This window comes from Comamonas testosteroni, assembly GCF_000761245.1.
Lineage (GTDB): Bacteria > Pseudomonadota > Gammaproteobacteria > Burkholderiales > Burkholderiaceae_C > Comamonas > Comamonas testosteroni_C.
In genome coordinates, this window is record NZ_AWOR01000047.1 from 1 (window position 1) to 112954 (window position 112954).

Annotated in this window: 103 protein-coding genes (1 of these 103 cut by a window edge); 64 read left to right on the plus strand and 39 right to left on the minus strand. The window is 63.0% G+C overall.

Features of this window, described 5'->3' with window-relative positions:
- The first annotated feature begins 266 nt into the window (after positions 1 to 266).
- From recC to recD, 3 genes are read left to right on the plus strand one after another with little or no spacing between them, the layout of a single operon-like run.
- Positions 267 to 3854: an exodeoxyribonuclease V subunit gamma gene (gene recC / locus P353_RS13305; RefSeq protein WP_034370040.1), complete on the plus strand. Its 3588-nt coding sequence runs from the start codon at positions 267 to 269 to the stop codon at positions 3852 to 3854.
- The gene (gene recB / locus P353_RS13310; RefSeq protein ID WP_034370042.1) at positions 3851 to 7663 is read left to right on the plus strand and encodes an exodeoxyribonuclease V subunit beta; all 3813 of its coding nucleotides are present in this window, start codon (positions 3851 to 3853) and stop codon (positions 7661 to 7663) included. Before recC ends, recB begins: the two co-directional genes overlap by 4 nt.
- Positions 7660 to 9750: an exodeoxyribonuclease V subunit alpha gene (recD, locus tag P353_RS13315; protein WP_034370044.1), complete on the plus strand. Its 2091-nt coding sequence runs from the start codon at positions 7660 to 7662 to the stop codon at positions 9748 to 9750. The genes recB and recD overlap by 4 nt, the downstream gene beginning before the upstream one ends.
- Before the next feature lie 287 nt (positions 9751 to 10037).
- Here recD and P353_RS13320 read toward each other — a convergent pair whose 3' ends face one another.
- A complete protein-coding gene (locus P353_RS13320; protein ID WP_034352961.1) occupies positions 10038 to 10451 on the minus strand; it encodes a VOC family protein in 414 nt (137 codons plus the stop codon).
- Positions 10452 to 10495: 44 nt separating this feature from the next.
- Entirely contained in the window at positions 10496 to 11155 is a 660-nt protein-coding gene (locus P353_RS13325) for a glutathione S-transferase (RefSeq protein ID WP_034370046.1), read from the minus strand.
- A gap of 120 nt (positions 11156 to 11275) precedes the next feature.
- Here P353_RS13325 and P353_RS13330 point away from each other — a divergent pair, with 120 nt between their 5' ends.
- From P353_RS13330 to P353_RS13345, 4 genes are all read left to right on the plus strand, one after another.
- Entirely contained in the window at positions 11276 to 11677 is a 402-nt protein-coding gene (locus tag P353_RS13330; RefSeq protein ID WP_034370048.1) for a hypothetical protein, read from the plus strand.
- Positions 11678 to 11816: 139 nt separating this feature from the next.
- Positions 11817 to 12332: a copper chaperone PCu(A)C gene (locus tag P353_RS13335; RefSeq protein ID WP_034370050.1), complete on the plus strand. Its 516-nt coding sequence runs from the start codon at positions 11817 to 11819 to the stop codon at positions 12330 to 12332.
- Between the two features lie 127 nt (positions 12333 to 12459).
- Positions 12460 to 13341 carry a PhaM family polyhydroxyalkanoate granule multifunctional regulatory protein gene (locus P353_RS13340; RefSeq protein ID WP_034370052.1) on the plus strand — a complete coding sequence of 294 codons (882 nt, stop codon included), beginning with the start codon at positions 12460 to 12462 and terminating at the stop codon, positions 13339 to 13341.
- Between the two features lie 72 nt (positions 13342 to 13413).
- On the plus strand, positions 13414 to 14664 hold the full coding sequence (locus P353_RS13345) for an FIST signal transduction protein (protein WP_034370054.1): 1251 nt from the start codon (positions 13414 to 13416) through the stop codon (positions 14662 to 14664).
- Between the two features lie 214 nt (positions 14665 to 14878).
- Here the strand turns inward: P353_RS13345 and P353_RS28125 are convergent, their stop codons facing one another.
- From P353_RS28125 to P353_RS13370, 5 genes are all read right to left on the minus strand, one after another.
- Positions 14879 to 16033 (minus strand): CMD domain-containing protein, encoded by a 1155-nt coding sequence (locus P353_RS28125; protein ID WP_080750533.1) that lies wholly within the window; start codon positions 16031 to 16033, stop codon positions 14879 to 14881.
- Positions 16034 to 16048: 15 nt separating this feature from the next.
- On the minus strand, positions 16049 to 17512 hold the full coding sequence (locus tag P353_RS13355; protein WP_034370057.1) for an NAD(P)-binding domain-containing protein: 1464 nt from the start codon (positions 17510 to 17512) through the stop codon (positions 16049 to 16051).
- Between the two features lie 197 nt (positions 17513 to 17709).
- A complete protein-coding gene (locus P353_RS13360) occupies positions 17710 to 18720 on the minus strand; it encodes a Bug family tripartite tricarboxylate transporter substrate binding protein (protein WP_034370059.1) in 1011 nt (336 codons plus the stop codon).
- Positions 18721 to 18930: 210 nt separating this feature from the next.
- Complete coding sequence (locus P353_RS13365) at positions 18931 to 19335, minus strand: YXWGXW repeat-containing protein (RefSeq protein WP_034370061.1); 405 nt, start codon at positions 19333 to 19335, stop codon at positions 18931 to 18933.
- 199 nt (positions 19336 to 19534) lie between these two features.
- Entirely contained in the window at positions 19535 to 20266 is a 732-nt protein-coding gene (locus P353_RS13370) for a helix-turn-helix domain-containing protein (protein WP_034370063.1), read from the minus strand.
- A 113-nt stretch (positions 20267 to 20379) separates the two neighbouring features.
- On the opposite strand from P353_RS13370, the gene P353_RS13375 reads away from it, so the two are divergent.
- Both P353_RS13375 and P353_RS13380 read left to right on the plus strand, forming a co-directional pair.
- Positions 20380 to 21180, plus strand: a complete 801-nt coding sequence (locus P353_RS13375; RefSeq protein WP_034370065.1) for a hypothetical protein — start codon at positions 20380 to 20382, stop codon at positions 21178 to 21180.
- Positions 21181 to 21285: 105 nt separating this feature from the next.
- Positions 21286 to 23238: an MFS transporter gene (locus tag P353_RS13380; RefSeq protein WP_034370067.1), complete on the plus strand. Its 1953-nt coding sequence runs from the start codon at positions 21286 to 21288 to the stop codon at positions 23236 to 23238.
- A gap of 10 nt (positions 23239 to 23248) precedes the next feature.
- On the opposite strand, the gene P353_RS13385 is transcribed toward P353_RS13380, so the two are convergent.
- Positions 23249 to 24022, minus strand: coding sequence for a DUF3047 domain-containing protein (locus P353_RS13385; protein ID WP_034370069.1), 774 nt, complete (start codon positions 24020 to 24022; stop codon positions 23249 to 23251).
- A 188-nt stretch (positions 24023 to 24210) separates the two neighbouring features.
- On the opposite strand from P353_RS13385, the gene P353_RS13390 reads away from it, so the two are divergent.
- From P353_RS13390 to P353_RS13400, 3 genes are all read left to right on the plus strand, one after another.
- Positions 24211 to 24717, plus strand: a complete 507-nt coding sequence (locus tag P353_RS13390; RefSeq protein WP_052084856.1) for a hypothetical protein — start codon at positions 24211 to 24213, stop codon at positions 24715 to 24717.
- 21 nt (positions 24718 to 24738) lie between these two features.
- Positions 24739 to 25596: a DUF2145 domain-containing protein gene (locus P353_RS13395; protein WP_052084857.1), complete on the plus strand. Its 858-nt coding sequence runs from the start codon at positions 24739 to 24741 to the stop codon at positions 25594 to 25596.
- 69 nt (positions 25597 to 25665) lie between these two features.
- Positions 25666 to 26766, plus strand: a complete 1101-nt coding sequence (locus tag P353_RS13400; protein ID WP_034370071.1) for a zinc ribbon domain-containing protein — start codon at positions 25666 to 25668, stop codon at positions 26764 to 26766.
- 48 nt (positions 26767 to 26814) lie between these two features.
- Here P353_RS13400 and P353_RS13405 read toward each other — a convergent pair whose 3' ends face one another.
- The gene (locus tag P353_RS13405; protein WP_034370074.1) at positions 26815 to 28236 is read right to left on the minus strand and encodes a GGDEF domain-containing protein; all 1422 of its coding nucleotides are present in this window, start codon (positions 28234 to 28236) and stop codon (positions 26815 to 26817) included.
- 23 nt (positions 28237 to 28259) lie between these two features.
- Between P353_RS13405 and P353_RS29215 the strand changes: the two genes are divergently transcribed.
- Complete coding sequence (locus tag P353_RS29215; RefSeq protein WP_155500043.1) at positions 28260 to 28451, plus strand: hypothetical protein; 192 nt, start codon at positions 28260 to 28262, stop codon at positions 28449 to 28451.
- 57 nt (positions 28452 to 28508) lie between these two features.
- On the opposite strand, the gene tgt is transcribed toward P353_RS29215, so the two are convergent.
- Positions 28509 to 29681: a tRNA guanosine(34) transglycosylase Tgt gene (gene tgt, locus P353_RS13410; RefSeq protein WP_034370077.1), complete on the minus strand. Its 1173-nt coding sequence runs from the start codon at positions 29679 to 29681 to the stop codon at positions 28509 to 28511.
- A gap of 121 nt (positions 29682 to 29802) precedes the next feature.
- Here tgt and P353_RS13415 point away from each other — a divergent pair, with 121 nt between their 5' ends.
- Entirely contained in the window at positions 29803 to 30276 is a 474-nt protein-coding gene (locus P353_RS13415) for a universal stress protein (RefSeq protein WP_034370273.1), read from the plus strand.
- Positions 30277 to 30331: 55 nt separating this feature from the next.
- On the opposite strand, the gene P353_RS13420 is transcribed toward P353_RS13415, so the two are convergent.
- Positions 30332 to 30811, minus strand: a complete 480-nt coding sequence (locus tag P353_RS13420; RefSeq protein WP_052084858.1) for a hypothetical protein — start codon at positions 30809 to 30811, stop codon at positions 30332 to 30334.
- A 38-nt stretch (positions 30812 to 30849) separates the two neighbouring features.
- The gene (locus tag P353_RS13425) at positions 30850 to 31374 is read right to left on the minus strand and encodes a MarR family winged helix-turn-helix transcriptional regulator (protein WP_419186593.1); all 525 of its coding nucleotides are present in this window, start codon (positions 31372 to 31374) and stop codon (positions 30850 to 30852) included.
- Between the two features lie 116 nt (positions 31375 to 31490).
- Here P353_RS13425 and P353_RS13430 point away from each other — a divergent pair, with 116 nt between their 5' ends.
- The 8 genes from P353_RS13430 to P353_RS13465 all read left to right on the plus strand — a co-directional run bounded on the left by P353_RS13430 (position 31491) and on the right by P353_RS13465 (position 40216).
- Positions 31491 to 33815 (plus strand): bifunctional salicylyl-CoA 5-hydroxylase/oxidoreductase, encoded by a 2325-nt coding sequence (locus P353_RS13430; protein ID WP_034370083.1) that lies wholly within the window; start codon positions 31491 to 31493, stop codon positions 33813 to 33815.
- A gap of 136 nt (positions 33816 to 33951) precedes the next feature.
- On the plus strand, positions 33952 to 34722 hold the full coding sequence (locus P353_RS13435) for an SDR family NAD(P)-dependent oxidoreductase (RefSeq protein WP_034370086.1): 771 nt from the start codon (positions 33952 to 33954) through the stop codon (positions 34720 to 34722).
- Positions 34723 to 34743: 21 nt separating this feature from the next.
- Positions 34744 to 35598, plus strand: coding sequence for an enoyl-CoA hydratase family protein (locus tag P353_RS13440; protein ID WP_034370089.1), 855 nt, complete (start codon positions 34744 to 34746; stop codon positions 35596 to 35598).
- A gap of 1 nt (position 35599) precedes the next feature.
- Entirely contained in the window at positions 35600 to 36763 is a 1164-nt protein-coding gene (locus P353_RS13445) for an acyl-CoA dehydrogenase family protein (RefSeq protein WP_034370092.1), read from the plus strand.
- A 55-nt stretch (positions 36764 to 36818) separates the two neighbouring features.
- A complete protein-coding gene (locus tag P353_RS13450; protein ID WP_034370095.1) occupies positions 36819 to 38429 on the plus strand; it encodes an AMP-binding protein in 1611 nt (536 codons plus the stop codon).
- Positions 38430 to 38507: 78 nt separating this feature from the next.
- Positions 38508 to 38969: an acyl-CoA thioesterase gene (locus P353_RS13455; RefSeq protein WP_080750534.1), complete on the plus strand. Its 462-nt coding sequence runs from the start codon at positions 38508 to 38510 to the stop codon at positions 38967 to 38969.
- Positions 38970 to 38971: 2 nt separating this feature from the next.
- Positions 38972 to 39364 carry a RidA family protein gene (locus P353_RS13460; RefSeq protein WP_034370100.1) on the plus strand — a complete coding sequence of 131 codons (393 nt, stop codon included), beginning with the start codon at positions 38972 to 38974 and terminating at the stop codon, positions 39362 to 39364.
- Positions 39365 to 39544: 180 nt separating this feature from the next.
- Entirely contained in the window at positions 39545 to 40216 is a 672-nt protein-coding gene (locus P353_RS13465; RefSeq protein ID WP_052084859.1) for a GDSL-type esterase/lipase family protein, read from the plus strand.
- Between the two features lie 38 nt (positions 40217 to 40254).
- On the opposite strand, the gene P353_RS13470 is transcribed toward P353_RS13465, so the two are convergent.
- The 3 genes from P353_RS13470 to P353_RS13480 are packed head-to-tail and all read right to left on the minus strand — an operon-like array spanning position 40255 to position 44030.
- The gene (locus P353_RS13470) at positions 40255 to 41478 is read right to left on the minus strand and encodes a phospholipase A (RefSeq protein WP_034370103.1); all 1224 of its coding nucleotides are present in this window, start codon (positions 41476 to 41478) and stop codon (positions 40255 to 40257) included.
- A 41-nt stretch (positions 41479 to 41519) separates the two neighbouring features.
- Positions 41520 to 41948, minus strand: a complete 429-nt coding sequence (locus P353_RS13475) for a hypothetical protein (RefSeq protein WP_034370106.1) — start codon at positions 41946 to 41948, stop codon at positions 41520 to 41522.
- Positions 41949 to 41957: 9 nt separating this feature from the next.
- On the minus strand, positions 41958 to 44030 hold the full coding sequence (locus P353_RS13480; RefSeq protein ID WP_034370108.1) for an ATP-dependent helicase: 2073 nt from the start codon (positions 44028 to 44030) through the stop codon (positions 41958 to 41960).
- A gap of 277 nt (positions 44031 to 44307) precedes the next feature.
- On the opposite strand from P353_RS13480, the gene P353_RS13485 reads away from it, so the two are divergent.
- The 5 genes from P353_RS13485 (at position 44308) to P353_RS13505 (ending at position 47540) form a co-directional block, all read left to right on the plus strand.
- On the plus strand, positions 44308 to 45048 hold the full coding sequence (locus tag P353_RS13485; RefSeq protein ID WP_034370111.1) for a hypothetical protein: 741 nt from the start codon (positions 44308 to 44310) through the stop codon (positions 45046 to 45048).
- On the plus strand, positions 45045 to 45611 hold the full coding sequence (locus tag P353_RS13490) for a GTP-binding protein (protein WP_034370114.1): 567 nt from the start codon (positions 45045 to 45047) through the stop codon (positions 45609 to 45611). The genes P353_RS13485 and P353_RS13490 overlap by 4 nt, the downstream gene beginning before the upstream one ends.
- Complete coding sequence (locus P353_RS13495) at positions 45608 to 46009, plus strand: roadblock/LC7 domain-containing protein (protein WP_034370117.1); 402 nt, start codon at positions 45608 to 45610, stop codon at positions 46007 to 46009. The genes P353_RS13490 and P353_RS13495 overlap by 4 nt, the downstream gene beginning before the upstream one ends.
- A gap of 84 nt (positions 46010 to 46093) precedes the next feature.
- Positions 46094 to 46453 (plus strand): hypothetical protein, encoded by a 360-nt coding sequence (locus P353_RS13500; protein WP_003078024.1) that lies wholly within the window; start codon positions 46094 to 46096, stop codon positions 46451 to 46453.
- Between the two features lie 127 nt (positions 46454 to 46580).
- On the plus strand, positions 46581 to 47540 hold the full coding sequence (locus P353_RS13505) for an AEC family transporter (RefSeq protein WP_034370279.1): 960 nt from the start codon (positions 46581 to 46583) through the stop codon (positions 47538 to 47540).
- A 191-nt stretch (positions 47541 to 47731) separates the two neighbouring features.
- Here the strand turns inward: P353_RS13505 and P353_RS13510 are convergent, their stop codons facing one another.
- The 3 genes from P353_RS13510 to hemE all read right to left on the minus strand — a co-directional run bounded on the left by P353_RS13510 (position 47732) and on the right by hemE (position 53017).
- A complete protein-coding gene (locus tag P353_RS13510; RefSeq protein WP_052084860.1) occupies positions 47732 to 48853 on the minus strand; it encodes an asparaginase in 1122 nt (373 codons plus the stop codon).
- Between the two features lie 195 nt (positions 48854 to 49048).
- Positions 49049 to 51241 carry a replication restart helicase PriA gene (priA, locus tag P353_RS13515; protein WP_034370120.1) on the minus strand — a complete coding sequence of 731 codons (2193 nt, stop codon included), beginning with the start codon at positions 51239 to 51241 and terminating at the stop codon, positions 49049 to 49051.
- Positions 51242 to 51901: 660 nt separating this feature from the next.
- Positions 51902 to 53017 (minus strand): uroporphyrinogen decarboxylase, encoded by a 1116-nt coding sequence (gene hemE, locus P353_RS13520; protein WP_034370285.1) that lies wholly within the window; start codon positions 53015 to 53017, stop codon positions 51902 to 51904.
- A 216-nt stretch (positions 53018 to 53233) separates the two neighbouring features.
- Here hemE and P353_RS13525 point away from each other — a divergent pair, with 216 nt between their 5' ends.
- Positions 53234 to 54100: a GNAT family N-acetyltransferase gene (locus P353_RS13525; protein ID WP_052084861.1), complete on the plus strand. Its 867-nt coding sequence runs from the start codon at positions 53234 to 53236 to the stop codon at positions 54098 to 54100.
- A gap of 62 nt (positions 54101 to 54162) precedes the next feature.
- Here P353_RS13525 and P353_RS13530 read toward each other — a convergent pair whose 3' ends face one another.
- The gene (locus tag P353_RS13530) at positions 54163 to 54678 is read right to left on the minus strand and encodes a hypothetical protein (protein ID WP_034370123.1); all 516 of its coding nucleotides are present in this window, start codon (positions 54676 to 54678) and stop codon (positions 54163 to 54165) included.
- 348 nt (positions 54679 to 55026) lie between these two features.
- On the opposite strand from P353_RS13530, the gene P353_RS13535 reads away from it, so the two are divergent.
- On the plus strand, positions 55027 to 55413 hold the full coding sequence (locus P353_RS13535) for a VOC family protein (RefSeq protein ID WP_034370127.1): 387 nt from the start codon (positions 55027 to 55029) through the stop codon (positions 55411 to 55413).
- A 30-nt stretch (positions 55414 to 55443) separates the two neighbouring features.
- On the opposite strand, the gene P353_RS13540 is transcribed toward P353_RS13535, so the two are convergent.
- Together P353_RS13540 and P353_RS13545 are read right to left on the minus strand one after the other, a co-directional pair.
- Positions 55444 to 57723, minus strand: a complete 2280-nt coding sequence (locus P353_RS13540) for a protein-disulfide reductase DsbD family protein (protein WP_052084862.1) — start codon at positions 57721 to 57723, stop codon at positions 55444 to 55446.
- A 100-nt stretch (positions 57724 to 57823) separates the two neighbouring features.
- On the minus strand, positions 57824 to 59419 hold the full coding sequence (locus P353_RS13545) for an MATE family efflux transporter (RefSeq protein WP_052084863.1): 1596 nt from the start codon (positions 59417 to 59419) through the stop codon (positions 57824 to 57826).
- A 96-nt stretch (positions 59420 to 59515) separates the two neighbouring features.
- Between P353_RS13545 and P353_RS13550 the strand changes: the two genes are divergently transcribed.
- Positions 59516 to 60391 carry a creatininase family protein gene (locus tag P353_RS13550; protein ID WP_034370130.1) on the plus strand — a complete coding sequence of 292 codons (876 nt, stop codon included), beginning with the start codon at positions 59516 to 59518 and terminating at the stop codon, positions 60389 to 60391.
- A gap of 305 nt (positions 60392 to 60696) precedes the next feature.
- On the opposite strand, the gene P353_RS13555 is transcribed toward P353_RS13550, so the two are convergent.
- The 3 genes from P353_RS13555 to P353_RS13565 form a co-directional block, all read right to left on the minus strand.
- Entirely contained in the window at positions 60697 to 61683 is a 987-nt protein-coding gene (locus P353_RS13555) for a Bug family tripartite tricarboxylate transporter substrate binding protein (protein ID WP_034370134.1), read from the minus strand.
- 101 nt (positions 61684 to 61784) lie between these two features.
- A complete protein-coding gene (locus P353_RS13560) occupies positions 61785 to 62234 on the minus strand; it encodes a hypothetical protein (RefSeq protein ID WP_034370137.1) in 450 nt (149 codons plus the stop codon).
- Between the two features lie 46 nt (positions 62235 to 62280).
- Positions 62281 to 62958 carry a histidine phosphatase family protein gene (locus P353_RS13565; RefSeq protein WP_034370140.1) on the minus strand — a complete coding sequence of 226 codons (678 nt, stop codon included), beginning with the start codon at positions 62956 to 62958 and terminating at the stop codon, positions 62281 to 62283.
- Positions 62959 to 63243: 285 nt separating this feature from the next.
- On the opposite strand from P353_RS13565, the gene P353_RS13570 reads away from it, so the two are divergent.
- The 3 genes from P353_RS13570 (at position 63244) to P353_RS13580 (ending at position 66894) form a co-directional block, all read left to right on the plus strand.
- On the plus strand, positions 63244 to 64272 hold the full coding sequence (locus P353_RS13570) for an extracellular solute-binding protein (RefSeq protein WP_034370297.1): 1029 nt from the start codon (positions 63244 to 63246) through the stop codon (positions 64270 to 64272).
- 143 nt (positions 64273 to 64415) lie between these two features.
- The gene (locus P353_RS13575; protein ID WP_034370143.1) at positions 64416 to 66068 is read left to right on the plus strand and encodes an ABC transporter permease; all 1653 of its coding nucleotides are present in this window, start codon (positions 64416 to 64418) and stop codon (positions 66066 to 66068) included.
- 166 nt (positions 66069 to 66234) lie between these two features.
- Positions 66235 to 66894: an ABC transporter ATP-binding protein gene (locus P353_RS13580; protein WP_034370146.1), complete on the plus strand. Its 660-nt coding sequence runs from the start codon at positions 66235 to 66237 to the stop codon at positions 66892 to 66894.
- 14 nt (positions 66895 to 66908) lie between these two features.
- Here P353_RS13580 and P353_RS13585 read toward each other — a convergent pair whose 3' ends face one another.
- On the minus strand, positions 66909 to 67835 hold the full coding sequence (locus P353_RS13585) for a PhzF family phenazine biosynthesis protein (protein ID WP_080750536.1): 927 nt from the start codon (positions 67833 to 67835) through the stop codon (positions 66909 to 66911).
- 259 nt (positions 67836 to 68094) lie between these two features.
- Complete coding sequence (locus P353_RS13590) at positions 68095 to 69273, minus strand: PLP-dependent aminotransferase family protein (protein ID WP_034370154.1); 1179 nt, start codon at positions 69271 to 69273, stop codon at positions 68095 to 68097.
- Between the two features lie 382 nt (positions 69274 to 69655).
- On the opposite strand from P353_RS13590, the gene P353_RS13595 reads away from it, so the two are divergent.
- Positions 69656 to 71128: a PLP-dependent aminotransferase family protein gene (locus P353_RS13595; RefSeq protein ID WP_034370157.1), complete on the plus strand. Its 1473-nt coding sequence runs from the start codon at positions 69656 to 69658 to the stop codon at positions 71126 to 71128.
- Here P353_RS13595 and P353_RS13600 read toward each other — a convergent pair.
- From P353_RS13600 to P353_RS13610, 3 genes are read right to left on the minus strand one after another with little or no spacing between them, the layout of a single operon-like run.
- On the minus strand, positions 71125 to 71952 hold the full coding sequence (locus P353_RS13600; RefSeq protein WP_034370160.1) for a ChbG/HpnK family deacetylase: 828 nt from the start codon (positions 71950 to 71952) through the stop codon (positions 71125 to 71127). The two genes, P353_RS13595 and P353_RS13600, sit on opposite strands and share 4 nt — an antisense overlap.
- On the minus strand, positions 71949 to 72365 hold the full coding sequence (locus P353_RS13605; RefSeq protein WP_420093387.1) for a GtrA family protein: 417 nt from the start codon (positions 72363 to 72365) through the stop codon (positions 71949 to 71951). Before P353_RS13605 ends, P353_RS13600 begins: the two co-directional genes overlap by 4 nt.
- Positions 72362 to 73366 carry a glycosyltransferase family 2 protein gene (locus P353_RS13610; RefSeq protein ID WP_034370163.1) on the minus strand — a complete coding sequence of 335 codons (1005 nt, stop codon included), beginning with the start codon at positions 73364 to 73366 and terminating at the stop codon, positions 72362 to 72364. The genes P353_RS13605 and P353_RS13610 overlap by 4 nt, the downstream gene beginning before the upstream one ends.
- 133 nt (positions 73367 to 73499) lie before the next feature.
- On the opposite strand from P353_RS13610, the gene P353_RS13615 reads away from it, so the two are divergent.
- Positions 73500 to 74981, plus strand: coding sequence for a glycosyltransferase family 39 protein (locus tag P353_RS13615; RefSeq protein ID WP_034370302.1), 1482 nt, complete (start codon positions 73500 to 73502; stop codon positions 74979 to 74981).
- 65 nt (positions 74982 to 75046) lie between these two features.
- Here the strand turns inward: P353_RS13615 and P353_RS13620 are convergent, their stop codons facing one another.
- From P353_RS13620 to flgA, 3 genes are all read right to left on the minus strand, one after another.
- The gene (locus P353_RS13620) at positions 75047 to 75409 is read right to left on the minus strand and encodes a hypothetical protein (protein ID WP_003065537.1); all 363 of its coding nucleotides are present in this window, start codon (positions 75407 to 75409) and stop codon (positions 75047 to 75049) included.
- A gap of 23 nt (positions 75410 to 75432) precedes the next feature.
- Positions 75433 to 75747 (minus strand): flagellar biosynthesis anti-sigma factor FlgM, encoded by a 315-nt coding sequence (gene flgM, locus P353_RS13625; RefSeq protein WP_034370166.1) that lies wholly within the window; start codon positions 75745 to 75747, stop codon positions 75433 to 75435.
- 117 nt (positions 75748 to 75864) lie between these two features.
- Positions 75865 to 76623 carry a flagellar basal body P-ring formation chaperone FlgA gene (gene flgA / locus P353_RS13630; protein WP_034370169.1) on the minus strand — a complete coding sequence of 253 codons (759 nt, stop codon included), beginning with the start codon at positions 76621 to 76623 and terminating at the stop codon, positions 75865 to 75867.
- Between flgA and P353_RS29220 the strand changes: the two genes are divergently transcribed.
- The 18 genes from P353_RS29220 to P353_RS13715 all read left to right on the plus strand — a co-directional run bounded on the left by P353_RS29220 (position 76622) and on the right by P353_RS13715 (position 95462).
- Positions 76622 to 76813, plus strand: coding sequence for a hypothetical protein (locus P353_RS29220; RefSeq protein WP_157839593.1), 192 nt, complete (start codon positions 76622 to 76624; stop codon positions 76811 to 76813). The genes flgA and P353_RS29220 overlap by 2 nt on opposite strands.
- A gap of 13 nt (positions 76814 to 76826) precedes the next feature.
- On the plus strand, positions 76827 to 77240 hold the full coding sequence (flgB, locus tag P353_RS13635; RefSeq protein ID WP_034370172.1) for a flagellar basal body rod protein FlgB: 414 nt from the start codon (positions 76827 to 76829) through the stop codon (positions 77238 to 77240).
- 16 nt (positions 77241 to 77256) lie between these two features.
- Positions 77257 to 77661: a flagellar basal body rod protein FlgC gene (gene flgC / locus P353_RS13640; protein ID WP_003059205.1), complete on the plus strand. Its 405-nt coding sequence runs from the start codon at positions 77257 to 77259 to the stop codon at positions 77659 to 77661.
- Between the two features lie 16 nt (positions 77662 to 77677).
- On the plus strand, positions 77678 to 78340 hold the full coding sequence (locus P353_RS13645; RefSeq protein WP_034370174.1) for a flagellar hook assembly protein FlgD: 663 nt from the start codon (positions 77678 to 77680) through the stop codon (positions 78338 to 78340).
- Positions 78341 to 78354: 14 nt separating this feature from the next.
- Entirely contained in the window at positions 78355 to 79623 is a 1269-nt protein-coding gene (gene flgE / locus P353_RS13650; protein WP_034370177.1) for a flagellar hook protein FlgE, read from the plus strand.
- A 69-nt stretch (positions 79624 to 79692) separates the two neighbouring features.
- On the plus strand, positions 79693 to 80433 hold the full coding sequence (locus P353_RS13655) for a flagellar basal body rod protein FlgF (protein WP_034370180.1): 741 nt from the start codon (positions 79693 to 79695) through the stop codon (positions 80431 to 80433).
- Between the two features lie 18 nt (positions 80434 to 80451).
- Positions 80452 to 81234: a flagellar basal-body rod protein FlgG gene (gene flgG / locus P353_RS13660; protein ID WP_003059201.1), complete on the plus strand. Its 783-nt coding sequence runs from the start codon at positions 80452 to 80454 to the stop codon at positions 81232 to 81234.
- Positions 81235 to 81402: 168 nt separating this feature from the next.
- Positions 81403 to 82110 carry a flagellar basal body L-ring protein FlgH gene (locus P353_RS13665; protein ID WP_051962279.1) on the plus strand — a complete coding sequence of 236 codons (708 nt, stop codon included), beginning with the start codon at positions 81403 to 81405 and terminating at the stop codon, positions 82108 to 82110.
- Positions 82111 to 82130: 20 nt separating this feature from the next.
- Positions 82131 to 83279 (plus strand): flagellar basal body P-ring protein FlgI, encoded by a 1149-nt coding sequence (locus P353_RS13670; RefSeq protein ID WP_034370308.1) that lies wholly within the window; start codon positions 82131 to 82133, stop codon positions 83277 to 83279.
- Positions 83276 to 84304 (plus strand): flagellar assembly peptidoglycan hydrolase FlgJ, encoded by a 1029-nt coding sequence (gene flgJ, locus P353_RS13675; protein ID WP_034370182.1) that lies wholly within the window; start codon positions 83276 to 83278, stop codon positions 84302 to 84304. Before P353_RS13670 ends, flgJ begins: the two co-directional genes overlap by 4 nt.
- Positions 84301 to 86247: a flagellar hook-associated protein FlgK gene (flgK, locus tag P353_RS13680; protein ID WP_034370186.1), complete on the plus strand. Its 1947-nt coding sequence runs from the start codon at positions 84301 to 84303 to the stop codon at positions 86245 to 86247. The genes flgJ and flgK overlap by 4 nt, the downstream gene beginning before the upstream one ends.
- Before the next feature lie 23 nt (positions 86248 to 86270).
- Entirely contained in the window at positions 86271 to 87485 is a 1215-nt protein-coding gene (gene flgL / locus P353_RS13685; protein WP_034370189.1) for a flagellar hook-associated protein FlgL, read from the plus strand.
- A 172-nt stretch (positions 87486 to 87657) separates the two neighbouring features.
- The gene (locus P353_RS13690) at positions 87658 to 88809 is read left to right on the plus strand and encodes an HDOD domain-containing protein (protein WP_080750537.1); all 1152 of its coding nucleotides are present in this window, start codon (positions 87658 to 87660) and stop codon (positions 88807 to 88809) included.
- 184 nt (positions 88810 to 88993) lie between these two features.
- A complete protein-coding gene (locus P353_RS13695) occupies positions 88994 to 90175 on the plus strand; it encodes an EscU/YscU/HrcU family type III secretion system export apparatus switch protein (RefSeq protein WP_034370195.1) in 1182 nt (393 codons plus the stop codon).
- On the plus strand, positions 90175 to 92277 hold the full coding sequence (gene flhA / locus P353_RS13700) for a flagellar biosynthesis protein FlhA (protein ID WP_034370198.1): 2103 nt from the start codon (positions 90175 to 90177) through the stop codon (positions 92275 to 92277). Before P353_RS13695 ends, flhA begins: the two co-directional genes overlap by 1 nt.
- Positions 92274 to 93887: a flagellar biosynthesis protein FlhF gene (gene flhF, locus P353_RS13705; protein WP_034370200.1), complete on the plus strand. Its 1614-nt coding sequence runs from the start codon at positions 92274 to 92276 to the stop codon at positions 93885 to 93887. The genes flhA and flhF overlap by 4 nt, the downstream gene beginning before the upstream one ends.
- On the plus strand, positions 93880 to 94737 hold the full coding sequence (locus P353_RS13710) for a hypothetical protein (RefSeq protein WP_034370203.1): 858 nt from the start codon (positions 93880 to 93882) through the stop codon (positions 94735 to 94737). Before flhF ends, P353_RS13710 begins: the two co-directional genes overlap by 8 nt.
- Before the next feature lie 5 nt (positions 94738 to 94742).
- Positions 94743 to 95462, plus strand: coding sequence for an RNA polymerase sigma factor FliA (locus P353_RS13715; protein ID WP_003059180.1), 720 nt, complete (start codon positions 94743 to 94745; stop codon positions 95460 to 95462).
- Between the two features lie 258 nt (positions 95463 to 95720).
- On the opposite strand, the gene P353_RS13720 is transcribed toward P353_RS13715, so the two are convergent.
- The 6 genes from P353_RS13720 to P353_RS29225 form a co-directional block, all read right to left on the minus strand.
- The gene (locus P353_RS13720) at positions 95721 to 96020 is read right to left on the minus strand and encodes a flagellar protein FliT (protein ID WP_003059178.1); all 300 of its coding nucleotides are present in this window, start codon (positions 96018 to 96020) and stop codon (positions 95721 to 95723) included.
- Between the two features lie 3 nt (positions 96021 to 96023).
- Positions 96024 to 96437, minus strand: coding sequence for a flagellar export chaperone FliS (gene fliS, locus P353_RS13725; RefSeq protein ID WP_034370206.1), 414 nt, complete (start codon positions 96435 to 96437; stop codon positions 96024 to 96026).
- A 93-nt stretch (positions 96438 to 96530) separates the two neighbouring features.
- The gene (fliD, locus tag P353_RS13730; RefSeq protein ID WP_034370209.1) at positions 96531 to 97946 is read right to left on the minus strand and encodes a flagellar filament capping protein FliD; all 1416 of its coding nucleotides are present in this window, start codon (positions 97944 to 97946) and stop codon (positions 96531 to 96533) included.
- A 156-nt stretch (positions 97947 to 98102) separates the two neighbouring features.
- Positions 98103 to 99692, minus strand: a complete 1590-nt coding sequence (locus tag P353_RS13735) for a flagellin (protein ID WP_034370212.1) — start codon at positions 99690 to 99692, stop codon at positions 98103 to 98105.
- Between the two features lie 294 nt (positions 99693 to 99986).
- The gene (locus P353_RS13740; protein ID WP_034370214.1) at positions 99987 to 101552 is read right to left on the minus strand and encodes a flagellin; all 1566 of its coding nucleotides are present in this window, start codon (positions 101550 to 101552) and stop codon (positions 99987 to 99989) included.
- On the minus strand, positions 101543 to 101818 hold the full coding sequence (locus tag P353_RS29225) for a hypothetical protein (RefSeq protein ID WP_152668620.1): 276 nt from the start codon (positions 101816 to 101818) through the stop codon (positions 101543 to 101545). Before P353_RS29225 ends, P353_RS13740 begins: the two co-directional genes overlap by 10 nt.
- Before the next feature lie 115 nt (positions 101819 to 101933).
- On the opposite strand from P353_RS29225, the gene motA reads away from it, so the two are divergent.
- The 4 genes from motA (at position 101934) to P353_RS13760 (ending at position 104977) form a co-directional block, all read left to right on the plus strand.
- Positions 101934 to 102794 carry a flagellar motor stator protein MotA gene (gene motA / locus P353_RS13745; RefSeq protein WP_003059167.1) on the plus strand — a complete coding sequence of 287 codons (861 nt, stop codon included), beginning with the start codon at positions 101934 to 101936 and terminating at the stop codon, positions 102792 to 102794.
- Positions 102795 to 102836: 42 nt separating this feature from the next.
- A complete protein-coding gene (gene motB, locus P353_RS13750; protein ID WP_034370216.1) occupies positions 102837 to 103904 on the plus strand; it encodes a flagellar motor protein MotB in 1068 nt (355 codons plus the stop codon).
- Between the two features lie 65 nt (positions 103905 to 103969).
- Positions 103970 to 104356, plus strand: a complete 387-nt coding sequence (gene cheY, locus P353_RS13755) for a chemotaxis response regulator CheY (protein ID WP_003059161.1) — start codon at positions 103970 to 103972, stop codon at positions 104354 to 104356.
- A 3-nt stretch (positions 104357 to 104359) separates the two neighbouring features.
- Positions 104360 to 104977 (plus strand): protein phosphatase CheZ, encoded by a 618-nt coding sequence (locus tag P353_RS13760; RefSeq protein WP_034370220.1) that lies wholly within the window; start codon positions 104360 to 104362, stop codon positions 104975 to 104977.
- A 197-nt stretch (positions 104978 to 105174) separates the two neighbouring features.
- Here the strand turns inward: P353_RS13760 and fliE are convergent, their stop codons facing one another.
- A complete protein-coding gene (gene fliE, locus P353_RS13765) occupies positions 105175 to 105483 on the minus strand; it encodes a flagellar hook-basal body complex protein FliE (RefSeq protein WP_003065477.1) in 309 nt (102 codons plus the stop codon).
- A gap of 173 nt (positions 105484 to 105656) precedes the next feature.
- Between fliE and fliF the strand changes: the two genes are divergently transcribed.
- From fliF to P353_RS13800, 7 genes are all read left to right on the plus strand, one after another.
- Complete coding sequence (gene fliF, locus P353_RS13770) at positions 105657 to 107363, plus strand: flagellar basal-body MS-ring/collar protein FliF (protein ID WP_034370224.1); 1707 nt, start codon at positions 105657 to 105659, stop codon at positions 107361 to 107363.
- A 116-nt stretch (positions 107364 to 107479) separates the two neighbouring features.
- On the plus strand, positions 107480 to 108475 hold the full coding sequence (gene fliG / locus P353_RS13775) for a flagellar motor switch protein FliG (RefSeq protein WP_003059149.1): 996 nt from the start codon (positions 107480 to 107482) through the stop codon (positions 108473 to 108475).
- Positions 108468 to 109295, plus strand: coding sequence for a FliH/SctL family protein (locus P353_RS13780; RefSeq protein WP_034370227.1), 828 nt, complete (start codon positions 108468 to 108470; stop codon positions 109293 to 109295). The genes fliG and P353_RS13780 overlap by 8 nt, the downstream gene beginning before the upstream one ends.
- Positions 109292 to 110680: a flagellar protein export ATPase FliI gene (gene fliI / locus P353_RS13785; protein ID WP_034353135.1), complete on the plus strand. Its 1389-nt coding sequence runs from the start codon at positions 109292 to 109294 to the stop codon at positions 110678 to 110680. Before P353_RS13780 ends, fliI begins: the two co-directional genes overlap by 4 nt.
- 33 nt (positions 110681 to 110713) lie before the next feature.
- Entirely contained in the window at positions 110714 to 111178 is a 465-nt protein-coding gene (gene fliJ / locus P353_RS13790; protein WP_034370229.1) for a flagellar export protein FliJ, read from the plus strand.
- 2 nt (positions 111179 to 111180) lie between these two features.
- Complete coding sequence (locus P353_RS13795) at positions 111181 to 112497, plus strand: flagellar hook-length control protein FliK (RefSeq protein WP_034370232.1); 1317 nt, start codon at positions 111181 to 111183, stop codon at positions 112495 to 112497.
- Positions 112498 to 112686: 189 nt separating this feature from the next.
- Positions 112687 to 112954, plus strand: partial view of a flagellar basal body-associated FliL family protein gene (locus tag P353_RS13800; RefSeq protein ID WP_034370235.1) — the beginning only. Its footprint extends 287 nt past the window's final position; only the first 268 of its 555 coding nucleotides appear in the window; the start codon lies at positions 112687 to 112689; the stop codon falls past the right edge of the window.

Sequence of the window (112954 nt, forward strand, 5' to 3'; positions counted from 1 at the left end):
GCGGTTCGATTCCGTCCCAGGCCACCAGATTGAAAGCCCTGGATCAGCAATGATCCAGGGCTTTTCTCATTGCCGCCTCGAATGTCGGCAATGGGCCGTGGGCAACAAAAAGCAGAGCGGCTTGCGCTTGCTTTGGCTTGATTTCAAGGTGTTTCAGCTCCAGTTTGCTTTGTGGGTGAGCGCAACCAGCTTTTCATTTGATAGCGCTTGCATGCTGCCGTTAAGCTTGCAGCTTTCATCGTGCACAGACAGGCACAGGAGCGCGTGTGACAGCAGAGCAGCAATCAAGGGCGTCGCAACCGGCAGCGAACTGGCAGCCGGGCCTGATCGCCATTCACGGCAACCAGACCGAGGCACTGGCCGATACCGTGCTGGCCTGGCTGGCGGCGCATCCCTTGCAGGCGCTGGAGCCCGAGATCGTGCTGGTGCAAAGCAACGGCATGGCCGAGTGGTTCAAGATGCGCATGGCCGAGCAGCAGGGCGTGTGCGCCGCTGCACAGGTCGAGCTGCCGGCGCGCTTTGTCTGGCGCAGCTACCGCCAGATTCTGGGCAGGCATGAGGTGCCGCGTGAATCGCCGCTGGACAAGACTCCCATGATCTGGCGCCTGATGCGCCTGCTGCCGCAGTGTCTTGGCGAGCCTGCGTTTGCGCCCATTGCCAACTTTCTGCGCCCCGGCGAGCCGCAGCGCCTGCTGCAGCTGGCCGAGAAGCTGGCCGACCTGTTTGACCAGTATCAGATCTACCGCGCCGACTGGCTGGCCGCCTGGGAGCAGGGCGAGGATGTGCTGCGTACAGAGGGCCGCCCCGATGCGCCCGTGCCCGAAGGGCAACTCTGGCAGCCCCAGCTGTGGCGCAAGGTGCTGGCCGAGCTCGATGAACAGGAGCGTGCCGCCACCCGTCCGGCCTTGCTGGCACGGATTCTGGACGCGCTGCGAAGCGGCCAGCCGCCGGTCACCCCGCTGGCGCGCCGCGTGGTGGTGTTCGGCATGAGCCAGATGCCTCTGTCGCTGATGCAGTTTTTGAGCGGCATTGCCCAGCACAGCCAGGTGCTGATTGCCGTTCCCAACCCCTGCCGCTTTCACTGGGCCGATGCCATCGACGGGCGCGAGCTGCTGCGCCAGCAGCGCCGCCGCCATGCAGACAAGGGCGGCAAGGACCTGGCGCAGATTCCGCTGGCGGCCATGCACGCCCATGCCCATCCGCTGCTGGCGGCATGGGGACGGCAGAGCCGCGACTATGTGCGCCAGCTCGATGCCTTCGACACCACGGGCGACACCGCCGTGCAATGGGGCTGGCCGCGTGTGGATGTGTATGACGAGGCCGACGCGGACGAGCTGATCGATGCTCCGCTGCTGAGCCAGGTGCAGCAGCGCATTCGCGATCTGGTGCCCATGTCGGAGCACCCTGCGGTCGAGATCGAGGCGGCCGACCAGTCCATCGTCTTTCACAAGGCCCATGGCCTGGTGCGCGAGCTCGAAGTGCTGCACGACCAGCTGCTGCAATGGCTGGCCGAGCCTGCCGCTGCGGGCCGCCCAGCGCCGGCGCCGCGCGAGGTGGTGGTCATGCTGCCGTCGATCGAAGAGGCGGCACCCGCCATCCGCGCCGTGTTCGGCCAGTACGGCCGCCACGATGCGCGCCATATTCCGTTTGACATTGCCGACGTGGGCGCGCGCGCCAGCAGCCCGCTGGTGACTGCGCTGCAATGGCTGCTCAAGCTGCCGCAGCAGCGCTGCCGCCTGAGCGAGTTGTGCGATCTGCTCGATGTGCCCGCCGTGGCGGCGCGCGTGGGCCTGGCGGCCGACGATCTGCCCCAGCTCACGCACTGGATGGCCGGCGCGGGCATTCGCTGGGGACTCAACCATGCACAGCGCGCCCAACTGGGCCTGGCGGCCTGCGGTGATCCCAACAGCGCCTGGTTCGGCCTGCGCCGCATGCTGCTGGGCTATGCCAGCGGGCCGGCGCTGCAGGCCCCCTTCGACGAGACACAGGCTTTTGCCGGCATGGAGCCCTATGACGAAGTGGGCGGCCTGACGGCCGAGCTGGCCGGATCGCTGGCCAGCTTGCTGGGGCGCATGCTGCAATGGTGGCAAACCGCTGGCGAGGCGGCGGCCCCCCAGGTCTGGGCGCAGCGCTTTCGTGCCTTGCTCGATGATTTCTTTGTCGCGCAGGGCGATGAAGACCAGGCCTTGTGCGCCGCACTCGATACGGCCCTGGTCGGCTGGCAGGCTGCCTGCGAGCAAGCGGGCTTCGAGGCCCTCATTCCGCTGGAAGTGGCGCAGGCGGCCTGGTTGCAGGCTCTGTCCGAGCCCGCGCTCAACCAGCGCTTTCGCGCCGGCGGCGTGACTTTTTGCACGCTGATGCCGATGCGCGCCATTCCCTTCGACGTGGTGTGTCTGCTGGGCATGAACGATGGCGACTACCCGCGCCGCGCCACGCGCGTGGACTTCGATCTGATGGCCCTGCCCGGCCAGCAGCGTCCCGGCGACCGCGCGCGCCGCGACGATGACCGTCAGCTGATGCTGGATGCCTTGCTGTCGGCCCGCAGCAAGCTCTATATCAGCTGGGCTGGTCGCAATGTGCGCGACAACAGCGAGCAGCCGCCCTCGGTGCTGGTCTCGCAGCTACGCGACTATCTGCGCCAGGGCTGGCAGGGCGAAGGCAGCGCAGGCCTTGGCGCCAGCGAGCGCGGAGATCTGCTGCTGGCCCAGCGTACCCGCCAGCATCCCTTGCAGCCCTTCAGCCGCCGCTATTTCGAACAGGCTTCGGGCCTGTCGACCTTCGCGCGCGAATGGTATGGCGCGCATGAAGAGCAGGCAGCGCAGGCGTTGCCGGTCGTGGCCGCGTTCGAGCCCGACCCCGAAGTGCCGCTGACGCTGTCGCGCCTGACGGAATTTCTGCGCCATCCCGCACGCAGCTTTCTGCGCAACCGTCTGCAGGTTCGCTTTGAACAGGACGAGGAGTTGCTGGAGGACGACGAGCTTTTCAGCGTCGATGGCCTGACCGCCTATGGCCTGATTCAGCAACTGCAGCAAGGCGTGCGCACGCAGCTGGCGCATGATGCGGCGCTGGATGTGGGCCTGCAGGTGCAGCGCCAGGTGCAGCGCCTGGGGCGTGCCGGTGTGCTGCCGCTGGCAGGTCTTGGCAGGCGCGAGGCCGAGGCCTTGCAGGCCCAGGCCACGCCGTCGTTGCTGGCCTGGCAGCAGCAGATGCGGCTATGGCCCCATGCGGCGCCGCGTGAGCGTTTGCTGCTGCGCTCCGGTGCGGTCACGCTGGATGACTGGATGGACGGCTTGCAGGAGCGTGAAGAGCAGTCTTCGGATGCAGGCTTCAGCCGTTGCTGGTTCGCACTGGAGCCGCGCACGCTGCTGAACAAGAAAGGCGAGCTTCAGGCCCACAAGCTGCTGCCCATTTATGTGCGCTGTCTGGCGCTTTCAAGCAGGGGCACCGACACGCTGATGGGCGTGATCGCACGCGACACCCTGGTCTGGGTGCAGCCGCTGGAGCCGGAAGTGGCTGCGGCGCGCTTGCAAGCCTTGATGCAGCTGTGGCTGGCGGGCCAGAACGAGCCCTTGCCGCTGCCTCTCAAAAGCGCCATCGCCGCCGGTCGTGATGATCTGAGCGCCGCCGCACAGGCCTACGAGGGCGGCTACATGCAGGCCGGCGAATGCGAAGACTCCAGCTGGGCGCGCTGCTACCCCGACTGGGAGGCGCTGACGGCCGATCTGCGCTTCCACGTCTTGGCCAAGCAGGTCTATGGCCCGCTGCATGACTGGCTGGCTGAGCAGGTGCAGACCGAGGATCTGCCCTTGATGCATTGCGCAGACCAGAACGAACAACCAGGAGAGCCGGCATGAGCACGCCCGCCAACCCCATGAAGCCCGGCAGCCAGGCGCTGCAGCCCCTGCATTTCCCGCTCTGGGGCTCGCGCCTGATCGAAGCCAGCGCGGGCACAGGCAAGACCTGGACCATTGCCGCACTCTATCTGCGGCTGGTGCTGGGCCATGGCGCCGAGAACGGTTTTGCCAGGCCCTTGATGCCGCCCGACATCCTGGTCATGACCTTCACGCGGGCCGCCACGCGGGAGCTGTCGGACCGCATTCGTGCACGCCTGATCGAGGCCGTGCAGTGCTTTCGCGGCGAGGCCGAACCGGCGGCGCACGACCGCTTCTTGCGCGACCTGCGCGATGCCTATGCCGAAGGCGTGCAGCGCAACGCCGCTGCCTGGCGACTGGACATGGCTGCGCAGTGCATGGATGACGCCGCCATCCACACCATAGACGCCTGGTGCCAGCGCATGCTGCGCGAGCATGCGTTCGACAGCGGCAATCTGTTTGATGAAACGCTGGAGGCCGATGAAAGCCAGCGTCAGACCGAGGCTGCACAGGATTACTGGCGCCAGCAGTGCTACCCGCTGTCGGGCGAGGTGCTGGAGGCGGCGCTGCAGGTCTGGCCCGATGTGCAGGCCCTGGTCAAGGATATGCAGTCGCTGCTGCGGGAAAGCGTGCCCGCTGCGGCAGGCGCCGGGACCTTGGGTGAATGCATTGCGCGGACACAGGCCGAACGCGCGCAGCAGTTGCAAGCGCTGTCTGCAGATTGGCAGGCCAAAGCCGAGCGCATGCAGCGCTGGATCGACGCTGAACTCGATGGCCGCGCAGCACTCTGGGACAAACGCAAGCTGCAGGCGCGCTACTACCAGGGCTGGTTTGCCAACCTGACGGCCTGGGCGCAGGAGCCGCACAACCGGCAGCTGGAGCTCAGCGACTCCGCGCGCAAGCGACTCAGTCCCGAGGGCATGGCTGAGGCCTTCAAGGGCTCGACCATGGACTTGCTGCTGCCTGTCGAGTTTGCCGAGCTGGAGCAACTGCTGCAGGCGCTGACGCAGCTGCCTTCCCTGCATGTGGCGCTGCGCCTGCATGCGGCCGTCCATGTGCAGCAGCGCCTGCTGTGGCTCAAGCGCCAGGCTGGCACCTTTGGCTTTGCCGATATGTTGCAGCGCCTGGATGCGGCTCTCGCCGGCGACAACGGCCCCGCACTGCAAGCCAGCATTCTGGCCCAGTACCCGGTGGCGTTGATTGACGAATTTCAGGACACCTCGCCGCTGCAATACCGGCTGTTCGACCAGATCTACCGCACGGCAGACAACAGCGCGGGCAGTGCGCTGCTGCTGATCGGCGACCCCAAGCAGTCCATCTACGGCTTTCGCGGTGCGGACATCTACAGCTATCTGCAGGCACGGCAGGCGACCGAGGGCCGCCACTATGTGCTGGACACCAATTTCCGCTCCACAGAGGCGCTGGTCGATGCGGTCAACCAATGGTTTGTGCAGGCTGAAGCGCGCGATGGCGAGGGCGCGTTCATGTTCCGCGCCGGGCAGAGCAATCCGCTGCCGTTCGAGAGCGTCAAGGCCAATGGCCGCAAGGAGTTGCTGATGCAAGGCAGCCAGCGTATGGCCGCGCTGACCATTGCCTGGGATGGCAGCAGCGATGAGCCGCTGAGCAATGACGACATCCGCCGCCGTGGGGCGGAGTTCTGCGCCAGCCAGATCGTGCAGTGGCTGATGGACGGTGCCACGGGCTTTGCCGAAACCGGCCAGCCGCTGCAGCGCCTGCGCACGGCCGATATCGCGGTGCTGGTGCGCACGGGCAAGGAGGCGGCTGCCGTGCGCCGTGCGCTGGCGCGGCGCAACGTGGCCTCTGTCTATCTGTCCGATCAGGACTCGGTCTTCGCCAGCGGAGAGGCGCAAGACCTGCTGCTGTGGCTGCGTGCCGTGGCAGCGCCTCTGGACGGTCTGGCCGTGCGCGCCGGTCTGGCCACGCCCATGATGGGTCTGTCGTTTGACGAACTGGCCTGGCTGGCCAGCGATGACGAGGCCTTCGATGCGCGCAGCGAGCTGCTCAAGGAGCTGCACAGTCTCTGGCTGCGCCTGGGCGTGCTGGCCATGCTGCGCCAGACGCTGTACCGCTTTGAATTGCCGGCGCGTTGGCTGCAGGACATGGGCGGCGAGCGCCGTCTGACCAACTATCTGCACCTGGCCGAGCTGCTGCAGGGCGCCAGTGCCCAGCTGGAGGGCGAGCAGGCGCTGATCCGCTGGCTGGCCACCCAGATCGAGAACCCGGGCGCGGCCGGTGATGCGCAGATCGTGCGGCTGGAGTCGGATGCCGATCTGGTCAAGGTTGTCACCGTGCACAAGAGCAAGGGGCTGGAGTACCCGCTGGTCTGCCTGCCGTTTGGCGGCAGCTTCCGGCCTGTGGACGGCAAGGCGGCCTATCTTTCGCTGCCCGTGCAGATCGATGGCGCACCCGCGCGCGAGCTGGTGCTGGACTATGACGATGCGCAGCTGGCGCAGGCCGACAAGGAGCGCCTGCGCGAGGATCTGCGCCTGCTGTACGTGGCGCTGACCCGAGCGCGCCATGCGCTGTGGATGGGGCTGGCCCCCATGAAGCGTGGCAACAGCAAAAACTGTGCGAACGAACAGGGTGCGGCGGGCTATCTGCTGGCCGGAGATGTTTCGCAGGCCGCAGCCAGCTGGCGCGCCAGCATCCAGGCTCTGAGCCAGCGTTGCACGCAGATCGCCGTGGTGGATCTGCCGGCCGAACTGCCCGTGCCCACACGCTATGTTCCCGCGCAGGCCTTGCCCGCCCTGGCCGCTGCGCCCGTGTACGAGGCGCAGTTCGACCGCCGCTGGGGCATTGGCAGCTTTTCGTCGCTGACCCGCGCCATGGCCGCACCCAGCCTGCCGGTCCTGCCGGTGGCCGCACAAAGCCCCGCCGAGGACGAGCGTGCGCTGCAGGCCCAGGAGGCGGGTGAAGCTGCGCTGGACCTGGGCGTCATCAACGACGTCATGACTGCCCTGCCCACCTTGACCCGATTCGCCGCCGGCGCGCGCAGCGATGCTGCGGTGTGGCACCGCTTCATGCGCGGCCCGGTGGTGGGCAATTTCTTGCACGACCAGCTGGAATGGCTGGCCGCAGAGGACTTTGCGCTGCAGCCCGAGGATGATCCCGACAACAGTGAACCCCTGGCGGCCCGCCTGCTGCGCCGCTGCGAGCGCGCAGGCCGCAAGGAGCAGGCAGCCGATGTGCTGCAGTGGCTGCGCGCCGTGGTGCACCAGCCGCTGGCGCCGCTCGGTGTCTCGCTGTCACAGCTGGGCCAAGGTGATGCACTCTTGCCCGAGATGGAGTTCTGGCTGCCGGCGCGGCGCCTTTCGGCGCCGCGCATCGACGCGCTGTGCCGCCGGCACATCCTTGCCGGCCAGCCGCGCCCGGCGCTGCCCGAGCGCGAGCTGCACGGCATGCTGATGGGCTTTGCCGACCTGGTGTTTCACCATGGCGGCCGCTACTGGGTGCTGGACTACAAGACCAACCACCTGGGCCAGGACGGCGCTGCCTACACCCCTCAGGCGCTGGAGCAGGCCATGCTCGAGCACCGTTATGACGTGCAGGCTGCGCTGTATCTGCTGGCTCTGCACCGCCTGCTGCAAAGCCGGCTGGGCGCGGCTTACGATCCCCGCGAACAGTTGGGTGGCGCGCTCTATTTCTTCCTGCGCGGTCTCGACGGCGAGGCCGCCGGCATGCATGTGCTCAAGCCGCCGCTGGCGCTGCTGGACGGGCTTGAGGCGCTGCTCGGCGACTGCGAGCAAGCATCGAAGGAGGTGCAGCCATGAAGGGCCGCCGCAAAGCCGATCTGCAGACGCTGGACCTGTTTGCAGCCCCCGTGGATGGCGACTCAATTGCTCTGAGCACCACGGATTGGCTGGCCGCGCTGGAGCGACTGGCCGATGCGGGTCTGCTGCGCCGCCTGGACAGCGCACTGGCGGCCTTTGTCGCCGCGCAGGACGCCGAGGCCGGGCCTGCGCTGCTGGTAGCCACCGCCGTGCTGGCGCAGATGGAGGGGCGCGGCCACAGCTGTCTGCCCTTGAAGGCACTGGCTGGCGATCCCAATCAGGTTCTCGCCTGGCCTAAGGAAGCCGAGCGCCTGCAGCAATCGCTATGGGGGCAATTGCCAGACCGGCTCGCTGACTGGCTGCAGGCCCTGCGCCGCAGCCCCGTGGTGCGTGTCGTGCAACCGGGAGCGGTAGCGGCAGACCGAGGTCAGCCGCTGGTGCTGCTGGACGGCGCTGCGCCCTTGCTGTATCTGCGCCGCTACTGGGACTATGAACGCAGCGTGGCCGCACACATCACCGAGCGCACGGCGGCTGATGCGGTGGCGCTTGACGAGCCCGGGGTCCGCGACTGGCTGGGGCGGCTTTTCGCCGCGCCCGCCGATGCCGCGAATGCGGTGGACTGGCAAAAGCTGGCTTGCGCGCTGGCGCTGCGGGGGCGCATGTCCGTCATCACCGGCGGGCCGGGCACGGGCAAGACCTATACCGCTGCCCGTCTGCTGGCGCTGCTGTTTGCCACGGCGCCGGATGCCGCCCAGCTGCGCGTCGCGCTGGCTGCGCCAACCGGCAAGGCGGCGGCGCGGCTCAAGCAGTCCATCGACAGCTCGCTGCTGGAGCTCAAGGAGGCCGTGGGCCGCGAGCTGGATCTGGAAGCGCTGGTCAAACGCATGGGGGCGGCACGCACCCTGCATTCGCTGCTGGGGGCCAGGCCTGACACGCGGCGCTTTGCCCACCATGCAGGCAATCCGCTGGATGTCGATGTGCTCATTGTCGATGAGGCCTCCATGATCCACCTCGAGATGATGGCCGCGTTGCTGCAGGCCCTGCCGCCCACGGCGCGCCTGATTTTGCTGGGCGACAAGGATCAGCTCGCCTCGGTGGAGGCCGGTGCCGTGCTGGGCGATCTGTGCCGCGATGCGCAGCGGGGCAATTACGCGCCGGACACCGCTGCCTATGCCGAGCGTGTGACGGGCCAGTCCCTGCCTGCGCAGTACCTGGCGCCGGCCAGGGCCTTGCCGCTGGCCCAGCACACCGTCATGCTGCGCGAGAGCCGTCGCTTTGGCGGCCCTATCGGTCAGCTGGCACAGGCCGTGAATGCCGGCGATGCACCGGCTGCCACGGCGCTGCTGCGCACGCAAACCCAGGCCGGCCTGCAAGCCGAACTCTGGGCGCGCGAAGGCGGTGACGTCGATGCCGTGGTACGCAGCGCCGTGCAAGGCCGCGGCGGCATGGCCAGCTATGCCGCCTACGCCCAGGTGCTGCAAAGACATGGTCAGGGCAAGGGGCGCGGCTTTGCCTCCGAGGCCGAGCACTGGCAATGGGTGAGGGCCGTGCTTGCTGCCTTTGACCGCTACCGCCTGCTGTGCGCCGTGCGCGATGGCGCGTGGGGCGTGGCGGGCCTGAACCGCGCGGTGGAGCAGGCCTTGCAGGCCATGGGCGTCATTCGCAAGGAGGGCGAGTGGTATATGGGCCGTCCGGTGATGATCACCCGCAACGATGCACAGCTGGGCGTGTTCAATGGCGACATCGGCATGGCCTTGCCCAGCTTTGCCGACCCGGCGCGGCTGCGCGTGTACTTCATGCAGGGCGAGCAACTGCACCATGTCAGCACGGCGCGCCTGGCCCATGTGGAAACCGCATTTGCCATGACGGTGCACAAGAGCCAGGGTTCGGAGTTCGAGCACACGGCTTTGGTGCTGGCCGCGCAGGGCGGCAATGTGCTCAGCCGCGAGCTGGTCTATACCGGCATCACGCGGGCGCGCAAGGCGTTCTCGCTGTGGGCCGAAGTTCCCGGCCTGCTGGTGTCGGCGATGGGCAGTCCCACGCAGCGCAGCAGCGGTTTGCTGGGGTTCATGGAACGTGCTCAGTAGCTTATGGGGGAGATTCTGTTTTGATAGCCGCTACCGCGACTGATCTCGCTCAAGCTGTATAGGACTCACGCAAACAAGAATGCAACAACGGCTTGCTTTCTGAGGCAGTCTTCCTGCCTGAACCTGTTTTGCGTGAGTCGTGCTGTACAGGTTTCCCATTTGGCCTTGCTCGAAGTGATGAGCCTGTGGCACTGGCGCAGTCCAGGCGCGAGACGGCCAGCAAGGGCCGCCCTGAAGCCAAGGTCGTCGTCCGCCTTTGGGGCAGAACGCGAAGCGGCTCAGGAGGCTTAGTGCTCGTAAACCGCTTCCCAGTTGGCAAATCCCTTGACCTCGATCGGGTTGCCGCAGGGGTCGGTGAAGAACATCGTCCACTGTTCGCCGGGCTCGCCCTCGAAGCGCACCTGCGGCTCCAGGATGAAGGCCGTGCCAGCGGCTTTGAGGCGTTCGGCCAGGGCCAGCCAGTCGGGCTTGAGCAGGATCACGCCCAGGTGGGGCATGGGCACCATATGGTTGCCGACCTTGCCGGTGTTGCTCACGGCAAAGGGCTGGCCCAGGTGCAGGGAGATCTGGTGGCCGAAGAAGTCGAAATCGACCCAGGTGTCGGTGCTGCGGCCCTCGCGGCAGCCCAGCACGCCGCCGTAGAAACGGCGGGCCTGGTCGAGATCGGTCACGTGGTAGGCGAGATGAAAAGCGCTTTGCATGATGGGGCCAAGCGTAGCATCACCGAGCCCGTACCCGGCACGCTTCAGCGCGCAGCCTTGGCCTGTATGCGTGCCATCAGCTCTTCGGTATTGCTCTTGCGGTCGGCGTTGACCTTCTGCACCGTGGGGCGCTCGCTCATGCGCGCCAGATAGTCGCGCACCGGCAGCTCGGCCAGCAAATCGCTGCCGCCCAGGATCTTGCTGGCGCTGCTGACCAGGGGCAGGTGCACGATGGCGCTGCAGTCGGCCAGCGTGAAGCTGTCGCCCGCGATGAACGGGGTATCGAAGCGGGCCAGCTTGGCAAAGGCCGCAATGTTCTTTTTCAGCTGCTCCAGCGTCTTGTCGCGCGCGCCGTCACTGATCTTGCCGCCGAAGAAGGCCTGGGGATAGAGGTTGCGCGCCACCAGCTCCAGGTGCAGGTTCAGATAGACGCAAAGCTCACGCACCTTGGCCGCGGCAAACGGGTCTGCGGGCAACAGCGGCACCTTGTTGGACAGTGTTTCCACATATTCGATGATGGCGTCGGACTCGCTGATGGCGCCATGCTGGGTGCGCAGATAGGGGACTTTGCCCAGCGGTGATTCCTCGTGGTTGGTGCTGCCCAGCCAGGCCAGCTCCTCGGCGAAGGGAATCTGCTTTTCCATCAAGGCCAGCTTGACCTTGTTGTAGTAGTTGCTGGCCGAAAATCCGCATAAAGTCAGCATGCTTGTCTCCTGATCGGTGGTTGTGAATAGGCATACGTGGCCAGGTATCGTAGAGGCAAGTGACGCAAGCCGTGCGTCGCCAACCGGATAGCGGAGCGGGCCGGCTTCTACAATCGCTGCATGCAATGGCGCTCATTCCATCCTCGGCACCGACCGGCAGCTCTGCTGGCGCGCCGGGTGCTGGGCGCATGGTTCTGCGTGCTGCTGGTCAGCATGCTCACGCCCTGGGCCCGTGCCACGCCGCCTGCCGGCTGGGAGGCCGTGTGCACGGCCAGCGGCAGCACCCACTGGGTGCCCAGCCCGGCCAGCGACGATGCCGCCACCCCGCATGGACTCGATTGCGCGCTGTGCCTGCCGCTGCTGGCGCCGCCGCCCGCGCAGCAGCCAGAGCCGGGCAGTCACCGCGCCGTTGTCGATGCCCGGCCCTGGGCCAATGTCGCGCACAGAGCCTTTGTCTCCACCTTGCCGCCCGTACGTGCGCCACCCTTTGAAACCCTGAAAAACATAGCTGAAGGCGCTTGATGGTCAAGCGCTTCAGATCGATTTGAGATTGATACGACTTACGCAAATCAGGCTCAAGCAAGGGCTTCGTTTCAAGGCGACCATCTTGATGCACTCTTGTTTGCGTAAGTCCAGACTGAATTTGAATGGAGATGGTTTCATGAATATGCGTCGTTTTACCGTGATGGCCCTGGGTTCGCTGGTCGGTTCGCTGCTGGTTTCCGGTGCCGCCTGGGCCCATGCCGATGCTGCCCATGTCAAGGTTGAAAATGCCTGGGCCCGCGCCAGCGTGGCGGGTCAGCAGGCTTCGGGGGCCTTTATGCGCCTGACGGCCCAGGAGCCGCTCAAGCTCGTCGGTGTGGAAACCACGGCCGCCGCCGTGGCCGAGGTGCACGAGATGAAGATGGAGGGCGACGTGATGCGAATGCGCGCCATCGAGGCGCTGGAACTGCCTCAGGGCGTAGCCGTGGATCTCAAGCCCGGCGGCTATCACCTGATGCTGCAGCAGCTCAAGGCCCCGCTGGTCAAGGACAGCCAGGTGCCCGTGACCCTGGTGTTCAAGGATGCCAAGGGGGCCCTCTCGCGCCTGAGCCTGCAATTGCCGGTGCGTGCGACGGCCCCAGCGGCTGCCGGCGCTGGGCACCAGCACATGGGCCATGGTGCGCATCAGCATTGAGGCCCTGAGCCAGGGCTGCTGCCTGCTCCCTTGTTTGCAGCAAACATCGCAAGTGCAGTAAGCTAGTTCCGCATCCGGCCCTGTCCGGATGCGGATTCTGGTATCCATCCCTGCAGTGGAGAGCACTATGAGCGGTGACGCATCGGCATTTGGTTTCGGCAAGTTCATTCCCGGCTTTGATTTTCTGCAGGGGCTGGCGCAAAGCGCTGGCGCTGCGGCCAATCCCATGGGCCGTGTGCCGCAATGGGTGGCTCCCACCGTAAGCGTGGAAGAGGTTGACAAGCGCATTGCCGAGCTGAAAGCCGTGCAGTTCTGGCTGGAGCAAAACAGCCGCGCCCTGGCTGCCACCATCCAGGCGCTGGAAGTGCAGCGCATGACGCTGTCCACGCTCAAGGACATGAATGTCAGCATGAGCGAGCTGGCCAAGTCCTTCCCTTTCCCCGGTGCAGCTCAGGCAGATCCTGCTGCGACCGGCAATACCGGCTGGCCCATGGGAGGTGCCACGGCCACGGCCAAGGCTGCGGTTGCAGAGCCGCTGGCAAGCCCTGCGCCCGAGCCTGAAGCACAGGCTGCGGCGCAAGAGGAGCAGAACCATGCCAAGGCTCAGGCAGAGCTGCCTTCTCAGGCTGCCTTGAGCCAGGCCATGCAATGGTGGGGAGCGCTGACCCAGCAGTTCCAGCAGATTGCGGCCAAGGCCATGGCAGAGCCCGTTCCGCCCGAGACCTTGGCCGCTGCCCAGCGCGCGACCGAGATGGCCAGCGGTTTTGCCAAGTCCACCATGGAAAAGGTGATGGCACAGGCAGGCGGCCTTGGCGCTGCAGCTGCAGCAAAAAGTGCGGCAAAGAGTGCCGCGGCAGCCGAGCCCGGGCCTGCACGCAAGGCGGCGGCCAAGACCGGTCAACCCAAAACGGCAGCCAGCAAGACGGCTGCCGCTAAAAAAACTGCTTCCAAGCAGCCTGCCGCCAAAAAGACTGCAGCCAAAACCTCTGCTACCTCGCGCAAGCCCTGAGCAATCCCTTCCCGCTAAGGTGGAAAATCGTGGTTGCAAGGCATCCACGCTCCAGCAAGAACAGGAGGGCTTATGTCACTGTTTCCCGTCGCTCATGCCAGCCATGAAGACTGGCGCGCTGCGACTGAGCAAGTCGTGCTGCAGCTGCGTGGGCAGTTGCTGCGCCAGTCACTGCAGCCGCATCGGCTGGGTCTGGTCTATATCGCGCAGGGGCTGGTGCCCCATGCGCAGCAACTGCTGGCGCTGCTGGCGCGCGAGCTGCCTCAGGTCACCGACTGGGTGGGCAGCTCCGGCCACGCCGTATTGGCCATGGAGCATGAGTACTCCGAAAGCTCCTCGCTGGCGGTCATGTTGCTGGACCTGCCCGCCGCCCACTACCGCGTCTATTCCGGCGTGGCGCCGCTGGCACAAAGCGGCGCCGAAGCTGGATTCGAGGCGCATTCGGCCCTGGTGCACTCCAGCATCGATCAACCCGATCTTGCGGAGCTGCTGCTGGAGCTTTCCGAGCGCATCAGCTCTGGAAATCTGTTCGGGGCGCTCAGCAGCGAGCAGGGCGTGCAGTTTGCCTGCCGCGCCGAAGATCTGCCCCGCTTGCGTGCCCAGGCCAGCGTCGGCATTTTTCATGCCGGCTTTTCGGGGGTGGCCTTCGATGCCGACGTGGCCTGCACCTCCAGGCTAGCCCAGGGCTGTGCGCCTTTGGACACGGGGCTTGCGATTACCGAGGCCAGGGGCCCGGTGGTGCTGGAGCTCGAAGGCGAGCCCGCCTTGCCCCGACTGCTGCAGATGCTGGATGTGGAAGCCAGTCCCAGCGCCGGCGGCGGCTGGCAGGCGGCGCTGTCCCAGCTGCGCAAGACCCAGGCGGCGATTGCCCCGCTGGGCCGGGGGCTGGAGCGCGGCGCGCTGACCGACGAGGCCCAGGTGCTGCATATCGTGGGGCTGGACCCGGTGCGCCAGGGCATTGCGCTGTCGTCGCCCGTGGAAGCCGAGCATACGGTGATCTTCTGCCAGCGCCAGAGCAGCGCAGCCCGCCATGAGCTGATGCAGATGGGGGCGGCCCTCAAGGATGCGCTGCAGCCCGACTTTGCCGATGCCGGCTCCGAAACCATGGCCGAAGCGGCCGTGCCGCAGCATATACGCGGTGCCATCTATGTGAGCAGCAAGGGGCGCGGCAGCGAGCTGTTTGGCGGCGCCGATGCCGAGCTCAAGCTGCTGCGCCATGCGCTGGGGCCGGTGCCTCTGATCGGCCTGGTGGCCGAGGCCCAGCTGATGGATGCGCATGTGCATCAGCTGGCCGGCGTGCTGACGGTGTTTACCGGCAAATAGCCTTAAATTTGATAGCTGCTAGCGCTTGATTTAAATGGTTTTCAAACTCAATTGACTCTGAAGTCATGAATTAACCAGCGTAAGCAGCTATCAAAAAAGAAATTCACCCCCAAAGCTGGCGCGGCCTGAAATCAGCGATGCCGAGCAAGAGCCGCGTCGCGGCGATGGCATCGTCCCCCTCCGCGAAGCAGAGAGGGGGAAGCGGCGGGGCCGCTCAGGGGGTGGAATACAGTTCCACGCCCAGATTCAGCATCAGGCGATTGGCCCAGCCAAACAGTGCGGCCGAGTGCAGCATGTCCAGAATTTCCAGATCGGACAGCCCTGCATCGCGCAGCGGCTGCAGATTCTGCTTGCCAAAGCTGCCGGGCGTGCGCGTCAGTGCCAGCGAAGCCTGGATGATGGCGCGCTCGCGGGCATTGGTGCCGGCGGTGTCGGGCTCGTCAAACAGCTGGGCCATCACATCGTTGCGTTTGGCCAGCTGCTCGAAGCGCTGGGCGTGCACCGATGCGCAGTACACGCAGCCGTTGGAGCGAGAGACGGCAGTTGCCGCCACTTCGCGCTCGGCGCGGGACAGGCCGCCGGGCGCATACATGATGGCGTTGAAGGCCTGGGAGCGTTCCAGCAGCACCTGGGGCTGGCGGGCCAGCACCAGGTAGAAGTCCATGCTCTTGGCCTTGGGGTGGCTGACTTCCAGCACATGCTGCTGCTCGGGCGTGGCGGTGTCCGGGTCCAGCACCTGCAGCCAGGCCTTCCAGTCCAGCGTCTCGCTGGTAAAGCCGTTGCGGCGCAGCGGCTCGCCGGGCGGTGGCAGGTTGGCGGGGTGCACAAAGGGTGCGGCATCGGCGATCTGGGCGGCAGACGCTTCGGTCACTCCGCCCAGATCGCCCATGGCCTTCACACCCGCCAGCAGGCGGGCTTGGTAGGCAACAAAGCCGATCAGCTGGGCCAGCAAAACGGTGTCGTTGAGTGACAGACCGGCGGCAGGAATGGCCAGCAGCGCGGCCTGATCGCTCTGGGCTGGGTTCAGGGCCAGCGTGCGCACAAAGTGCAGCATGGCGTCCAGGCGTGCATTGCCGGTCTGCGCGCCGGGCTGATCGAGGATGGAGCGCAGCTCGGGCGTGATGGCGTCGCCAAGGGCCTGGGCGCGGCCGCGATATTCGGCTTCCAGCACGCTCACGCCGCTGACGCGGGCCTGCTCGGCCGCCAGTACCAGGCGCTCGGCCTGGGTCAGATCGCTGTCCAGCTGATTGCCCAGCAGCAGGTCTTCGCAGGCCTGGGTGGCCAGAGCGACTTTTTCGCGCTCGTGGCGTGTGGTGAATGTGGGGCCGCCCTGTTCGAGGCCGGCCAGTCGGTCTATTGTGTCTGTCATGCGAAGTCTCTTGATTTAGGGTTGCAGCTGCCGGATGCGCGCAGCGCTGTCGGCGGGGGTCCATTCCGTGCCGTCCAGCTCGGGCTCGGCATAGGCCTTGAGCTTGGCAAAGTGCTGCTCGATATCGTTCAGGTAGAACAGCGAGGCCAGACCTTGCGCGAGTTTGCGCGCCCCGTCGCTGATGGCGGGAATATCGCCCGACACCGTGCCGTGCGAGAGCGCAGCGGGGTAGCAGAAGCAGTGAATCCGGTCGAGGCCGGGAAGGTCACCCTGGAGCTCGAACAGCGGCCCCAGATCGGGCGATGCGCTCAGCTCGGCATCCTCGTCGCCGGACTCGGGCGTGAAGCGGCTGCTCCACAGCTTTACATGGGCAGCGATGTCCGCAAACTCGGGGCGCAGGCTCCAGTCGATGGCAAAGCCCGTGGAGACGATGAGAAAGTCCAGCACGAACACGCCGGCCGAGGTCTTCACCTGCAGCTTGTCGCCCGCTTTCTCCGCAGCTTGCACGGCGCAGCCCAGGTGGAAGAAGGCGTTGTCATGGCGCGAGACGCGCAGCGTGCTGCCATGCGGGGGCGGCACCTGCTGGGCGTTGATGTAGTGGCGGATGCGCCATTTCCAGGCATCGGGCAGCAGGTACTGGCCATGTGTCAGGCCGGGCACGCCCGAGCCCTTGGACTTGTTGACCAGCGGCAGCTGCTGGCGGCGGATCAGCATGTCCACGCTGGCTGCGCCGTTTTCGAGAGCCGTCGCGGCGCTGTCCATGGCCGAAGCCCCGGCGCCGACCACGCCCACATGCTTGCCCGCCAGCGTGGCGTAGTCCATGGCGTCGGAGGAATGGGCCCAGAACTTCCTGTCCACGCCCCGCATGAAGGCGGGAACCGTGGCGCCGCCCAGACCGTCGCGGCCCGTGGCCAGCACCAGGCGGCGGGTTTGCCAGGTGGCGGTCACGCCATTGGCCTTGACATCGACTTCCACCACGCCATCGGCCTGCGGGCGCACGGCAATGACTTCATGGCCGTTGCGCACATCGGCGTTGGTCACGCGGCGGTACCAGCGCAGATAGTCCATCCACTGCAGGCGCGGAATCTTGTCCAGCGCCGTCCAGGCATCGAGTCCGAACTGGGCGATGAACCAGGCGCGAAAGGACAGGGCTGCCACACCCATGGCGGGGCCGGTCAGCTCCTTGGGCGAGCGCAGGGTTTCCATGCGCGCCGTGGTGGCCCATGGGCCTTCGAAGTCCGGCGCGGACCTGTCCAACAGCACGGGCTTGATGCCGACCTGCTGCAGCGCCATGCTCAGCGCGAGGCCGGCCTGGCCGGCGCCGATGACGAGCACGTCATGCACCGGCAGTCCCTTGCGCGTGGAGGGAGGAATCCAGGCCTTGGCAGGCCAGCCCAGAGTGACGAAGTCGTCACGCAGGCGTTCTTCCAGCGTTGCCAGCCCCGATGTGGCGGCTGTCGTAGAAGTAGAAATTGACATAGCTAAAACCCAAAAGCGCCTGAGGCTTGAGCCGCAGACGCATCAAACAAACACCGATAACTTAACACTGCTTGAACTCGAAGCAGGACCAAGTGAGAGACATCGAGGAAGGGCCGCCCCGCACCGAGGGTGTCGTTCCTCTGCCTTGGCGCGCAGCGCGTAGACAGAGGGGGAAGCGGCAGGGCCGCTCAGGGGTGTTAGTCAATACTTATCTTGGCATCCTTGACCACCTTGGCCCATTTGATGCGGTCTTCATGCACGGTTTTCTTGAACTGCTCGGGTGTCTCTTCGCGAATGGTGTTGCCCTGGGAGACAAAGCGCTCGCGCACCTCGGGCTGCTTGAGCACCTCGTTGACGGCCAGATTGAGCTTCTTGACGATGACCGGGTCCGTGCCCTTGGGCGCGAAGATGCCGAACCAGATGGAGCTGTTGAAGCCCTTGGTGCCGGGCAGGCCGCTGGCGGCAATGGTGGGCACTTCCTTGACGGCTTCCACGGGCTTGGACGTGGTCACGCCCAGCAGGCGCACCTTGCCGGCCTTGTAGTGGCTCAGCACGGTCTGCACCTGGTTCATGATGCAGCAGGTCTCGCCGCGCAGCACCGAGGTAATGGCTTCGGGGCCGCCCTTGTAGGGCACATGCACCATGTCCAGGCCCAGGCGCGAGTTGAACTCGGCAAACGCCATATGGGTGCCCGCGCCGTTGCCGGTGGAGGCGTAGTTGTACTTGCCGGGATGGGCTTTGACCTCGTCCACGAACTCCTTGAGGTTCTTGACGTTGATCACATTGGGATTGATGGTCAGCACATTGGCCACGTCCACCAGCGGAGCGACGGGCACGAAGTCGGCTTCCACGTCGAACGGCAGCTTCTTGTAGAGCGCGGCATTGCTGCCATGGGTGGCGGCGGTGCCGAAGTAGATGGTGTAGCCATCAGGCTTGGCACGGGCGACGAACTCGCTGCCGATATTGCCGGCGGCGCCGCTCTTGTAGTCGATGATGACGGGCTGGCCCAGAATCTTGCCCAAAGGCTCTTGCGCCACGCGGCCGATCACATCCACACCCGATCCTGCGTTAAAGCCCATGATCATGGTGATGGGCTGATGCGGATAGCTGGCGGCGCCGGGGTCGGCCGCCTGGCTGACCAGGGGAAACAGGGCGGTGGCCGCTGCTGTGGCAACAAGACCGGATAGGAAACGGGGCAGCAAACGCATGATGGGACTTGTCCAGAGGAGCCTTGAATTCTGTGAATTGTGTCCGTAATTTAATGATTTGCTTCTATATGCTTATGCAGCATTAAGCTTGTGGGGTTAATGCAAAAAAGCCCGAATCTCTTGCGAAAAACGGGCTGAAATCCGCTGGAAAGTGATGACTCGGAGGGGCCAGCGGAGGGAGCGATCAAGGCTTAAAGCTTCAACAGCCTTTTAGCGGCGATAGGGGTTGTGGGGGTTGCGGTCATGGCGGTTGGGCACACCGTCACCATCCCTGTCCCAGCGGCTGGCGCGGTAGTCCCAGCGGTTGCCGTGCTGCACCCAGGCGGGCTGGCGGTACACGTAGCCGGGGCGGCTCTGCACCCAGTGGCCGGCGCGCCAGACATGGCGGTGGCCGCGCGGCTCCCAGTAACCAGGAGCCCAGACATAGCCACGGCGCGGAGCGGGCACGGCCTCATAGCGGACGGGGGGCGGTGCGTTGAACTGCACGTTCACATAGGCGCCCTGGCTGGCACCCGCCCAGTAAGCGTTTTGGGCCTGTGCACTACCGGCAAAGCCCATCAGGGCGAGTGCGCCTGCGGCAGCGACGGTGTGGATGGTGTTGCGGATTGTCAGCATATACGCCTCCTTCATGGGTAGCGGGCTGCCGGTGGTTCAGGCATCCCTTGGGCTCCATGTTGGAAGGCCAGCGTCAACCGTGGGTTGCCGCTGTGCGAAGTCTTGCAATCTTGTGTGTCTGCTTGGTGAAGAATGTATAAAACAGCCGGTGGATGCAGATGCAGCAAGCGCATTTAGCTACATATTTGGGAGTGATGGTCTACCGACGCAAGGCCGCAAAGGCGGGCAGCTCCCATTTGCGCATGCCCAGCACCAGGGTGTAGCCCTCGATCTTGTTGGGACCCAGGCGCTGATCCTGCAGATGCTGCTGCGAAAAGTCCTGACCGATGCGCTGAATGCGCTCCACGAAGCTGGGCGCCAGGCTGGGGGCGATGGAGCCATGCACCAGCAGCATGGTCTCGTCCTCGCCGGCAAAAGTGCCACCAAAGTAGTCCAGCACGGCGTTCTCACGGAAGAAGTCCATCACCGGGCCGTTGGTCTGCCAGCGGAAGGTCTTGGCCAGGCGCAGCTTGTAGCGGTTGCCGGGACGCAGCTCGATGATGCCGATGCGGTCCAGCTGCGCCAGATAGCCGATGCACTCGGGCTCGCTGATGCGGTAGGTGGCGACGATCTGCTCCAGCGTCCACTGGCTAAGCACGCAGATGGCCGTGAGCAGCAGCTTGCGGTCGGCAACCACGGCAATCTCCTGCTCGCGCGTGATCTGCTGCAGCAGCGGCCGGCTGTCGGCCACATTGCGCGCCAGATCGGCAAAGTCCAGATGCAGGGCGCGGCAGATCTCGTCGATGCGCGACAGCGGCATGTCGCCCTTGGCCAGCATGCGCTTGACGCTGGATTCGGCCATGCCTATGGCCTGGGCCAGGTCGGCATAGGTCATCTGCGCGGCCTTGAGTTCTTTCTTGATGGCGGTGACGAGATCGGCGGTCGTGCTCATGGTATCGGTTGGTAGTACTGGCAGTGCAGCGATATGGCGCAAGTTTAGAAGATCGATGCCGTTGAACCGGCGGATTTTCATACTGCGCGGCAAACACACAGGGAAGAAGCACCATGCAACTGCACAATTCATCGATCGCGGCTGTGGAAATGACGAGCCCCGAGACCTCGGGCACGCTGGAGCAGCGCTTTGCCTTGTTCGGGGGCATGGCTTTTATGTTCACGCTGGCGCTGCTGATGCCCGGCATCGCTCAGCCCGAGCACTATCACGCCTTTGCCAACCAGCGCGGCTGGCTGGGCGTGCCGAATGCCGCCGATGTGTTGAGCAATCTGGGGTTTGTGCTGGCCGGATTGGCGGGCGGGCTTGCTCTGTGGCGTGTCGACTATCAGAAGCTCAACGGCACGGCGCGTGCCCTGTGCGCTCTGTTCTTTGCGGGACTGCTGTGCTCGGGTGCGGGGTCTGCCTACTATCACTGGGCTCCGCATGACTCGAGCCTGGTCTGGGATCGGCTGGGCATGAGCCTGGCTTTCGCCGGCTTGCTGGGCCTGGCGGTGCAGACGCGCATTGACGACATCAGCGCCCGCATCACTGCCGGGGTATTGCTGGTGGCTGCACCCGCCAGCGTGGCGGTCTGGGCGCAGACCAGCAACGTGCTGCCCTGGGTGCTGGTGCAGGGCGGCGGCATGCTGACTCTCCTGTGGCTGGCATTTGTGGCGCCGCGTCGTCACGCGCTGCCGGTGGAGCTGGGCTGGGTGATCGGTCTGTACGTCGTGGCCAAGCTCCTGGAGCTGTCGGACGGCGATGTGTTTGATGTGACCGCGCACGCAATCTCCGGCCACAGCCTCAAGCACTGGGTGGCCGCGGCCGCCGCATGGCCTGTGCTGCGTGCCTTGCAGCAGTGGCGCGAGTCGTAATATTCATAGCGTCTGGCGCATGTTATTCAAGCGCCAGCGGCATAAAACCTACAAAAAAATTCGGGCAAGTTGGCACAATGCCAGCAGCGCCACAGGGAGAGATCCATGAATTCCACGCCGACCGTGCAGACGGCCGCCGCTGCACCGCAGCATGCCCACCCCAACCAGTTCGCCCTGCTGGGCCAGCGTCGCTTTGCACCGTTTTTCTGGACGCAGTTTGCCGGTGCGGGCAATGACAATCTCTTCAAGTTTGCCTTCACGGTGATGGTCACCTATCAGCTCAGCGTCTCGTGGCTGCCGCCTTCCATGGCGGGGCTGGTGATCGGTGCGCTGTTCACCCTGCCTTATCTGCTGTTTTCGGCCACTTCGGGTCAGCTGACCGACAAGTGGGACAAGACCCGCATGTTCCGCCTGGTCAAGAACCTGGAGATCGCCATCATGCTGATTGCGGCCTGGGGCTTCGTCCAGGCCCATGTGCCGGTGCTGCTGCTGTGCGTGTTCCTCATGGGGCTGCACTCCACACTGTTCGGCCCCGTCAAATTCGCCTATCTGCCCCAGGTGCTCAATGACCGCGAACTCACGGGCGGCAATGGCATGGTGGAGATGGGCACTTTTGTCGCCATCTTGCTGGGTCAGGTCGCAGGCGGTCTCTTGATTGCCGTGCCCGAGGTCGGCCACATGCAGGTGGCCATGGCCTGCGTGGCCGTCGCGATCGTGGGCCGCATCTGCGCACAGTTCGTTCCCCATGCGCCGGCGACCGACCCTGGCCTGGTGATCAACTGGAACCCGTTCACCGAAACCTGGCGCAACCTGCAGCTGGCGCGCCAGCAGCCCGTGGTGTTCCGCTCGCTGCTGGGAATCAGCTGGATGTGGTTCTTCGGCGCGGTGTTTCTCTCGCAGTTTCCCAGCTTTGCCAAGGAGGTGCTGCATGGCGACGAGCATGTGGCATCGCTGCTGCTGGTGATCTTCTCGGTGGGCATAGGCATTGGCTCGCTGCTGTGCGAAGTGTTCAGCCGTCGCCAGGTGGAGATAGGCCTGGTGCCGCTGGGCGCGATTGGCATGAGCGTGTTTGCGATTGATCTGTTCCTCGCCACACGCGCGCTGCCGCCCTCCGAGCTGATGGGCGTGAGTTCCTTTTTGGGAGAGGCCAAGCACTGGCGCGTGATGCTGGATCTGGGGCTGCTGGCGCTGTCGGCGGGCATTTACAGCGTGCCCATGTACGCGCTGATCCAGATGCGCAGCCAGCCCACGCACCGCGCTCGCATCATCGCGGCCAACAATATTTTGAACGCGCTGTTCATGATCGCCTCGGCCGTGCTGGCCGGCGCCCTGCTGGCCGCAGGTTGCAGCATTCCCCAGGTGTTTCTGATCACTGGCATCGCCAATGCCATCGTGGCGCTCTATGTGTTCCTGCTGGTGCCCGAATATCTGCTGCGGTTTGTGGCCTGGATCATCACCCACTTTGTCTACCGCTTCAAGGTTCGTGGCGACGAGCATATTCCGCGCGATGGCGCGGCTGTGCTGGTCTGCAACCACGTGAGCTTTGTCGATGCCATCTTGCTCATGGCGGCCAGCCCGCGCCCCATTCACTTCGTGATGGACCACCGTATCTTCCAGGCGCCGGTGCTGGGCTGGTTGTTCAAGCTGGCCAAGGCGATTCCGATCGCGCCGTACAAGGATGATCCGGCGACCTATGAAGCCGCGTTCGCGCGTGCTGCCGAGGTGTTGCGCGAGGGCGACCTGCTGGCCATCTTCCCCGAGGGCGGCATTACCTCTGACGGCCAGTTGCAGCCGTTCAAGGGCGGCATCATGAAGATTCTTGACCATGCGCGAGATGACGGCCTGCAGGTTCCCGTCATTCCCATGGCGCTGACCAATCTCTGGGGCTCCTACTTCAGCCGCATCGAGTTGCGCGGCGGCAAGAATGTGGCCATGGTCAAGCCGCTGCGTCGCGGCCTGTTCAACCGCGTGGGGCTGGAGGTGGGCGAGCCGGTGGCGGCTGCCTCGGTCACGCCGGCCCTGCTGCAGCAGCATGTGACGAACTTGCTGCAGCGTTGAGGCGCGGCGCTCAGGGCCCGAGTCGGATATCACCCATGTAGGCAAGTCCTTCGCCATGGGTGTTGTCCGAGTCCGCCGAGACGGTGATGCCGATGATGGTGGGCATGGCCTGGGACTCATCGCCAAAGGCCTGTCGGTAGTCGGAGGAGAGATGACGCTGCTCCGTCACCCACCGTCCTTTGTGTGCGTCACCGCTTTGCAGCACGATGTAACGCATGCGATGCGTGAACGCGTTGTGAAGAACCGTGCCTATGGGCTGCTTGTTGTCCCAGACATAGCACAGCGTCTCGGCCGGGATGTCCTCTCCGGTGCTGATCCTTCCCAGGCGCAACTTGGCCCGTTCACCAAAGCTCAGCTGCGATTTGTCAAAGTCGAAGGACACGCAAAGCTTGAGCGCCGCATCGTCACCGGCTCTGGTTTTGATATCGGCTTTGTCTATCAGCTGATCCACGCGCCAGTGCCACTGCAGCTGCAGATCGGGCGCGGCAGCCTGCTGCAGGCTGTGCACCATATTGCCGTAAGCGTCATGTGTGCTCACGCGCAGCACATGCCCGCCATCCTGGTCCACCACATTGAATGCCGTCGGATTCTTGTTGGGCAGGGTGGCAAAGTGCCAGGGACCGCCCAGAGGGCCCGGCGGCATCTGCGAAAAAGCGGGAATGCTGCTGCCCTGCGCCAGTGCCGAGACGGCCAGGGTGGACATGGCTGTGGCGAGCGCTGCTGCAAGACGGCTTTGCCGGCGTGAAGGCTTGTGCAGGGCGAAAGTCTGAGAGTGAAGCCGCATGGATTGCCTGATGATTTTTGAAAGTTGTGGGCGTGGGAGTGGGGCAAGATGTGCAAGCTGCAGCTAGTTTGAGGGCTGTCAGCGGGCGGGAAGTATCGCTTTGCGATACTGCGAGACCTGCCGCTTGCTGATTTTGACAAAACACAGGGCCGAAGTTTCGGGCGCATGGATGATTCGTTCGTCGCCGCATGCAAATCGCGGTCCATTTCAATAACCACCGGGAGCCATTTGTGATCAACGTCCTGACCTTTATCCGTCCTCTTCGCAACAGCCTGTGCGCTCTGGGCGCGGCCTTTGCCTTGCTGGGCGGCAGCGCAGTCCACGCCCAGAGCGAAGCCTCTCTGGTGCTGTCGGCCCTGCCTGTGGCATCGGTGGTTGCAGCGGTATCCGGTGGCGCTTCGGAGGAAGTCGTGGCAATACCCCTGTTTCTGTCGGCCGCTGGTGCATCCGTGATCGTTGAGGCCGTGGAGGGCAGTGCCACAGGCGTGACCTATGTGCTCAAGAATGTGGCTGATGGCACTTCGGCCGTGGTCAAGGTCTCTGGCCAGGCCGCAGGTGCCCTGTCGGTCGGTGTGGGTACGGTGGTGCAGACCAGCGCCACTGCGGCCGGCGTGATTCTGTCCACTGCAGGCAAGGTGCTGGCCTTCATCCCCAATGAAATCGGCAAGGCGCTGATGCACAACGAGCGTCTGTAATTCAAGAAATTGGAGGCTCGCATGATCAAGGAACCGACAAGCGTTGTACAAGCCATGGCGCCCGCTCAACGCGCCGGCGTGCCCATCCCCGGCCCTGTGGCGCTGGCGCTGGGCGCTGCGTTGATTGCCTGGGCAGGCTCGGCAGAGGCCGGCCGCAGCTGTGAAGACCGTCCGCTGACCGCCGATGTCATGGTCAAGGGGCTGAATCTGGCCGCGCGCACCGCCAAGGCGCTGGATGCCGAGTTTCAGAAGAACGGCACCCAGGTCGTGCTGCTGGCTCGGCAAGGGCAGGACTTGAGCAAATACGATCTCAAGTATTCGCACTATGGCTGGGCCTACAGAACACCTGCCGGCCCCTGGCGCGTGGCGCACAAGCTCAACGAGTGCGGCACCGCATCCGGCCATATCTACCGCCAGGGCTTGGGCGAGTTCTTTCTTGACGATATGTGGCGCTACGAAGCTGCCATTCAGATTCCGACACCGGCGGTGCAGCAGGCCCTGCTCAAGTTCTTGAGCGCTCCCACGGTGCTGCGTCTCCAGAACGAGCCCTACAGCATGGTCAGCTATGTCTGGAGCAGCAAGTACCAGCAGTCGAACCAATGGGCGACCGAGACGCTGGCCGCAGCCATGGAGCCGGCGACGATTCAGAACCGAGCCCAGGCTCAGGCCTGGTTGCAGGCCAAGGGTTATGAGCCCGGTGCGCTCATCATTCGCGCGTTCTCGCGACTGGGTGGGCGCATGACGGCGGCCAATATCGCGTTTGACGATCACCCCAACGAAAAACGCTTTGCCAGCCGCATCGAGACGGTGACGGTGGACTCCGTGACCCAGTGGCTGCAGCGCACGCAACTCGCATCGGCCGTGCATACCGTGCAGTGAGTTCAAGCCGAATCGGCTTCAAAGCCTTGTTGAACATGCGCAAGGTGCTATGTTTTTGGAGTAATTGAAATGAGCAAGTCTCTGCGTTTGCCCGAGAAATGGTTTCGCCGTGGCCTCTGGCTGGTGGCGCTGCTGTTTGCCTTTTTCCTGATCGGCCTGGGCGGGCTGGTGGTGGGCAATCTGCCTCAGCCCGATCGCTCGCTGGAGATCGAGTCCTTTATTCCTGAGGCCGATGCACAGCGTGTGCGGGCCGAAATCGACCAGGCCCAGAAGACGGCCGGCGTGACTCAGAAGGCACTGGACAGGGCTCAGCTCAAGTTCGACGCCGAGCGTGCGCGCTACCAGTCGGCGCGCGACACCTTTGACAACTGGGTGGCGACCCGCCGGGCGACGGAGCGCCCCGAGCAGGACGCAGAGCTGGTCGCTCGCAGCAAGGCGCTGGATGCGCTCAAGCAGGCCGAGGACATGGCCCGCCAGGAGCGCGAGAAAGAGGCACAGACCCATCTGGAAGCGAATCAGGCCGTCTCCAACGCCGAGGCCGAGATGAGCAGTCTGCGCGAGCAGGCCTATCCCCAGTATGAAGCCGCCATGCGTGCCAGCGAGCTGCGCGTGTTTCTGTTCCGTCTGGCCATCACCCTGCCTTTGCTGGTAGTGGCGGGCTGGCTGTTCGCCAAGAAGCGCAAGAGCACCTGGTGGCCTTTTGTCTGGGGTTTTATCTTTTTTGCGCTGTTCGCCTTCTTTGTCGAGCTGGTGCCCTATCTGCCTGACTACGGTGGCTATGTGCGCTACATCGTGGGCATCGTGGTGACGGTGCTGCTGGGCCGCTATGCCATTCTTGCGCTCAACCGCTATCTGGAAAAACAGAAGCTGCAGGAGTCCTTGCCCGAAGAGCAGCGCCGTGAGGAGCTGAGCTATGACGTGGCGCTGGAGCGTCTGTCCAAGAATGTGTGCCCGGGCTGCGAGCGCCCAGTGGATCTCAAGAACACCGAGATCGACTTCTGCCCCCATTGCGGTATCGGCCTGTTCGACCATTGCGGCAGCTGCAATACCCGCAAGAGCGCGTTCTCACGCTTTTGTCATAGCTGCGGCACTGCAGCCGGCAAGATGCTGCCGCGTCCCGATGCGGCGATGGCTGCACCGCTCGCCTCCGGGTCTGGCGAGCCCGGATGACCGTGGGCCGGGCTACCGGCTTGTCGGGGGTGCAGTGGCGTGTCGAGCTCAGCGAAGCTGCGCCGCGACGCGATCTCGCCCGGCGGCCTTGGCCTCATACAAAGCCTGGTCTGCCTGCTGCAGCAGCAGGTCCAGGCTTTGATGCGCTTGCAGGCTGGCGGTATGGACCAGGCCTATGCTGACGGTGGCGCTCATAGTCTTGTCATTCATGGGCACGCGCAGCTCCCGGATGGAGCGGTTGATGCGCTTGGCGATCTCCTGTGCAGCGGTTGCGTCCACCTTGGGTAGAGCCACGGCGAATTCCTCGCCTCCCATGCGGCCCACGATGTCCTGAGCGCGCAGCACCTGGCTCAGGGTCTGGCTGAAGCTGCGCAGCAACTGATCCCCACCCGCATGGCCGAAGCTGTCGTTGATCTGTTTGAAATGGTCGAGATCCAGCATCAGAATTGTGAATGGCTGGCCATCCTGGCGGCAACGCTCCAGTATTCTTTGCCCCTGCTTCATGAAGGCACCGCGCGCCAGCATATCGGTCAGAAAGTCGTGGTTGACGGCATGGCTGAGCTTTTGCATCAGCTCATTGCGCGCCATATGCGATCCGGCCACTGCCAGCGGGCCCAGCACCAGCATGCATAGCCCCATGCGAAATGACAGAGCTTCGAGAAAATGCGCGGGGGTGAATTCAAGCGTGCCCAGCGAAATAAAGAGGATGCTGCTCAGACAAAGCGAGGCCGTGATCAGCGTCAGACTGAAGATGCGATAGCTCAGCGCACACCAGATCAGAGCCGGCAGGGAGAACGCCAGTGAGCCGGGACCTTTGATCCCGTAGCTGATGGCTTCCAGGGCAATCACGGCCAGCAGCGGCAGGACGCGGCGCAGGGGGGAGGGCTCGCCCGGATGTGCAGCTGGTTGCCTGCGTGCAGGCCAGGCGAGAACAATGGGTAAAAACATCATGTAGTTCAGCCACTCGCTGCTCAGCCACATGGAAAAAGCCTGCCAGTGCGGCGTCCCGAAAACGGCGCTCAGCACCGGAGCTCCGAGCAGCGCGGCCGTCAGTGCGCCCAGGCCGCTGCCTACAAACAGCAGCAAGGCGGAGGACTGGCGTTGCATGAACAATGTGGCATGGCGCTGCCTGTGCATCAGCGCCCAGGCCGCGCCCACACCGGCCATATTGGCGATGCTCAGCAGGATTGCCACATCGGGCCGGCTGCCCGTGAGCAGATCGGCGGCGATATAGGCTGCCGAGACCGCCAGCACCGAGCTCGGGCGCAGCCAGTCAGGGCGGTGCAGCAAAAAGCCCAGCAGCAGCGCGTTTGCGGGCCAGATCGGCGAGAGAAATCCCATGGGGCGCGCCAGTATGCCGAGCAAGGCGGCCAGAAACACCAGGATCCCCAGCGTGAGCGCAGCGGCCCATGTCCTGGGGGCCGCGGTCTGCAGCAGCGGCGTTGGCTTGGGGGCGGAGGCTTCGGTCATAGGAGAGGGGCCGCGAGCGTTTCGTGGAACTTTCTTCAGTGGCTCTTTGTGAATTCGATGTCAATCGCCAAAAATGCCTGTTGTTGCCGTTAGATGTTGTGGTTTTAACAAAAACATACAGAAAATCGAGAGCCGATGCGGTTTTGCAGCGCGGTATTGACGATGTTTTTCAATTGATGGCCTGCAGAGCAAGCCGGATGTCTGCTGCCGAATGAAAAAAGCCAGAGACTCGCTCTGGCTTTTGGAGGCTCTGCTGCGGCAGGCGATGGGGCTCAGACCCCGCGGGCGCGATCGGCCTTGAATTGGGCGCGGAACTCGGCAAAAGTGCCTGCGTCCAGCGCGTTGCGGATTTCCTGCATCAGGTTCAGGTAATAGTGCAGATTGTGGATGGTGGTGAGCATGGGGCCCAGCATCTCGCCGCAGCGGTCCAGGTGGTGCAGATAGGCGCGGCTGAAGCCTTCGCGGCCGCCATTGTCCCAGCTCACGCCGCTCTTGCCCGCGCAGGCGTGGCAGGTGCAGGTGGTGTCTATGGGCTGGTGGTCCACCTTGTGACGAGCGTTGCGGATCTTCAGATCGCCGTAGCGCGTGAAGATGGTGCCGTTGCGTGCATTGCGCGTCGGCATCACGCAGTCAAACATGTCGACGCCGTCGGCCACGCCTTGCACCAGGTCCTCGGGTGTGCCAACGCCCATCAGGTAGCGAGGCTTGTTGGCGGGCAGCAGATGCGGCGTGTGGGCCATGATCTCCAGCATCTCGTCCTTGGGCTCGCCCACGGAGACGCCGCCCACGGCATAGCCGGGAAAGTCGATTTCCAGCAGTCCCTGCAGCGATTCCTCGCGCAGATTGGTGTACATGCCGCCCTGCACGATGCCGAACAAGGCATTGGGGTTTTCCAGGCGCTGGAACTCCTCCTTGGAGCGCTTGGCCCAGCGACGGCTCATCTCCATGGACTTGCGCGCTTCGGCTTCGGTGGTCTTCTTGCCGTTGGTTTCGTAGGGCGTGCACTCGTCGAGTTGCATGACGATGTCCGAATTCAGAATCGTCTGGATCTGCATGCTGACCTCGGGCGACATGAACAGCTTGTCGCCGTTCACGGGGCTCTGGAAATGCACGCCTTCTTCGGTGATCTTGCGCATCGCACCCAGCGACCAGACCTGAAAGCCCCCCGAGTCGGTCAGTATGGGCTTGTCCCACTTCTCAAAGTCGTGCAGACCGCCAAAGGACTTCATGATGTCCAGGCCTGGACGCATCCACAGATGGAAGGTGTTGCCCAGGATGATCTGTGCGCCCATTTCTTCGAGGCTGCGCGGCATCACGCCCTTGACGGTGCCATAGGTGCCCACGGGCATGAAGATGGGGGTCTGGACCTTGCCGTGGTTAAGCGTCAAGGTGCCACGGCGCGCGTGGCTGGTCGGGTCGGTCTTGAGAAGGTCAAACTGCAGCATAGCCGGCTATTTTCCCAGATGCCCGCAAGCACTGCTGCAATAGCCGGTGCTTGCCCCAGATTCGCAACCCGTCTTTGCAGCCTGGGCCTACACTGGTGCACAAGACGAACAGGAGGTTGCCATGCTCAAGATCATGATTGCGGTGGATGGATCGGATGTCGCACTTGAGGCCGTACGCCACGGCATCAAGCTTTTGCAGAGCGGGCTGGATGCTCACTTTGTGATAGCTCATGTGCAGAAGGAGGCCACGCTGCTGGAGCTTGCAACCACAGATTCAGATCTGATCGCCAACGCCAGCATCGAAGCCGGCATGGATCTGGTTGCGCCTGCACAGGATCTTCTCAAGGAGGCCGGGGCCTCCTATGAAGTGGAGATCAGCTTGGGCGAAGAGGCCAATACCCTGATCGATATTGCCGAGAGCAATGAATGCGATCAGATCATCATCGGTGCCACGGGTCAGAGCGGGCTGGGCAGCATTTTGATCGGCTCGGTCTCACGCGAGGTGGCCAGACACAGTCGGCTGCCGGTGACGATTGTGAAAATGCCCGAAATGGCCGAGGCGGATGACAACTCCGCTGAAGATGCGGATTCCTGATTTGATAGCGCTCTGCGATTGATCGTAAGCGCTGAAAGCGTGATTTGATTGGAGGTCAGGCCGCACGGCGCTGCTGGCCGGATTCACGTCTTTGCCAGCTGCTGCGGCTGCCTGCACGATGGGCTGCAAATTTGCCATGCGGCATGTTTGCCAGACGCGTCAGCATCCAGCGGCAATAGCCTTGCACGCTCAGGCATTTGTTGATTTCCTCTTCGGGCAGCGGGCCGGAGACCACGACCAGCCGGTTTGCGCCTTCCCAGTCTCCTGCCATGCGCAGACGGCGCTGCGCGCCCATGGCCCAGGAGTGAATGCGGGTGGGGTGACCATGCTGGTGCACGCGACCGGTGATGCGGTCAAACGCGATGGCGACCAGCTCGGTCTTGAGGCGATAGGGGCGCTCTCCCGTGATGGCGTTGGGTGCATCACGCATGTCGTAGAGATAGTAGAACCCGGACTTGAGCCGATATCGCAGATGCAGTAAATCCATGAACCATGCCCCCCAAGCCTGTGTCACGCAGGACTGCGTGCAGGGCATTCTCCATGAAATTGTCACAAAACGGTGTTTTTTCGGGCTCAGGCACTATCTGGCGAGCTCAGCACCTGTCTGAGCTTGCCCAGTTGTTCGTACAGATCGCTGGCGTTTTTGCTGCCCAGTGGAGTCAGCAACTGCTCAAGCCATAGCTCATGCGCGGCAGCCATGGCCTTGAACTGCTTTTTGCCCGTACGGGTCAGGCGAACGATCATGGAGCGGCGGTCTTCCTCGTCAGCCACGCGTTCCACCCAGCCTTCGGCCACCAGCTGATCGGTCAGTCCGGTCACATTGCCGCCGGTCACCATCAGATATTCCGACAGAGTCTTCATGCGCAGACCTTTGGGAAAGCGGCTGAGCTGTGCCAGGTAGTCAAAACGAGGCAAGGTCGTGCCGAACTCTGTGCGTAGCTGGCTGCGAATGACCTGCTCGATCTGTGTGCTGCAGGTCAGAAGGCGAAGCCACAGGCGCACGGCCTGATGGTCGGAGTGGGACAGGCCAGCTTCGCGACCCGGGGCTTCGGGCATGTCGATGGAAAAATCCGGATTGTGTTGGGCCATGGTTGGCATGGTGCGCAAACTAGCGTGCTTTGGGTTCAGGGTTTGGCCGGATTTTAGTGAAAATTTCATGCATTAATAATTTAGGTATAAAGTAATTTTTGAAAAGCCAGGAACGGATCACTGTCATGAAAATTGTCTGCATAGGTGGTGGCCCCGCCGGCTTGTACTTCGCTTTGCTGATGAAGCAGATGAGCCCTGCGCATGAGGTGACGGTGGTGGAGCGCAACAAGCCCTACGACACCTTTGGCTGGGGCGTGGTTTTCTCCGATGCCACCATGGACAATATGCGCGACTGGGACCCGGTGACAGCCGTGCAGATCGAGCAGGCTTTCAACCATTGGGACGATATCGAGTTGCTGTTCAAAGGACGCAAGATTCGCTCCGGGGGACATGGTTTTGTGGGGATCGGCCGCAAGCATCTGCTCAATATCCTGCAAGCGCGTTGCGAAAAGCTGGGTGTGAACCTGGTGTTCGAGACCGATGTGCAAAGCGATGAGGACTATCCGGATGCCGACCTCGTGATTGCCTGCGATGGCGTGAACTCGCGCATTCGCAGCAAATACGCCGACATCTTCAAGCCCGATATCGTCACCCGCCCTAATCGCTATATCTGGCTGGGAACGAACAAGGTCTACGAGGCATTCACCTTTGATTTCGTGCGCACGCCGCATGGCTGGTTTCAGGCGCATATCTACAAGTTCGATGACAAGACCTCAACCTTCATCGTGGAGACCACGGAGGAATGCTGGAAAGCCAGCGGTCTTGACACCGCCGATCAAGAGCAGTCCATTGCCTTCTGTGAAAAGCTGTTCGCGGACAATCTGCAGGGCGAGAAACTGATGACCAATGCCCGCCATCTGCGCGGCTCCGCCTGGATCAACTTTCAGCGCGTGGTCTGCGACCAGTGGTGGTTGAAAAACCGCAAGGGCAGCCATGTGGTGCTGATGGGCGATGCCGTGCATACGGCACATTTCGCCATTGGCTCAGGAACCAAGCTGGCGATTGAGGATGCGATCGAGCTGGCACGCCAGTTCAAGCAGCGCGGCGATGCAGCAGCGCATATTCCCGAGGTGCTGGCGGCTTATCAGGAAGCGCGTCGCGTTGAAACGCTGCGCATTCAGAATGCGGCCTGGAATGCGATGGAGTGGTTCGAGGTCTGCGGCCAGCGCTATTGCGACCAGCTGGATCCCGAGCAGTTCATGTACTCCATGCTCACGCGCAGTCAGCGTATCAGCCATGAAAACCTGCGCCTACGTGATGCGCAGTGGCTTGGCGGCTATGAGAAATGGCTGGCCGAAAGAAGCGGTGTCGCGGTCGATGCCAAGGCGCCACCGCCCATGTTCCTGCCCTATACCCTGCGCGGCATCACGTTGAAGAACCGTATCGTGGTCTCCCCCATGGCGCAGTACTCTGCGGTTGATGGTGTGCCTGGTGAGTTTCACCTTGTTCACCTGGGTGCGCGTGCGCTTGGCGGCGCCGGTCTGGTGTTCGCCGAGATGGCCTGTGTCAGCGCCGAGGGGCGCATCACGCCCGGCTGCCCGGGCACTTACAGCGCTGAGCAAAAGCAGGCCTGGAAACGTATCAGTGACTGGATTCACACCAACACCGATGCCAAGTTCGCCATGCAGATCGGCCATGCGGGTGCCAAAGCCTCGACGCGGCTGGCCTGGGAAGGTACGGATCTGCCGCTGGAGCAGGGCAACTGGCCCATCATGGCCGCGTCGGAGCAGCAATATCTGCAGGGAGTGAGCCAGATCTCCAAGGCAATGACACGCGCCGATATGGATGAGGTGTTGCAGCAGTTTGTGCATGCCGCGCAGATGGCTGCCGACATCGGCGTGGACTGGCTGGAGCTGCACTGCGCCCACGGCTATCTGCTGTCGGGCTTTATATCGCCGCTGACCAATCACCGCAGCGACGAATATGGTGGCAGCCTGGAGAACCGACTGCGCTACCCGCTGGAGGTCTTCAAGGCCATGCGCGCCGTTTGGCCTCAGGACAGGCCCATGTCCGTGCGCATCTCGGCCCATGACTGGGTGCCCGGTGGCATCACCCCCGAAGACGCGGTGCAGATTGCCAAGGCGTTCAAGGCCGCGGGTGCCGACCTGATCGACTGCTCATCGGGTCAGGTCAGCAAGGCCGAAAAGCCTGTGTTTGGCCGCATGTTTCAGACCCCGTTTGCCGACCGCATTCGCCAGGAGGCCGGCATTGCGACCATGGCTGTGGGAGCGATCAGCGAGGCCGATCATGCCAACAGCATCATTGCCGCAGGGCGTGCCGATCTGTGCGCGATTGCCAGACCGCATCTGGCCAATCCGGCCTGGACGCTGACTGAGGCCGCCAAGATTGGCTACACGCCTATCGTCTGGCCCAAACAATACTTCCAGGGCAAGCGCCAGATGGAAGCCCTGTTCGAGCGCGAGAAAGCGCAGCAAGCCGCAGCCAAATGAAACACCCCCTGAGTCGCCTCGCGCCTTCCCCCGCTCTCAACCCGCGAAGACGCAGCCCACACTGCAGGGCGGTCCCTGCTCGGCCGCCACGGGCTGGAGTGCGCCAGTTTTGTGGGCCTGCGGTCTGGAGAATTCAATGACAGGCGATATGAACGTTCAACATGCGCTGGTGACGGGCGCGGGCCAGGGCATTGGCGAGGCGATTGCGCGCCAGCTGCTGGCCCAGGGCGCTCGCGTCACGGTGCTTGGGCGCCGCGCCGAGCCGCTGCAAAAGCTGGTGGAGCAGCACCCTGGTCAATGCCAGATGGTACTGGCCGATGTGGCCGATGAAGAACAGGTGGCAACGGCGTTTGCGCAGGCAGCAGCCATGCATGGCGATATCAGCATTCTGGTCAACAACGCCGGCCAGGCCAGCAGCGCGCCCTTCATGAAGATGGATGCCGCGCATTGGCAGCAGATGCTGGCGGTCAACCTGACCGGCACCATGCACTGCATTCAGCAAGTGCTGCCGGCCATGTCCGCATCAGGCTGGGGCCGCATCGTCAATGTGGCCAGCACGGCAGGACTGGTGGGGTATGCCTATGTCGCAGCCTATGTGGCGGCCAAGCATGGCGTGGTGGGCCTGACACGAGCTCTGGCGCTGGAGTACGCCAAGACCGGGATCACCGTCAACGCCGTCTGCCCTGGCTATACCGAAACCGAGATTGTCAAAACCAGCATTGACCGCGTCGTAGCCAAGACCGGCCGCACACCAGAGCAGGCAATGGCAGAGTTCGTCAAGTCCAACCCTCAAGGCCGCCTGGTACAGCCGCACGAGGTGGCGAACGCAGTGATGTGGCTATGCGGGCGAGGCGCATCAAGTATTACTGGGCAAGCCATAGCCGTCGCTGGTGGCGAAGTCATGTGACCCGGATTTTTGGAGGCAGACATGAGCGAATATGCAATCGATCCAGCCCTGCAAGCTGGCAATCACAAGCTGCTGGCGGGCTATCGGGCCACGCATTTCCAGTGGCAGGTGCAGGATGGCGTGGCAACCATCACTCTCAATCGTCCGGAGCGCAAGAATCCGCTGACGTTTGATTCCTACGCCGAGCTGCGCGACCTGTTTCACCAGCTCAAGTGGGCGCAGGATGTGAAGGCCGTGGTGCTGGTCGGCGCGGGCGGCAACTTCTGTTCGGGCGGTGATGTGCATGAAATCATCGGTCCGCTGGTCGCGCTCAAGGCTCCCGAGCTGCTGATGTTCACCCGCATGACGGGGGAGCTGGTCAAGACCATGCGAGCCTGTCCGCAGCCCATCATTGCGGCTGTCGATGGGGTGTGCGCGGGTGCTGGGGCCATCATGGCCATGGCTTCGGACCTGCGCCTTGGCACTGCGCGCAGCAAGACTGCGTTCCTGTTCAACCGCGTGGGGCTGGCAGGCTGCGACATGGGTGCCTGCGCCATGCTGCCGCGCATCATTGGCCAGGGCCGTGCGAGTGAGCTGCTCTATACGGGACGCAGCCTGGGCGGTGAGGAGGGCGAACGCTGGGGCTTCTTCAACCGTCTGTGTGAGCCCGAGAGCTTGCCGGCCGATGCGCACAAGCTGGCCGCCGATCTGGCTGCCGGTCCCAGCTTTGCCAACGGCATTACCAAGACCATGCTGCACCAGGAATGGGCCATGACGATTGAGCAGGCGATTGAAGCCGAAGCGCAGGCCCAGGCATTGTGCATGCTGACCGAGGATTTCTCGCGTGCCTATCACGCGTTTGTCGCCAAGCAAAAACCGGTCTTTCAAGGAAACTGATATGGCAGACACCAGCTATCTGAAGTGGCCTTTTTTTGAAGCCCATCACGCTCGTCTGGCCCAGTCGCTGGATGCCTGGGCCAGGCAGAACATTGCACATGCGCATGGCCCCGATGTGGATGCCGAATGCCGCAAACTGGTCAAGGCCCTGGGCGAAGCCGGCTGGCTGCGGCATGCGGTTGCGGGTGAGATCCATGGCGGCGCAGGAGAGCATATCGACACCAGAGCCATTTGCCTGATCCGGGAGACGCTGGCGCGTCACAGCGGTCTGGCCGACTTTGCGTTTGCCATGCAGGGCCTGGGCTCGGGGGCGATTTCTCTGGCGGGCAGCGAGGAGCAGAAAAAACGCTATCTGAGCCTGGTGGCCAGGGGCGATGCGATCTCAGCCTTTGCGCTGTCCGAGCCCGACGCCGGCTCGGACGTGGCGGCCATGGCCTGCGAGGCTAGGCTGGAAGGTGATCACTATGTCATCAACGGCGAGAAGACCTGGATTTCCAACGGCGGCATTGCCGACTTCTATGTCGTTTTTGTGCGTACCGGCGAGGCTCCGGGCTCGCGTGGCCTGTCCGCGCTGATTGTGGACGCCGACACATCGGGCTTCGAAGTGGCCGAGCGCATCGACGTCATCGCACCGCACCCGCTGGCGCGTTTGAAGTTTTCGAACTGCCGCGTGCCTGCCGCCCAGCGCGTGGGCGTGGCGGGCGAGGGCTTCAAGGTGGCGATGCGCACGCTCGATGTGTTCCGCACCTCGGTGGCCGCCGCATCGCTGGGCTTTGCGCGTCGTGCCATGGATGAGGCCTTGCAGCGCGCGACCAGCCGCAAGATGTTCGGCGGCGTGCTGGCCGATTTTCAGCTCACCCAGGCCAAGCTGGCGCAGATGGCCACGCAGATCGACAGCGCGGCGCTGCTGACCTATCGCGCAGCCTGGTTGCGCGACCAAGGCGAGAACGTGACACGGGAAGCCGCCATGGCCAAGATGACGGCGACCGAAAACGCCCAGCAGGTGATCGATGCCGCCGTACAGATCTGGGGCGGCCTGGGCGTGGTCAGCGAGCAGCCGGTGGAGCGTCTTTACCGGGAGATTCGCGCCCTGCGCATCTACGAAGGCGCGACCGAGGTGCAGCAGCTCATCATCGGTCGTGACCTCATCAAAAACCATGGCTGAAAGCGCTCACCAAAAAAGAACATCAGCCTGTTTTGGCCAAAAAGGAGTGTGAGTCATGTCGTACACCGCGCATATCGATACCTTTGCTGCCGACAACCTGCCGCCACCCGAGCAGCAGCCCGAGTTCATTTTCGAGCTGCCCGAGCTGCGGTTCCCCGAGCGCCTGAACTGTGCCGTAGAGCTGCTGGATAGACATGTGAGCGAGGGGCGCGGTGACCGCCTGTGCATTCAGGCCGAAGGCCTGCGCTGGAGTTATGCGGATCTGCAACTCAAGGCCAATCGCATCGCCAATGTGCTGACGAAGGAGCTGGGATTGCAGCCCGGCAATCGCGTGTTGCTGTGCGCACCCAACAACCCCATGATGGTGGCCTGCTGGTTTGGCGTCATCAAGGCCGGGGGCATTGCTGTGGCCGCCATGCCGCTGCTGCGGTCCAAGGAGCTGTCCACCATCATCGACATTGCGCAAATCAGCCATGCGTTGTGCGATGCGGCGCTGCGCACCGAGGTACAGGGAGCGCAGGAAAAAACCAGCACGCTCAAGGCCGTGCGCTATTTCAACAGTGTGGAAGCCGATGCACTGGAGCGCCTGATGGAGCAGGCGGGCGATGACTTCCAGGCCGTGGAAACCGCAGCGACCGATACCTGCCTGCTGGGCTTCACCTCGGGCACCACGGGCGTGCCCAAGGCCACCATGCATTTTCATCGTGATGTGATGGCGGTCTGCGCCTGCTGGCCCGTGCATACGCTGCGTGCCAATGCCGACGATGTGTTCATAGGCAGCCCGCCGCTTGCATTCACCTTCGGGCTGGGTGGGCAGGTTCTGTTTCCTATGTCCATCGGTGCCAGCATGGCCTTGCTGGAAAAAGCCGGCCCTGTGCAACTGGTCGATGGCATTGAGCGATTTGGTGCCAGTGTGGTGTTCACTGCGCCCACGTCATACCGTGTGATGGCCCAGCAGGGCGAACGCATCCGCCGCACCTGGTTGCGCAAATGCGTGTCGGCGGGCGAGGCCTTGACCGCTTCCACACGTGCGTTGTGGAAGGATGCGACCGGTATTGAAATCATTGATGGTATCGGTTCTACCGAGATGCTGCACATCTTCATCTCGCACCGCGAAGAAGAGGCTCGTCCCGGTGCCACCGGCAAGGCCGTGCCGGGCTATCGTGCCAAGGTGGTGGATGATGCGGGGCTCGAGGTACCGCCCGGCACCGTGGGCAGACTGGCCGTGCAGGGACCCACGGGATGCCGCTATCTCAACGACAGCCGTCAGGCCAAATATGTGAGTCGGGGCTGGAATCTGACTGGCGATGCCTATCTGATGGATGTCGACGGCTATTTCGTTTATCAGGCACGCACCGACGACATGATCATCTCGGCCGGATACAACATCGCGGCGCCCGAAGTCGAAGATGCCCTGATGCAGCACGGTTCTGTGGCTGAATGCGCGGTGATTGGCGTGGCCGACGGCGAGCGAGGCCAGATCGTCAAGGCTTTTGTGGTGCTACGTGCCGGCCATGTGGCCAGCGATGCCATGGTCATGGAGCTGCAGGATTTTGTGAAGAGCCAGGTCGCGCCCTACAAATATCCACGGGCCGTACAGTTCGTTGATCAGCTGCCGCGCACGGCCACGGGCAAGTTGCAGCGCTTTCGCCTGCATCAAACCTGATTGCTATGTTTCTAAAAAGCTGCATGCGCCTGATTGAGAAGCGCTGCAGGCAGATTTTGGTGAAGGAGCTGTTTGGGTATGAATGACGTGGCAATGGCTTCAAAACGCTTTGTGACGCAGGCGCCGATTCGTTTTGCGCACTGCGATCCGGCGGGCATCATCTTCTTTCCCCAATATCTGGTGCTGTTCAACGGACTGGTCGAAGACTGGTTCAACCAAGCACTGGGCCTGAGCTATGCGGACATGCTGCACAAGGACAAGGTGGGTCTGCCCATCGTGCACCTGGAATGCGACTTTCGCGCCATCACCCGCATGGGCGAAACCGTGAGTCTGGGCCTGTCGACGATCAAGCTGGGCAATCGTTCGCTGACGCTCGATGTGGATTGCACAGGTCCTGACGGCCAGTTGCGTGTGACGGCGCAGAAAGTGCTGGTCTTCACCAGTCTTCAAACCCATCAGGCGATTACCGCGCCACAAGCAATTCGCCACGCCATCGAACGCTGGCTGAGTTCATCCAATCCAACAGAAAACAGGAGTTGAGCATGCAAGTACTGCTGCCGCCGGGCTGGCCCCGGCCCAAGGGATATGCGAACGGCGTGTCTGTGAGTGGCCGCCAGATCTATGTGGCCGGCATGATAGGCTGGGATGCGCAAGGCCAGTTCCATACGGATGAGCTTGCAGGCCAGGCCAGACAGGCTTTGCACAATATCGTCGAGGTACTGCAGGCAGGCGGAGCCAAGCCTGAACACATCGTGCGCATGACCTGGTATATCACCGACAAGAAGGAATATCTGGCGCAGCAGGCCGAGATCGGCAAGGCCTATCGTGAGCTGATCGGCTCATTCAGCGTGGCCATGACGGCCGTGCAGGTAGCAGCCTTGATCGAGGACCGGGCCAAGGTGGAGATCGAGGTGACGGCAGTCGTACCCGACTGATTGGCAATCTGCGCACGCATAGCCGCTGGGCCTTGAGCGCAGCGGTTTTTTTTATGGTTGCTGTGTTGCAGTTTGACCGTTGTGCAGCGCGGTTTGCACTGGGGCGGCGGAGGCTGAGCTATCCTCGCGCCCAAGGAGCTGTCCTTCAGCCGTTGCAAACCCGCTGTTTTGTGAGATGCCATGAAGCCGATATTTGACCCGGTCCGACGCCATGTTCTTCAAGGCATGCGTGCCGCAGCATTGCTGACGGGGGGCGCCATGCTGTTAAGTGCCTGTGGCAAGAAGACACCCAAGGCCGCTGCCGTTCCTGCCGGGGCTACCGTGTTGGCGCTTGGAGACTCCTTGACGCAAGGTGTTGGAGCCAATGCAGATGCCAGCTACCCCAGCCTGCTGGCCGAGCGCACGGGCTGGAAGGTGGTGAATGCCGGTGTTTCGGGCGAGATCAGCAAACAGATTGCGGACCGTCTGCCGGAGCTGCTCGATGAGCACAGGCCATCGTTGGCGATTCTGTGTGCCGGTGGTAACGACTGGCTGCAGCGCAGGAGCGAGCAAGTTGTGCAAGGCGAGATCACGCGCATGCTGCAGCAGTGCAAAGCCAGGGCGACGCCCGTGCTGCTGGTGGCCGTGCCGGAGCTGAGCCTGAGTGCCGCGTTGACGGGGCGCATGAAGGATCACTCCATCTACCAAACCTTGGCCAAGGACAACCGGGTGGCATTGCTGCCCGATGCCTGGAGCGAGGTGCTGGGCAATAGCGCCTTGCGCGCCGATCAGGTACATGCCAATGCCGCAGGCTATGCGCGGTTCACCGAACTGCTGGTGGCTCAGGCCCGGGCTTCTGGTTTTCTGGCGTAAATCACGGCTCAGACCAGCGGCTGCGAGCCAAGCTGGCTTCAGAAGTCCAGCAGGCTCAGGCCCACGCTGAGTACCGTGCGCTTGTTGTTGTAGTCGACCAGGCTGTCGCCATAGCCGCTGAACAGCTGAACATGCAGGCGCAGATTGCTCTTGCCGCCGTTCCAGCCTTCTCCCAGAGTGCGCAGCCACTCGATACGACCGGAACCCTTGCCCTTGCCCAGCGAGCCACGTGCGGTCAGGCCCAGGTAGTTCTGCTCGTTGACGTTCCAGCCCAGCTTGACTTCACCGCGACCGATGTAGTCCTGGATATGGGGGTTGTCGTCCTCGAGAGCGCTCTCCTTCATGCGCTGCCAGGCTTTCAGATGCAGCTGCCAGCGGTTGCCCAGCTCGGCCCCGGTCATCAGATACCAGCGGTTCCAGCTGCGCGACAGCGGGTTGCTCTGGCCGTTCGATTGATGCGCTATGCCTATGCCCGAGTAGCGCCAGCGCCAGCCCAGCGGCAGCTGGGCGTCCGTCGGGTAGACGTAGAACACCTCGGGCTCGTGGTCAGTGGTGCGGAAGGGGCGCGAGATATCGCCATTGAACAGCTGCCAGTAGGACTGCTGGGTATAGCCGAACCACAGCGAATCCTTGCCCTTCGAGGTGGGGCCGGTCAGCAGACCGGAGGCAATCTTGGTGCGGGCCGAGAGCTGCAGGCGCATCTCGTGCTTCTGGTAGGGCTGCTCGGTCGCCAGGCCGCGGCTGGGCGAATAGGGCTGCTGATTGACCTCGTCTCCCACGACCACGGAGACCGACATGGGACGGTAGCCGCGGAAGTTGAAGGTGCCGCAGTCCGTGCCGGGCTCCAGCTCGAAGTAGCGCGACACCTCGGTGTAGCGCGGATCGCGGCAGCCGCCGTTGTTGGGCGAGAGACCCAGGCCGCTGTCGGCGCTGGCAACTGTCGCCGCAGCCGCCCCAGCCGCATTGGCGGGCACGGCGTCGTTCGCCGAGGCGGTCGCGGCAGTGAGAGCAGGCGCAGCTTGTGCGCTGGCTGCAGGCGCACTCCAACCGGAGGCCTGGGGCGCAACCGCCGGGCCTTGCTTGTGTGCCCAGGCATCAAAGCAGGCCAGGCGGTCGTTGTTGCTGGTGGTGGCAGCACATTGCTGCCAGCTTTCGGGCGGCGGCAGTTCCGCGCTGCTGGCGGTGGCCGGGTTCAGGCCGCCGACCAGTGTCAAGCCTATGCTCAGGGTAAGGGGGGGCGGGGTGAAGAAGCGAATACTCATGGGATCAATCAATGCACGGGCAGGACAAGGCCCGACCCTGCTCAGGGTTGGGCCTTGCGCATGATGAACGCGCGGGGTGGATCATTCTCTCCCTCCTGGTAATTGCCGTGAATTTCTGTACCGCAGCTGCCATCGACCACCTCGCCCAGCCAGGTGGCGGTGATGCGTGAGCCGTCTGCGCTTTCCTCGAGCGTGACCGTGCCCTCGTTCACATCGCCGACCATGGGATGGCTGCTGCCCGGGCGGCTGATGCTGCCTTTGACATTGCCTTCCCATTCGGGGTGCGGGCCCAGCATCATGCGGGCGGTTTCTTCACTGCCGGCGACGGAGCCCGTCCATACGCCTTGCAGCTGCTTGTCGCTCATCTGCCAGTCTTGCGCGCAAGTGCTGGCGGGCTTGGAGTCGAACTGCGCGCAAGCGTTGATGGACAAAGCGCTGGCAGCTATGAAAATCAAGGTTCTCAAAGTCATCTCGGCTCTTCAGTTGGCGGCGCCCGGCGCCGCCTGGTTCTTGCGCGCGGCAAATTCTTCGCGCAGCTTGCGCAGCTTCTCTCGGGGGTCTTCCTTGGCCGTGGCCGCATCGAGGCCCATCTCCTTGATGAAGCGGCTGGGCTGGCAGGCCACCATCTCGCGGCCTTTCTTGCGGCGCTTGGTCCAGCTCACGGCCAGCGTGCGCTGGGCTCGGGTGATGCCCACATACATCAGGCGGCGTTCTTCCTGCAGCCGCGCTGCCGTTTCATCGCTGACCTTTTGCTGCTTGCCGTCGTCATCGTCGAGCTTGAACGGCAGCATGCCCTCGGTCACTCCGACCTGCATGACATGGGGCCATTCCAGACCCTTGGAGGCATGGAGGGTGGAGAGCACGACCATGTCCTGCTCCTTCTCGCGCTCGCTGATGGTGGACAGCAGGGCAATGTTCTGCGAGACCTCCAGCAGGCTCTTGACCTCGGTCTGGGTGCCGGCGCCTGCAGCATCTTCGATCTGCCCGCCGGCGCGCTGTGCCATCCAGTCGCAGAACTCCAGCACATTGCTCCAGCGCGCGGCGGCGACGGACTCGCTGTCTTCGCTGTCATACAGATACTGTTCGTAGCCAATTTCCTTGAGCCAGTCGATCAGAAAGCTGCGTGAGGCTTCAAAGCCCAGGGTGTGGCGGGCGCGGTATTCCAGGTCGTTGATATAGCGGCCGAATTCCAGCAGGCTCTCGAAGGCCTTGCGCGGCAGCGCCTCCTCCAGCATCGCATTGAACAGCGAACCGAACATGCTGAGCTTGTGCGCAGCGGAGAATTCCCCGAGCTTGCCCAGTGTGGTGTGACCTATTCCGCGCTTGGGGGTGCCTATGGAGCGAAGAAACGCCGGGTCATCGTCGTTGTTGATCCAAAGACGGAACCAGGCGCAAAGGTCCTTGATCTCGGCGCGGTCGAAAAAGCTGGTGCCGCCCGAGACCTTGTAGGGAATGTTGGCCTTGCGCAGCGCCTTCTCGAAGGGCTTGGCCTGGTGGTTGGCGCGATAGAGGATGGCGAAGTCCTTCCACGCGGGCTGCGGGTTCATATTGGCGCGCAGGCTCTGGATGCGGGCCACGGCGCGCTCGGCCTCGTGCTCTTCGGTGTCGCAGTCGACGATGCGTACGGGTTCGCCCTCGCCGAGTTCCGAAAACAGTGTCTTGGGAAACAGCTTGGGGTTGGGGCCGATCACATTGTTGGCGGCGCGCAAGATGGCGCTGGTGGAGCGGTAGTTCTGCTCCAGCTTGATGACCTTGAGCTGCGGAAAGTCCACGGGCAGCTTCCTGAGGTTGTCCAGCGTGGCGCCGCGCCAGCCGTAGATCGACTGATCGTCGTCGCCCACGGCCGTGAAGTGGGCGCGCTCGCCCACCAAAAATTTCAGCAGCTCGTACTGCGTGGCATTGGTGTCCTGGTATTCGTCCACCAGTACATGACCCAGCAGGCGTTGCCATTTCTCGCGCACCTCGGGGTGGCCGCGCAGCAGACGCATGGGCATGCCGATCAGGTCGTCGAAGTCCACGCTCTGGTAGGCGCTCAGGCGCTCTTCATAGCGCTGCATGATGAGCGCGGTGCTGCGTTCGCTGTCGTCCTGCGCCATGGCCAGGGCCTTGCGACTGTCCCAGCCCTGATTCTTCCAGCCGCTGATGGTCCACTGCCACTGGCGTGCCGTCGCCACATCGGTGGTGCCGCCTGCGCAGTCCTTGAGGATGCCGGTGACGTCGTCGGTGTCCAGAATGCTGAACTGAGGCTTGAGGCCGAGAATGTGGCCGTCCTCGCGCACCATGCGCACGCCCAGCGAGTGGAAAGTGCAGATCAGCACCTCCTTGGCCTGGCGGCCTATCAGACCTGCGGCGCGTTCGCGCATTTCGGCGGCGGCCTTGTTGGTAAAAGTGATAGCGGCAATGCGGCGTGGCGCCAGACCGGTTTCGATCAGACGGCCTATCTTGTGCGTAATCACACGGGTCTTGCCCGAGCCGGCACCTGCCAGAACAAGGCATGGACCTTCGGTGTAATGCACGGCCTGGAGCTGAGCGAGGTTGAGACCAGCAGACATGAAGCAGAGTGACCCATCATCAAAAACAAGGACTGGGAGCATACCGCTTCGCTGTAAAGAGCCCTGATGACAGGGCTCACAACTGACAAAAATCAGGGACTCAGCGAGCGCTTCACCTACACGTGCGCTCTCTTGTTACTTGAATAATTGTTGTAATAAGGTGTTAGTTGTGTAGCGTGAAGATTGCATCGTGTCCGGCCTTGATCCCGACAGCGCCAGCGAATTTTCGATGGTTGAGGGATTCATTGTCTTTTCCTCAACAGTCAGGGTGCTGTGCATGGCGAGAACCATCGGTGAAGTGAGCTTGGCCGCAGAACTTTGGACGCCTGCCGTGCAGCAGCGCTTTGAAGCGCTGTTCGCCGTCGCAGCGCGCAAGTCGCTTTCCGCCTGGCGTCAAGTTCCGCGTCATGCGGCCGAAGTGCTGGTGATCGAAGGACTGGAGAGCCTGCTGGCCAGGGCAGAGGCGAGAGCCCCTTGCGTGGTCTATCTCGGCGGCGAGCCGGCCATGCAGCCGCTGGGGCGTTCTTCCCAGGGCTGGGCCGCACATCTTGATGCGGACTTTACGCTGTCCGACCTGATCGACATGCTCGACCGGGCTGCGGTTTTCCTCATGGACTGGAGGGCTAGACACCGCAGCAGCGCAGGCCTGAGCCTGCAGCGCGCCTTGGAGGAGCTTCAGCAGCAGGGGGCAGGCTGCCTGCATCGCTTTCAGATCAAGTCCTGGATCGCCTTGCCCGGCAGCGCCAACAGCGCGCAGAACATGCGCGTGCTGGCGCTGCTGTCGCGCGGGCCCATCGATGCCAGATCGCTGGCCGAACATGCCGGCATCGAAATGCGGCAGCTCTGGACCCTGTTGTCCCTGCCCCAGCTCCAGTCCGTGCTGAGCTGCAGCCAGCCTGGCAGCGAGGAGCCCGCTGCAGCTGCAAAGCCGAGCGTCGCCAGACAGCCGGCTGCTGCCGTGACGCTGCAATGGATCAGCAAGCTGACGGGCTGGATTACCCGTGGAGGACGTACATGACATCTTTCATGCCCATGCAGCCTGGTCAGGGCCTGCTGCGGGTGAGTCTGCTGGGGCCCATGGGCATAGGCAAGACCACGGCTCTGCGCAGCCTGTGTGGGGAACTCATGGCGGGCAGCGATGTGCGCAACCTGGACAAGGCGGCGCACCACAAGGAGTTCACCACGGTCGGAGCGGAGTTTGGCGAGATTGACCTGGGCTCTGGAGAGCGACTGCAACTGGTAGGCAGTCCTGGTCAGGATCGTTTTGATTTCGTGCGCCGCTGGGTGCTTTCTGCTTCGGTGGGAGCGTTGCTGATGGTGGACGTCAACGATGCGGGCGCGGTGGATTACGCCTGCGAGATGCTGGCGGGGATCGCAGAGCTGGAGCGGGCACCTTTGATGGTCATTCTCAGTTGCCGTCCCGCCAGCGGAGCAAGGCTGGAGGCATTCAGCTCCGCCCTGGTTGCCAAAGGCCATGACCTCACCCCGCTTGTTGAGGCCGATCCGCGTGATCGCCAGCAGATGCTGGATGCCCTGAGCGTGCTTGCATCACTGTTGTCCTTGCAAAGTCAAACTCTATGAAGGCCCATACCTCCCTCGTGATTACGCCACATGCCGTGGAGGCTGGTCAGGAAATCCTGGCGCGCGTGGTCGCCCCGGTGGCGGGCGTCCACATCGCCTTGCTCTGTACCCCTGACGGTTTCGAGATTTCAGCGCTGCGCATTCGCAGCGAACTGCCGACCGAACGACTGTCGGCCATGGCGGGCTCGCTCATGGCCATGGCCAAGGCCGTGGCCAATGAGATCGGACACAGGGATTGCAAGCGCCTGACCTTTGAGACGGAGTCGGGCACGGTGGTCTTCCAGGCGGTGAACGGCACCTTCCCGGCCGTTCTCTGCCTGGTGGTGGATCAGAACGCCTTGCTGGGTCGCGCGCTCTGGGCGGCCGGTGAGGTTGCCACAGGGTACCTGCCCTCTTGATCACAGGTTCACTGGAGTTCTGAGTCTGAGTGGGTGCGCATCTGGCGCACGAGTTCCTTGTCTTGCTTTTCAAAAGGTGGATTTATGGCCTCTATCCAGGATTCTCTGAACGCTCTGATGACCACAGACGGTGCTGTCTGTGGCGCTCTCGTGGACAGCGCCAGCGGCATGCTGATGGGCAGCGTAGGCGGTGGCGTGGACATGGAGCTGGCTGCGGCCGGCAACACCGAGGTCGTGCGTGCCAAGATCAAGACCATGCGCATGCTCAATCTCAACGACCAGATCGACGACATATTGATCACTCTGGGCAAGCAGTATCACATCATCCGTCCCGTGGCCGCCAATGACGGCGTGTTCTTCTATCTGGTGCTGGACAAGGCTCGTGCCAACCTGGCACTGGCGCGCCGCAAGACTGCCGATGTGGAAAAGGAACTCAAGCTCTGACGCGCTGTCCTTGTATCTGTCACAGCAGCCTGCCTTGCGCAGGCTTTGTTTTTGGGTAGGTCTTCACTGAAAAATTTTCATAGAAGGCCGTGAGAGGGTTGAAGCCGGTCGCTGTCACAATTTGTGCGTGTTGTCCGTTCTACTCATCACCTTCCCCTTCTTTGCATTGGTGGCTTGCGGCTTTGCCGCCACATGGCGCGGCATCCTGCCCCAGGCGGCCATTCCTGGCCTCAATGCCTTTGTGCTGTACTTCGCGCTGCCCTGCATGCTGTACCGCTTTGGCGCGCAGACGCCGATTCATCAGCTGCTCGATATCAATGTCACCCTGGTCTATCTGTTCTGCGCGACGCTGATGGTGGGCATGACCGTGTTGCTGACACGCAGACGCCTGGGATGGAACGATGCCGCATTCGGTGCACTGGTCGCTGCTTTCCCGAACACCGGCTTCATGGGCGTGCCCATGTTGGCTGCGCTGCTGGGCGCGCAGAGCGCTGGTCCGGTGATCGTGACCATGGCCATCGATATGGTCATCACCACCTCGGCCTGCATTGCACTGTCGCGGCTGGACCTGGCTGGCGGGCAGGGTCGAAACGGTGTCTGGCTGGCGGTGCGCAAATCGCTCAAGGGCATGGCGTCCAATCCCATGCCCTGGTCAATTCTGCTGGGCGGTCTGGCGTCGGCCATGGGTTGGGTATTGCCCGGCCCGGTGGACAAGACGGTGGCCATGCTTGCCGCAGCGGCTTCACCCGTAGCCTTGTTCACCATAGGCGCGGTGCTGGCGCGCTCGCAGATGAACAGCCATGAGCGAGTGGCGGCGCGCGACTATGTGCCGATTGCGCTGGCCAAGCTGGTCGTCCATCCGCTGCTGGTCTGGACCGTGGGACTGGCCGCGATCTCCATGGGTCTAGGGCTCCAGCACGAAACCCTGGTGGTGCTGGTGCTGCTGGCGGCGCTGCCCTCGGCCAGCAATGTGTCGCTGCTGACCGAGCGCTACGGCGCCCACAGCGGTCGCGTGGCGCGCATCATCCTGGTATCGACCAGCCTGGCCTTCCTGACCTTCTCTGCCGCCGTGGCGCTGATGACCTGATCAAAAACAAGAGCGGCTTGCGCAAGACCAGCCTGCGCAAACCGCTGCTTCGGCTTAAAGCCGCAAATCAAGCACACCCCAACAAAGAGACACCGAGGAAGGGCCTAGGCGGCCCCGCCGCCCCGCACCGAAGGTGTCGTCCCCCTCCCGAAGAGAGAGGGGGAAGGCGCGAAGAGCCTCAGGGGGAGTGTTCAATACTCCCAGAACATCCGCTGCAGTTCCTTGGTGTTGGCGCCCTTGGTCAACGCCAGCATGGTCAGCAGGCGTGCTTTTTCGGGGCGCATATCGTGGGCGACCACCCAGTCGTACTTGTCGTCGGGCTGCTCGGCATTGCGCAGCACAAAGCCGTAGGGCACGCGCGACGAGCGCACGATGAACACGCCCTTGCCGCGGGCATCCTGCAGCGGCTTGACCATGCGGTCGGCCACCGAGCCATTGCCGGTGCCTGCATGGACGATGGCCTTGGCGCCGGCATCGACCAGGGCATTCACGGCCGTGGGCTGGACGCTGCCATAGGCATAGACGATGTCCACCTGAGGCAGCTTGTCGATGTTGTCGATATTGAACTCGGAGTTCATGGTGTGGCGCTTGACGGGGGCGCGGAACCAGTAGTTCTTGCCCTCGACCACCATGCCCAGCGGGCCCCACTGACTCTTGAAGGCACCGGTCTGGATGTTGATGTCCTTGTTCACATCGCGGGCGGTGTTGATCTCGTCATTCATGGTGACGAAGACGCCCTTGCCCTTGGCGTCCTTGGAGCCTGCCACGCTGACGGCATTGACCAGATTCAGCGCGCCATCGGCTGACAAGGCCGTGCCCGGGCGCATGCTGCCGACCACGGCAATGGGCTTGTCGGTGTGCACGGTCAGGCTCAGGAAGTAGGCGGTCTCGGCCAGCGTGTCCGTGCCGTGGGTGATGACGATGCCGTCCACATCAGGCTGCTTGGACAGTTGCGAGACACGCTTTGCCAGGGTCAGCAGATTGTCGTTGGTAAAGCTCTCGGAAGCGATCTGGAACACCTGCTCGCCGCGCACATTGGCGATCTGGGCCAGCTCGGGCAGGCCGGCCAGCAGTTTGTCCACAGGTACCTTGGCGGCCGTGTAGGTGGCGCTGTTGACGGTCGAGGCACCGGCACCCGCAATCGTGCCGCCCGTGGCCAGCACCACCACATTGGGTTTGGCTGTCTGCGCCTTGGCCGCCTGCGCGGCCGCAGGCGATGCATCCTGCGCCAGGGCTGCGCCGGGGGCGGACAGAACGCCCAGAACGGCAATGGTGGCAGCCAGCAAGGACTGGCGGAAGACATGTTTTTGCATGAAGTAGTGCTCCGTGATTGAATGAAACGGCCTCTTGTGGAGCCGAGCCTCACACCATGCAATAGCCATGCCGGCTTGCCCATTCGCGCAAATCCCGATGGATTTGCCAAGCGCCTGCGGTTTATATAAATTGATAGCTGTCAGCGCTTATGGGTAAAGGGTTAAAGACTTAAAACCCTTATATTTATAGCGACTTTAGATGCTGAGCGGATCCACATCCACCAGCCAGCGCACCAGCGGCCTGTGCTCGGGCAGAGTACGCAGCCAGTGCAGATACTGTTGCCAGGCATTGAGAAAACGCAGCAGGGCGCCGCGGTTGCCGGCTTCCAGCAGCATCTGGGCACGCTCCACATTGGCCACGCGCTGCACCGCCATGGGGATCGGCGGGTAGATGAACACCTCGTCCAGATAAGGCAGCCTGGCCTCTTTGGCGACCTGGGTGGCGGCATTCAGAAAGGCCTGGGCGGCTTCCTGGGTGCGTGCATCGGCCCGGACTATGGCCTGAAAGGCATAGGGCGGCATGCCCGCATCCAGCCGTTCCTTGAGCTGCTGCCTGGCAAACGCCGGGTAGTCATGCTTGCGCAGTGCGGTGTAGACGGCGTTTTGCGGGTCGTGGCTTTGAATCCACATCTCCGGATGGCTGCCCTGTGCCTTCACATATTGCGCATCGCGCCCGGCGCGCCCGGCGGCCTGCATCAGCAGGCAGAACAGCCGCTCCGGGGCGCGATAGTCGCTGGAGTAAAGCGCGCTGTCGGGTTGCACCGCCGCCACCAGCGTAATGCGCCGGAAGTCATGGCCCTTGGCCACCATCTGAGTGCCGACCAGCACATCCACGTCGCCGGCATGCACCTGGGCCAGTTGCTCCTCCAGACTGCCCTTGGCCTTGGTGGTGTCGGCGTCGATGCGCGCCACGCGGGCCGGATTGCCGTCGGGGCGCTGCACATTGCGCAGCAGCCGCTCCAGCTCTTCCTGCAACTGCTCCGTGCCCTTGCCCAGTGGCAGGATGTCGGGGTTGCCGCAGCTAGGGCAGGCAAACGGCACACGCTGGGTAAAGCCGCAGTGGTGGCAGCGCAACGTGCGGTCGCCCTTGTGAAAGACCTGGTGAGCGCTGCAATGGGGGCAGTCGCTTTTCCAGTTGCAGTCGGCGCAGAACAGCACGGGGGCAAAGCCGCGGCGGTTGAGCAGAATCAGGCTTTGCTCGCCGCGTTCGACGCGCTCGGTGATAGCCTCGATCAGCGCAGGCGAGAACACGGCGCGTTTGGGCTGCTGGCCCATGTCCACCATTCTCACTCTGGGAAGGCTGGCCGCGCCTGATCCGGCCGCGCCGATACGGCTGGGCATATACAGGCGCAGGTAGCGGCCGACTTCGGGTTCCGAGGCATGCCAGCTCTCCAGCGACGGTGTGGCGCTGCCCAGAATGACTTTGGCGCCGGCATCGCGCCCGCGCCAGATGGCCAGATCGCGTGCCGAATAGCGTGCGCCTTCCTGCTGCTTGTAGCTTGCGTCATGTTCCTCGTCGACCACAATCAGCGCCAGTTGCGGCACGCTGGCAAAAATAGCCATGCGCGTACCCAGCACGATGCGGGCGCGGCCCGTGTGAGCGGCCAGCCAGCTTTTGAGACGCTGCGGGTTGGTCATGCCGCTGTGCATGCTGACTACGGCGTCCTTGCCGTACTGAGGCACGAAGCGGGCGACAAACCGCTCTTCCAGCTGAGGCGTGAGGTTGATCTCTGGCACCATCACCAGGGCTTGAGCCTCTGGGTTGGCATCCAGCACGGCTTGCACCGCACGCAGATAAACCTCGGTCTTGCCGCTGCCCGTGCTGCCGTATAGAAGGAACGGGCCTGGGTGTTGCTCAATTTGCTCGAAAACCGAGGATTGCTCGGCGCTGAGTGCGACCCAAGGCGTTGCGCTGCTGGCGTCCGGCGTGTGAGTCATCGTCTCGGTGCTCGCTTGTGCTGCTTCGGCAACTGGTGCCTGTGCCTTCTTGCGCTTGCCGGCCGGTGTCTTGGCTGCCTTGGGCGGAGCCAGCCGCCGTGCCAGTTGTTCGGGCGACATATCGCGCAACTGAGGCGGCAACGCGGTGACGGCAATCTCGCCCAAGCTGCGCTGGTAATAGTGCGCGGCAAAAGCCACCAGCCGTCGCCAGGCCTGATCCAGCGGCTCTATGCCTTGCAGCAGGCCGGCAATGCTACGCAGTTCCACCCCGTCTGGAATGGCTTCGGGGGCGGCGGGCGTATCCCAGACCACCCCCAGCAACTCTCTCTTTCCCAAAGGAACGCGCGCCAAGGTGCCGGGCTCCAGCCATGCATCGCTAACGTAGCTCAACAGATCACCTACGGCGCTGTGGGCAGGGGTCTGGACGGCAACGTAAACGATATGGGGCATGGAGTTGGATCAGGGAAAGGCGCTGCGGAGGCCGCGGTTCCTCAGAGCTATAGCAGATTTTGAGGCCTGCAAAGGCTTTGCGTTCTGTGGATAACTTTGTGAGAAACAATATGCGCGAAAGGCCTGGGCAAGTCCTGTTCGCGTTTGCAAGCCGGCAGGGTGACTGAGTGGTTGAATAATTAATTTATTTAAAACAAAGACTTATATGCAATCGTGGCGCGATGGGGAGCTTGCTTTGGCAGAGTGCTGGCAGGGAGTCTGCCTCGCCATATCTGTGCATAAATCAGGCGACGAGTCACTGTCAACCGAGAAGCTCCCTAAACCTAAATGCGTTCAAACCGCGGCGCAAAGCCCTTAACTTCTCAAAAAAATAGCACTAGAGCAAGCAGCCATGAGGCGTGCAGTTATCTCGGAGCATCCACATGTGGATAACTTCCGTCAATCGACTCCGAGGTCGGTGAAAAAATAAAAAAGCGCCAAACACTGCTGGCGCCGAATTTTTCAGGGTCTGAGATTTAGTGATTTGAAATCAATGATTTGCTGCCGCTTTACTGCATCTCAGGCCGGTGATTGTCGTTCAATAACCATTTGATCTTATCGGGTGATTGGGGGCCACTGTTCTGCAACAAATGCCTGGGAAGGCATTTGTTGCAGGTGGAGTCAGCCCTTTGTGCGCAGCAGGCGCGAGTGGCTGTGCACTGTCTCGACCAGCGCGGCCACATGTTCGGGTGGGGTGAACTGGCTGATGCCGTGACCCAGATTGAAGATGTGGGTGGGGCCGGTGGTGCTCTTGTCGGTATGGGGCTTGCCAAAGCTGTCCAGCACGGCACGCGCCTGGGCGGCGACCTGCTCGGGTGCGGCAAACAGCACATTGGGGTCGATATTGCCCTGCAGCGCCTTGCCTGGGCCGCCAACCTCGCCGCCCACGATGGCGCGAGCCTTGCCCAGATTGGCCGTCCAGTCCAGACCCAGCACCTCGCAGTCGATGTCCTTCATGTCAGGTAGCCAGATGCCTCCACCCTTGGTGAAGACGATGCGGGGCACATCGCTGCCGTCCACACCGGTACGCTTGAGCTGAGCCAGCACGCGCTTGGTATAAGCCAGGCTGAATTCCTGGAAAGCGCCGTCGGCCAGCACACCACCCCAGCTGTCAAAAATCATCACTGCCTGGGCACCGGCATCGATCTGGGCGTTCAGGTAGGCAGCTACGCTGTCGGCGTTGACTTCCAGGATGCGGTGCATCAGGTCGGGGCGCGAGTACATCAGCGACTTGACGGTGCGGTAGTCATCGCTGCCCTTGCCCTCGGTCATGTAGCAGGCCAGAGTCCAGGGGCTGCCCGAGAAGCCGATCAGCGGCACACGGCCATTGAGCACTTTGCGGATATTGGTGACGGCGTCAAACACATAGCGCAGCTTGTCCATATCGGGCACGGCCAACTCCGCCACGGCGGCTTCGTCGCGTACGACCTTGGCAAAGCGCGGACCCTCGCCTTCGGCGAACGACAGGCCAAGGCCCATGGCGTCGGGCACGGTCAGGATGTCGCTGAACAAAATGGCAGCGTCCAGAGGGAAGCGATCCAGCGGCTGCAGGGTCACCTCGGTGGCGTAGTCCACATTAGTGGCCAGGCCCATGAAGCTGCCGGCCTTGGCGCGGGTGGCCTTGTACTCGGGCAGGTAGCGTCCCGCCTGGCGCATCAGCCACAGGGGCGTGTAGTCAGTAGCCTGGCGACGGCATGCGCGCAGGAAGGTGTCATTGGTCAGGGGGGCGAAACTCATATGCTGATTGTCGCCCACTCCGGCTTTCCCATTCACCACAATCCCGAGCAGCAATTCAGCCCTCTGTGCTGCGATGGCGGCTGCCATTGTTTGTCATGCAAGCGTCATCCAAATGTCGCGCGGGCTTCATCTGTGTTTTCCACAATGACGCCACGCAGACACACCGTGTGGCACAGGCAGGCCGCCAACTGCGTCCAACACCGGAGGAAAGCAGACATGAGGCATCCCGAGATTCTTGATGCGCTGAATGGCCAGAGCATCGCGACGACACCATCATCGGCTCCCTCGCTTTCCCATCGCCCCGCCAGTCCCGTGCATGCTGCCGCGCCCGCTTTGCGCCTGCAGGTGCGCTGGGCCCGACATCTGGATGAGGTGCGTCAGGCGCAGCGCCTGCGCTACCAGATCTTTGCCGAAGAAATGGGGGCTGTGCTGCAGACGCCCGTGGCTGGCCACGATATCGATGTCTTTGACGATTTCTGCGAGCATCTGATGGTCTGCGATGAAGAGCAGAACAAGGTGATCGGCACCTACCGTCTGCTGACCCCTGCTCAGGCTCAGCGTGCCGGCGGTCTGTACAGCGATCAGGAATTCGATCTCTCGCCCATCAACGCCTGGCGTGAGCAGATGGTCGAGCTGGGGCGCAGCTGCGTGCATGCGGAGCATCGCCAGGGCGGCGTGATTCTGGCGCTCTGGGGCGCGCTGGCCGAATTCATGCAGCGCAACCGGCTCGAGGCCATGGTGGGCTGCGCCAGCATTCCCATGCAGTACCCGGGTCTGGCCCATGGCGAAGGCCCGGCACGCATCTGGCAGCAACTGCGCCAGAGCCATCTGGCCGAGTCCGAGCTGCAGGTGCGTCCCCGCGTAGCCCTGCCCGAGGAGCTTGCACATATCAGCAATGTCTCGGCTGATGCGTTGAAGGTCGAGCCGCCAGCGCTGATTCAGGGCTATCTGCGTGCCGGTGCCAAGGTGCTGGGAGCGCCGGCCTGGGACAGCGACTTCAATACGGCCGATCTGCCCATCATGATGCGCATGCAGGATCTACCCTCTCGCTACCGCCGACTGTTCGGGCGCATGAAGGCCTGAGGCGAGGGCAGAAAGCAAAAAGCCTGTGGCCATGCCACAGGCTTTTTTGATGGCTGGGCGGGTCATGCCGCGTGGCTGGGCTCATCCTCCAGGCCTTCGGCAAACAGGCCCAGCGCCGTAACCATCAGGCCCAGCATGAGGAAGGCATAGGCTGCAATGGACAGCACCAGACTCATGCTGTAGCCCCATTGCAGAACCGAGCAGGCCCAATCCCAGGATCCATAAAGCGCGCTGCACTGATTGCTGGCCGGCATGTGCACATACCAGGTGACGGCGATCCACATCAGGATCAGCATCACCACCGTGGTGCGAAGCTTGTGTGATGGCGTCTGGTCCATGTTCTTGAGCAAGACCAGCGGTATGGCTCCGCCCCAGACAAACATCATCAGCCAACTGAAGGCAGGAGCCTGCGCCAGTGCCTGTTGCAACCAGTGCATCTTGGGCATGCTGTTGATGCTGGCCAGGACGTCCCAGGCAAAGGGCAGGGCCAGACCGGCGATTGCCAGACTGGCCAGCGCCAGTGCACGCAACAGGCAAAGACGTTTGTGAGACGGCTGGTGGATAAGGTTGGCATGCATGGCTTACCTCCTGTGCAGTTCAGGCAGTCCGCAGTGGTCAACGCGTGCAAGGCTGGCAAAGGCTGGAAACTGCGGTTGCGCCTGGCTTGTGGGCAGTTCCAGTCTAGAGCTTTTGCCTGGTTTGTGCCATAGGCACTGTGCGCCTGCTTGAAGTCGCGCTCCAATCCAGGCCGAAGTCATGTCAGGTATTGCCGGTTTGACCAGGGCGAGGCCGATGTGCCCAGTCGTAAAGTTGATTGCGCCACGTTCATTGAGCTTGCCGGGGCTGGCATCTGCCCACCCCTGGGACTAAGCTTGGTCTGCTCGACTCAGGGCCATGACCCCGCAGCGCCGGGCAAAGGAGTTCTTATGCTGAGCCATTCTGCTGTGACGACGATGCTGCCGGTGATGGATATGGCGCGTGCTCGTGCTTTCTACGAAGAAAGCCTGGGTCTGCAGCCAGGAGAGCTGCGGCCCGATGGAAAGTTTGTTTACCTGGTTGGCGGCAGTGCGCTGGCCCTGTTTCCAAAGCCTGGTGGTACCAAGGCCGAGCACACTGCCATCAGCTTCCGGGTGCCCGACATCGCTGCAAGCATTCAGGAACTGAAAAGCCGGGGTGTGGTGTTTGAGGACTACGACTTCCCCGACTTCAAGACCGTCAACCATGTCTGCGTGCTGGGGTCCGAGAAGGCTGCCTGGTTCAAGGACACGGAGGGTAACTACCTCTGTCTGCACGAGGAGGTGGCGCCAGCCTGAGTTGCGTCATGCCCTGCGCGCAGTAATGCCCTAGATCTGTTTGAGTGCGTCAAGTACCTCGCTCTTGGAGAGCAGCTCGCTCATCACCACAGGCGGTCTGCCGGGCAGGTACAGCACGTAGACGGGTACGCCGCTGCGCCCCAGCGATTGCAGTGCCCGGGTGATGGCCGGGTCTTGGCGTGTCCAGTCGGCGCGCAGCAACTGCACCTGGTGCTGTGAAAAGGCGGCGAGTACCTCTGCATTGCTCAGCGTGGTGCGCTTGTTGACTTGGCAGGTCACGCACCAGGCGGCCGTGAAGTCCACAAACACCGGTTGGCCCGCAGTCTGGGCCGACTGAACCTTGTCTGCGGACCAGGGCTGCCAGAGTTCGCCGGCCTGTGCCTGGGCTTGGCCTGCAGGCTCTGCCTTGATCAGCGGCAGGGCGTAATAGGCCACGCCAATAGCCAGCAGCAAGGCGAGCGCTCCGAGGCTCAGGCGGCTCTTGCCGCGCAGGCCCAGGGCCCAGATCAGCGCAGCCAGCACCAGCAGCAGCGCCAGCAGGGCTGCTGCTGCATCCATGCCGCCCTGATGACCCAGCACCCAGACCAGCCAGACCACGGTGGCAAACATGGGGAAGGCCATTGCGTGGCGGAAGGTCTGCATCCAGGGCCCAGGGCGGGGCAGCCAGCTCACGACTGCGGGCACGAAGCTGGCCAGCAGATAGGGCAGGGCCATACCTATGCCAAGCGCCGCAAACACCGTCAGCGCCTGCGCCGCTGGCATATCGATGGCAAAGCCCAGCGAGGCACCCATGAAGGGCGCTGTGCAGGGCGATGCGATGGCCACGGCCAGCACGCCTGAGAGAAAGGAATCCAGCATCGGGTTGCGCGCCTGGGCGCTGGCAATGCTGCTGGGCAGCAGATTGCCGAACTCGAACCAGCCGGCCAGATTCAGTCCCAGCACGGTGAACAGCGCCGCCAGCAGCGACACCACCACGGGCGACTGCAGCTGGAAGCCCCAGCCCAGCTGCTGGCCCGCCGCGCGCAAGCCCAGCAGCAGTGCGCCGAGTGCCACAAAGGACAGCACCACGCCTGCGGTATATGCCAGGCCGCTCAGTTTCTGGGCATGGCGGTTCTGGCCATGACCCGAAAACCCCAGTACCTTGATGGCCAGCACAGGAAACACGCAGGGCATGAGGTTGAGGATCAGGCCGCCGATCAAACCGCCCAGCAGCGCTGCCAGCAGGCCTGTGCTGCTGGCGCTGCCCGAGGTCTGGGCAGGAGCTGTTGCATTCTTGTTCGCTTCCAGTGCGGCCGCGAGCGCGGGGGAAACGCCGGTCAGAGTGGCTGGCGTCCATTGCCCCTGCACATCCAGCGTGCTGCGCCAGGCGATAGGTTGACCCTTGTCCAGGGCTGCAGCGCGGTCCTGGTCCGCCAGGGCCACAACAATGGCCAGTTGCGGTGGCGTATCGCTGCGCATATCGGACAGCGGCAGACCTTCGGCGACCCAGGCGTCGCCATCCCAGCGTTGCTGCCAGTCCTTGCCAGATTCGGCAGCATGCTTGAAGGTCTCCGCATTTTCGGGGTAGAGCTCCAGCGTTTTGCCCTTGATCGCTGCCGGCAGGCCGGCGACACGTAGATGGATACGGTCGTCAGCGATCTTGGCATTGGTATCGGTGGCCGGCTGCACGCTGGCCTGGCCATTGCCGCTCAAGGCAACGGGTTGCTGCGCCCGGGCCTTGAGGAAATCTTCGCTGTTGGCGGCGGTGCTGCCGACCACGGGAATTTGCAGGGTGAACTCGCCGCTTTCGGGGATGCACTCCACGCGGCAGATCAGCCAGCTGGCGGAAAGATGAACCTCCACCATGCCGGAGGCGGGAGCCTTGAAGTCGCTGGCGACCTTGACCGGGATGGGCAGCAGCACGGTGTTTTCATAGCCGTAATTGACCAGCGGTCCCACCCGCAGCGCATGGGGCGTGGGCCAGTCAATGCTGCCGGCGCTCAAGCCCGATGGCAGCTGCCATTGCAGCTCGGTCGGCAGGCCCGAGTCGCCCGCATTCTTCCAGTAGGTATGCCAGTCGGGTTCATGCGCGAGCTTGAGTCCCAGCCAGAAACTCTGGCCGGCAGCAATTCCCTCGGGGGCCTGAGCTACCAGTTCGGCCCGCACACGCGGGGTTTGCACCAGGGCGGTGGAGTTGCTGGCTGATGTTTTGAGCTGAATTCCGGCTGTGGCGCTTGTGGATAAAGCGCTTGAAGCTATCAAAAGCAAGGCAAGCAGCCAGAGCGCAAGCAGCGACGGGCGAGGGCGGCGTGAAGAAATGGCAAAGAGCATGACGTTGGTAAGAGCCTGGGCCGGTATTTTGGTTCCTGAACCGCAGCAGTATGGTCAGCAGTGATTAAGTCGGTATGAGTGCCTCTGCCGTCAAGCGGCTTCAGGACTTGTCCACAGCCTGGGCCTGATTGGCCACGGGGCTGGGCGGCTGACCACCGACTTCGGCCGGCATGACAATGCGCTCGCAGTTGCTGGCGTTGTTCAGCAGTGCATCGGCATTGACGGAGGTGTGGTCGGCGGCGTCCGGAGGGGCTGTGATTGCCGGCCCGGCTTGCCTGGCGGGCAGCATACGGGCCTTGCGCCAGTGGCCCCAGCGGTAATAGGCCAGCATCATCAGCATGGAGCAGACGGAGCTGATGGGAAAGCTCCACCAGATGGCATCCACGCCCATCACGGGTTGCAGCCAGCGTGCCACGGGAACGCGTATGCCCCACATGGCAATCGCCAGAATGAGCACCGGTGCCATGACGGCACCCGTGGAGCGCACCACGCCGGCCAGAACAAACGTCACGCCGAAGAAGAGAAAGGAGCCAATGGCAATGTGGTTGAGGTGGCGGGCCACCTCCAGCGAGGGGCTGCCGCCGGGCAGAAACCAGCCCAGCACATGACGGTCCAGCAACACGATGAGGGCGATCAGGCTGCCGGTCAGCGCAAGGTTGCCAAGCATGCCGGCATTGGCCGTGGCGCTGACGCGCTTCCAGAGGCCTGCGCCCACGTTCTGCGCCGCCATGGACGAACAGGCTGCGCCTATGGCCATGGCCGGCATCTGCACATAGGTCCACAGCTGCAGCGCGGCGCTATAGGCGGATGCCGTCTGCACGCCGTGTTCGTTGACCATGGAGATCATGGCGATCATGGCCAGCGAGATCATCACGATCTGCACGCCCATGGGCAGGCCCTTGACCACCAGAGTGCGCACAATCGTCAGATCGGGCTTGAACAGCCCCAGCTGCCGGCGACCTATCCACAACGGGTGGCGGCGCAGACGCAGCCAGCCCAGCAGGGCCGCAAAGCTCACGGCATTGGCAATCAGCGTGGCGACCGCCGAGCCCTGGATGCCCATGCGCGGCACGGGCCCCCAGCCAAAGATCAGCAGAGGGTTGAGGGCCATGTCCAGCGCCACGACGACGAGCAAAAACCAGAACGGCGTTCGGGTGTCTCCCGCGCCGCGCAGGGCCGCCGTCACAAAGCTGAACATGAACAGCAGCGGAATGGCCAGAAAGATGATCTTGAGATAGGCCTCGGCCAGCGGCAAAGCCGCCTCGGGCGTGCTCATCCATTGCATGAGATGGCGCGAAAGCGGCCAGCCCAGCAAGGCAATCAGCACTGAAACAACACCAAAAAACGTAGCGCTGGTGCCAAGCACCCGCTTTGCCTGCGCGATGTTTTTGGACCCCATGCTCTGGGCAATCAGGATATTGGTTGCCATGCTGATGCCAAACACGGCGCCGATCAGCGCAAACATCACATTGTTGGCATTGGCGGTGGCCGTCAGCGCGGCCTCGCCCAGGTGACCGCCGACCCAGATGGCATTGACCGAGCCGTTGAGCGACTGCAGCACATTGCCGGCCAGAATCGGCAGGGCAAAGACCAGCAAGGTGCTGGCAATCGGGCCCTGGGTCAGGTCGCGGGTCTGCGGCTTGGGGTTGACGGTGCGCGCACTCTGGCGCGGGGCGCTTGCGGAGGCTTCAGGCATCGGTCCATTGTGGGGCATGTCGGGCGGTTGCGGTTGACGGGCGGTGGGCCCGGAATCCGGGGCCTGAAGTGGTTTCGGGACGCTGGCGCAGCTACGATGATGGCCATGAGCAATACCCCGACCACTCCCGCAAGCGCGCTTCCTCGCTGGCCGTCACGCTTCTGGGCCCAGGCCTCGGCCCATGACTTTGCCCTGGCACAGAGCAATGGTCTGGCCGCCGACACCGTGGCCGTGCTGCCCGTGGCGGCGGTGGAGCAGCATGGGCCGCACCTGCCGCTGTCGGTGGATGCCAGCCTGATAGAGGGCGTCATCGATGCCGCTCTGGTGCAGCTGCCTGCCGAGCTGCCGGTGCTGTTTCTGCCACCGCAGAACATCGGCTTTTCGGTCGAGCATACGCACTATGCGGGCACATTGAGCCTGCAGCCGGCCACGCTGATTGCGCTGTGGACGGAGCTGGGCGCCTGCGTGGCGCGCGCCGGCATCAAGAAGCTGCTGCTGCTCAACGGTCATGGCGGCCAGGTCAGCGTGATGGACATCGTGGCGCGCGAGCTGCGCATCAAGCATGGCCTGCTGGTCTACAGCGCCAGCTGGTTCGGGCTGGTGGACGACGCGGCCAACCAGCAGTTCTGCGCGCATGAGCATCGCTTCGGCATTCATGGCGGCGAAGTGGAGACATCGATGATGCTGCACCTGGCGCCCGAGACCGTGCATATGGAGCGTGCGCAGAACTTCGCCTCCAGCTCGGAGCAGCGGGCCGGCAAATACCACTTCATCGGCAATGGCCGCAGCGCCAAGCTGGGCTGGGCCATCGAGGACTACAACCCGGCCGGAGCCGTGGGCAACTCCGCCGCTGCGACGGCCGAGCGCGGCGCTGCCATGGTGCAGTCAGCGGCGCAAGGCCTGGTCAGGCTGCTGGGCGAGATTCATGATCTGCCCCAAAGCACGGTGGAAAACCAGCCGCAGCCGCTTTGAATTCAGGAGCTTCTAACGCAATGACAGCCTACATTTGAAAGCTGTTTTTTATTGAAAACCAATGCTATAAAGCGATGTAAGCTACTTAAAGAATAGCAAAGCAAGCAGGAAGGACCTGAAAGGCCACTGCAAAGATCTGTTTCATCGCAAGCCTCGTTCAACGCAAGCCGCAAAACACTGGCGTGCTCCATGCGCGTGACAGCGAGCAAGACCTAGGCGGCCCCTGCCGCCGCGCAGTGAGGCTGTCGCCCCCTTCCGGTGCGAAGCACCAGAGAGGGGAAGGTGCGCGAGCGCCACAGGGGAGCTTACTGTTTAGCAATCTTGGCCGTGGTGATGACATCGCCCCAGCGCTTGATTTCCGATTGCAGCAGCTTGGCGGTCTGCTCGGGCGTGCTGGCCTGGGCCTGCACATTGAGCTCGCGCAGCTTCTTGGCGACCTCGGGGTTGTTGACGGCGGCGTTGATTTCCTTGTTCAGACGCGCGATCACGGGGGCGGGTGTCCTGGAGGGGGCAGCCAGCGCATTCCAGGACGAGGCCACAAAGCCCTTGACGCCGGATTCCTGGGCCGTGGGCACATTGGGCAGCAGCGGCGAGCGCTTCTCTCCCGTCACCGCGAGCAGGTTCACGGCCTTGGAATTGATCTGGCCCATGATGGGCGTGAGAATTTCCACGGCCGCATCGATCTGCTTGCCGCGCAGCGCGGTCACCACGGCGGGTGTGCCGTTGAAGGGCACGATCTGCGCATCGATGCCTGCCGTGGTCTTGAACAGCTCGGCCGCCAGATGCTGGGTGCTGCCCACGTTGATGCTGCCCAGGTTCAGCTTGCCGGGATTGGCCTTGGCGTAACTCACCAGCTCGCCCAGGTTCTTGAAGGGCGACTTGGCATCGGTGATGACGCCAATGTCGAAGTAGCCCAGCGTGGAGATGGGCGTGAGGTCCTTGACCATGTCGAAGGGCAGATTGTTGAACAGGTTCACCGTGACGGCGCTGCCGTTGGACATGAGAAACAGCGTATGTCCGTCGGGCGCAGCCTTGGCCACGGTGTCGGCCGCCACGATACCGCCCGCGCTGGGCTTGTTGTCGATGACCACGGGCTGGCCGAGCTGGGTGGACAGCTGCTGGGCCACCACCCGGGCCGTCACATCGGCCACGCCGCCGGCCCCGAAAGGAACGACGATGCGGATGGGACGGTTGGACAGGCCTTCGGCCTGGGCGGTGGCGGCAAATCCGCTCAGCAGGGCAGCCCCCGCTGCGGCACTGATCAGGGATTGGGTAAAACTGCGGCGTTTCATGCTTGTCCTTCTATCTGAAACTTTTGTCCAGAGAGTGTGCCGCCGAAAAATGCCCGGAGGCAGCCGCAAAGCGTTCTGTCTGCTATGCCGCACAGGTATGGCTAGTTGCCGCTTGCTTGCAGGGCAGCCAGTCCCCAGTGATGCATGGCCTCGCGCAATATCAGCAGGGCGGCCGCATGTTCCGCGGTCTGCGGCAGTTGCGGGTCGGCATGGCCGGACTGCTGGGCCTGGCGCGCCAGCAGCTCGAACAGGTTCTCGATGGCCTCGCGCGACGCCTGTGTGGCTTGCGGGTCGGCCGTGGCACTGTGGATCAACTGCCTCAGCAGCGGGTCTGCCGTTTGCAGCAGGCTGGCACCTGCAGGCAGCCAGCGCCCGGCCGGCATGATGGCATCCTCCACATCGGCAATCGCGTTTTCCAGTGTCAGCGCATTGGGCATGCGCTGGCCAAATGCCTTGACCAGGGTGGCCATGCCTATGGGTAGCCGATGTTGCTGCGAGCCGATGTCGAGTGTCAGCGCCGTATCGCCAAGGGTGAGAAAGATGGAGTCCATTGCGGCTTTGTAGCACTTTGCGTTGGCCGGCTCCGGGCTTGAGGGGTCAGGCGCTGGTGATCCAGCTTCTGTATTCGGCGCTATCGAGATGGTTGAGCGTGTTGAAGCTTTGCAGCATCAAGCGCTTGGGGCTGATGCTGAACTCGGTCACGGCAATATTGCGCAGCCGCATATTCAGGGCAATGGTCACCTCGGGCGCGGTGCCAAGCACCTGGCCCACGGCAGTGGAGATGGGACCGCCGCTGCTGACCAGCAGCACGTTGCGGCCGCTGTGCTGGTGGCGTATCTCCTCAAGCACTTGGTGCACGCCGTCCGCAAAGCCGTTCCAGTCGGGCATGCCCTGCGGGCTGATGGTTCCTCCCATCCATTGCGCCAGCGCGTCGCACAGCAGGCGGAAATGATGGCGGTACAGCTCGGGCGTATCGGGCCTGGGCAGAGGGGCCGGGTGGATGGCGCGCAGCAGGGCTTCGCTGTCGTACTCGTTGAGTCCGGGCCGGCTTTGTGCCTCGGTGCTGGAAGCGTTGCCCAGGCCCTGGACGATGCCGGCCAGCGTCTGCTGATGGCGCTTGAGCGTGCCGGCATAGACGGCGTCGAACGTCAGACCTCGCTCACGCCAGTATTCACCCAGACGCACGGCCTGTTCCTGGCCGCGTGTGCTGAGCTGGTCGTAATCATCCGCGCCAAACGAGGCCTGGCCATGGCGCACAAGGTAGAGGTTTCCCATGGCGCGGATGTTGGGCCTTGCCCGCTTGCGGCGCTGTCATGCCTGCGACCTGCTGGCGCTTGGGTGACAGTGCCGGGGGGCATATTTCCGCAACTGTCGTCCGGATTGGAGTCCTGGCAGGGCATGCCTCTCGGTTAAGATAGTTGAGAGCTATTCTCAAAAACATAAAAACACGCTCCGCTTTCGGTACTGGTTCACGGATCTCTTGCACTTGGCTGGCAGGAGACTTGTCGGTTTCGAGGCGGAGCGTGTTTTTTTATGCCTGTTCACCTTCTGGAGCCCTTCATGTTTCGACGACCCCTGTTTGCACTGGCCGCCGTTGCCAGCCTGTGCGCCCCTGCGCTGTCCGCCCACGCCGAGGACATCACGCTCTACACCACCCGTGAACCGGCTCTGATCCAGCCCTTGCTGGCTGCCTTCACGGCGCAGACCAAGATCGGCGTGAAGACGGTGTTCGTCAAGGACGGCCTGCTGGAGCGCGTCAAGGCCGAAGGTCAGCGCTCGCCTGCCGACGTGCTGATGACGGTGGATATCGGCAATCTGCTGGATCTGGTGGACGGTGGCGTGACGCAGCCCGTCAAGTCCAGCGCGCTGGAGGCGGCCATCCCGGCCCAGCTTCGCGCCGCAGACAACCAGTGGTTTGCGCTGTCCATGCGGGCCCGCGTGCTGTATGCCGAAAAGGACATGAAGATCGGCGCCTTCCGCTATGAAGACCTGGCCAAGCCGCAGTTCAAGGGCAAGGTCTGCAGCCGTGCCGGCCAGCACCCGTACAACACGGCGCTGATTGCCGCCATGATTGCCCATGACGGTGAAGCCAAGACCGAACAGTGGCTCAAGGGCGTCAAGGCCAATCTGGCGCGCAAGGCCACGGGCGGCGACCGCGATGTGGCGCGCGACATTCTGGGCGGCATCTGCGATGTGGGCCTGGCCAACACCTATTACGTGGGCCATATGAAGGCGGCCAAGGAAGGTACGGACGCACGCAAGTGGGGCGATGCCATCAAGGTCATCAAGCCTACTTTCAACGATCCCAAGAGCGGCACGCATATCAATATCAGCGGCGCCTCGGTGGCCAAGCACGCTCCCAACCGCGATCAGGCCGTGAAGCTGCTGGAGTTCCTGGTCTCCGAGCCGGCCCAGAATATGTACGCCCAGGCCAACTACGAGCACCCTGTGCGCAAGGGCGTGGCGCTGGACCCCGTGGTGGCCCAGAGCATCGGCGAGATCAAGATCGATCCGCTGCCGCTGACCGAGATCGCCAAGCACCGTAAGGCTGCCAGCGTGCTGGTCGACAAGGTGGGGTTTGATAAATAAGTAGCCCCCTGAGGCGCTGATGCGCCTTCCCCCTCTCTCGCTTCGCGGGAGGGGGACAACACCTTCGCTGCGAGGCGGCTCTTGCTCGATGTTCCTTTGATGGAGCATGCCTGTCCAAGGGCCGTTTCCTTTTTGATTTTTTGATGTTTTCTTATCTTCGTTCAGGGCTCAGGCCCGTCGGGCCGGTGTGGCAGGGCGCAAGCTGGTTGATTGCGCTGGGTGTGTTTGCGCCCATTGCCTCGCTGGCCTGGCTGGCTCTGGGGGCGGACTGGGCGCACTGGCAGGATCTGCTGCGCTATGTGCTACCCGATGCCGCCGCCAATACGGCCTGGCTGCTGGGCGGGGTGGGCCTGATGGTGCTGGTGGTGGGCACGGGCTGTGCCTGGCTGGTGACGGCCTTTGATTTTCCGGGGCGGCGCTGGCTGCACTGGGCGCTGCTGCTGCCGCTGGCCATGCCGGCCTATATCGTGGCCTTTGCCTATCTGGATCTGCTTCACCCCATAGGCCCGGTGCAGGGTGCGCTGCGCTGGTTGCTGGGTTACGACAGCCCGCGCCAGTGGCGCCTGCCCGATCTACGCTCCATGGGCGGTGCGATCTTTGTGCTGGGCTTCACGCTCTATCCCTATGTGTACATGACGGCACGGGCCATGTTCATGACCCAGCCGGCGCATCTGATGGAAGCCGCACGCTCGCTGGGTGAAACCCGCTGGGGTGCTTTTTGGCGCGTGGCCCTGCCCATGGCGCGGCCGGCGCTGGTCGTGGGGCTGAGCCTGGCGTTGCTGGAGACGCTCAACGATATCGGCGCGTCCGAGTTTCTTGGCGTGCACACGCTCACGGTGTCGATCTACACCACCTGGGTCACGCGCTCCGATCTGGCTGGCGCCGCGCAGATTGCCTGCTCCATGCTGCTGGCCGTGGTGGCACTGGTCTGGCTGGAGCGTCAGGGCCGCAGTCGTCAGCGCTTTGGCTCTGCCCAGCGCATGAGGGCCATAGCGCCGCACCGCCTGCCCGCAGGCCGGGCCTGGCTGGCAACACTGGCTTGCAGTCTGCCGGTGCTGGTCGGCTTTGCTGCGCCAGCGGCCTATCTGGCTTGGGAAAGCGGCAAGCGTCTGGTACAGGGCTCGGGCGTGTCCGAGGGCCTGGTGTCCAGTCTGCTCAACACGTTGGGGCTGGCGCTGGGCGTGACAGTGATCGCCGTGGCTGCAGGTCTTGTCGTGGCCTGGGCCACGCGCACGGGCATCAGCACGCGGGCGCCTTCGCGCTGGCCAGCGCAGTTGGCGGCGCTGGGTTACGCCGTGCCGGGCACGGTGCTGGCCATCGGCCTGTTGACGCCGGCGCTGGCGTTCGACGCCGGGCTGGCCCAGTTGTTCGGTATGGATGGTCTGCCTCTGATGGGGCAGGGCATTGTGCTGGTGGCTGCCTGCGTGATTCGCTTCCTGGTCATGCCCGTGGGCGGTATCGAGGCCGGACTGGCCCGTATCCCGCCGACGCTGGAACAGGCCTCGCGCCTGCTGGGCGAAAGCCGCCTGGGCACGCTGCGCCGCGTACACCTGCCGCTGCTGAGGCCTGCCATGGCCACCAGTGCCATGCTGGTATTTGTCGATGCCATGAAGGAGCTGCCCGCCACCTTGCTGCTGCGCCCGGCCGATTTCGACACCCTGGCCACCTGGCTCTATGCCGAAGCCGCGCGCGGGACCTATGAGGAGGGCGCGATCGCCGCGCTGTGCATTGTGATTGCGGGGCTGGTTCCCGTCATGCTGCTGGCGCGCACGCAGCTGTCGGATGGGCAGCGATGAATACGCATGAAAATCGGCTGTGGCGCTTATTTATATTGCGTAAGCAGCTATTGAATATGAATAGGATGAACAGGACTTGTGCAAACAAAAATGCAGCAACGGCCGGCCTCCCGAGGCAGTCGTCCTGCCTGAACCTGTTTTGCCTAAGTCTTGATGAAGTGATTGCATGACCGCCTCTCTACAAATTGCGCAGCTGCAACTGGGCTATGAAACGCCTACGGGTCTGCACACCGTGCTGCAGGGCTTTGATCTGCAGGTGCCTGCAGGTCATATCGCCAGCCTGCTGGGGCCCTCGGGCTGCGGCAAGACCTCTGTGCTGCGAGCGATTGCGGGTTTTGAGCCGGTGCGCGCGGGCAGCATTCATCTGGGCGAGGTATTGCTCTCCGGCCCCGGCACGCATCTGCCTCCCGAGCAGCGCCATGTGGGCATGATGTTTCAGGAATACGGTCTGTTCCCGCACCTGACGGCCGCACAGAACGTGGGCTTCGGCCTGCGCCGCATGGGCAAGCCAGAGCGCGACAAACGTGTGCAGGAGCTGCTTGCCGTGGTGGGACTGGCAAATTCAGGTAGCAAGTTCCCACACGAGCTGTCCGGCGGGCAGCAGCAGCGTGTGGCGCTGGCCCGCGCCCTGGCGCCGTCCCCGGCCTTGCTGCTGCTCGATGAGCCATTTTCCAATCTCGACGCTGCCACGCGCGAGCGTCTGACGCTGGAGGTGCGCGACATTCTGCGGGCCACCGGGCAGACGGCGATTCTGGTCACGCACAACGCGCAGGAGGCCGAAACCATGGCCGACCAGATCTGCAGGATGACGCCGTCTCAGCTCTGAGCCGGCCCTGAGGTCTAAAGCAGGACGCGGCCTGATGTGACGGTCACCGTGTGGCCGCCCACCCAGAGATTGCCTTTGGCTGCGGTCTGGACATGAACCTGTCCGTCACGGCCCACGCAAACGCCTTGCGCGGCGATATAGGGCGTCTGCAGCAGACCTTCGCCCGTCAGCCATTGGGCCAGCGCAGCATTCAGGCTGCCGGTGACAGGGTCTTCGCTGGCGGTCTCGCCTATCAGGGCGCGCACTTCGAGGCGTGGCTGGGCTGAGGTCACTTTTTCTTGGACGGCCTCTTCAGCCTGCTTCGCAAAAGCGCGGGCCTCGCGGCTGGAGCGGCCAATCAGCGGGGCATCCTCTTCCACCTCATAAATGGCAGCCAGACCGGCTTTGGCTCCCAGCTTTTTGAGCGCTCCAAAGTCTGGCTCCACACTCAGAACCGTATCGGGGTGGTCCAGCAGCATTCCCAGCCAGGGTGATCCGTTATGGAGGCTGCGTGCCATCAGCAGCTGCTCACGCTGCAGGCCCAGCGCCTGCAGAACGGGTGCCAGTTCTTCTTCGGAAATCTCCTGAGAGTCGAGTGAGGGCGCTTCGAAAAAAAGAGCGCCTTGTGCATTGCAGCCAATGGCTACCAGGCCTTTTTTGCACTCCTGCAGTACCTGCTCGGGGTTGCGCGGTTGGCCGCCCTGGGCCAGCCAGGCATGGCAGCTGCCCAGCGTGGGGTGGCCAGCAAAAGCCAGCTCGCCCGCAGGCGTGAAGATGCGCAGCTGGTAGTCGGCCCCTGCGGCCAGCGCTGCTGTGCTGGGCTGCAGCACAAAGGTGGTTTCCGACAGATTGGTCCAGCGCGCAAAGGCCTGCATCTGAGCATCGCTCAAGCCATCGGCGCCCAGTACCACGGCCACAGGGTTGCCGAGCAGCGCGGTGTGCGTGAACACGTCCACGGTCATATAGGGACGGGATAGAGCGGCATGGGTAGCTGGAGCAGACATGGGCAGCGATTGTCGGCAAAAAGAAAAACCGGCGCTGCACGGAGGTTCGTGTCAGGCCGGTTGATGAGGCATTGCACATGCCATGGGGTATCAGAGACGCCGAGCAAGAGCCGAGGTGGCCCCGCCGCCTTGCGGCGATGGCGTCGTCCCCCTCCCGAAGAGAGAGGGGGAAGGCGGGGCCGCCTAGGCGCGGAGCGCCTCAGGGGGAGCTTTCAGATCAGAGGCTGGCCTTGATGGCCTCAGCCAGAGACTTGACGCCGACGTTGATCTGCTCGGCAGACACCGTCACGTAGGACAGGCGCAGTGTGTTGTTCTGTGCATCGCCGGCGTAGAAGGGCGCGCCGGGCACAAAAGCCATATTGCGCTCCACCGCCTTGGCCAGCAGGGCCTGGGCGTCCATGCCTGCAGGCAGCTTGACCCAGAGGAACATGCCGCCCACAGGACGTGTCCACTTCACGTCGAGGCCGGCCATCTCGCGCTCCAGAGCCATCAGCATCACATCGCGCTGGGCCTTGTACATGGCGCGGATGGTGGGCACATGGCGGTCCAGGAAACCGTCCTTGATGACTTCGGCCACGACGCGCTGGTTGAAGCTGGGGGTGTGCAGATCGGCAGCCTGCTTGGCCTGGGTCAGCTTGCCGTACACGGACTTGGGCGCGACGATGAAGCCGATGCGCAGGCCCGGGGCCAGCACCTTGGAGAACGAGCCCATGTAGATCACGCCCTCGGGGTTGCGTGCAGCCAGGGGCAGGGGAGGCTCTTGCTCGTACCAGAGGTCGCCGTAGGGGTTGTCCTCGATCAGGGGAATGTCCAGTTCCCTGGCCTTGTCGACCAGGGCCTGGCGGCGCGCATCGCTCATGGTGCGGCCGGTGGGGTTCTGGAAGTTGGGCAGCACATAGGCCAGGCGGGCCTTGTCGGCGCCGCTGCCGATCTGCTTGACAAAGTCGTCGATCAGCATGCCTTCGTCATCGCTGTCCACGCCCACGGCCACGGGTTCCATGGGGGTGAAGGCCTGCAAGGCGCCGAGGTAAGTGGGCTTTTCAACCAGCAGACGGCTGCCCTTGTCCAGGAACACCTTGCCGATCAGGTCCAGCGCCTGCTGGCTGCCGGTGGTGATCAGGATCTGCTCGGGGTCAACGCTCCAGGGCAGGAAGTCTGCAATCGCCTGACGCAGCGGGGCGAAGCCCTCGGTGGTCGAGTACTGCAGGGCTGCGGCACCGTCACGCTGCATCACGGTCTGGCAGGCTTCGGTGAACGCATCCAGAGGGAAGGCCTTGGGGGAGGGCAGGCCGCCAGCCATGCTGATGATGCCGGGGCGGTCGGTCAGCTTGAGGATCTCGCGGATGGCGGAGGAATTCATCTTGGCAGCACGTTCTGCCAGCGTCCAGGTTGTCATAAAACAGTACTCGATCTCTACGTTGCCAGCCCGGGCAGGGCTGGCCGGTGTGCATTCTCACGCCATTGTCGGGCATGTGCCGGCCTGAGCTTGGGGCTCGGGATGCAATCGCTGCGACGCACAAAGCGCTGCAACCATGCACCAGCAGGTGGGCTTATTGTGTCGCGGCCGGTTTGCCTGTGTGGGCTGGCGGGCAATTGCGACTGTTTGGTCTGCAGTCGGTGAGACCGCAGACCGTGACCATAGCCCTGAGTGGAGGGCGGCCAAGAGAGGTTGATGGACTCAATATACGCTTGAGACCATTACAGTACCTATACAGACAGTCTCACAATTATGGCTTCTGTATTGGTATTCGCTTCAATACAGTTCGCTGCACATCACCATGTCCATCTCCCTGTCCCGCCAGGCGGCCCTGACCCTGACCCAGCAACTGGCCGAGCGTCTGGCCGAGCGCATCCGAACCAGACTGCTGCCCGCAGGCGCGCGTCTGCCCTCGGTGCGTGAATGCGCGCGCCAGCAAGGCGTGAGCCCCTACACGGTGGTGGCCGCCTATGACCTGTTGCAGGCCCAGGGACTGGTCGAGGCCAGGCCGCAGCGCGGCTTTTATGTGCGCGATATTGTGCACAATCCGCTTCAAACGCCTGATGGTAAATCGCAGTTTGCTATTAATAAAGGAGCGGTCAATACCCCGGTAGGCATCCCGCCAGGCACGCGGATCAACGCCACCATGCTGATCCGCGGCATGTTTGTGGAGAGCGTGGCCGGCAAACCCCAGCCCGGTGCCGGTGTGCTGCCCGCCGAATGGCTGGATGCCGGCTTTCTGGTGGCGGCCATGCGCAAGGTCACCAGCGGCCAGGCGCTGCGCGAATCGCTGGTGCGCTATGGCGAGCCCATGGGCGACAGCCGGCTGCGCGAGGCGCTGGCGCGGCGCCTGCAGCGCATAGGCATCGCGGCAGGGCCGGGCCAGATCATCACCACCCTGGGTGCGACCCAGGCGCTGGACATTGTGAGCCGGGCCCTGCTGCAGCCCGGCGATCCGGTAATGGTGGAGGAGCCGGGCTGGGCCGTGGAATATGCACGCCTGGCCGCCATGGGCATGCGCGTGCTGCCGGTGCCGCGTGGGCCCGAGGGGCCGGACATGGCGGTGATGCAGCGTTATTGCGAGACCATGGCCCCCAAGCTCTATGTGAGTGTCAGCGTGCTGCACAACCCCACGGGCTACAGCCTGAGTGCGGCCAGCGCCCATGAGGTGCTGCAGATGGCGCAGCGCCATGGCTTTTATGTGGTAGAGGACGATAGCTACTGCCATATCGCTGCCGATCACGCACCGCGCGTGTCGGTGCTGGACCGGCTGCAGCGCAGCATCTATATCAGCGGCTTTGCCAAGGTGCTGGTGCCCAACTGGCGCCTGGGCTACCTGGCGGCGCCGCCCGAGCTGGTAGAGAGACTGCTGGACACCAAGCTGCTGTCCACCCTGTCCACTCCGACCCCCATGGAGCAGGCCCTGGCCCTGTGCATGGAGCAAGGCCAGTTGCGCCGGCATGCCGAGCGGCTGCGCCAGCATCTGGCCCAGGCGCGCACGCGCAGCGTGGCGCTGGCCCAGGCAGCCGGCTGTCGTTTTGTGGCCGAGCCTGCGGGCATGTTCGGCTGGGTGGATACCGGTGTGGATACCGAGGTGCTGACCCAGCTGCTGCTGGATCAGGGCTACATGATTGCCCCGGGCGCCATGTTCCATGCCAGCCGGGGCTCCAGCACCTGCATGCGCATCAACTTTGCGACCACGCAGGACGCGGCCTTCTGGCGCGTCTTCGAGCGTGCGGTGACCCAGATGCGGGCTCAGGCGCAGAAGTCCTAGCCCAGTTGGATGGGGCCCTGATGGATATGGCAGCCGGTGCGCTGCAGCAGCTCGCCAAAGGCGTCGGACATCAGATAGTCGAACTCCACGGGGCGCTGCCTGCCTATGGCGTCGCCCTGCACCACGCCGCTGGCCGGGTGGCACATCAGCAGGCCGCCGGCCGCCATATGCGGTAGCCAGGCGGCCATCTGCCGGCCGTAGCTGGCCGTGTCGGGGGCATCAAAGCCATAGACGCCGCCAAAGCCATGGTTCATGGGGATGTCTGCATGGCGCAGCCGCCGGGTGGTGGCCCAGCCGCCCAGCAAGGCAATGATGGCGGCCTTGGGGCTGCGCCACAGGCCTGCGGCCGGTGCTGTGGAGCGCACCCAGGGCATCTCGCGCGCGGCATAGCGGGCTTGGAGTTCCTGCTGCATGGCGGCGCGCAGGCCGGGCAACTGATGCACATGCTGGTGGCCGTCGATGAAGTCCGGGGCCGTGCCCATGACCCGCTCGAAAGCATCGAGCTGTTCGCGCCAGGCCTTGCGCATCAGATCCTGCGGCATCTGCCGTGCATAGGCCCGGCGCAGCACCTTGCCCAGCGCCTGGGCGTCATGCTGTCCGCCATGGTCTTCGGTCAGGTTGAAGTGCAGACCCACCGAGAGCCGGGGGCGCAACTCCCGTAATGCCGGCGCGGCTTGCGGCCACAGAGGCGAAGTGGTCATGCAGCTGGTGGCCGAGAGACGACCAGCAAGCGCCAACTGCTGCACGGCGTCGTTCACCAGCGGATGCAGGGCGTAATCATCGGCGCACAGCAGGATGGCGCGGGTGTTTTTCATGTGATTCATGCGGCGCTGCCTGCCTTGAAGGCCCAGAACTTGCTCATGACAAAAGTGCCTATGGCCACCAGCACCAGCACGGCGGCCAGACTCCAGAAGTAATGCCAGTGCAGCCAGTTCAGGGCGATGTAGTACAGCAGCTCATTGGCGACAAAGGAAAGACAGGCCACGGCAAAGAATTTCGCCACCACCGGCCAGCCTCTGGCCTGAGCTGCGGAAAAAGTGAGCAGGGCGTGGCCGTTGTAGCTGACCACGAAAGCCACCAGAAACGCCAGCACATTGGCCCACAGCGGCGGCATGCCAGAGAGTGACACCAGCAGGCCGACTACCGCCAGATGCGTGGCAGCGGCCGTGCCGCCCACCAGCACGAACTGCAGCAGCTGCGGCAGGCGACGCAGTCTTTGCAGCGCGTCCGCGATCACGATGGCTCGCGCAGCGGGCTGCGGTCTTCGTCATGCGCCACCAGGTAAATGGGGCGACGCTTGACTTCTTCGTAGATGCGGCCGATGTACTCGCCCAGAATGCCGATGGACAGCAGCTGCACGCCCGAAAACAGCATGATGCTGGCAGCCAGCGTGGGCCAGCCGCGCAAAGGGTTGCCAAAGAACAGGGCTTCTGCCGCAATCCACAGGCCGTAGGCCAGAGCCAGCAGGGAAATGCCGGCGCCCACCATGCTCCAGACGCGCAGGGGCAGGGTGGTAAAAGAGGTCAGCCCCAGCAGCGCCAGCGATCCCAGGCGGCGCAGATTGAAGCTGGAGTTGCCTGCCGCACGGTCCCTGGGGACAAAGGGCAGGGCCGCAGTCTTGAAGCCGACCCAGGCGTACAGACCCTTCATGAAGCGGTTGTTTTCAGGCAAGGCCTTGAGGGCATCGACGACCTTGCGGTCCATCCAGCGGAAGTCGCCTGCGTTCGGCGGCATCTTGACCGAGCTGCCCGAGTTCATCACACGGTAGAACAGTTGGGTGCCCATGCGCTTGGCGCCACTTTCTGCGCCGCGGTCGGCAATCACGCCGTAGACCATCTCGTAACCCGCTTGCCACAGCCCGTGCATTTCGCCAAGCATCTCCAGCGGATGCTGGAAATCGGCGTCGATCAGCAGCACGGCGTTGCCTCGGGCGTGATCTATGCCGGCAGACAGGGCGGCTTCCTTGCCATAGTTGCGCGACAAGGCCAGATAGCGCAGCGGAAGCTCCTGCGCCAGACGCAGGCTCAACTCATGCGTGGCGTCACGGCTGCCGTCGTTGACCACCACGATCTCGAAATCAGGAGTCAAAGCCCGCACCGTCTCGGCCAACGCACGCAAAAAGCCCTCGAGATTGGCTTGTTCGTTATAGGCCGGCACCACGCAGCTCAGCCTCAGCGGCTGACGCGGCAATTGTGCTGGCGGGGCTGCAGGTGCATATTCGGCATGAAGATCGGTCATGGGCAGGATTTTCGCGCAAGTCTGTAACTGCTTGCTGGAGCCGGTCACGGTTCGTGTCGCCTCAAAAGGGCCGTCGCTATACTCACGCCCCTAGGCAATGCTGCCCCCGCTCCTTTATTTCCCTGATCGTCTGATGACCGCTGTCCCACGCGAATCTCTTGTTCTTACCGGCCGTGCCGTTGCCGCCTTGCTTGCGGTGTACGGCGTGATCTGGCTGGCCATTCACTGGGTGACGGCCCTGGCCGCGCCCGGAGACAATGTAGAGCAGCTGATCTGGATTCACTCGCTGGAGCTGGGCTATTTCAAGCATCCGCCGATGCCGACCTGGATCATGGCCGCTTCTGCGGCCGTCTTTGGTCCGTCCATAGGGCTGACCTATGTGCTGGGCGGTGTGATCACGCTGGGTTCATTGGCGATTTTCTGGAAGCTGCTGTGCGATATGCGGGGCCAGGCCTATGCGACCGTGGGTCTGCTGGCGGCGCTGAGCATCACCTTCTACTGCGGGCGGCTCTATTACTACAACCACAACGTCGTGATGATGCTGTGGATCTCGCTGGCCGCGGCACTGACCTGGCATGTCTCGCAGAAGCCATCCCTGGCGGGCTGGGCCTGGCTGGGCCTGGTCTCGGGCCTGGGCATGCTCAGCAAATATCAATATGTGCTGGCGTTGGGCGTGATAGGCCTGTGGTGGCTGCGCATTGGCGCCTGGAGGAATCCGGTGCATGTCAAAGGGGCAGCGCTGGCGACGGTGATCGGCCTGCTGGTGCTGTCTCCTCATCTGTACTGGCTGAGCACCCATGACTGGATGCCCATGCATTACGCCGAGCGTACTTCCCTGGGCCTGCACCTGGATACGGCCGCCCGCATCAATATGTCATGGAAGTTTGCGGTGGACTGGATCTTCAACCGCTGCATGCCGGCCTGGATCGTGCTCGGTGTGGCTCTCTGGTGGGGGCGCCGCAGGGCGGGCAAAACTGGAGAGCAGACTGCGCCGGCAAATGTTACGCCGGTCGCCGCGGACAGGATGCTGCGCGAGTTCTGGCTGCTCTGGGGGCTGGTGCCGCTGCTGGCCATGTTGGTGCTGTGCCTGTTTACCGGCTCCTATCTGCACCTGCAATGGGGTACGGCCTTCATGTTCCTGTGCGTGCCGGCCGTCATGGAGTGGGCGCGCTCGCCGCGGAGCTGGGGCGCAGCCGGGGACATGCGTGCCGCCTGGCTGATGTTCGGGGTCTTGCAGGCGCTGCTGCTGCTGCAGTTCTGGCTGGCCTCGCCCATGGGGCTTTCGGGCTACAAGAGCACCCATCAGAACCATATCCCCGTGGACAAGATCGTGGAAGGTCTGGCGCCAGCGGCGCATCAGGCTCTGGGCGGTCCTGTGGACATCATCATCGGCCCACAGGCGCTGGCCGGGCGTATTGCCATGGAGCTGCCCGAGCGTCCGCGCGTCTATGTGGAGCGCAATCTGCAGTACAGCCCGTGGATTCGTGAGGAAGAGCTGCCGAACGCCCGCATCATCGAGGTGGTGGTGGCTCCAGACCCCTTGCCCGAAGGTCTGACGCGCGCCTATGGTGTCTGGGCCTGGCGGCCGGTGAAGATCGCCAAGGGCGAGCACTAAGGCCTGCGGAAGAAAGCAAAGGCGGGCCTCTGGCCCGCCTTTTTGCTGGAGCTGCCGACTCGTGCCTAGCTGGCTGCGTGATAGATGCGTGCGCGGCCCGTCTGCGATGCGCCGCGCAGGCTGCTTTCGTAGGTGCTGTCTTCGGCAGCCGGCACCAGGGCCTTGGTGCGGCGCTGGTTGAGCACGGAAAGCCGCGCCAGCTGGTCGCGAACCAGGGAGATTTCGCGATCCAGATTCTGTGCACGCTCGCGCAGCGCAGGCGTCCAGTCGTCGGCCGAGAAGCGCTTCACGAGCTGGGAGAACGCCACCATGGCGTCACGCAGGCGGGTGCTGGACTGTTCCAGGGCGGATGCGTCCGGTGACTGCAGCGATGCCGAAACGGTCTGAATCACCGCATCCAGCGAATCGAGCATTTCCTGCAAGGTCATCGGGTCAGCCTCTGTTCGGGAGTTCAGGCGCGGGCGTGAACCAGGAATTCTTCGGTATTGGCCAGCAGCTTGTCTGCCACGGCCTCGGCGTTGACGCGGAAGCTGCCATTGGCAATGGCTTCGCGCATGGCCTTGACGCGATCGGCATCAAAGTCGGTGTTGGTGCGGCTTTGGCTGTCCAGGGCGCGGGCCGAGGACGAAAAGGACACGGGCACACCGGCGGCGCGCTCGGACAAGCCTTTGGTCGATTCTTCGGTGGCAACCGTGGTTGCGGATTTCGGGGCCTGCTTGGCGGCTGCAGCGGTCTGCTGCAGGTCCGGCTTATTGCCTATCTTCATGCTGGTTCTCCAATCGCCCTGTATCGGCGTAGGGCGCTGTAGCCTTGCTTTCGACAAGGGCGCGTAAAACTTGAGGAATATTTGGCATGGTCTTTAAAGTGAGTATGCACTCTCTTGTTATTGAACCAGAACCACGCCACTGGCATTGACCGTTCCTGTGACAAGGCGGCCATTATCCATGCGAACCCGTACCTGTTGGCCTTCTCCGGCGGCAGTCATCGCCTTGCCCGAGCCGGCAACGCTGAAGCCGCCACCGTTGACCATCACCTGTACGGGCGATCCCGCAGTGAACAGGGCCGGCGGGCGCACCATGTTCTGGCGCAGAGCCTGACCCGATGTCAGCGCACGCGCCGCGACCATGCCGATGAAATCCTGGGCATTGGCGAAGACGGGAGCGCTGTCCTCGGCCCAGTCCACTTCTGCGGGGACGGCGTCCTCGGCGCTCAAGGTCTTGCCGGCGGGAATATTGCCTTGTGCTACCCAGGCCGGGCCATAGGCGCGCACGGTGATGGGAAGGAACACATTCCAGGGCACGCTGCCCTGCACGCAGCGCAGGCCCAGCCGGGTGCGACCCCAGAGGCGGCTGCCCGCAGGCAGATAGGGCTCGACCTTGGCGCAGGCTGCCAGTCGCAGACGCGAGTCCAGCTGGCCCATCTGGACCTCCATGCGCAAAGCCATGCCGTTGCCGGCCTGCACGGTCTCTGCCGATGGCTGGTGCAAAGCGGCATCGACAAAGCGCTGTCCGATCTGGCTGAGCTGCGCCGCGCCATCCTGGGCCTGTGCGCCAGCCGTCAGCAGCAGCGCGCCCAGGCCCCATGCCGCAGCCAGGCCTTGAAAGGGGCGAAGGCGCAGAAACAGGGAAAAGCGGCCAGACATGCATCAATCCTTTGAAGTATCCGCAGACACAGGGCTGCAGGCGATGCTGGCAAATATAGGCGCGACATGGCTTGCGCAATGGCTTGAAGTGCCAGCGCAATACCGCTTTCTTCGCGCTTTAGTTTGCGCTGCCGATTTTCATAATCCTCGCATGCCGCAGTCCGTGGGCTCCGGCATCCCCGAATTCTGAAAGCGAGGCCGCAATGCTGAACAAAATGACCGAACGACTGGATTTCCAAAGCGAGGCGCTGCTCTTGCGCGCCGAGCGCCAGCGTGCCATTGCCAGCAATATCGCCAACGCCGACACCCCCGGCTATGTGGCGCGCGACTTCAACTTCCGTGAAGCCTTGATGGCCGCGACCAGCGGGCCCAAGCCCCTGACCCAGGCCGGTGTCACGACGGCAGGCCATATCCCGCTGCAGGCGCAGATGTCGGACGAGGCGCTCAAGGCCAAGCTCGGCTATTCGGTCAATTCCCAGCCCAGTCTGGACAACAACACCGTGGACCTGGATCGCGAGCGCGCCAACTTTGTCGACAACTCCGTGCGCTACGAAGCCACGCTGCGCTTCATCAACGGCCAGGCCAAGACCATGCTCAGCGCCATTCAAGGCCAGTAAGCCCAGGAGCTAAACCATGTCCATGTTTTCCATCTTCAATATCTCGGGCAGCGCGGTCAGCGCCCAGTCCCAGCGTCTGAACGTGGTGGCCTCCAATCTGGCCAACGTCGATGCCGTGGCTGGTCCCGACGGCAGCGTCTACAAGGCGCGCCAGGTCGTGTTCCAGACCGTGCCCATGGGCAATGACGGCAGCGCGGGCGTCAAGGTCAATGCCATCAGCGAGGACAACACGCCCGGGCGCCGCATCCACGACCCCAGCAATCCGCTGGCCGATGGCGAGGGCTATGTCACTCACTCCAACGTGAGCGCCGTGGACGAGATGGTCAACATGATCTCGGCCTCGCGCTCCTATCAGAACAACGTGGAAGTCATGAACACGGCCAAGACGCTGCTGCTCAAGACTCTGCAAATGGGCCAGTAAGCCCGGGAACACACACATGATCTACGGCGCAAGCAGCGTGGACGGCACCACGACCAACACCACCAGCAATACCAAGAACTCGGTAACCAACCCCAACGAGGCCCAGGACCGTTTCCTCAAGCTGCTGGTGGCCCAGCTCAACAATCAGGACCCCATGAATCCCATGGACAACGCGGAAATGACCTCGCAGATGGCGCAGATCAACACCGTGACTGGCATTCAGCAGCTGAACCAGACCATGGCCTCCATGTCCAGCCAGTTCTCCGCCATGCAGGTGCTGCAAGGCACTTCCATGATCGGCCGCACGGTGCTGACCGAGGGCAACACCCTGGGCGTGGCGGCCGACGGCACGCATACCGCGGCCTTCGATCTGGAAAACCAGGCGGCCAGCGTCAAGATCCAGATCACCACGGCCAGCGGCGAGCTGGTGGACACCATCGATCTGGGCGCCGGCGCGGCCGGTCGCAACTACTTCACCTGGGAAGGCAAGGACAAATACAGCGGCGACGCCTCGCAACTGCGCTACAGCGTGGTCGCCACCAATGGAGCGACCGCCGTGGCATCCACACCGCTGGCGCCCCATGCCGTGATCGCAGCCAGTTCTGCCAACGGCGCGCTGTCACTGGAGCTCGATAACGGCGACAGCGTGGCTTATTCCGGCATCAAGGCCGTTTACTGATTGAGGAGCACATCATGGGTTTTCAACAAGGTCTCTCGGGCTTGAACGCCGCCAGCAAGAATCTGGACGTCATCGGCCACAACATCGCCAACTCCAACACCACGGGCTTCAAGGCCTCGCGCGCTGACTTTGCCGAGATGGTCGCCAGCGCCATCGGCTCGGCCAGCGGCCAGAGCAGCGGCATTGGCGTCAACATTGCCTCCGTGTCCCAGCAGTTCAGGCAGGGCCCCATCACCTCGACGGGCAACAACCTGGACATCGCCATCAACGGCAACGGCTTTTTCGTCGTCAAGCAAAGCGACGGCAGCATCGCCTACACACGCGCCGGCAACTTCGGCCTGGACAAGGAGGGCAACCTCAAGACCGTGGACAACGACAATGTCATGGGCTATGTGGTGGATCCTTCGACCGGCAAGATCCAGTCGGGTGCCACGCCTGTGCCGATGAGCTTTCCCACAGGGCAGCCGATTCCCGCCAAGCAGACATCCAAGGTGAATGTGGAGCTGAATCTGGATGCACGCGCCACGGCGGCCGCCGGCGACGCTACAGCCACTCCTCCTGTTGCAGCCACGCCGCGGGCCACCTATGGCACCTCGCTGAATGTGTATGACACCCAGGGCACGGCGATCCCGGTCAATCTGTATTTCGAGAAAGATGCCACAGGCAACACCTGGAATGTCTTCGACTCGCTCGATGCCACGGCCACGCCCATCGGCAAAGCCGTGTTCGACGCGAGCGGCAAGCTCACCAGCGTCACCCCCAATGCACCGACCACAGGTTCGGGCACTACGCTGAATCTGAGCGTCAGCGGCGGCACGGCCAATCCCAACGGCCTGCAGCCCTTCGATGTCGCGTTCGATTTCGGCGGTCTGACCCAGTTTGGTACCAAGTTTGCCGTCAGCAGCCTCAAGCAAGATGGCTATACCTCGGGCGCACTGACCGGCATCAATGTGGGCCGCGACGGCTCCATCGTGGCCTCCTACTCCAACGGCGTCACGCGCACCGAAGGCCAGATCGCTCTGGCGGCCTTTACCAATACCCAGGGCCTGGGCTCCATCGGCAACAACAAATGGGTGGCCACCTCCGATTCCGGCCCCGCGCTCAATGGTTCGGCCCAGACCGGCACCTTCGGCTCGCTGCAGTCGGGCGCGCTTGAAGAGTCCAACGTGGACCTGACAGCCGAGCTGGTCAACATGATGACGGCGCAACGCTCCTATCAGGCCAACGCCCAGACCATCAAGACGCAGGATCAGGTGTTCTCCACCCTGGTGAACTTGCGATAACAGCTAAGCCCCTGAGGCGCTTTGCGCCGGGGCTGCAGAGGCGATTGATTTGACGGAAGGAAGGTCAGCATGGACAAAATCATTTATACGTCGATGACTGGGGCCAATGCGGCAGCCCAGCGTCAGGCCGTGCTGGCTCACAACCTGGCCAATGCGGGCACCAACGGCTTCAGGGCCGAGATGTCCACCTTCCGTTCGGTGCCGCTGCAGGGCACGGGAGCCGGCACGCGCGTGTTTGCGCTGGAGGCCACCTCCGGCTATCAGGACACCCCCGGCCCTGCCCAGCGCACCGGCCGTGCGCTGGACGCCATGGCCATGGGGCGCGCCTGGTTTGCCGTGCAGGGGCTCGATGGCCAGGAAGCCTACACGCGCAACGGCGTGTTCGAGATCTCGCCCGAAGGGCAGCTGGTCAACAGCAACGGCCAGGCCGTGCTCTCCGACGGCGGCGCGCCCATCGATATCCCGCCCGAGTCCACGATTTCCCTGGGCTCGGACGGCACGCTGACCGCCAAGATGGGCAATCAGCTGCCTGTGGCCGTGGGACGCGTCAAGCTAGTCACGCCGCCCGTCGACGAGCCGCTGGTGCGCGGAGATGACGGCTTTTTCCGCGCAGCCCAGGGCGATGCACTGCCCAACGACGAGACGGCGCGCCTGCTGTCGGGCTCGATCGAAGGCTCGAACGTGAACTCCGTCGAAACCATGGTCGGCATGATCGCGGCCTCGCGCCAGTTCGAGCAGCAGATGAAGCTGCTGCAGACCGCAGAAACCAACGATAAATCCGCCAGCCAGCTGCTGAGCATGAACGGCTGATAGCCAAAGGAATACGTCATGATCAATTCGCTGTTCATTGCCAAGACCGGCATGGAAGCCCAGCAGACGCAGCTGGACGTGATCTCGCACAATCTGGCCAACGTCTCCACCACGGGCTACAAGCGCGCGAATGCGGTCTTCGAGGATCTGATCTATCAGAACCTGCGCCAGTCGGGTTCGCAGACCACCGAGCAAAATCAACTGCCCACAGGCCTGCACCTGGGCCTGGGCGTGCGCACCGTGGCCACCAGCCGCAACTTTCTGCAGGGCAGCCTGCAGCAATCGAGCAATGCGCTGGATGTGGCCATCAACGGCAACGGCTTCTTCGAAGTCAACATGCCCGACGGCACGATTGCCTATACCCGCGACGGCTCGTTCGAGGTCGATTCCCAGGGTCAGCTGGTAACGTCCAGCGGCCTGCCCGTGGCCAACGGCATCACCATCCCGCAGGGCGCGACCAAGGTGTCGATCAGTCATGACGGCGTGGTCAGCGTCACCATGCCTGGCCAGGCCGCGCCGCAGCAGGTGGGCAATATCGCAATGAGCCAGTTCATCAATGCCGCAGGCCTGGAGCCGCGCGGCCAGAACCTCTACGTCGAGACCGCCTCCTCGGGCCAGCCCCAGCAGGGCACGCCCGGCACCAACGGTCTGGGCACGATTCAGCAGGGCTATCTGGAAGCCTCGAACGTGAACGTGGTCCAGGAGCTGGTGACCATGATCCAGACCCAGCGCGCCTACGAAATGAATTCCAAGGCGATCCAGACTTCCGACCAGATGCTGGCCAAGCTGGCACAGCTCTGATTGATCACTATATATTGAGGAGCATATTACGCTTTATGTGTGTGGTTTTTAGATTGTTTTAATGCTGATTTCCATATATGGCAAGCGATAAAAGCTCTGATTTCAATAGCGTGCCTCACGCACGCAGGGCACAAGGGTGAAGCGCCTGACTGCCAAGGACTTGCCGCCATGTTCAAAGCCATTGTTTCCCATTGCCCGCCGCTCTGTGCCCTCGCCGGGGCCCTGCTGGTGTCGGGTTGCGTCACGCTCAATCCGCCGCCGCCCGTGGACATGCCCTCGACGGCGCCTCCCGTGCTGCAGCCGCGCGAGCAGACGGCCCAGAATCCCACCGGCAGCCTGTTCAATGCCAGCCGTTACCGCCCCATGTTTGAGGATCAGCGCGCCCGCATGGTGGGCGACTCGGTGACGGTGCAGATCGTGGAGCGCGTTTCGGCCAGCCAGAGCACGGACTCCAAGGTCGGGCGAGCCAACGAGCTGAGCACGGGCATCACCTCGCTGCCGCTGCTCAGGGGCGGCGCCGAGAAGACGGTTGCCGATGCGCTCACCCTGGGGGCCGAGAGCAAGAACGACTTCAAGGGCTCGGGTGCCACCAGCAGCAACAACACCTTCACGGGCTCGATTGCCACCACCGTGGTCGATGTGCTGCCCAACGGCCATCTGGTGATTGCCGGCGAGAAGCAGATCGGCGTGAACCATAACGTCGATGTGCTGCGTTTCACGGGCACGGTGGACCCGCGCTCGCTGCGTCCTGGCAGCACCGTGGCATCGACCCAGGTGGCCAATCTGCGTGTCGAATCGCGCAGCCGTGGCCAGGCCGGTGAAGCCCAGTCAATTGGCTGGTTGTCCCGGTTCTTTTTGAACGTTATGCCGTTCTGATTCTTCCGAGAATGGGCAGTATGAAAGTACTGTCCACGCTCCTGTCACTGCGCCCTGCGCACACCGCCTTGCTGGTGGTCGCAGCCCTTGGCGCCAGCGGGCTCACCCTGCCTGCGCATGCAACACGCATCAAGGAGGTTGCCGCCATCCAGGGCGTGCGCAGCAACCAGTTGACAGGCTACGGTCTGGTGGTCGGCCTCGATGGCACGGGCGACCAGACCACACAGATGCCCTACACCAAGCAGGCGCTGGCCAATTACCTTGAGCAGATGGGCATCGCCCTGCCGGCCTCGGGCAATGCGGCCCAGCTGCAGCTCAAGAATGTGGCGGCGGTGATCATCACGGCCGAGCTGCCGGCCTTCGCACAGCCCGGCCAGGCCATCGACATCAATGTCTCCTCCATGGGCAACGCCAAGTCGCTCAAGGGTGGCACGCTGGTGGCGACACCGCTGCGCGGCGCGGACGGCGAAATCTACGCTCTGGCCCAGGGCAATGTGGTGGTCGGCGGAGCCGGGGCTGCGGCCGGCGGATCCAAGGTGCAGGTCAATCACCTGAACGCGGGCCGCGTGCCGCAGGGCGCGCAGGTCGAGCGTGCAGTGCCCACTCCCGTCAACCAGGGCAACACGATCACGTTGGGCCTGAATCAGACCGATTTCCAGACCGCCGACAAGATGGTGCGCGCCATCAACCAGCGCATGGGCGCGGGCACGGCCATGGCATTGGACGGCCGCACGGTGCAGGTCAATGCCCCCATCGATCCGGGCTCGCGCGTGCGCATGATCGCCGAGATTCAGGAGATGCCCATCGAGACCTCCAAGCCGGCGGCCAAGGTGGTCATCAATGCCCGCACCGGCTCCATCGTGCTCAATCAGGCGGTGACCCTGGGTCCCTGCGCCATTGCGCACGGCAACCTGTCCATCACCATCAGCACCACGCCGGTCATCAGCCAGCCCGCACCGTTCTCGCAAGGGCAGACCGTGGTGGCGCAGAGGTCCGATATCCAGGTCAAGCAGGAGCCCGGCAAGGTCATCAACATGCCCAATTCGCCCCAGCTCACCGATGTGGTGCGGGCGCTGAACTCACTGGGCGCCACGCCGCAGGACCTGCTGGCCATCCTGCAGGCCATCAAGGCCGCAGGCGCCATGGACGCGGAGCTGGAGGTGATATGAGCACGTCGCTGTCCCATTCTTCATCGCTGGCGGCCAGCAATGCGCTGGCTGTCGATGCACGTTCGCTCAATGCGCTCAAGACGGCGGCCGGCGAGAACAGCCCCCAGGCCGCACGCGAGACCGCCAAGCAGCTCGAGTCGCTGTTCATGCGCGAGATGATCAAGAGCATGCGCGAGGCGACCATGAAGTCCGGTCTGCTCGACAGCGCGCAGGGCAATCTCAGCACCGACCTGCTGGATCAGCAGCTCTCGGTGGCCATGGCGGGACAGCCCGGCGGTCTCACCGATGCCATCAGCAAGCAGCTGGCGCGCAGCATGGGAGTCGACGCCGCCGAGGAGGCCGAAATTGCCGTGCCTTCCACACTGAGCCTGAGCCGCAATGCCTGGCGCAATGTGGGCAGCAACGGCGCCTGGAGCGGCAGCCGCAGCCAGGCTGCGCAAACGATCAATGCCTATGCACCGGCTCCCAAGGGGCGCGACAACTTCGTCACGGCGCACACCGGCGCGGCCCAGCGTGTGGCCAGCGAGAGCGGTATCCCGGCCCACTACATGATCGGCCAGGCCGGGCATGAGACGGGCTGGGGCAGGAGCGAGATCCGCAACAAGGACGGCAGCAACTCGTTCAATCTGTTCGGCATCAAGGCCGGTGGCAGCTGGACGGGCAAGGTTGCCGAAGTCACGACCACCGAATACATCAATGGCGCGCCCAAGAAGGTGACGGCCAAGTTCCGCGCCTATGACTCCTACGAGGAGTCCTTCCGCGACTACGCACGTCTGATCGGCAGCAATCCGCGCTACGAAAAAGCCATGGCACAGACCGGCTCTGCCCAGGCCTATGCCAGCGAGTTGCAAAAGGCCGGCTACGCCACCGATCCTGCCTATGCGCAAAAGCTCAGTCGCGCCATCCAGAGCGTGGCTCAGGTCACAGTCGCCAGCGCCGGCAACAGCAGCGCCAATGTCGCAAGCCGTCTGGGCGCCAGCGCCCGTGCAGCCCAGATCAACAAGATCACCGAGAACCAGTCATGAGTCTTCTGAACGTGGGCGCGCGCGCCCTGATGGCCAACCAGATCGCCCTGCAAACCACAGGGCACAACATCGCCAACGTCAACACCGCCGGCTATTCGCGCCAGAGCGTGGCCTTTCAGACCTCGGCGGGCCAGAACATCGGCAATGGCTATATCGGCAATGGCTCCGATGTGGCGACCATCTTGCGCAACTTCAGCGAGCTGCTCAACCGTCAGGCCACGGCGGCCACCGCCGCCAGCGCTGCTGACTCCGCGCGTTCGAACTCGCTCAACCAGTTGCAGGAAGTGTTCTCTGGCGGAACCAATGGCCTGGGCGCGGCCATCAACGACATGATGAATGCGTTTGCCGATGTCAGCAGCGCGCCTACCGACTCTTCGGCACGCCAGGTGGTGCTGACGCGCATGAGCGAGTTGGCTGCGCGCTTTCGCTCGGCTTCGGCCCAGCTCGACGAGATGGACTACAGCACGCGCCAGCAGATGAGCAATGACGTGAATGTGGTCAACAGCCTGTCCCAACAGGTGGCTGCGCTCAATGGCCAGATCAGCAGCGCCATCGCCACGGGTCATACGCCCAATGACTTGCTCGATCAGCGCGACCAACTTGTGCGCGACATCAACAAATACGTGCAGACCTCCCAGGTCGACGCCGGCGATGGCTCCATCAGCCTGTTCGTGGGCGGCAGCCAGCCGCTGGTGCTGGGGCAGAGCGCGGCCAAGCTCAGCCTGCAGGAGTCCACGCAGTACCCCGGCAGCGGCAAGATGAGCCTGTATTTTCAGCAGCAGGGCGGGCAGCCCGTGGAGCTGACTCCGGCCATGGCCGGCGGTGGCGAGATTGCCGGTTTGCTGCAGTTTCAGAACAACGATCTGAGCGAAGGGCGCAATCTGCTGGGGCGCATGGTGATCTCGATCGGCGATACGCTCAATACGCAGAACCAGCTGGGCCTGACCTTGTCGGGGCAGAAGGGCGGGGCGCTGTTCAATATTCCGATGACGACCACGGGCTCCACCACGGGGGCTCAATGGGTACAGCCCGATACGCCCACGGTCACGGTCAAGGACTCGAGCGCGCTCAAGGCGTCGGATTACAAGATCGTTTTCGGCAACGATGCGCCCAAGGGCAAGGTAGTGCGTCTGTCGGATGGCCAGACCACGGCCTTCAACGATCTGACGGATCTGCGCGGCATGACGATTGACGGTCTGCAGTTCGATCTCAAGAACGATGGCCAGGCCGGCCAGTCGGTGCTGTTCAGTCCTGTGGCATCGGCGGCGCACGATATTCAGACCATGGTGCATTCCGGCAACGATCTGGCGGTGGCCAATCCGGTGTCGGCCAAGATCAACTCGCTGGGCGATGCTGCCGTCCGCATGTCCAGCCTGAAGGTGGAAAAAGGCTTCGATGCCTCTACCTTCCCCGCGGGCACCACCCTGTCTTTCGCACCCGATGGGGCGGGCGGGATGACCTATACCATCACTCCGACCCCCAGCGGCGTGGCTGCAACAGGCGCCTATATCTCCGGACAGGCCATCGAGCTGGCTCCGGGGCTCAAGGTGACGCTCACCGGAACGCCTGCGGTGGATGGCACCACCAGCGATACCGTGAGCTTCGGCCCCAACAGCTTCTACAGCTCGGACACGGGCAACGCCAGCTCCTTTCTGTCGCTTCGCGACGCCGTGATCTTCGATGGCGCGACCACGCTCAGCGACGGTTTTTCCACCGCCATGGCGCAGATCGGCACGCGCACGCAAAGCGCGGCCTATGCGGCCAAGCTGTCCGACTCGATTGCCAAGAATCTGGAAGGTGATCGCACCGCGGTGTCCAGCGTCAATCTGGACGAGGAAGCAGCCAAGTTGCTGCAGTACCAGCAGTCCTACCAGGCCTCGGCCAAGATGCTGCAGGTGGCCCAGGGCATTTTTGACAGCGTGATCCAGGCCGTTGGCCGTTAACCCCCTACAGCCGGAGAACAGGCATGAGCATCAACCGCGTTGGCACGGCCAATATGTATGACAGCACCATCAACAACCTGGGCTCGCGTCAGAGCAGCCTGGTGGACCTGATGGAGAAGACCACGGCGGGCAAGCGCGTGCTGCGCGCCAGCGACGATCCCGTGGCGGCGGCCCAGGCCGAGCGTGCACGCACCCGCATCACCCGTTCCGAAAATGACCAGCGCGTGCTCGGTGCCCAGCGCGATGTGATTGCCCAGGGCGAGTCCGAGCTGGGCAAGGCACATGGTGCTTTGCAGGATTTTCGTGATCTGCTGCTGGGTGCTGGTAACGGTTCGTATGACTCGGTTGCGCGCGACGCCCTGGTCCAGCAACTGCAGAGTCTGCGTGACCAGGTTCTCGGTTATGCCAATGCCAAGGACGTCAACGGCCTGCCGATTTTTCGCGGGCTGGGTAGTCCCGATACGCCACTGCAAAGCACGCCTCCGGGATCGAGCAGCCAGCTCAACCCCGGCCAGAGCACCGGCAGCGACAACGGCCTGCCCATCTCTCTGGATGGTCATGCGGCCTGGTTGAACGTGCCTACCGGCAACGGGGTGTTCGTGGTGAACGGCGCTGCCTCCAATTCCGGCAAGGCCTGGGCGGATGCGGGCTCGGTCACCGACCCGAGCAAGGTCACAGGCGATAGCTACACCCTGGTATTCACCAAGGATCCGACTACCGGTGTGATCAGCTACGAGATCAACTCCAGCTCGACCACGGCGACCAACCCCGTAGTTCCGTCCACGCCCTATAAGGAAGGCCAGGCGATTACTGTCGGTGGTCAGCAGATCAGCATCAAGGGGACTCCGGCCGACGGCGACAGCTTCACCATGGCTCCAAGCACACGCACCGATATTTTCAGCGTGCTCGATCAGGCCATTGCCACGGTCAAGGGCGGCACGGGGGGATCGACCGCATTGCAGCAGGGTCTGGGGCGCGCCTTGAGCGAGCTGGATTCGGGAATGAATCGGGTGCAGGCCATGCGCAGCTATGCGGGTGACCAGCTCAAACGCGCAGACGGCCTGGAGTCCGACATGAAGGATCAGGCACTGACGCAGGAGGGCGCCCGTTCACGCGCAGAAGATATCGATATGATCACGGCGCTGTCGCAGGTGGAGACGCAGAAGGTGGGCTTGCAGGCCGCCCTGCAGTCCTATGCGCAGATGCAGAAGCTTTCGCTGTTCAACTACATTGGCTGATTCCTGCGGGTTCTGCCCGTCTTGATGTCTCGTCGTCTACCTGTCCAAATCCTCCATGACCCAGTCTGCCCTCAGCTCTTTGACTCTTGGTTATCGGCCGCTCTGGGGACGTACGCGACGCCTGGCAGGGATTGAGCTTTATGTCCACGAGGACTCGGGCTCCTCTGCCGACATGGCGCATTTCCTGCGCACGGTGGATGAGATCTGGAGCCGTCAGGCCCCGCCGCTCTTGATATCGCCGCAGTCCCGCCAGGTTCTGTGCAATCTTCTCGAACATGCACCTCAGGGCAGCCCCTGGATAGAGGTGCGCGGCGACTGGCTGCAGCAAGATGAAGGTATCTACGAGCTGGTGCAGAAGGCCAAGGCACGCGGGCTGATGCTGGTCTGGGGAGGATCGCTGGCCGATGTGCCCGATGCTGATGCGGCGCGCTGCTTTGCCAGCAGCCTGCTGAGCCTGCCGCCTGAAGGAGCCGCGGGACTGCCCAATGTGGTGCGCCCAAGCCAGCCGGCGAAGGATGCGGACAAGGAGACTGCCTCGGGCTTTTTTGCCACTCAGCCCCTGAATCTGCTGGACGGACAGATGTACCAGAGCCTGCAAAGCCTGGAGCTGGCGCGCTCCTGTCTTGACGAGCATGAAGCGGCCGCCGTGGCCGGCTGGCCCGTGGCAGACACCATGCAGGCCTTTCGGCTGCAGCAGCCCCAGCCCTCGCGCGATGCGCTCTTCAGGCTCATGAAAGCCATCGACAAGGAACAGTCCCTGGATGTGATGGAAGAGATCCTGGGCTCGGACCCGGTGCTGGCCTATCGCTTTTTGCTCTATACCAACTCGGCCGCACTGGGCCTGCGTCGCGGCGTGGACTCGCTGCGCCGCGGGCTGGTGATGCTGGGGCTGGGCACGCTGGAGCGCTGGCTGGCCGACCAGCTGCCCCATGCCTGTACCGAGCAAGACCTGGTGCCTCTGCGCACGCAGGTCGTGCTGCGCGCCAGGCTGGCCGAGCAACTGATCGAGGCCGGGGTAAGCCTGGATCTGCAGCGCGAGATGTACTTGTGCAGCCTGTTCTCGCAGCTGGATTTGCTGCTGCATGAGTCGGTGGCCACCATCTTGCGACGCACGCCGCTGAACGAGCGCATTTTCGATGCCATCGTCACGCGCTCCGGTCCTTATGCGGCTGTGCTGCAGATGAGCCAGGCTCTGGAGAGTCGTGACCCGGCGCCCATCCGGCAGCTGCGCGAGCAGGAGGAGTGGGAGGCCGAAGACCTCAACCGGATGCTGCTGCGCATGCTCAGCGAACTCAAGCTGGGCATGCCGCAAGCTCAGTCCTGAGTGTCTGGATGAAAATTCACTGAAAACAGGCTCTATCCCATTGCGGGTGGGTGATGGGTGCTATTAAATTGGTGAATGCACCGTGGGGCAGAGTCGTGCATAAGCAGGGCTTGGCTGCCGCTTATCCACGCATTGCAGGGGCGCCGGATTCGGACAATTGGCACATCCAATCCGTCCGTGCGCCATGTCCGAATCCCAAGACAAAAACCTGCCCGCCACCGAACGCAAGCTGCAGAAGACGCGTGAAGACGGCCAGGGTGCGCGCTCGCGCGATCTGTCGCACCTGGCAATTCTGGGCACGGGCGCATTGCTGGTGCTGATGGGCACCCAGCCCATGATGAATCATCTGCGCGAGGCCATGGCCCAGCAGCTGGTGTTCAATGCCGCGACAGCCAAGACTCCGGCGCTGATGCTGGAGCGCTTTCAGTCCATGCTGATGCTGGGTCTTGGAATTTCCGTGATCTTTGCGCTGGTGACCACCACGGCCTCGGTGCTGTCCGGCGTGGCTGCCGGTGGCTGGATCTTCAGCTTCAAGCCCATTCAGCCGCGCTTTGGCAAGCTCAACCCTTTGTCGGGTCTCAAGAATCTGTTTTCCAAGCAGCAGCTGACCACGGTGGTCAAGATGGTGTTCATGACCATCGTGCTGGGCTTTGTGGCCTGGAAGTACATGAGCGCCAATATTGCCGAGATTGCGTCGGTTTCGGCCCAGCCATCGCCCATGGCGCTCTCCATGGTCGGTTCCTGGCTGACCACGGGCGTCACCCTGCTGCTGATCGTGGTGCTGCTGGTGGCCTTGATCGACGTGCCGCTGCAGGACTTTCTCTTCAAGTCGCGCCTCAAGATGAGTCATGAGGAAGTCAAGCAGGAGCACAAGGAGTCAGAAGGCAATCCGCAGCTCAAGGGCAAGATCCGCCAGAAGCAGCGCGAGATCGCCGACCGGGCCAGCGTCTCGGCCGTGCCGAAAGCCGACTTTGTGGTCACCAACCCCACCCACTATGCCGTGGCGCTGCGCTATGACGACGCCTCCATGGCCGCTCCTCAGGTAATTGCCAAGGGCACGGATCTGGTGGCGCTCAAGATCCGCGAAATCGCGGGCGTGCACCAGATACCGGTGCTGGAGTCGCCCATGCTGGCGCGTGCCCTCTATGCCCATGCCGATCTGGACCAGGCCATCCCTGCCGCGCTCTACACCGCTGTAGCCCAGGTGCTGGCCTATGTCTATCGTCTCAAGGCTGCACTGAGCGGCCAGGGTCCCATGCCCGATGTCCTGGGCGAGCCCCCCGTACCCGTGGAGCTGGATCCGCACCGTGGCCGTACCCAGCCTGCGGCGGTCGATGCTGCTGCGCAGCAAGAAGGTAATCTGTGATGTCGTCGAATCCTCTGCAACTGCTCCAGAAGTGGTCTGGCTCCAACGTCGGCGCCCTGCAAGGGATGACCGCTCCCATTCTGGTGGTGGCCATTCTGGGTCTGATGGTGTTGCCTGTGCCGCCTTGGCTGCTGGACACCTTCTTCACCCTCAATATTGCCGTGGCGCTGATGGTGATGATGGTGGCGGCCTACATGATCAAGCCGCTGGATTTCGCGGCCTTCCCCTCGGTGCTGCTGCTGACCACGTTGATGCGTCTGTCGCTCAACGTGGCATCGACGCGCGTGGTGCTGATGGAGGGCCACACCGGCCCCGGCGCCGCGGGCGCGGTGATCGAGGCCTTCGGCCACTTCCTGATCGGCGGCAACTTTGCCGTGGGTCTGATCGTGTTCAGCATTCTGGTGGTCATCAACTTCGTGGTGATTACCAAGGGTGCCGAGCGCATTGCCGAAGTCTCGGCCCGCTTCACGCTGGACGCGATGCCCGGCAAGCAGATGGCCGTGGACGCCGATCTGAACGCCGGCCTGATCGATGAGAAGGAAGCCAAGCGCCGCCGCGCCGAAGTGGGCGAGGAAGCCAATTTCTTCGGCTCCATGGACGGTGCCAGCAAGTTTGTGCGTGGTGACGCGATTGCCGGCATCCTGATTCTGGTGATCAACGTCATCGGCGGCCTGATCATCGGCATGGCCCAGCACGGCCTGTCCGCGAGTCAGGCGGCGGACAGCTATATCCTGCTGGCTGTGGGTGACGCGCTGGTGGCGCAGATTCCAGGCCTGCTGATCTCCGTGGCATCGGCCATGGTGATATCGCGCGTTGGCAAGGATTCCGACATGGGCCGCCAGATCGTGCAGCAGCTGTTCATGTCGCCCAAGGTGCTGGGCATCACTGCCGGCGTGATGATCTTGCTGGGTCTGATTCCCGGCATGCCGCATCTGGTGTTCCTCAGCATGGGTGCCTTGCTGGGCTGGGGTGCCTGGGTGCTGGACAAGAGGGAAAAAGCCCGCTTGGCCGCCCAAAACAGCGCCCCGGTGCCCCAGCAGCAGGCTGCGCAAACTGATGGCGAAGCGACCTGGGACGATCTGCAGCCCGTGGACCTGCTGGGCCTGGAGCTGGGCTACCGCCTGATCGCGCTGGTGGACAAGAGCCGCCAGGGCGACCTGCTGACGCGCATCAAGGGCGTGCGCCGCAAGTTCGCGCAGGAGGTCGGCTTTCTGCCGCCGGCCGTGCATGTGCGCGACAACCTGGAGCTCAAGCCCAGCGCCTATCGCATGACGCTGCGCGGCGTCATGGTGGGCGAGGGCGAAGCCTTCCCCGGCATGTTCCTGGCCATCAACCCCGGCGGCATCACCACGCCGCTGATCGGCACGGCCACGACCGATCCGGCCTTTGGTCTGCCCGCGCACTGGATCGACGAACGGCAAAAGGAAGCGGCACAAATGGCCGGTTTTACCGTCGTTGATTCGGAAACCGTGATGGCGACGCATTTGTCACACTTGATGCAAGTGCACGCGGCCAAGCTGTTGTCTCGTACCGAGACGCAGCAGCTCGTTGACCATGTGGCCAAGCTGGCCCCCAAACTCATCGAAGAAGTCATCCCGAAAATGGTGCCCATCACAACGTTCCAGAAAGTGCTCCAGCTGCTGCTGGAGGACTCTGTGCACATTCGTGATATCCGCACCATCATCGAGACGCTGGCCGAAAATGCCACGCAGACGGCCGACCCGGTGGAGCTGGCGCGTCGCGTGCGCATTGCGCTGTCGCCCGCCATCGTGCAGCAGATCTACGGTCCGACTCGTGAGCTCAATGTGATTGCTATCGAGCCCGGCCTGGAGCGTCTGCTGGTGCAGGCACTGTCGAACCCCAATGCGCCATCGCTGGACCCCGGCGTGGCTGAAATCCTCACACAAAAAGCGGTCGATGTGGCCAACCAACAGGAAGAGCTGGGCCTGCCCGCCTGCCTGCTGGTGCCGGACGCGATCCGCAACTCTCTTGCCAAGCTGCTGCGTCGTGTGGCGCCGCGTCTGCAGGTGCTCGCGCACAGCGAGATTCCCGAGACGCACACCATCCGCATCGGCCCGATTCTTAAAGGTGCAACCGCATGAATATCAAACGCTTTTACGCCCCGACCGCCCGCGAGGCCCTGGCCAAGGCGCGCATGGTTTTTGGCGACGGCACCCTGATTCTCTCCAACCGCCAGACGCCGGACGGAGTGGAAGTCATGGCCACGGCCGAAGAGACCCTTCAGGACATGGATGCCGGCATGCAGACCGGCTCGCCCTTGCAAAAGGCTCTGGAGCGCCGCGCAAGCGACGAAGGCATGAGCCTGCGCAAGCAGCACTCGCCTCTGGCCCCCGCTGCTGCCAGGCGCAGCCCGGGCGGTGAAGCCATGAGTACGCTGGAGCATGTGCAGGCGCGCCAGACGGCCAAGGAAGAGCAGGCCCGCGAGATGCAGACTCAGGCCAAGCCGGTCAAGGCCATCAATGAACTGGCTCAGCACTCCGTGCAGGACGATGTGGAGCAACTGTCCATGAGCACGCTGACTTTCCAGGACTATGTGCGCGAACGCATGCTGCGCCGTCGTCATGAGTCGACGCTTGACAGCAGCGAAGCACTGCCCACGTTTGCCCAGCGCGTGCAGGAGCGCAACAACGAGCGCCCCGCCATGGCAGCCAAGTCTCAGTCGGCCAGCGCTGCGGTGGTCCGCCACAATCCTCTGCGCCCCGAGAAGATTCAGCTCAAGGAAAGCGCCAGGCCCGCCAGCGTGGCTGCGCCTCAGAACTTCATGCAGGAGATGCAGTCCATGAAGGATCTGATTGAGGAGCGCTTCAACACGCTGACCTGGCTGGGTCAGACGCGTCAGAACCCGATCCAGTCCAGCCTGATGCACAAGCTCATCCGTGCCGGATACTCGCCCGCACTTGCGCGTGCACTGATCGAGAAGCTGCCGGAGACTCTCTCCGCTGGCGACGCCGTGCGCTGGCTGATGCAGGTGCTGGAGCGCAATCTGCGCACCGATGCCGCCCAGCCTGCGATCTACGAGCAAGGCGGGGTGTTTGCCCTGGTCGGCGCGACCGGTGTGGGCAAGACCACGACCACGGCCAAGCTGGCGGCGCTGTGTGCGGCCAAGCACGGTCCCGCTTCCGTGGGCCTGATCACGCTGGATACCTATCGCATCGGTGGTCATGACCAGCTGCGCACCTATGCACGCATGCTGGGCATGGTGGCCCATCAGGCCCATGACAAGGCGGCTTTGCAGGACCTGTTGGGCCTGCTGCAAAGCAAGAAGATGGTGCTGATCGACACGACCGGCGTGGCCCCGCGCGATCCGCGCAAGGACGAGATCATGGACGTGCTGGCCATTGAGGGCGTGCAGCAATTGCTGGCCGTCAATGCGGCCGCGCAGGGCGATGCGCAGGACGATGTCATGCAGGCCTTCAAGGCGCGCGGCTCGCAACATGCCATCCTCACCAAGGTCGATGAAGCCGTGAAGGTCGGCCCCTCGGTGGATACGCTGATTCGCCATCAGATCCAGCTGCGCGGCGTGACCAATGGCCAGCGCGTGCCCGAAGACTTCGAGCGCGCCAATGCGCAGTTGCTGGTCTCTGCCTCCATGCGCTCGGCGGCCAAGTCGGCGTTTGATCCGCAGTCGCTGGATCTGGACTTCTTCTTTACCCCTTCGTCCGCCAGCGGCGCAGAGGCTGCCCATGCTTGAGCGTCGCTCGCCCCTGCATCAGGGCATGGCTCTGCATATGAGCGATGCCAGCACCGCCGGCTTGCGCGTGCTGGCCGTGCTGCACAGTGCGTCAGGTGCCGCTGCCGAGCAGGCCGTGCTGTGGCCGCTGTGCGCCCAACTGCAGCGCCTGGGCCAGAAGGTGCTGGTGCTTGATGGCAGCCAGGCCGAATCCTTTCACATGCCAGGTCTTGCCCAGCTGCTGGCGCAGCATGCCTGGCAGGCCCAGGCGGGACTGCGCGCAAGCGTCGGGGACGCCCAGTCGGTGGCCAGCCTGCCGGCGCGGCAGGGTCTCAAACAGCTGAAGGCCTCGGCTGACGAGATGGGGCTGGACATGCTGACGGCCCTGCAAGCCTATGTGCGCGGCTACACCACCGTGATCATCTATGCGAGCAGCGAAACCTTGACACCGCTGCTGCAAGGTCAGGGCCTGCAGCCGCTGCTGGTCGTACCGCCCGATTCCGAGCACCTGATCGAAAGCTACCGCCAGCTCAAGCATCTGGCCGTGTTTGCCGGTGTGGAATGCACGATTGCCGCGCTGGAAGCGCCGCTGACAGCAGACGGCCCACAGAAATACGACTGGAGCCGCAAGCAGAGCAGCTCGCAGACAGCCAAGCAAAACGCTCAGACACGCTTGCAGCGTCTGAATGCACTGCTACAGTGTTCGCAGCGCCACCTGGGCGATGCCCCGGTGCTCGTGCGCCTGCGCTGGCGTCAGGCCAGCGATCTGCATCAGCTCACGCTGCACATGCTCAAGACGGCCTGCATCCTGCCCATGCATGCCCAGCCCACGGCGGCTGCCGCACCTGAATCCCTTGTCTGGAGCCATTGACTGCCATGTACACCGCCAAAGGCCAACTCGACCGCGACGCGCTGATTCGTCAGCATGTGCCGCTTGTGCGTCGGATTGCCTTGCACATGATCGCCAAACTGCCACCGAACGTCGAGCTGGATGATTTGATCCAGGTCGGCATGATCGGTCTGGCCGAAGCGCTGTCGCGCTTCGAGAGCGAGCAAGGCGTGCAATTCGACACTTTCGCCAGCCAGCGCATCCGTGGTGCCATGCTGGACGAACTGCGCGAAGGCGACTGGATGAGCCGCAGTTCGCGCAAAAGCCAGAAGGAAATCGAGCAGGCGCTCAACCGCCTGGAGCAGCGTCTGGGCCGGCCCCCGCTGGAGTCGGAAATCGCGGCCGAGCTGGGCATGGCCCTGGACGACTATCAGTCCCTGCTGGGCAAGGTGCGCGGCACGCAGCTGGTCTATCTCGAGGACATAGGCGGCGGTGACGGCGACGATGGCGATGACTATCTGGAGCGGCATGTGGCCGACTCCGGTGCCGATCCCTTTGCCTTGCTGCGTGACCAACGCATGCGCTCTGCATTGGTAGAGGCCATCAAGGCCCTGCCGGAGCGCGAGCAGTACGTGATGGGCATGTACTACGAGCACGACATGAACCTCAAGGAAATCGCCGCCGTGCTCGGCGTGACCGAGTCGCGGGTCTGCCAGCTGCACAGCCAGGCCATCGCCCGCCTGCGCACCAAGATGCGCTCGCATTGAACACCTGAAACGGTTCGCCAGGCGCGGGCCGTTCGTCAGAGCAGAAGCCGCCGCGCTGGCAGATTCCATCTGCCCACGTGGCGGTTTTGCTTTTGTGACGCAGCCGTTTGGCTGTGTTCTGGTGCTTCGCTATCGATAGCTTGTGGCGTTCTACGACATTGGGTTCACGGATGCTTTGATCGATCACTCGTCGTCGCTGCAAGCAAAAAGCCCTGTTGCATTGCTGCAGCAGGGCTTTTGGTTTGAGTGGCTTTGCAATCAGTGCATCACATGCGGCTGGCCGTCGAACATATGCTCGAAGCTGGCCAGCCAGGGCTCGGCCAGCACGCGAATCTGGGCATCGTTGCGCAAGATGCGCTGCATGATGCGCGCCTTCTCCTTGCGCAGTTCGGGCGCCAGCTTTTCATCTCGCGAGCGAAAGCGCAGCTGCTCGATCAGCACGGCACAAGTGCCCTCATAGCGCGCAACACCGTCCCAGTCCTTGGCCTGGGCGGCCTGCAGCATCTTGGCACTGCTTTCCTCTATGGCGCGGTAGAAGTCGATCAATGTGTGCTCCATTTTTTAGGCAGCAGCGGGTGCTGGTGCATTGGTTATTTCATTCCAGCCCTGTGCAACCGTGTTCACAAGGCCTGCGACTTCATCGACCATGCTTGCATCGTTGCGGGCATTGGCCAGGGTCAACCGGGTGGTGCAGTACTCGTAGAGCGAGGCCAGGTTGCCGGCCAGCTCGCCCCCTTTTTCGCGGTCCAGCGCGCCCAGCAGGCCTTCCTGCAGAATGCGCACCGCCTTGCCGATATGGCGCACTTTTTCATTGATATCACCGCGCTCGATCGCGCCGCGTGCCGCATTGATGGAGGCAAGCAGGCCATCAAACAGCATCTTGATCAACTGCTGAGGCGATGCGCTGTCCACCATGGATTGCACACCCACCTGACGGTAAGCCGACATTGCGCGCGCATTGGCTGGGGAAAACATCACAAAACTCCTTTGTTGCAGTTTCTCAAATTACTGTTCTGGTTATCGGCCGACTCAGGGGGCAATTAAGTCCTTTCTGCAGGCTTCAATAGCTTAGCTAGTGGACTTGTTCCATGTAGTTACTTGCTGGGCTACATAGGTGTCCAGAGCTTTCAGGCTGGCCATCTGCGTATCCAGACGAGAATACTGAGCGCGCACGCGCGCTTCATAGGCTGTCACACGTGCGGTCTGGCGCTCCTGATCGGCCGTATTGCGCTTCAAGGCATTCTTGAGCGTCTCGTCCTTGGTCGAGAAGGTGCCGCCAGTGGCCAGCATGCCGCTTGTGAAATCCTTGAGGCGTACCGCAAAGCCATCCTGGCTGGCATCGGCAACGTCTGCGGTGAAGAACTTGGACATGCTGTCAGGATCCTTGAGGGCCTTATCCAGCTTGGTGTCGTCAATCTGGAGGGTGCCGTCTTTCTGGAAGGCAATGCCCATCTGCGACAGACTGGTGAATTCACCGCCTTCTCCGCCAGGACCGGACAGCAAACGGCGCAGAGCGGACTGCAGATTCACTGCCGTCGAATCTCCTTGCAAGGTGCCTGCTGCCTTGGTGTCCTTGTCATAAGCGGTCATGGTCTTCAGGGCGCTGCTGAGTGCGTTATAGGACTCCACCAGGTTTTTCAGCGCCGTCTTGGCCGTCGCTGTGTCATTGGCAATGGTGATGCGTACAGGGGCGGCATCTGCCGCCGATTTCTGCGCTACTGTCAGCGTCACACCTGCAGCGACCTCTTCAAACACATTGGTGTGCGAGGCCATGTCGATGCCGTTGATCTTGGCTAGGGTGTCCTGCGCCTTGACGGAGCGCTTCATGGTTCCGTCGGTGCCGTTGTAAGCAAATTGCTGCAGACCTGCGCCTTCGGCCTCTACCGAAAAGGCAGAATTCACACCTGTGGTCTTGGATTGCAGCACCAGGCGCTCGCCCGTGTGGTCCTTGAGGACAGTGGCGCTGACATCGCCCTTGGCGGCATTGATCTTGGCTGCGATCTTGGCCAGAGAGTCATCCTCCGCGGTAATGTCCACGCTAAAACTGACGTTCGCTCCGTCCTTGGTATTGGGTGTCAGTCCATTGGCGCCATAAGTTCCCGTGGAAATGGTCAGCTTGCCAGGCCCCAGAGTGGTGCCGCTGGCCACCAGGCCGGAGCCAATGGTCTGGCCCGCCGCCATCTGCGACACTTCCACGTCATAAGTGGCTTGCACCGCGCTGGAAGTAGCCGTGCCTGTCACTTGGGCGGAGTTGGAAGAAGTCAGCGTATTGCCTAGCCAAGTGGCAGGCTTTGCCAGCTTGTCCACCTGATCCTGCAGATTGGAGATTTGCGACTTCAGCTGGCTGAAGGCCGAGATCTGTGTATTGATACCAGTGGCCTTGGTCTGCAGCGCCGCGATGGGCTTGGACTCCAGCGCCACCAGTTGCTTGACAATGGTTTCTACTTCCAGGCCGCTGCCAATGCCGACTGAGCTGATCGCCATATAAAACTCCCTCTGCGCAGGACCGCAGGCGTGTGGCACGCCTGGTCTGCGTCATTGAACAAACGGCGCCTTTCGCGCCGTCTTTATGGACAGTACTACGCATTGTGTTTCGGCAGGCCGAAGCAGAACTTGAGTACAAAATGCCAGGTGCCGATATCAGCCCTGCAGCAGTTTGAGAACTTGTTGCGGCAGCTGATTGGCCTGTGCCACCATGGCCGTGCCGGCCTGCTGAAGGATCTGTGTACGACTCAGATTGGCGGTTTCTGCAGCAAAGTCGGCATCCATGATGCGGCTACGTGATGCAGAGAGGTTTTCTGTGCCGACGCTAAGGTTCTCAATCGTGCTTTCAAAGCGGCTTTGAACAGCACCCAAAGTGGCTCGTGCTCCATTGACTGCGGTCAGGGCCGCATCCATGGCTAAGATTGCGTTATCCGCCTTGGTGGGGTCGCCAACACTCAGATCCGCAAATCCAGTCTGGGCAACACCAGCTGCGTAGGCTGTTCCTCCTGCGGCTGCACCAGATACGCCCTTGGTAAGCCCAGTGAGGTCATCAAGTTTGGCAGGGGTTAAGCTCGAGTCTATGGTGAAGTCTCCAAACTTTGAGGTTAGCGATAGCTTGCCTCCGATGACAGAAGCTGTAACTCCAGTATCTTGAGTCTGAGCGTTGATGGCGTTCATCAGTGCCAATGTTCGATCACTGGCACTTCCGGCGGCGGGCACCTCTATATTCACCACGGGCCCTGTTGAGCCGTCAGCCTTCACTCCCTTCAATGTAAATTCGCCAGTTCCGATAGCAGGGAATGCGGCGGCTACCGCCGGAGTTCCATTTTTCGTTCCAACAAATCCGCTTGTGGCAAACGAACCTGCATCTGTTGCGTATGAACTAGTGATCGTAGCAGTCAAGGCTGAACCATCTGCCTTCTGGAAACTCAACGTTCCAGCAGCTGCTGTCCCTGTAGTCGTGACTCCAGCGGCTGCTAGTGCTGTTTTAATCGCAGGAGTGTTCAGCTGAACATCAATCTGTGCAGCCGTGACGGTATCGTTCGCAGCGCTAGAGGTCTGATCAACAATAGAAACGCCACCAACAACAAACTTGAAATTTTCACCTCCGGCACTTGCAACGGCCGACGTAAACGTTCCTGACGTCCCTGTGGTTGTGGGTACTGCCGCTGTATAACCGCCGTCAGGAATATTTCCTGTCACCGTGGCATTTGTTGAGGCACTCGTCCAGCTTCCAAGCTTGTCAATGTTCGCGTTGGCGATGCCTGAAATATTGATGGTTTCACCCTGATTGGCGCCCACTTGGAATGCCATATTGGTGAAGGTTCCGTCCAGCAGTTTTGTCCCGTTAAAGCCTGTTTGCTCGGCAATCCGGGTCACTTCAGCCTTCAGTTGCTGCACTTCTGCATCAAGAGCTGCTCTATCTTCGGCCGAGTTGGTGGCGTTGCGGGACTGCACAGCCAGTTCTCGAATACGTTGCAGATTATTTCCCACTGAGCTCAGCGCACCTTCAGCGGTCTGCGCCAGAGAAATGCCGTCGTTCGCGTTGCGCATGGCTACTGTCAGACCACGCACTTGTGTGGACATGCGCTCGGAAATGGCCAGGCCAGCCGCATCATCCTTGGCGCTATTAATGCGCATGCCAGAGGATAGGCGCTGCATGGAGGTAGCCAGCTGGCTTTGGGATTTGCTCAGATTGCGCTGCGCATTGAGCGACTGGATATTGGTATTGATGATGGCTGCCATGGCGTGTGCTCCTGTTTCAAGCCAGTAAACCGGCGACGTACTAGCCGTTTTCACGACCAGCGACGGCGCTGGCCCACGTGACCGGAAACACGGACGAAGTCTGGTATTCCGGGTACGAGGATTGTTGGAGCAAGCCATGCAGGACATAAGACCGATAAGAGGCCTAAAGTCCTGCCATTTTTACAATTGACGGTTACATATAGGGTGCTGCAGAACAGCAAAAAGGCCTCCCGAAGGAGGCCTGGCATGGCGTTGACTGCACCGGCGCATGGCTGGCGCAGCTGCTTGACGCAATTAGCGCAGCAGGGACAGCACGCCCTGAGGCAGCTGGTTCGCCTGGGCCACCATGGCGGTGCCAGCTTGTTGCAGAATCTGCGAGCGGCTCAGGTTGGCGGTTTCCGAGGCAAAGTCTGCATCCATGATGCGGCTCTTGGAGGCGGACAGGTTTTCGCTGTTCACGCTCAGGTTGGAGACCACAGATTCAAAACGGTTCTGGATGGCGCCCAGATCGGCTCGGGCGGAATTTACTGACTTTAGTGCAGCGTCCATTGCCAAGATTGCGTTGTCGGCACCTCGCACATCGGAAATGTCCAAGGATGCAAAGCCATTTTGCACGGTTCCTGCGACAAAGCTAACGCCGCCAGCTGCTCCACCCGAGATACCAGCTGTCAGGCCGGTAGCGGCCTTGAGATTTGCCGCGGTCAGGTCGGAGCCGATCGTAAAGTCGCCTTTAGTGGAAGACAAGGACAGTGCACCATTGTTTACGGTTGCGGTTATGCCTGTTTTATCCGTCTCTGCATTGATTGCTGCGGCCAGCTTTTCCGAACGCTCGGCGCCCGTTGAGGCTGCAGGCACTTGGATATTGATTGCGTTGGCGTTGGTGCCTTTGAGGGTCAGGTTTCCTGCTGTGAGTGCATTGTAAGATGCTGGGGTAGCAGCGGTTCCGTTGGTTGCAGTGACGAAACCAGCTGCAACCCCGGTACCGGTAGCAGTTGCCGAGATTGTCTCGGTTACAGTGATATCGTTGCCATCAGCCTTTTGGAAGGCGAGAGTTCCACTCGCAGCACTTCCAGAAACTGTCAAACCAGCGGCCTTCAATGCATCCTTTGTCGCTGCTGTTGCCAACGAGTTGTCAATGTCTGTGGCAGTAGCCGTGCCGCCTGCATCCAGTGTTTTATCGAGAACGGTGACGCCACCCACATTTAGAGTGTATTTGTCACCAGCAGCGGTTCCGGTTACATCCGAAAAAGCACCAGATACTGCTGTCGTTGTCGCAATTGGGGCAACATAGCCGCCATCAGGAACTGAACCAGCGACTGATGCATTGATCGCCACACTATTCCAGCTACCCAGCGACTTCACAGAGGCATTTTGAATGCTGTCGATGTTAATCAATTCACCTTGGTTGGCGCCGACTTGGAACGCCTTGGCAGTGAAAGAACCGTCAAGCAGATTGGTTCCGTTGAACGAAGTTGTGGAAGCGACACGATCAATTTCACTCTTTAATTGAACCACTTCCTTTTGCAGAGCTGCGCGGTCTTCGGTGGAGTTGGTGGCATTGCGCGATTGCACAGCCAGTTCACGGATACGCTGCAGATTGCCGCCGATGGTGCTCAGTGCGCCTTCAGCCGTCTGGGCCAGCGAGACGCCGTCATTGGCGTTACGCTGAGCCTGGTTCAGACCAGTGATCTGAGTGCCCATGCGTGTGGCAATGGCCAGGCCGGCTGCATCGTCCTTGGCGCTGTTGATGCGCATACCGGAAGACAGACGCTGCATGGAGGTCGACAGCGAAGATTGCGAGGTGCCCAGGTTGCGCTGTGCGTTGAGCGACTGGATATTGGTGTTGATGGTCATTGCCATGATGCGAACTCCTTGATGCGATCAAAACGTCGCCGCCACAGTGACCTGAAATATTCAGGGTGGGCGGCGGCGGCAGCCCAATCCAGCACCCCAGCCTGCAGTTCCTTATGTTTTGCTGCTGTGGCTCGCTGGTGACAGGGCTTTGTTTCCCTGTTGAAGCTGTTATCGGAGCCATCCCGCAAAAACTTTAGAGAGTTCTGCAAATATTTTTCGGGATGTAACAAATGAAGGGGCTTTGCCTTGCTTGCAGGCTGCTGAGTCTTCAAGTCGCTGCTAGATTCAGAATTACCCTACATAACGACGGCTAGCTGCCGATCTAGCTTCCAAACGCCCAGCTTTTTGCGCCTATGGCAGCGCTTTTGCAACTTCACAATCGGCACCATGCTTGTTCTCATCGGTTATATCGTCGCCTTCGGCTGCATCTTCGGCATGTATGTGCTGCACGGCGGCAGCGTGGGCGTTCTTGTCAAGGCGCTGCCGTTCGAGATGGTGACCATTGGCGGTGGCGCCCTGGGCGCTTTCATCGTCAGCAACCAGCCCAAGGTGCTCAAGGCCACGGCCAAGGCGATTCCCTCGGCGCTCAAGCCCTCGCGCTATAACAAGGCGCGCTATATGGAAGTGATGGCGCTTCTGTACGAGTTGCTGCAGAAGGCGCGCAAGGAAGGCCTGATGTCGATCGAGTCCGATGTGGAAGATCCGCAGTCCTCGACGGTGTTTCAGAACTATCCGCAACTGATGGCCGACCACCATGTCGTCGAGTTCCTGACCGACTATCTGCGCATGATGGTTTCGGGCAATCTCAACTCGCACGAGATCGAGGCGCTGATGGACAGCGAAATCGAAGCCCATCATGCCGAGGCCCATGCGCCGGTGATGGCACTGAATCGTCTGGCGGGCGCCTTGCCTGCCTTCGGCATTATTGCGGCCGTGCTGGGTGTGGTGAATACCATGGCTTTCGTGGGGCAGCCCCCGGCAGTGCTGGGCGGCATGATTGCCTCTGCCCTGGTGGGTACCTTCCTCGGGATCTTGCTGGCCTATGCGCTGGTGGAGCCCATGGCGGCGCTGCTGGAGCAGCGTGCCCAGGATGCGGCCAAGGAGTTCGAGTGCATCAAGGCGACGCTGCTGGCCAGCATGCAGGGCTACAACCCGGGCACGGCCATCGAGTTCGGCCGCAAGGTGCTGTTCTCCACCGAGCGTCCAGGCTTTCTGGAGCTGGAGTCGCACGTCAAGGGTAAGAAGTGATGAGTGCCCGCTCTCGCCAGAATCTAATGATGGAGCGCTTCCATGGCTGACAAGAAGCTGCAGCCCATCATCATCAAGCGCGTCAAGAAGACCGCCCATGCCCACCATGGTGGTGCCTGGAAGATTGCCTATGCCGACTTTGTGACGGCGATGATGGCCTTCTTCCTGCTGATGTGGCTGCTGGGCTCGACCGCTCAGGGCGAGCTGCAGGGGATTGCCGCGTATTTCAATTCGCCGCTGAAGGTGGCGATGTCGGGCGGCAGCGGTGCGGGTAACAGCTCCAGCATCGTGCCGGGCGGCGGCAACGACCTCTCCAAGGTGCACGGCCAGGTGCGCCGCTCCGAGTCCGAAGACAATGCCAACCGTCGCTCCAGCCAGGCCATGGGCCGGGCCGAAGAGTCCGCACGCGATGCTCAGCGTCTGCATGCGCTCAAGGCCAAGGTGGACAGCATGATTGCCAACAATGCGCGCCTGAACGAGTATCGCTCGCAGATTCGCACGGAGATCACGCATGACGGCCTGATGATTCAGATCGTCGACGACCAGAACCGGCCCATGTTCGATAGTGGCAGTGCCGTGGTCAAGCCCTATATGCGGGACATCCTGCGCGAGATCGGTGCGGCCATGGGCAATGCGGAAAATCGCATCAGTCTCTCGGGCCACACCGATGCCGCTCCTTACGGCAATGCCGATCGCGGCTATAGCAACTGGGAGCTGTCGGCCGACCGTGCCAACGCCTCGCGCCGCGAGCTGGTGGCAGCCGGCATGCCGCTGGACAAGCTGGCGCGCGTGGTGGGCATGTCCAGCAGCGACCTGCTGCTGCCCGAGGAGCCGCGCGCGGCGCAGAATCGCCGCATCACGATTACCGTGCTGACCAAGGAGGCCGAGCGCCGTGTGCTGGGCAATGACAAGGAGCGCAGCACGGAGCAGGTGACCAGTGCCGAGGAGGCTGCCAGCACGATCAATCAACCCAAGGCCCGGCGCGCAGTACTTAGCGCTGCCGACAAGCAGTCTCTGGATGCCAAGGAAGAGTTTGTTGTAACAAACCCTGAAGTTGCCACGGAGACTGTCGAAAAGCCTGACAATGCACGTCCAATGCCGGGAGGTTGACAAATTGTTACCATCACGGCTGAAAACTTGTTCCCACGCACCTATTCCGACCGAAAGGGCCTCTCGTGGCTAATGCCCTGCGATTTTTGATTGTTGACGACTTCTCCACCATGCGCCGCATCGTGCGCAATCTGCTCAAGGAGAGTGGCTTTGCCGATGCCGATGAAGCCGAAGATGGTGTGGTTGCCATCACCAAGCTGCGTGCTAGCAAGTTCGACTTTGTGGTGACCGACATCAACATGCCGAACATGAACGGCTTTCAGCTGCTCACCGAGATCAAGCAGGATGAAAAGCTCAAGCATCTGCCGGTGCTGATGGTGACCGCCGAAGCCCGCAAGGAAGATATCGTGGCTGCCGCCCAGGGCGGCGCGGCCGGCTATATCGTCAAGCCCTTCACCAAGGCCACGCTGGAAGAGAAGGTCAATCTCATCATCAAGAAACTCGATCTCTGAGCCATGAGCAGCGACCAGGCTTCCGCCAACGTCCACTACAAGATTGGCGTGCTCACGCGCCAGTTGCATAACTCGCTCAATGAGCTGGGCTATGCGGACCGTTTGCGTGGCAGTGCGGGGGAGCTTCCCGATGCGCAAAGCCGTCTGTCCTATATCGCCCGTCTGACGGGAGAAGCGGCCAACAAGGTGCTGGGTCAGGTCGAGGTAACGCAGAACCGCCAGGATGCGCTGGCCGAGCGTACCCGTGCCATGCGTGCAGAACTCATCAAGGATCCTGTGGCCGCAGTGGCCAAGGGGCGCGTGATGAACTATCTGCAGGAGGTGGAAGAGGGTACGGAGCAGACCAATAGCCATCTGACCGAGATCATGATGGCGCAGGACTTCCACGACCTCACCGGTCAGGTGATTGCTCGTGTGGTGGCCCTGGCGGCCGATCTGGAGTCACAACTGCTGGAGCTGCTGATCCAGACCTCGCCAGATGCCGCGCAGATACCGGCCTTGGCGCCCGTGGAAGCCGCGCAGCCTAAGCTGGCCGGCCCGGTGGTGGATCCCGAAAACACCACCGACGTGGTGACTTCGCAGTCCCAGGTGGATGATCTGCTGGCCAGTCTTGGCTTTTAAAAAATATAGCTGATTGCGCTTTGCAGATAAGCGTTTGAGCCCGAAAAGCCCGATCTTTGAATGGATCGGGCTTTTTTTATGGGGCGCTGCCAGGAGGGTAGGGTGGGCAGGGCGCAAAAAGCCCGCATGTCATCACAACATGCGGGCAAGCCTTGGAGGGCAATCTGCCTTTTGAGCGATGTGCGGCGTCGCGCCGATCACACCTGCATATTCATCACATCGGAGTAAGCCTGCACCAGGCGGTTGCGCACATGCAGCGTGGCCTGAAAGCCGATCTGCGACTTTTGCATGGCCACCATGGTCTGCTCCAGGCTGACCGCGGGGTTTTCCAGCTGCACTTCGCGCTGCAGCTGGCCGGAATGGTTTTGAGCGGCGCTCACCGATTGCAGTGCGTTTTGCAGGGCCTGACCGAAGCCGCCGGCCACGGGCGCGGTGCCGGCGCTGCCGACCTTGGTGAGCTGGTTGCCCAGCTGGGCGGGGTTGATTGCTGGGATCTTCAGGTCCATATATTTATCCAACTGGCTTGGTGAGTTGGAGGTGATCGTAGGTTTTTCGCTTGATCGCAGACGGGCAATAAGTGGGTGAATCGGCTTGCTTATCGGGGGAACGCCATGGGCCCGAGTCCGAATAATCCACTGGACGCTAGACCTCGTGTGGGGTCTGACACCATGGAATCAAGATGTCTGCTGTAGCTGAAGTACCTGTCCCCAATGCCGTGCCCGGTGCCACGTATGCGCCCCGCCCTGCGCTTGCGCAGCGCTGGAATGCGCTCGACCGTGGCCAACGTCTTCGCTGGGGCGCGCTGGCGGCCTTGGTCGCTGTAGGCCTGGTGGCGGCGGCGGTGTTCTATCGCCAGCCCGATTACAAGATGCTGTTCTCCAACGTCAGCGACAAGGATGGCGGTGCCATCGTGGCGCAGCTGACGCAGATGAACGTGCCCTACAAGTACAGCGAGGGCGGCGGCGCCATCCTCATCCCCGCAGACCGTGTGCACGATGTGCGCCTGAAGCTGGCCACGCAAGGTCTGCCCAAGGGCTCTGTGACGGGCTTCGAGCTGATGGAGAACAGCAAGTTCGGCATCACCCAGTTTCAGGAACGCCTCAATTTCCAGCGCGGCCTGGAAGGCGAGCTGACCCGCTCCATCCTCGCGCTCAATGCCGTGCAAAGTGCCCGCGTGCATCTGGCCCTGCCCAATCAGAACGGATTTTTTCGCGAGCAGCAAAAGCCTTCGGCTTCCGTGCTGCTGAGCCTGCATCCGGGTCGCATGCTGGACCGTGCGCAGATCGCGGGCATCGTGCATCTGGTGGCCTCCAGCGTGCCCGAGATGGAGCCTTCGGCCGTGAGCGTGGTGGACGACACCGGCAAGCTGCTTTCGCAGTCGCCTGATGGCAACGCTGGCGGCGTGGACATGCAGCAGTTCCTCTACACCCAGCAGGTGGAGCAGCAATATGTGCGCCGCATTCTGGACATCCTGGAGCCCGTGGTCGGCAAGAACAATGTGAAGGCTCAGGTCTCGGCCGAGCTGGACTTCAGCCAGACCGAGTCAACCTCCGAGCAGCATCGTCCCAATCAGTCCACCGACGGCGGGGCCGTGCGCAGCCAGCAGGTGATGGAAACCAATGGCGAGAAGACGGCCACTCCGCCCACCGGCGTGCCTGGCGCGACCAGCAACCAGCCACCTCAGAACTCCACCGCACCCATCAACGGTGCCAATCCTGCGCCGCAGGCCGCTGGCGCAGGCCAGGGCAATGCCCAGGGCAACAAACGCGAGTCCATCACCAATTACGAAGTGGACAAGACCGTCAAGGTCACACGTGGCAGCACCGGAGCCGTCAAGCGCCTGACGGCTGCGGTGGTGGTCAATGCACCGCTGGCCGCTGCGGCTGGCACCGATGCCGCGACAGCGGCAGCGGCAGCCGCAGTCAGCTCCGGCCTGCGTCCCCTGACGGCGCAGCAGCAGGAGCAGTTGCTCACGCTGGTGCGTGAGACCGTGGGCTATAGCGCCGACCGAGGCGACTCGGTGAATCTGGTTAGTGCGCCTTTCATGGACAGCGGTGCCGCACCTGCCGAGCTGCCGATGTGGAAGGACCCCGAAATTCAGGCCATGGCCAAGAGCCTGGGCGTGCCGATTGCGCTGGCGCTGTTTGGAGCCCTGGTGCTGCTGGGCCTGGTGCGCCCCTTGCTCAAGGGACGCAATACCAGCCCCGGCGGCCAGCTCAATGCCATTGAGGCCGAGGCGCTGGATCGCCCCGCTCTGCCCGCCCCTGCGAAGGAGCTGTCTCCGACCAAGGAGCAGGAGCGACTGGATCAGGCTCGTCATCTGGCCAAACAGAACCCGATCGCGGTGGCGAACATCGTGAAGACATGGATTAACGGAGAAGGCTAGCCCCCTGAGCGGCTGCGCCGCCTAGGCCCTTGATTGCTGTCACTGGCGAAAGAGTCGATGGCAGAGCAGGTGATGAGCTGGCCCGGTTTTGGATCATTGAATAGAGAGTTTTGAATATGGACGATAGAGGTCTGAACGACGCTGCCATCTTGCTGGTCTCCCTCGGTGAGGAAGAGGCGGCCGAGGTGTTCAAACACCTCACGCCCAAGGAAGTGCAGAAGCTGGGCGAGACGATTGCCCGCATGCGCGGCGTGACGCGGGAAAAGGTGGATTTCGTGATCGACCGTTTCACCAGCGATGCTGCGTCGCAGAGTCTGCTGGTGGACGATGCCAGCGACTATGTGCGCTCGGTGCTCAAGCGTGCGCTGGGCGATGACAAGGCGGCGCTGCTGATCGACCGGATCATGCAGGGCGGCGATATCTCCGGCATTGAAAGCCTGAAGTGGATGGATCCGCTGTCTGTGGCCGAGCTGCTGCGCGGCGAGCATCCGCAGATCGTGGCGGCGATTCTGGTGCACCTGGAGTATGAGCAGGCCGCTGCCGTGCTGATGCAGTTTCCCGACCGGGCACGCAGCGAGGTCATGCTGCGCGTGGCCACGCTGGAAGGCATCCAGCCCACGGCACTCAAGGACTTGAACGAAGTGCTGTTCAAGGTGCTGGCGGGTGGCGACAAGGTGCGCAAGACCTCGCTGGGCGGCGTCAAGACCGCAGCCGAAATGCTCAACCAGATGGGCGGCAATGCCGATGTGGCGGTGCTCGATACCATCCGCAACTACGACCCCGAGCTGGCACAGAAGATCATGGACAAGATGTTCGTCTTCGACGATCTGGTCAAGCTCGACGACCGCTCGGTGCAGCTGGTGCTGCGCGAGGTGGTGTCCGAGACGCTGATCGTGGCGCTCAAGGGCGGCTCCATGGAGGTGCGCGACAAGATTCTGGCCAATATGTCCATGCGTGCGGCCGAATCGCTGCGCGAGGACCTGGAAGGCCGCGGCCCCATGCGTCTGTCCGAAGTGGAAGCCCAGCAGAAGGAAATCCTCAAGGTTGTGCGTCGTCTGGTCGAGGAAGGCCAGGTAACCATCGGCTCTGGTCCGGAGGACAGCTATGTCTAAGGGCCAGCCTCCGCGCTCGCACTCGCGCTTTATCCCGCAGGAAGAGATCGACGACAGCACCGTGGTGCAATGGCGCTTCGGCGCGGTGGATGCGCAGAGCGGTGGTGTCTTCGCTCCCGTGCAGCCGGCGGCCTTCATCCCGGCGGGGACAGCGCACTTCAACGGCTTTTCCCCCTCTATTGCCCATCAGCCGCAGGCGCAGCCAGAGGTGCAGGCTGTGGAGCCGGTGGAGCCAGCAGCCCCGGCTTTCGACGAGGAGCAGCTGCAGCAGATGCTGGAGCAGGCACGCGCCGAGGGTCATGCACAGGGTCTGGCCGAAGGCCGCACCCAGACCCAGCAGCAATGGCAGCAGCACCTGGACGACCATATCAATGGAGCGGGTCGCGAGAGCGTGCAACGTGTCGACGGCGTGTTGCAAGGTCTGGACGACAACTTCAAGCAGCTGCAGTCGGGCGTGGCCCAGGAACTGCTGAACCTGGCCTGCGACATCGCACGCCAGGTGGTGCGCCAGGAGCTGCGCAGCCAGCCCCAGGCCTTGCTGCCCGTGATTCGCGAAGCACTGGACATGCTGGTCGACGAGAGCCGCCCGGTGACCGTGCGTCTGAACCCCGCCGATTTCGAGCTTCTCGACGAGGCCCTGCGTGCCGAGCATGGTGCACACAGCCGTATTCAGTGGCTGGGTGATGCCTCGATTGCCCAGGGCGATGTCAAGGTGGAGTCGGGCGGTGCCGAGATCGACGGTGGTCTGGACAAGCGCTGGCGCCGTGCCGTGGCGGCTCTGGGCCTGGTCTCCACCTGGTATGACGGAGACAAGGCATGAACCCCTGGCAGCAGTTCATGAGCCAGGCGCGCGCGCGCTATGCCGAGCCAGTGCCGCTGGAATGCCAGGGCCGTCTGACCCGGCTGACCGGCATGGTGCTGGAGGCTTCGGGGCTGCGCGTGCCCGTGGGGGCGCAATGCCATATTCATCAGCATGGGCAGGAGCCTGTGCTGGCCGAGGTGGTCGGTTTTGCCGGCGAGCGCGCCTTTCTGATGCCTGCGGGCGATATTCAGGGTCTGTCCAGCGGCGCCATGGTGACGCCGGCAGCTCCCTTTGTTCCCGTGCCACAGCTGGGTGTGGTGGAGACCGAGAAGGTCAGCCAGACCGTGGGCGTGCTGCGCCTGCCCATGGGGGATGGCTTGCTGGGGCGGGTGGTGGATTCTCAAGGCATTCCGCTGGACCATGCGGGCGAGCTGGGCAGCGTGGTGCCTGAGGTGCTGGATCGCAACCCCATCAACGCCATGGACCGGGACCCCGTGCGCGAGTCGCTGGATACCGGTGTCAAGGCGCTGAATTCGCTGCTGACCGTGGGTCGCGGCCAGCGTCTTGGTCTGTTTGCCGGCTCGGGTGTGGGCAAGTCCGTGCTGCTGGGCATGATGGCGCGCTACACCCAGGCCGATGTGATCGTGGTGGGCCTGATCGGCGAGCGTGGCCGCGAGGTCAAGGAATTCGTCGAGGACATCCTGGGTGCCCAGGACCGCAGCCGTGCGGTGGTGGTGGCCGCTCCCGCCGATGCGCCGCCGCTGCTGCGCATGCAGGGCGCGAGCTACGCCACGGCGATCGCCGAGCATTTCCGCGACAAGGGCAAGCATGTGCTGCTGCTCATGGATTCCTTGACCCGCTATGCCATGGCCCAGCGCGAAATCGCCCTGGCCATCGGCGAGCCGCCGGCTACCAAGGGCTATCCGCCATCGTGCTTTGCCAAGCTGCCCGCGCTGGTGGAGCGCAGCGGCAACGGCCTGCATGGCGTTGGCTCGATCACGGCCTTCTACACCGTGCTGTCCGAGGGTGACGATCAGCAGGACCCGATTGCCGATGCGGCCCGCGCCATTCTCGACGGTCACGTCGTGCTCTCGCGGGCTCTGGCCGAGACCGGGCATTACCCGGCCATCGATATCGAGCAGTCGGCTTCGCGCGTCATGCACAACGTGGTCTCGCGTGAGCATTTCGAGCTGGCACGTCGCTTTCGCGCCGTCTATTCGCGCTATCAGAAGGGGCGTGATCTGGTGCAGGTCGGTGCCTATGTGCCGGGCTCCGATCCGCAACTGGACGAGGCGATTGCGCTGCAACCCGCCATGACCGGGTTTCTGCAGCAAAGCATGTTTGAAAGCTCCAGCATGGAGCAAAGCCTGGCCGGCATGGCGCAAGCCATGCAGCGGGGCTGAGCATCAACGGGTTAGCCAGAGGGAGAGTCGCAGATGTCGTCCTTGAATGCCTTGAACGTCGCCATTGAAGCCGCAGAACGCAAGCGCGATGCGGCACGCACCACCATGCAGGAGCGCCAGCGTGCTCAGCAGGCGGCGCAGGCCCAGATGGATCAGCTGCAGGGCTATGTCCTTGAGATGCAGGCGCGCTGGGGGGCCCAGGAAGGGCTGGCCGTGCAGCCAGAAGTCATGCATCACCAGTACCAGTTCATGGAGCGCCTGCAGCACGCTATCGGTTTGCAGACCCGGGTCGTGGCTGACCAAGACATTCGGCTGGAGACTGCGCGTCAGGCCCTGCTGGCGGCCGAGCTGCGCGTGACCAGTCTGCAAAAAGTGGTGCAAGCCCGCAGCCGTGATGTGGCGCTGGCTCAGATGCGCCGTGAGCAAAAAGATACCGACGAGCGCGCCACCATGGCCTTTTTTCGACGCAGCTTCGGCCTGCAACTTCAGGAGGCCTGAGCATGGCGGAAACCAGAATTGATGGCCCGCGCGGCGGCGAAGCGCGCACCGGCAAGGCCATGGCGCAGTCCATGAGCTCGGCCAAAAGCGCTGCGACTGCGGCAGGCGAGCCTGGTCAGGGCTTTTCATCGCTGCTTGCATCGCTGGACGGATTGGTGACTGCAGGTCTGCCGCAGACGGCGCTGCAGACCGCCGAGGTGTTGGAGGCGAAGCCGGCGCCAGGCGAGCAGGATGCGTTGCTGATCGCTCAAGGCCATGCGCCGTGGATGAGTCTGGTCGGGCAGACCGCGCAGCTGGACGGGCAGGGTGATGCCGATCTGCGCCAGGGCGTGGCCACCGACTTTCTTTCAGGAAGAGGCCATGCCGCGCAGCTGGCCCATCGCCAGGCTTTGCAGCTCGGGTCCGAGCAGGCGCATGCCGCATTCATGGGCAAGGACTTGCAATCAAATCAGGCTCAAACGTATACGACACAAGCGCAAGCAGCTATTAATTCCGATGCGGCTGCTTTGCCGCCACAGCAGGACGCAGCCGCGCAGGGGCAGAACAGCGTGCACAGCGCGCTGGCTTCGGTGACTGAAGAGGCGCCTGCTGCGCGCGTCGAGCCAGCTGTGCACAAGGCGCAGGCCTTGCCGCAGCAGGGCGTCAGCCTGCAGGGCATGACGGCCGTGCAGCCGCAGGCCCTGGAGGGGCTCAAGGATTTGCTGCGTGCGGCCCGCTCGCCCCAGCAGGATGAAGCTGCGCCACAGGGCAAGATGGCGGCAGTGCAGGGCGGGGCCGACTTGCAGGCCGCAGCGGCTGCCGTCGGGGCAGCCATGGGGGCTGCGAGCGCGGGCATGCAGGGCGGCGGCCAGAACAGCTCCGACTTCGGTCAGAGCCTGGCGGGGCAGGATGCCGCACCTACAGAGCGTGAGCAGGAAGTGTCCGAGCAGGTGGCCTTCTGGGTGCATCAGAAAACGCAGAATGCCGCGCTGTCGATCCAGCATGAGGGCAAGTCGATCCAGGTCCAGGTGCAGCTGAACGGCCAGGAGGCTCATGTACGCTTTGCCGCGGGCGATGAGCAGGCACGCCAGTTGCTGGCCGACGGTCAGGCTCAGCTGCGCGAGCTTTTGCAGGCCCAGGGGCTGAATCTGAGCGGCGTCAGCGTGGATGGGGGCGGCGCCGACGCACGATCCGGGGGGGACAGCCAGGGCGAGGACGCCCGGCGCGGCCAGGCCAGGGTGGCCCGGGTCTCGGTCAATGCTGCCGAGCTGCCCATGGCAGCGGCCGGTGCGCGCAATGGCGCGGGGCCAGTGCAGTCCGGTGTGGACCTGTTCGTGTAGATGATCAGAGCCGGTTCACGGAAACGGTGAGCCGGACATGGCGCGAAACCCGGAATGAAGCCGGGTTTCGCGCTTTTATTCGGGCAATGGTCTGCAGGGCGGGCGGCGAATAATTCAGGCGTGGATCTTCCGTGTCGCGGCAATGGCTGCGAGGTGGATGCAGTCCCCCACTCTTGAGGAATACCCGCCGTGTCAGCCAATCCCAATGCCGCCCCTGTCGCACCTGCTCCTGCCAAAAGCAAGAAGCTGATCGTCATCGTGGCCATCGTTGCCGTGCTGGCCATCGTGGCTGCCGCGGCCTATGTGCTGATGATGCAACGCCAGCACAGCAGCGCCGATGGCGAAGAAGAAGTCAGCGCCAAAGCCACAGTGCCCACTTTCCTGCCTCTGGACAATATGGTGGCCAATCTGGCTGACCCCGGCGGCGACCGCTTTGTGCAACTGGGCATCACGCTGG

Coding starts and splice junctions, on each gene's coding strand:
- recB (WP_034370042.1), top strand. CDS start 3,851: ATGAGCACGCCCGCCAACCCCATGAAGCCCGGCAGCCAGGCGCTGCAG.
- recD (WP_034370044.1), top strand. CDS start 7,660: ATGAAGGGCCGCCGCAAAGCCGATCTGCAGACGCTGGACCTGTTTGCA.
- P353_RS13320 (WP_034352961.1), bottom strand. CDS start 10,451: ATGCAAAGCGCTTTTCATCTCGCCTACCACGTGACCGATCTCGACCAG.
- P353_RS13325 (WP_034370046.1), bottom strand. CDS start 11,155: ATGCTGACTTTATGCGGATTTTCGGCCAGCAACTACTACAACAAGGTC.
- P353_RS13330 (WP_034370048.1), top strand. CDS start 11,276: ATGCAATGGCGCTCATTCCATCCTCGGCACCGACCGGCAGCTCTGCTG.
- P353_RS13335 (WP_034370050.1), top strand. CDS start 11,817: ATGAATATGCGTCGTTTTACCGTGATGGCCCTGGGTTCGCTGGTCGGT.
- P353_RS13340 (WP_034370052.1), top strand. CDS start 12,460: ATGAGCGGTGACGCATCGGCATTTGGTTTCGGCAAGTTCATTCCCGGC.
- P353_RS13345 (WP_034370054.1), top strand. CDS start 13,414: ATGTCACTGTTTCCCGTCGCTCATGCCAGCCATGAAGACTGGCGCGCT.
- P353_RS28125 (WP_080750533.1), bottom strand. CDS start 16,033: ATGACAGACACAATAGACCGACTGGCCGGCCTCGAACAGGGCGGCCCC.
- P353_RS13355 (WP_034370057.1), bottom strand. CDS start 17,512: ATGTCAATTTCTACTTCTACGACAGCCGCCACATCGGGGCTGGCAACG.
- P353_RS13360 (WP_034370059.1), bottom strand. CDS start 18,720: ATGCGTTTGCTGCCCCGTTTCCTATCCGGTCTTGTTGCCACAGCAGCG.
- P353_RS13365 (WP_034370061.1), bottom strand. CDS start 19,335: ATGCTGACAATCCGCAACACCATCCACACCGTCGCTGCCGCAGGCGCA.
- P353_RS13370 (WP_034370063.1), bottom strand. CDS start 20,266: ATGAGCACGACCGCCGATCTCGTCACCGCCATCAAGAAAGAACTCAAG.
- P353_RS13375 (WP_034370065.1), top strand. CDS start 20,380: ATGCAACTGCACAATTCATCGATCGCGGCTGTGGAAATGACGAGCCCC.
- P353_RS13380 (WP_034370067.1), top strand. CDS start 21,286: ATGAATTCCACGCCGACCGTGCAGACGGCCGCCGCTGCACCGCAGCAT.
- P353_RS13385 (WP_034370069.1), bottom strand. CDS start 24,022: ATGCGGCTTCACTCTCAGACTTTCGCCCTGCACAAGCCTTCACGCCGG.
- P353_RS13390 (WP_052084856.1), top strand. CDS start 24,211: ATGCAAATCGCGGTCCATTTCAATAACCACCGGGAGCCATTTGTGATC.
- P353_RS13395 (WP_052084857.1), top strand. CDS start 24,739: ATGATCAAGGAACCGACAAGCGTTGTACAAGCCATGGCGCCCGCTCAA.
- P353_RS13400 (WP_034370071.1), top strand. CDS start 25,666: ATGAGCAAGTCTCTGCGTTTGCCCGAGAAATGGTTTCGCCGTGGCCTC.
- P353_RS13405 (WP_034370074.1), bottom strand. CDS start 28,236: ATGACCGAAGCCTCCGCCCCCAAGCCAACGCCGCTGCTGCAGACCGCG.
- tgt (WP_034370077.1), bottom strand. CDS start 29,681: ATGCTGCAGTTTGACCTTCTCAAGACCGACCCGACCAGCCACGCGCGC.
- P353_RS13415 (WP_034370273.1), top strand. CDS start 29,803: ATGCTCAAGATCATGATTGCGGTGGATGGATCGGATGTCGCACTTGAG.
- P353_RS13420 (WP_052084858.1), bottom strand. CDS start 30,811: ATGCCCTGCACGCAGTCCTGCGTGACACAGGCTTGGGGGGCATGGTTC.
- P353_RS13425 (WP_419186593.1), bottom strand. CDS start 31,374: ATGCCAACCATGGCCCAACACAATCCGGATTTTTCCATCGACATGCCC.
- P353_RS13430 (WP_034370083.1), top strand. CDS start 31,491: ATGAAAATTGTCTGCATAGGTGGTGGCCCCGCCGGCTTGTACTTCGCT.
- P353_RS13435 (WP_034370086.1), top strand. CDS start 33,952: ATGACAGGCGATATGAACGTTCAACATGCGCTGGTGACGGGCGCGGGC.
- P353_RS13440 (WP_034370089.1), top strand. CDS start 34,744: ATGAGCGAATATGCAATCGATCCAGCCCTGCAAGCTGGCAATCACAAG.
- P353_RS13445 (WP_034370092.1), top strand. CDS start 35,600: ATGGCAGACACCAGCTATCTGAAGTGGCCTTTTTTTGAAGCCCATCAC.
- P353_RS13450 (WP_034370095.1), top strand. CDS start 36,819: ATGTCGTACACCGCGCATATCGATACCTTTGCTGCCGACAACCTGCCG.
- P353_RS13455 (WP_080750534.1), top strand. CDS start 38,508: ATGAATGACGTGGCAATGGCTTCAAAACGCTTTGTGACGCAGGCGCCG.
- P353_RS13460 (WP_034370100.1), top strand. CDS start 38,972: ATGCAAGTACTGCTGCCGCCGGGCTGGCCCCGGCCCAAGGGATATGCG.
- P353_RS13465 (WP_052084859.1), top strand. CDS start 39,545: ATGAAGCCGATATTTGACCCGGTCCGACGCCATGTTCTTCAAGGCATG.
- P353_RS13470 (WP_034370103.1), bottom strand. CDS start 41,478: ATGAGTATTCGCTTCTTCACCCCGCCCCCCCTTACCCTGAGCATAGGC.
- P353_RS13475 (WP_034370106.1), bottom strand. CDS start 41,948: ATGACTTTGAGAACCTTGATTTTCATAGCTGCCAGCGCTTTGTCCATC.
- P353_RS13480 (WP_034370108.1), bottom strand. CDS start 44,030: ATGTCTGCTGGTCTCAACCTCGCTCAGCTCCAGGCCGTGCATTACACC.
- P353_RS13485 (WP_034370111.1), top strand. CDS start 44,308: ATGGCGAGAACCATCGGTGAAGTGAGCTTGGCCGCAGAACTTTGGACG.
- P353_RS13490 (WP_034370114.1), top strand. CDS start 45,045: ATGACATCTTTCATGCCCATGCAGCCTGGTCAGGGCCTGCTGCGGGTG.
- P353_RS13495 (WP_034370117.1), top strand. CDS start 45,608: ATGAAGGCCCATACCTCCCTCGTGATTACGCCACATGCCGTGGAGGCT.
- P353_RS13500 (WP_003078024.1), top strand. CDS start 46,094: ATGGCCTCTATCCAGGATTCTCTGAACGCTCTGATGACCACAGACGGT.
- P353_RS13510 (WP_052084860.1), bottom strand. CDS start 48,853: ATGCAAAAACATGTCTTCCGCCAGTCCTTGCTGGCTGCCACCATTGCC.
- priA (WP_034370120.1), bottom strand. CDS start 51,241: ATGCCCCATATCGTTTACGTTGCCGTCCAGACCCCTGCCCACAGCGCC.
- hemE (WP_034370285.1), bottom strand. CDS start 53,017: ATGAGTTTCGCCCCCCTGACCAATGACACCTTCCTGCGCGCATGCCGT.
- P353_RS13525 (WP_052084861.1), top strand. CDS start 53,234: ATGAGGCATCCCGAGATTCTTGATGCGCTGAATGGCCAGAGCATCGCG.
- P353_RS13530 (WP_034370123.1), bottom strand. CDS start 54,678: ATGCATGCCAACCTTATCCACCAGCCGTCTCACAAACGTCTTTGCCTG.
- P353_RS13535 (WP_034370127.1), top strand. CDS start 55,027: ATGCTGAGCCATTCTGCTGTGACGACGATGCTGCCGGTGATGGATATG.
- P353_RS13540 (WP_052084862.1), bottom strand. CDS start 57,723: ATGCTCTTTGCCATTTCTTCACGCCGCCCTCGCCCGTCGCTGCTTGCG.
- P353_RS13545 (WP_052084863.1), bottom strand. CDS start 59,419: ATGCCTGAAGCCTCCGCAAGCGCCCCGCGCCAGAGTGCGCGCACCGTC.
- P353_RS13550 (WP_034370130.1), top strand. CDS start 59,516: ATGATGGCCATGAGCAATACCCCGACCACTCCCGCAAGCGCGCTTCCT.
- P353_RS13555 (WP_034370134.1), bottom strand. CDS start 61,683: ATGAAACGCCGCAGTTTTACCCAATCCCTGATCAGTGCCGCAGCGGGG.
- P353_RS13560 (WP_034370137.1), bottom strand. CDS start 62,234: ATGGACTCCATCTTTCTCACCCTTGGCGATACGGCGCTGACACTCGAC.
- P353_RS13565 (WP_034370140.1), bottom strand. CDS start 62,958: ATGGGAAACCTCTACCTTGTGCGCCATGGCCAGGCCTCGTTTGGCGCG.
- P353_RS13570 (WP_034370297.1), top strand. CDS start 63,244: ATGTTTCGACGACCCCTGTTTGCACTGGCCGCCGTTGCCAGCCTGTGC.
- P353_RS13575 (WP_034370143.1), top strand. CDS start 64,416: ATGTTTTCTTATCTTCGTTCAGGGCTCAGGCCCGTCGGGCCGGTGTGG.
- P353_RS13580 (WP_034370146.1), top strand. CDS start 66,235: ATGACCGCCTCTCTACAAATTGCGCAGCTGCAACTGGGCTATGAAACG.
- P353_RS13585 (WP_080750536.1), bottom strand. CDS start 67,835: ATGACCGTGGACGTGTTCACGCACACCGCGCTGCTCGGCAACCCTGTG.
- P353_RS13590 (WP_034370154.1), bottom strand. CDS start 69,273: ATGACAACCTGGACGCTGGCAGAACGTGCTGCCAAGATGAATTCCTCC.
- P353_RS13595 (WP_034370157.1), top strand. CDS start 69,656: ATGTCCATCTCCCTGTCCCGCCAGGCGGCCCTGACCCTGACCCAGCAA.
- P353_RS13600 (WP_034370160.1), bottom strand. CDS start 71,952: ATGAATCACATGAAAAACACCCGCGCCATCCTGCTGTGCGCCGATGAT.
- P353_RS13610 (WP_034370163.1), bottom strand. CDS start 73,366: ATGACCGATCTTCATGCCGAATATGCACCTGCAGCCCCGCCAGCACAA.
- P353_RS13615 (WP_034370302.1), top strand. CDS start 73,500: ATGACCGCTGTCCCACGCGAATCTCTTGTTCTTACCGGCCGTGCCGTT.
- P353_RS13620 (WP_003065537.1), bottom strand. CDS start 75,409: ATGACCTTGCAGGAAATGCTCGATTCGCTGGATGCGGTGATTCAGACC.
- flgM (WP_034370166.1), bottom strand. CDS start 75,747: ATGAAGATAGGCAATAAGCCGGACCTGCAGCAGACCGCTGCAGCCGCC.
- P353_RS29220 (WP_157839593.1), top strand. CDS start 76,622: ATGCATCAATCCTTTGAAGTATCCGCAGACACAGGGCTGCAGGCGATG.
- flgA (WP_034370169.1), bottom strand. CDS start 76,623: ATGTCTGGCCGCTTTTCCCTGTTTCTGCGCCTTCGCCCCTTTCAAGGC.
- flgB (WP_034370172.1), top strand. CDS start 76,827: ATGCTGAACAAAATGACCGAACGACTGGATTTCCAAAGCGAGGCGCTG.
- flgC (WP_003059205.1), top strand. CDS start 77,257: ATGTCCATGTTTTCCATCTTCAATATCTCGGGCAGCGCGGTCAGCGCC.
- P353_RS13645 (WP_034370174.1), top strand. CDS start 77,678: ATGATCTACGGCGCAAGCAGCGTGGACGGCACCACGACCAACACCACC.
- flgE (WP_034370177.1), top strand. CDS start 78,355: ATGGGTTTTCAACAAGGTCTCTCGGGCTTGAACGCCGCCAGCAAGAAT.
- P353_RS13655 (WP_034370180.1), top strand. CDS start 79,693: ATGGACAAAATCATTTATACGTCGATGACTGGGGCCAATGCGGCAGCC.
- flgG (WP_003059201.1), top strand. CDS start 80,452: ATGATCAATTCGCTGTTCATTGCCAAGACCGGCATGGAAGCCCAGCAG.
- P353_RS13665 (WP_051962279.1), top strand. CDS start 81,403: ATGTTCAAAGCCATTGTTTCCCATTGCCCGCCGCTCTGTGCCCTCGCC.
- P353_RS13670 (WP_034370308.1), top strand. CDS start 82,131: ATGAAAGTACTGTCCACGCTCCTGTCACTGCGCCCTGCGCACACCGCC.
- flgJ (WP_034370182.1), top strand. CDS start 83,276: ATGAGCACGTCGCTGTCCCATTCTTCATCGCTGGCGGCCAGCAATGCG.
- flgK (WP_034370186.1), top strand. CDS start 84,301: ATGAGTCTTCTGAACGTGGGCGCGCGCGCCCTGATGGCCAACCAGATC.
- flgL (WP_034370189.1), top strand. CDS start 86,271: ATGAGCATCAACCGCGTTGGCACGGCCAATATGTATGACAGCACCATC.
- P353_RS13690 (WP_080750537.1), top strand. CDS start 87,658: ATGGCGCATTTCCTGCGCACGGTGGATGAGATCTGGAGCCGTCAGGCC.
- P353_RS13695 (WP_034370195.1), top strand. CDS start 88,994: ATGTCCGAATCCCAAGACAAAAACCTGCCCGCCACCGAACGCAAGCTG.
- flhA (WP_034370198.1), top strand. CDS start 90,175: ATGTCGTCGAATCCTCTGCAACTGCTCCAGAAGTGGTCTGGCTCCAAC.
- flhF (WP_034370200.1), top strand. CDS start 92,274: ATGAATATCAAACGCTTTTACGCCCCGACCGCCCGCGAGGCCCTGGCC.
- P353_RS13710 (WP_034370203.1), top strand. CDS start 93,880: ATGCTTGAGCGTCGCTCGCCCCTGCATCAGGGCATGGCTCTGCATATG.
- P353_RS13715 (WP_003059180.1), top strand. CDS start 94,743: ATGTACACCGCCAAAGGCCAACTCGACCGCGACGCGCTGATTCGTCAG.
- P353_RS13720 (WP_003059178.1), bottom strand. CDS start 96,020: ATGGAGCACACATTGATCGACTTCTACCGCGCCATAGAGGAAAGCAGT.
- fliS (WP_034370206.1), bottom strand. CDS start 96,437: ATGTTTTCCCCAGCCAATGCGCGCGCAATGTCGGCTTACCGTCAGGTG.
- fliD (WP_034370209.1), bottom strand. CDS start 97,946: ATGGCGATCAGCTCAGTCGGCATTGGCAGCGGCCTGGAAGTAGAAACC.
- P353_RS13735 (WP_034370212.1), bottom strand. CDS start 99,692: ATGGCAGCCATCATCAATACCAATATCCAGTCGCTCAATGCGCAGCGC.
- P353_RS13740 (WP_034370214.1), bottom strand. CDS start 101,552: ATGGCAATGACCATCAACACCAATATCCAGTCGCTCAACGCACAGCGC.
- motA (WP_003059167.1), top strand. CDS start 101,934: ATGCTTGTTCTCATCGGTTATATCGTCGCCTTCGGCTGCATCTTCGGC.
- motB (WP_034370216.1), top strand. CDS start 102,837: ATGGCTGACAAGAAGCTGCAGCCCATCATCATCAAGCGCGTCAAGAAG.
- P353_RS13760 (WP_034370220.1), top strand. CDS start 104,360: ATGAGCAGCGACCAGGCTTCCGCCAACGTCCACTACAAGATTGGCGTG.
- fliE (WP_003065477.1), bottom strand. CDS start 105,483: ATGGACCTGAAGATCCCAGCAATCAACCCCGCCCAGCTGGGCAACCAG.
- fliF (WP_034370224.1), top strand. CDS start 105,657: ATGTCTGCTGTAGCTGAAGTACCTGTCCCCAATGCCGTGCCCGGTGCC.
- fliG (WP_003059149.1), top strand. CDS start 107,480: ATGGACGATAGAGGTCTGAACGACGCTGCCATCTTGCTGGTCTCCCTC.
- P353_RS13780 (WP_034370227.1), top strand. CDS start 108,468: ATGTCTAAGGGCCAGCCTCCGCGCTCGCACTCGCGCTTTATCCCGCAG.
- fliI (WP_034353135.1), top strand. CDS start 109,292: ATGAACCCCTGGCAGCAGTTCATGAGCCAGGCGCGCGCGCGCTATGCC.
- fliJ (WP_034370229.1), top strand. CDS start 110,714: ATGTCGTCCTTGAATGCCTTGAACGTCGCCATTGAAGCCGCAGAACGC.
- P353_RS13795 (WP_034370232.1), top strand. CDS start 111,181: ATGGCGGAAACCAGAATTGATGGCCCGCGCGGCGGCGAAGCGCGCACC.